Annotated in this window: 108 protein-coding genes and 1 CRISPR repeat array; of the genes, 61 read left to right on the top strand and 47 right to left on the bottom strand. The window is 72.8% G+C overall.

The window, feature by feature from the left end; all coding sequences use genetic code 11:
• Positions 1-296 precede the first annotated feature (296 nt).
• Entirely contained in the window at positions 297-764 is a 468-nt protein-coding gene (locus HNP84_RS18055; RefSeq protein ID WP_185050899.1) for a hypothetical protein, read from the bottom strand.
• A 216-nt stretch (positions 765-980) separates the two neighbouring features.
• Positions 981-3,328: direct repeats of the CRISPR family, unit length 29 nt; unit sequence CGGATCACCCCCACAGGCGTGGGGAGCAG.
• Positions 3,329-4,228: 900 nt separating this feature from the next.
• Between HNP84_RS18055 and HNP84_RS18050 the strand changes: the two genes are divergently transcribed.
• The 4 genes from HNP84_RS18050 (at position 4,229) to HNP84_RS55075 (ending at position 7,929) form a co-directional block, all read left to right on the top strand.
• Entirely contained in the window at positions 4,229-5,068 is an 840-nt protein-coding gene (locus HNP84_RS18050) for a DUF4190 domain-containing protein (RefSeq protein WP_185050898.1), read from the top strand.
• 77 nt (positions 5,069-5,145) lie between these two features.
• Positions 5,146-6,387 carry a helix-turn-helix domain-containing protein gene (locus HNP84_RS18045; protein ID WP_185050897.1) on the top strand — a complete coding sequence of 414 codons (1,242 nt, stop codon included), beginning with the start codon at positions 5,146-5,148 and terminating at the stop codon, positions 6,385-6,387.
• Positions 6,388-6,765: 378 nt separating this feature from the next.
• A complete protein-coding gene (locus HNP84_RS18040) occupies positions 6,766-7,605 on the top strand; it encodes an ATP-binding protein (protein WP_185050896.1) in 840 nt (279 codons plus the stop codon).
• Positions 7,606-7,797: 192 nt separating this feature from the next.
• Positions 7,798-7,929 (top strand): hypothetical protein, encoded by a 132-nt coding sequence (locus tag HNP84_RS55075; RefSeq protein WP_281396175.1) that lies wholly within the window; start codon positions 7,798-7,800, stop codon positions 7,927-7,929.
• A 131-nt stretch (positions 7,930-8,060) separates the two neighbouring features.
• Here HNP84_RS55075 and HNP84_RS55070 read toward each other — a convergent pair whose 3' ends face one another.
• Positions 8,061-8,189: a hypothetical protein gene (locus HNP84_RS55070; RefSeq protein WP_281396174.1), complete on the bottom strand. Its 129-nt coding sequence runs from the start codon at positions 8,187-8,189 to the stop codon at positions 8,061-8,063.
• Between the two features lie 105 nt (positions 8,190-8,294).
• On the opposite strand from HNP84_RS55070, the gene HNP84_RS55065 reads away from it, so the two are divergent.
• Both HNP84_RS55065 and HNP84_RS18035 read left to right on the top strand, forming a co-directional pair.
• Complete coding sequence (locus HNP84_RS55065) at positions 8,295-8,423, top strand: hypothetical protein (RefSeq protein WP_281396173.1); 129 nt, start codon at positions 8,295-8,297, stop codon at positions 8,421-8,423.
• On the top strand, positions 8,423-9,589 hold the full coding sequence (locus tag HNP84_RS18035; protein ID WP_312925132.1) for a methyltransferase domain-containing protein: 1,167 nt from the start codon (positions 8,423-8,425) through the stop codon (positions 9,587-9,589). The genes HNP84_RS55065 and HNP84_RS18035 overlap by 1 nt, the downstream gene beginning before the upstream one ends.
• Before the next feature lie 40 nt (positions 9,590-9,629).
• Here the strand turns inward: HNP84_RS18035 and HNP84_RS18030 are convergent, their stop codons facing one another.
• Positions 9,630-11,093: an alpha/beta hydrolase gene (locus tag HNP84_RS18030; RefSeq protein WP_185050895.1), complete on the bottom strand. Its 1,464-nt coding sequence runs from the start codon at positions 11,091-11,093 to the stop codon at positions 9,630-9,632.
• Positions 11,094-11,210: 117 nt separating this feature from the next.
• Between HNP84_RS18030 and HNP84_RS53090 the strand changes: the two genes are divergently transcribed.
• Positions 11,211-12,461, top strand: a complete 1,251-nt coding sequence (locus HNP84_RS53090; RefSeq protein WP_246518309.1) for a sensor histidine kinase — start codon at positions 11,211-11,213, stop codon at positions 12,459-12,461.
• The gene (locus HNP84_RS53085) at positions 12,449-13,096 is read left to right on the top strand and encodes a response regulator transcription factor (RefSeq protein ID WP_312925129.1); all 648 of its coding nucleotides are present in this window, start codon (positions 12,449-12,451) and stop codon (positions 13,094-13,096) included. The genes HNP84_RS53090 and HNP84_RS53085 overlap by 13 nt, the downstream gene beginning before the upstream one ends.
• 44 nt (positions 13,097-13,140) lie before the next feature.
• Here the strand turns inward: HNP84_RS53085 and wrbA are convergent, their stop codons facing one another.
• The 12 genes from wrbA to HNP84_RS17960 all read right to left on the bottom strand — a co-directional run bounded on the left by wrbA (position 13,141) and on the right by HNP84_RS17960 (position 27,548).
• Complete coding sequence (gene wrbA, locus HNP84_RS18015; RefSeq protein WP_185050894.1) at positions 13,141-13,749, bottom strand: NAD(P)H:quinone oxidoreductase; 609 nt, start codon at positions 13,747-13,749, stop codon at positions 13,141-13,143.
• A 161-nt stretch (positions 13,750-13,910) separates the two neighbouring features.
• Complete coding sequence (locus tag HNP84_RS18010) at positions 13,911-15,056, bottom strand: RNA polymerase sigma factor (protein ID WP_185051142.1); 1,146 nt, start codon at positions 15,054-15,056, stop codon at positions 13,911-13,913.
• Between the two features lie 6 nt (positions 15,057-15,062).
• Positions 15,063-15,470 carry a YciI family protein gene (locus HNP84_RS18005; RefSeq protein ID WP_185050893.1) on the bottom strand — a complete coding sequence of 136 codons (408 nt, stop codon included), beginning with the start codon at positions 15,468-15,470 and terminating at the stop codon, positions 15,063-15,065.
• Positions 15,471-15,511: 41 nt separating this feature from the next.
• Positions 15,512-15,835 (bottom strand): PadR family transcriptional regulator, encoded by a 324-nt coding sequence (locus tag HNP84_RS53080; protein WP_312925127.1) that lies wholly within the window; start codon positions 15,833-15,835, stop codon positions 15,512-15,514.
• Positions 15,832-16,416: a hypothetical protein gene (locus tag HNP84_RS17995; RefSeq protein WP_185050892.1), complete on the bottom strand. Its 585-nt coding sequence runs from the start codon at positions 16,414-16,416 to the stop codon at positions 15,832-15,834. Before HNP84_RS17995 ends, HNP84_RS53080 begins: the two co-directional genes overlap by 4 nt.
• Positions 16,417-16,474: 58 nt before the next feature.
• Positions 16,475-17,314 carry a methyltransferase domain-containing protein gene (locus tag HNP84_RS17990; RefSeq protein ID WP_246518308.1) on the bottom strand — a complete coding sequence of 280 codons (840 nt, stop codon included), beginning with the start codon at positions 17,312-17,314 and terminating at the stop codon, positions 16,475-16,477.
• 371 nt (positions 17,315-17,685) lie between these two features.
• Positions 17,686-19,530 (bottom strand): sigma factor-like helix-turn-helix DNA-binding protein, encoded by a 1,845-nt coding sequence (locus HNP84_RS17985; RefSeq protein WP_185050890.1) that lies wholly within the window; start codon positions 19,528-19,530, stop codon positions 17,686-17,688.
• A 51-nt stretch (positions 19,531-19,581) separates the two neighbouring features.
• Positions 19,582-21,675, bottom strand: a complete 2,094-nt coding sequence (locus HNP84_RS17980; protein WP_185050889.1) for a UvrD-helicase domain-containing protein — start codon at positions 21,673-21,675, stop codon at positions 19,582-19,584.
• A gap of 13 nt (positions 21,676-21,688) precedes the next feature.
• Positions 21,689-24,949 (bottom strand): hypothetical protein, encoded by a 3,261-nt coding sequence (locus tag HNP84_RS17975; RefSeq protein WP_185050888.1) that lies wholly within the window; start codon positions 24,947-24,949, stop codon positions 21,689-21,691.
• Between the two features lie 158 nt (positions 24,950-25,107).
• Positions 25,108-25,860, bottom strand: a complete 753-nt coding sequence (locus HNP84_RS17970) for a class I SAM-dependent methyltransferase (protein WP_185050887.1) — start codon at positions 25,858-25,860, stop codon at positions 25,108-25,110.
• A gap of 174 nt (positions 25,861-26,034) precedes the next feature.
• A complete protein-coding gene (locus HNP84_RS17965) occupies positions 26,035-27,126 on the bottom strand; it encodes an ABC transporter substrate-binding protein (protein WP_312925123.1) in 1,092 nt (363 codons plus the stop codon).
• 197 nt (positions 27,127-27,323) lie between these two features.
• Complete coding sequence (locus HNP84_RS17960) at positions 27,324-27,548, bottom strand: putative acetyltransferase (RefSeq protein WP_185050885.1); 225 nt, start codon at positions 27,546-27,548, stop codon at positions 27,324-27,326.
• A 106-nt stretch (positions 27,549-27,654) separates the two neighbouring features.
• On the opposite strand from HNP84_RS17960, the gene fdxA reads away from it, so the two are divergent.
• The 3 genes from fdxA (at position 27,655) to HNP84_RS17945 (ending at position 29,875) form a co-directional block, all read left to right on the top strand.
• Complete coding sequence (gene fdxA / locus HNP84_RS17955) at positions 27,655-27,981, top strand: ferredoxin (protein WP_185050884.1); 327 nt, start codon at positions 27,655-27,657, stop codon at positions 27,979-27,981.
• Between the two features lie 134 nt (positions 27,982-28,115).
• The gene (gene dapC, locus HNP84_RS17950; protein ID WP_185050883.1) at positions 28,116-29,195 is read left to right on the top strand and encodes a succinyldiaminopimelate transaminase; all 1,080 of its coding nucleotides are present in this window, start codon (positions 28,116-28,118) and stop codon (positions 29,193-29,195) included.
• 11 nt (positions 29,196-29,206) lie between these two features.
• Positions 29,207-29,875 carry a DUF4178 domain-containing protein gene (locus HNP84_RS17945; protein WP_185050882.1) on the top strand — a complete coding sequence of 223 codons (669 nt, stop codon included), beginning with the start codon at positions 29,207-29,209 and terminating at the stop codon, positions 29,873-29,875.
• 3 nt (positions 29,876-29,878) lie between these two features.
• On the opposite strand, the gene HNP84_RS17940 is transcribed toward HNP84_RS17945, so the two are convergent.
• A complete protein-coding gene (locus HNP84_RS17940; RefSeq protein ID WP_312925120.1) occupies positions 29,879-30,715 on the bottom strand; it encodes a hypothetical protein in 837 nt (278 codons plus the stop codon).
• Positions 30,716-30,838: 123 nt separating this feature from the next.
• On the opposite strand from HNP84_RS17940, the gene HNP84_RS17935 reads away from it, so the two are divergent.
• From HNP84_RS17935 to HNP84_RS17920, 4 genes are all read left to right on the top strand, one after another.
• Positions 30,839-31,675, top strand: coding sequence for a 2,3,4,5-tetrahydropyridine-2,6-dicarboxylate N-succinyltransferase (locus tag HNP84_RS17935; protein WP_185050881.1), 837 nt, complete (start codon positions 30,839-30,841; stop codon positions 31,673-31,675).
• A 16-nt stretch (positions 31,676-31,691) separates the two neighbouring features.
• Complete coding sequence (gene dapE, locus HNP84_RS17930; protein WP_185050880.1) at positions 31,692-32,750, top strand: succinyl-diaminopimelate desuccinylase; 1,059 nt, start codon at positions 31,692-31,694, stop codon at positions 32,748-32,750.
• 270 nt (positions 32,751-33,020) lie between these two features.
• On the top strand, positions 33,021-33,815 hold the full coding sequence (locus HNP84_RS17925; RefSeq protein WP_185050879.1) for an LOG family protein: 795 nt from the start codon (positions 33,021-33,023) through the stop codon (positions 33,813-33,815).
• Positions 33,816-33,859: 44 nt separating this feature from the next.
• Positions 33,860-34,441: an LOG family protein gene (locus HNP84_RS17920; RefSeq protein ID WP_185050878.1), complete on the top strand. Its 582-nt coding sequence runs from the start codon at positions 33,860-33,862 to the stop codon at positions 34,439-34,441.
• Between the two features lie 7 nt (positions 34,442-34,448).
• Here the strand turns inward: HNP84_RS17920 and HNP84_RS17915 are convergent, their stop codons facing one another.
• Positions 34,449-34,757, bottom strand: coding sequence for a hypothetical protein (locus HNP84_RS17915; RefSeq protein ID WP_185050877.1), 309 nt, complete (start codon positions 34,755-34,757; stop codon positions 34,449-34,451).
• A gap of 68 nt (positions 34,758-34,825) precedes the next feature.
• On the opposite strand from HNP84_RS17915, the gene HNP84_RS17910 reads away from it, so the two are divergent.
• The 3 genes from HNP84_RS17910 (at position 34,826) to HNP84_RS17900 (ending at position 38,280) form a co-directional block, all read left to right on the top strand.
• Entirely contained in the window at positions 34,826-35,431 is a 606-nt protein-coding gene (locus HNP84_RS17910; protein ID WP_185050876.1) for a hypothetical protein, read from the top strand.
• 290 nt (positions 35,432-35,721) lie between these two features.
• Positions 35,722-36,930: a monooxygenase gene (locus HNP84_RS17905; protein ID WP_185050875.1), complete on the top strand. Its 1,209-nt coding sequence runs from the start codon at positions 35,722-35,724 to the stop codon at positions 36,928-36,930.
• Positions 36,931-37,710: 780 nt separating this feature from the next.
• Positions 37,711-38,280, top strand: a complete 570-nt coding sequence (locus HNP84_RS17900; RefSeq protein ID WP_281396172.1) for a DNA-3-methyladenine glycosylase I — start codon at positions 37,711-37,713, stop codon at positions 38,278-38,280.
• Positions 38,281-38,296: 16 nt separating this feature from the next.
• On the opposite strand, the gene HNP84_RS17895 is transcribed toward HNP84_RS17900, so the two are convergent.
• Positions 38,297-39,085 (bottom strand): enoyl-CoA hydratase-related protein, encoded by a 789-nt coding sequence (locus HNP84_RS17895; RefSeq protein ID WP_312925115.1) that lies wholly within the window; start codon positions 39,083-39,085, stop codon positions 38,297-38,299.
• A 32-nt stretch (positions 39,086-39,117) separates the two neighbouring features.
• Positions 39,118-39,900 carry a PaaX family transcriptional regulator gene (locus HNP84_RS17890; RefSeq protein WP_185050874.1) on the bottom strand — a complete coding sequence of 261 codons (783 nt, stop codon included), beginning with the start codon at positions 39,898-39,900 and terminating at the stop codon, positions 39,118-39,120.
• Between the two features lie 178 nt (positions 39,901-40,078).
• Here HNP84_RS17890 and HNP84_RS17885 point away from each other — a divergent pair, with 178 nt between their 5' ends.
• On the top strand, positions 40,079-40,246 hold the full coding sequence (locus HNP84_RS17885; protein ID WP_083502187.1) for a DUF3117 domain-containing protein: 168 nt from the start codon (positions 40,079-40,081) through the stop codon (positions 40,244-40,246).
• Between the two features lie 204 nt (positions 40,247-40,450).
• On the top strand, positions 40,451-41,869 hold the full coding sequence (locus HNP84_RS17880; protein ID WP_185050873.1) for a leucyl aminopeptidase family protein: 1,419 nt from the start codon (positions 40,451-40,453) through the stop codon (positions 41,867-41,869).
• Positions 41,870-41,878: 9 nt separating this feature from the next.
• On the opposite strand, the gene HNP84_RS17875 is transcribed toward HNP84_RS17880, so the two are convergent.
• A complete protein-coding gene (locus tag HNP84_RS17875) occupies positions 41,879-42,526 on the bottom strand; it encodes an O-methyltransferase (RefSeq protein WP_185050872.1) in 648 nt (215 codons plus the stop codon).
• 172 nt (positions 42,527-42,698) lie between these two features.
• On the opposite strand from HNP84_RS17875, the gene sigE reads away from it, so the two are divergent.
• The 5 genes from sigE (at position 42,699) to HNP84_RS17850 (ending at position 47,432) form a co-directional block, all read left to right on the top strand.
• Positions 42,699-43,397, top strand: coding sequence for an RNA polymerase sigma factor SigE (sigE, locus tag HNP84_RS17870; RefSeq protein ID WP_246518307.1), 699 nt, complete (start codon positions 42,699-42,701; stop codon positions 43,395-43,397).
• Positions 43,394-44,008: a zf-HC2 domain-containing protein gene (locus HNP84_RS17865; protein WP_185050871.1), complete on the top strand. Its 615-nt coding sequence runs from the start codon at positions 43,394-43,396 to the stop codon at positions 44,006-44,008. The genes sigE and HNP84_RS17865 overlap by 4 nt, the downstream gene beginning before the upstream one ends.
• The gene (locus HNP84_RS17860) at positions 44,005-45,114 is read left to right on the top strand and encodes a sigma-E factor regulatory protein RseB domain-containing protein (RefSeq protein WP_185050870.1); all 1,110 of its coding nucleotides are present in this window, start codon (positions 44,005-44,007) and stop codon (positions 45,112-45,114) included. The genes HNP84_RS17865 and HNP84_RS17860 overlap by 4 nt, the downstream gene beginning before the upstream one ends.
• Positions 45,115-45,258: 144 nt before the next feature.
• Complete coding sequence (locus HNP84_RS56100; RefSeq protein ID WP_185050869.1) at positions 45,259-46,932, top strand: S1C family serine protease; 1,674 nt, start codon at positions 45,259-45,261, stop codon at positions 46,930-46,932.
• 128 nt (positions 46,933-47,060) lie between these two features.
• Complete coding sequence (locus tag HNP84_RS17850; RefSeq protein ID WP_185050868.1) at positions 47,061-47,432, top strand: sec-independent translocase; 372 nt, start codon at positions 47,061-47,063, stop codon at positions 47,430-47,432.
• A gap of 114 nt (positions 47,433-47,546) precedes the next feature.
• Here the strand turns inward: HNP84_RS17850 and HNP84_RS17845 are convergent, their stop codons facing one another.
• The gene (locus tag HNP84_RS17845; protein WP_185050867.1) at positions 47,547-48,686 is read right to left on the bottom strand and encodes an Mrp/NBP35 family ATP-binding protein; all 1,140 of its coding nucleotides are present in this window, start codon (positions 48,684-48,686) and stop codon (positions 47,547-47,549) included.
• Between the two features lie 100 nt (positions 48,687-48,786).
• Between HNP84_RS17845 and HNP84_RS17840 the strand changes: the two genes are divergently transcribed.
• Positions 48,787-49,296 (top strand): MarR family winged helix-turn-helix transcriptional regulator, encoded by a 510-nt coding sequence (locus HNP84_RS17840; protein WP_312925108.1) that lies wholly within the window; start codon positions 48,787-48,789, stop codon positions 49,294-49,296.
• Here the strand turns inward: HNP84_RS17840 and HNP84_RS17835 are convergent.
• A complete protein-coding gene (locus tag HNP84_RS17835) occupies positions 49,293-49,784 on the bottom strand; it encodes a DUF1003 domain-containing protein (protein WP_185050866.1) in 492 nt (163 codons plus the stop codon). The two genes, HNP84_RS17840 and HNP84_RS17835, sit on opposite strands and share 4 nt — an antisense overlap.
• The gene (locus HNP84_RS17830) at positions 49,777-51,030 is read right to left on the bottom strand and encodes a magnesium transporter MgtE N-terminal domain-containing protein (RefSeq protein ID WP_312925105.1); all 1,254 of its coding nucleotides are present in this window, start codon (positions 51,028-51,030) and stop codon (positions 49,777-49,779) included. Before HNP84_RS17830 ends, HNP84_RS17835 begins: the two co-directional genes overlap by 8 nt.
• Positions 51,031-51,245: 215 nt before the next feature.
• Between HNP84_RS17830 and HNP84_RS17825 the strand changes: the two genes are divergently transcribed.
• Positions 51,246-52,196 (top strand): EamA family transporter, encoded by a 951-nt coding sequence (locus HNP84_RS17825; RefSeq protein WP_185050865.1) that lies wholly within the window; start codon positions 51,246-51,248, stop codon positions 52,194-52,196.
• A 21-nt stretch (positions 52,197-52,217) separates the two neighbouring features.
• Here HNP84_RS17825 and HNP84_RS17820 read toward each other — a convergent pair whose 3' ends face one another.
• From HNP84_RS17820 to HNP84_RS17810, 3 genes are all read right to left on the bottom strand, one after another.
• Positions 52,218-52,577 carry a hypothetical protein gene (locus HNP84_RS17820; protein ID WP_185050864.1) on the bottom strand — a complete coding sequence of 120 codons (360 nt, stop codon included), beginning with the start codon at positions 52,575-52,577 and terminating at the stop codon, positions 52,218-52,220.
• Positions 52,574-52,930, bottom strand: coding sequence for a response regulator transcription factor (locus tag HNP84_RS17815; protein WP_185050863.1), 357 nt, complete (start codon positions 52,928-52,930; stop codon positions 52,574-52,576). The genes HNP84_RS17820 and HNP84_RS17815 overlap by 4 nt, the downstream gene beginning before the upstream one ends.
• A gap of 225 nt (positions 52,931-53,155) precedes the next feature.
• The gene (locus tag HNP84_RS17810; RefSeq protein WP_185050862.1) at positions 53,156-53,731 is read right to left on the bottom strand and encodes a biotin transporter BioY; all 576 of its coding nucleotides are present in this window, start codon (positions 53,729-53,731) and stop codon (positions 53,156-53,158) included.
• Positions 53,732-53,894: 163 nt separating this feature from the next.
• On the opposite strand from HNP84_RS17810, the gene HNP84_RS17805 reads away from it, so the two are divergent.
• On the top strand, positions 53,895-54,827 hold the full coding sequence (locus HNP84_RS17805; protein WP_185050861.1) for an HpcH/HpaI aldolase/citrate lyase family protein: 933 nt from the start codon (positions 53,895-53,897) through the stop codon (positions 54,825-54,827).
• A gap of 4 nt (positions 54,828-54,831) precedes the next feature.
• On the opposite strand, the gene HNP84_RS17800 is transcribed toward HNP84_RS17805, so the two are convergent.
• Positions 54,832-55,389 carry a DUF6529 family protein gene (locus HNP84_RS17800; RefSeq protein ID WP_185050860.1) on the bottom strand — a complete coding sequence of 186 codons (558 nt, stop codon included), beginning with the start codon at positions 55,387-55,389 and terminating at the stop codon, positions 54,832-54,834.
• Entirely contained in the window at positions 55,386-56,051 is a 666-nt protein-coding gene (locus HNP84_RS17795; protein WP_185050859.1) for a hypothetical protein, read from the bottom strand. The genes HNP84_RS17800 and HNP84_RS17795 overlap by 4 nt, the downstream gene beginning before the upstream one ends.
• Before the next feature lie 120 nt (positions 56,052-56,171).
• Between HNP84_RS17795 and HNP84_RS17790 the strand changes: the two genes are divergently transcribed.
• Positions 56,172-57,236, top strand: a complete 1,065-nt coding sequence (locus HNP84_RS17790) for a CPBP family intramembrane glutamic endopeptidase (protein ID WP_185050858.1) — start codon at positions 56,172-56,174, stop codon at positions 57,234-57,236.
• 798 nt (positions 57,237-58,034) lie between these two features.
• Entirely contained in the window at positions 58,035-61,160 is a 3,126-nt protein-coding gene (locus HNP84_RS17785) for a hypothetical protein (RefSeq protein ID WP_185050857.1), read from the top strand.
• Here HNP84_RS17785 and HNP84_RS17780 read toward each other — a convergent pair.
• A complete protein-coding gene (locus tag HNP84_RS17780; protein ID WP_185050856.1) occupies positions 61,150-61,551 on the bottom strand; it encodes an NUDIX hydrolase in 402 nt (133 codons plus the stop codon). The two genes, HNP84_RS17785 and HNP84_RS17780, sit on opposite strands and share 11 nt — an antisense overlap.
• 103 nt (positions 61,552-61,654) lie before the next feature.
• On the opposite strand from HNP84_RS17780, the gene HNP84_RS17775 reads away from it, so the two are divergent.
• From HNP84_RS17775 to HNP84_RS17765, 3 genes are all read left to right on the top strand, one after another.
• Positions 61,655-62,293: a DUF6758 family protein gene (locus HNP84_RS17775; RefSeq protein WP_185050855.1), complete on the top strand. Its 639-nt coding sequence runs from the start codon at positions 61,655-61,657 to the stop codon at positions 62,291-62,293.
• Positions 62,294-62,410: 117 nt separating this feature from the next.
• Entirely contained in the window at positions 62,411-63,127 is a 717-nt protein-coding gene (locus HNP84_RS17770; protein WP_185050854.1) for an MBL fold metallo-hydrolase, read from the top strand.
• A 107-nt stretch (positions 63,128-63,234) separates the two neighbouring features.
• Positions 63,235-64,158 carry a RecB family exonuclease gene (locus tag HNP84_RS17765; RefSeq protein WP_185050853.1) on the top strand — a complete coding sequence of 308 codons (924 nt, stop codon included), beginning with the start codon at positions 63,235-63,237 and terminating at the stop codon, positions 64,156-64,158.
• 12 nt (positions 64,159-64,170) lie between these two features.
• Here the strand turns inward: HNP84_RS17765 and HNP84_RS17760 are convergent, their stop codons facing one another.
• Entirely contained in the window at positions 64,171-65,301 is a 1,131-nt protein-coding gene (locus tag HNP84_RS17760) for a response regulator transcription factor (protein WP_185050852.1), read from the bottom strand.
• Between the two features lie 112 nt (positions 65,302-65,413).
• Between HNP84_RS17760 and HNP84_RS17755 the strand changes: the two genes are divergently transcribed.
• Complete coding sequence (locus HNP84_RS17755; RefSeq protein ID WP_185050851.1) at positions 65,414-65,857, top strand: RidA family protein; 444 nt, start codon at positions 65,414-65,416, stop codon at positions 65,855-65,857.
• 32 nt (positions 65,858-65,889) lie between these two features.
• The gene (locus HNP84_RS17750) at positions 65,890-67,263 is read left to right on the top strand and encodes an FAD-binding oxidoreductase (protein WP_185050850.1); all 1,374 of its coding nucleotides are present in this window, start codon (positions 65,890-65,892) and stop codon (positions 67,261-67,263) included.
• Here HNP84_RS17750 and HNP84_RS17745 read toward each other — a convergent pair.
• From HNP84_RS17745 to HNP84_RS17735, 3 genes are all read right to left on the bottom strand, one after another.
• A complete protein-coding gene (locus HNP84_RS17745) occupies positions 67,238-68,176 on the bottom strand; it encodes an oxygenase MpaB family protein (protein WP_312925098.1) in 939 nt (312 codons plus the stop codon). The genes HNP84_RS17750 and HNP84_RS17745 overlap by 26 nt on opposite strands.
• A 2-nt stretch (positions 68,177-68,178) precedes the next feature.
• Complete coding sequence (locus tag HNP84_RS17740) at positions 68,179-69,072, bottom strand: alpha/beta fold hydrolase (RefSeq protein ID WP_185050849.1); 894 nt, start codon at positions 69,070-69,072, stop codon at positions 68,179-68,181.
• A gap of 102 nt (positions 69,073-69,174) precedes the next feature.
• On the bottom strand, positions 69,175-70,890 hold the full coding sequence (locus HNP84_RS17735) for a DEAD/DEAH box helicase (RefSeq protein WP_185050848.1): 1,716 nt from the start codon (positions 70,888-70,890) through the stop codon (positions 69,175-69,177).
• 622 nt (positions 70,891-71,512) lie between these two features.
• Between HNP84_RS17735 and HNP84_RS17730 the strand changes: the two genes are divergently transcribed.
• From HNP84_RS17730 to HNP84_RS17715, 4 genes are all read left to right on the top strand, one after another.
• A complete protein-coding gene (locus tag HNP84_RS17730; RefSeq protein WP_185050847.1) occupies positions 71,513-72,181 on the top strand; it encodes a ferritin-like fold-containing protein in 669 nt (222 codons plus the stop codon).
• Positions 72,182-72,257: 76 nt separating this feature from the next.
• Complete coding sequence (locus HNP84_RS17725; protein ID WP_185050846.1) at positions 72,258-72,605, top strand: VOC family protein; 348 nt, start codon at positions 72,258-72,260, stop codon at positions 72,603-72,605.
• 17 nt (positions 72,606-72,622) lie between these two features.
• The gene (locus HNP84_RS17720; RefSeq protein WP_185050845.1) at positions 72,623-72,964 is read left to right on the top strand and encodes an ArsR/SmtB family transcription factor; all 342 of its coding nucleotides are present in this window, start codon (positions 72,623-72,625) and stop codon (positions 72,962-72,964) included.
• A gap of 56 nt (positions 72,965-73,020) precedes the next feature.
• A complete protein-coding gene (locus tag HNP84_RS17715) occupies positions 73,021-73,581 on the top strand; it encodes an SRPBCC domain-containing protein (RefSeq protein WP_185050844.1) in 561 nt (186 codons plus the stop codon).
• Positions 73,582-74,416: 835 nt separating this feature from the next.
• Here the strand turns inward: HNP84_RS17715 and HNP84_RS17710 are convergent.
• From HNP84_RS17710 to ligD (HNP84_RS17690), 5 genes are all read right to left on the bottom strand, one after another.
• Complete coding sequence (locus tag HNP84_RS17710) at positions 74,417-74,647, bottom strand: DUF3107 domain-containing protein (protein ID WP_185050843.1); 231 nt, start codon at positions 74,645-74,647, stop codon at positions 74,417-74,419.
• A 128-nt stretch (positions 74,648-74,775) separates the two neighbouring features.
• Positions 74,776-75,411 (bottom strand): TetR/AcrR family transcriptional regulator, encoded by a 636-nt coding sequence (locus HNP84_RS17705; RefSeq protein ID WP_185050842.1) that lies wholly within the window; start codon positions 75,409-75,411, stop codon positions 74,776-74,778.
• A 77-nt stretch (positions 75,412-75,488) separates the two neighbouring features.
• Positions 75,489-75,722 (bottom strand): hypothetical protein, encoded by a 234-nt coding sequence (locus HNP84_RS17700; RefSeq protein ID WP_246518306.1) that lies wholly within the window; start codon positions 75,720-75,722, stop codon positions 75,489-75,491.
• A gap of 79 nt (positions 75,723-75,801) precedes the next feature.
• Positions 75,802-76,689: a non-homologous end-joining DNA ligase gene (ligD, locus tag HNP84_RS17695; RefSeq protein WP_185050841.1), complete on the bottom strand. Its 888-nt coding sequence runs from the start codon at positions 76,687-76,689 to the stop codon at positions 75,802-75,804.
• 25 nt (positions 76,690-76,714) lie between these two features.
• Positions 76,715-77,653, bottom strand: coding sequence for a non-homologous end-joining DNA ligase (gene ligD / locus HNP84_RS17690; protein WP_246518305.1), 939 nt, complete (start codon positions 77,651-77,653; stop codon positions 76,715-76,717).
• A 114-nt stretch (positions 77,654-77,767) separates the two neighbouring features.
• Between ligD (HNP84_RS17690) and ku the strand changes: the two genes are divergently transcribed.
• Positions 77,768-78,637: a non-homologous end joining protein Ku gene (gene ku, locus HNP84_RS17685; protein ID WP_185050840.1), complete on the top strand. Its 870-nt coding sequence runs from the start codon at positions 77,768-77,770 to the stop codon at positions 78,635-78,637.
• Between the two features lie 179 nt (positions 78,638-78,816).
• Here the strand turns inward: ku and HNP84_RS17680 are convergent, their stop codons facing one another.
• On the bottom strand, positions 78,817-79,113 hold the full coding sequence (locus HNP84_RS17680) for a hypothetical protein (protein ID WP_185050839.1): 297 nt from the start codon (positions 79,111-79,113) through the stop codon (positions 78,817-78,819).
• A 1,068-nt stretch (positions 79,114-80,181) separates the two neighbouring features.
• On the opposite strand from HNP84_RS17680, the gene HNP84_RS17675 reads away from it, so the two are divergent.
• The 10 genes from HNP84_RS17675 to HNP84_RS17630 all read left to right on the top strand — a co-directional run bounded on the left by HNP84_RS17675 (position 80,182) and on the right by HNP84_RS17630 (position 91,929).
• Complete coding sequence (locus HNP84_RS17675; protein ID WP_312925091.1) at positions 80,182-81,138, top strand: alpha/beta fold hydrolase; 957 nt, start codon at positions 80,182-80,184, stop codon at positions 81,136-81,138.
• 43 nt (positions 81,139-81,181) lie between these two features.
• Positions 81,182-82,363 carry an adenylyltransferase/sulfurtransferase MoeZ gene (moeZ, locus tag HNP84_RS17670; RefSeq protein WP_185050837.1) on the top strand — a complete coding sequence of 394 codons (1,182 nt, stop codon included), beginning with the start codon at positions 81,182-81,184 and terminating at the stop codon, positions 82,361-82,363.
• A 166-nt stretch (positions 82,364-82,529) separates the two neighbouring features.
• Positions 82,530-83,294: a hypothetical protein gene (locus HNP84_RS17665; RefSeq protein ID WP_312925089.1), complete on the top strand. Its 765-nt coding sequence runs from the start codon at positions 82,530-82,532 to the stop codon at positions 83,292-83,294.
• 44 nt (positions 83,295-83,338) lie between these two features.
• Positions 83,339-85,060, top strand: a complete 1,722-nt coding sequence (locus HNP84_RS17660) for a S8 family serine peptidase (RefSeq protein ID WP_312925088.1) — start codon at positions 83,339-83,341, stop codon at positions 85,058-85,060.
• Positions 85,061-85,296: 236 nt separating this feature from the next.
• The gene (locus HNP84_RS17655) at positions 85,297-86,181 is read left to right on the top strand and encodes a hypothetical protein (protein WP_185050836.1); all 885 of its coding nucleotides are present in this window, start codon (positions 85,297-85,299) and stop codon (positions 86,179-86,181) included.
• On the top strand, positions 86,175-87,635 hold the full coding sequence (locus HNP84_RS17650; protein WP_312925086.1) for a S8 family serine peptidase: 1,461 nt from the start codon (positions 86,175-86,177) through the stop codon (positions 87,633-87,635). The genes HNP84_RS17655 and HNP84_RS17650 overlap by 7 nt, the downstream gene beginning before the upstream one ends.
• Positions 87,636-87,758: 123 nt before the next feature.
• A complete protein-coding gene (locus tag HNP84_RS17645; RefSeq protein WP_185050835.1) occupies positions 87,759-88,127 on the top strand; it encodes a hypothetical protein in 369 nt (122 codons plus the stop codon).
• A gap of 13 nt (positions 88,128-88,140) precedes the next feature.
• The gene (locus HNP84_RS17640; protein WP_185050834.1) at positions 88,141-88,449 is read left to right on the top strand and encodes an MGMT family protein; all 309 of its coding nucleotides are present in this window, start codon (positions 88,141-88,143) and stop codon (positions 88,447-88,449) included.
• 145 nt (positions 88,450-88,594) lie between these two features.
• On the top strand, positions 88,595-91,501 hold the full coding sequence (locus tag HNP84_RS17635) for a CDP-glycerol glycerophosphotransferase family protein (RefSeq protein WP_246518304.1): 2,907 nt from the start codon (positions 88,595-88,597) through the stop codon (positions 91,499-91,501).
• Positions 91,402-91,929, top strand: coding sequence for a zinc-binding dehydrogenase (locus tag HNP84_RS17630; RefSeq protein WP_312925215.1), 528 nt, complete (start codon positions 91,402-91,404; stop codon positions 91,927-91,929). Before HNP84_RS17635 ends, HNP84_RS17630 begins: the two co-directional genes overlap by 100 nt.
• A 138-nt stretch (positions 91,930-92,067) precedes the next feature.
• On the opposite strand, the gene HNP84_RS17625 is transcribed toward HNP84_RS17630, so the two are convergent.
• Together HNP84_RS17625 and HNP84_RS17620 are read right to left on the bottom strand one after the other, a co-directional pair.
• The gene (locus HNP84_RS17625; protein WP_185050832.1) at positions 92,068-92,298 is read right to left on the bottom strand and encodes a DUF397 domain-containing protein; all 231 of its coding nucleotides are present in this window, start codon (positions 92,296-92,298) and stop codon (positions 92,068-92,070) included.
• A complete protein-coding gene (locus HNP84_RS17620) occupies positions 92,274-93,101 on the bottom strand; it encodes a helix-turn-helix domain-containing protein (RefSeq protein WP_185050831.1) in 828 nt (275 codons plus the stop codon). The genes HNP84_RS17625 and HNP84_RS17620 overlap by 25 nt, the downstream gene beginning before the upstream one ends.
• Before the next feature lie 89 nt (positions 93,102-93,190).
• Here HNP84_RS17620 and HNP84_RS17615 point away from each other — a divergent pair, with 89 nt between their 5' ends.
• Complete coding sequence (locus HNP84_RS17615) at positions 93,191-93,706, top strand: ATP-binding protein (protein ID WP_345600041.1); 516 nt, start codon at positions 93,191-93,193, stop codon at positions 93,704-93,706.
• A 130-nt stretch (positions 93,707-93,836) separates the two neighbouring features.
• Here the strand turns inward: HNP84_RS17615 and HNP84_RS17610 are convergent, their stop codons facing one another.
• Positions 93,837-94,115, bottom strand: coding sequence for a hypothetical protein (locus tag HNP84_RS17610; protein ID WP_185050829.1), 279 nt, complete (start codon positions 94,113-94,115; stop codon positions 93,837-93,839).
• 97 nt (positions 94,116-94,212) lie between these two features.
• On the opposite strand from HNP84_RS17610, the gene HNP84_RS17605 reads away from it, so the two are divergent.
• The gene (locus tag HNP84_RS17605) at positions 94,213-94,662 is read left to right on the top strand and encodes a hypothetical protein (RefSeq protein ID WP_185050828.1); all 450 of its coding nucleotides are present in this window, start codon (positions 94,213-94,215) and stop codon (positions 94,660-94,662) included.
• Positions 94,663-94,674: 12 nt separating this feature from the next.
• On the opposite strand, the gene HNP84_RS17600 is transcribed toward HNP84_RS17605, so the two are convergent.
• Positions 94,675-96,684, bottom strand: a complete 2,010-nt coding sequence (locus HNP84_RS17600) for a DUF6571 family protein (RefSeq protein ID WP_185050827.1) — start codon at positions 96,682-96,684, stop codon at positions 94,675-94,677.
• Positions 96,685-96,899: 215 nt separating this feature from the next.
• On the opposite strand from HNP84_RS17600, the gene HNP84_RS17595 reads away from it, so the two are divergent.
• From HNP84_RS17595 to HNP84_RS17575, 5 genes are all read left to right on the top strand, one after another.
• Positions 96,900-97,316, top strand: a complete 417-nt coding sequence (locus HNP84_RS17595) for a hypothetical protein (protein WP_185050826.1) — start codon at positions 96,900-96,902, stop codon at positions 97,314-97,316.
• Positions 97,313-97,702, top strand: coding sequence for a YciI family protein (locus tag HNP84_RS17590; RefSeq protein ID WP_185050825.1), 390 nt, complete (start codon positions 97,313-97,315; stop codon positions 97,700-97,702). Before HNP84_RS17595 ends, HNP84_RS17590 begins: the two co-directional genes overlap by 4 nt.
• Positions 97,699-98,973 (top strand): RNA polymerase sigma factor, encoded by a 1,275-nt coding sequence (locus tag HNP84_RS17585; protein ID WP_185050824.1) that lies wholly within the window; start codon positions 97,699-97,701, stop codon positions 98,971-98,973. The genes HNP84_RS17590 and HNP84_RS17585 overlap by 4 nt, the downstream gene beginning before the upstream one ends.
• Positions 98,974-99,210: 237 nt before the next feature.
• Positions 99,211-102,309, top strand: a complete 3,099-nt coding sequence (locus tag HNP84_RS17580; RefSeq protein WP_185050823.1) for an ATP-dependent helicase — start codon at positions 99,211-99,213, stop codon at positions 102,307-102,309.
• Between the two features lie 8 nt (positions 102,310-102,317).
• Positions 102,318-105,644: an ATP-dependent helicase gene (locus HNP84_RS17575; RefSeq protein ID WP_246518340.1), complete on the top strand. Its 3,327-nt coding sequence runs from the start codon at positions 102,318-102,320 to the stop codon at positions 105,642-105,644.
• Here the strand turns inward: HNP84_RS17575 and HNP84_RS17570 are convergent.
• From HNP84_RS17570 to HNP84_RS17555, 4 genes are read right to left on the bottom strand one after another with little or no spacing between them, the layout of a single operon-like run.
• On the bottom strand, positions 105,637-106,746 hold the full coding sequence (locus HNP84_RS17570) for an alanine racemase (protein WP_185050822.1): 1,110 nt from the start codon (positions 106,744-106,746) through the stop codon (positions 105,637-105,639). The genes HNP84_RS17575 and HNP84_RS17570 overlap by 8 nt on opposite strands.
• Positions 106,743-108,299, bottom strand: coding sequence for an IucA/IucC family protein (locus HNP84_RS17565; protein ID WP_185050821.1), 1,557 nt, complete (start codon positions 108,297-108,299; stop codon positions 106,743-106,745). The genes HNP84_RS17570 and HNP84_RS17565 overlap by 4 nt, the downstream gene beginning before the upstream one ends.
• Positions 108,300-108,345: 46 nt before the next feature.
• Positions 108,346-109,926 carry an IucA/IucC family protein gene (locus tag HNP84_RS17560; RefSeq protein ID WP_312925077.1) on the bottom strand — a complete coding sequence of 527 codons (1,581 nt, stop codon included), beginning with the start codon at positions 109,924-109,926 and terminating at the stop codon, positions 108,346-108,348.
• Positions 109,923-111,137 (bottom strand): ATP-grasp domain-containing protein, encoded by a 1,215-nt coding sequence (locus tag HNP84_RS17555; protein ID WP_185050820.1) that lies wholly within the window; start codon positions 111,135-111,137, stop codon positions 109,923-109,925. Before HNP84_RS17555 ends, HNP84_RS17560 begins: the two co-directional genes overlap by 4 nt.
• 195 nt (positions 111,138-111,332) lie before the next feature.
• On the opposite strand from HNP84_RS17555, the gene HNP84_RS17550 reads away from it, so the two are divergent.
• The 4 genes from HNP84_RS17550 to HNP84_RS17535 form a co-directional block, all read left to right on the top strand.
• A complete protein-coding gene (locus tag HNP84_RS17550) occupies positions 111,333-111,758 on the top strand; it encodes a hypothetical protein (protein WP_185050819.1) in 426 nt (141 codons plus the stop codon).
• A 27-nt stretch (positions 111,759-111,785) separates the two neighbouring features.
• Complete coding sequence (locus HNP84_RS17545) at positions 111,786-113,234, top strand: sensor histidine kinase (RefSeq protein ID WP_221336388.1); 1,449 nt, start codon at positions 111,786-111,788, stop codon at positions 113,232-113,234.
• A complete protein-coding gene (locus HNP84_RS17540) occupies positions 113,231-113,890 on the top strand; it encodes a response regulator transcription factor (protein ID WP_185050818.1) in 660 nt (219 codons plus the stop codon). Before HNP84_RS17545 ends, HNP84_RS17540 begins: the two co-directional genes overlap by 4 nt.
• A 114-nt stretch (positions 113,891-114,004) precedes the next feature.
• A partial coding sequence (locus tag HNP84_RS17535; RefSeq protein ID WP_221336387.1) for a hypothetical protein occupies positions 114,005-114,366 on the top strand: 362 nt, incomplete at its 3' end.

The raw sequence follows: 114,366 nt of genomic DNA, 5'->3' as shown, positions 1-114,366 counted from the left end.
CCAGCCCAAAAGGTCCTCCCACACTCCGCGCATCCCGCGCTCCGCACAAGGTCCCCCGCCCCCCGCACAAAGGTCCTCCCGCGCTCCGCGCATCCGGCGCTTCGCGCAAGCCGGGCAGCGCCCTTTGGGGGGCACAGCCCCCCAAACCCCCAGTCACGAGGGGCAAGCCCCTCGTGGCTCCCCGCTAGCGCCCACCCACCCATTGATCGCCCACTTGACTCCCAACCAGGGCGCGCAGAACGCCAGAGGAATGTGACAGCCGTGACCGTCTTGCCGTGCAAGTGCCGTGGCTGCGATCAGTCCCTGCCCAGCAGCCCATCACACGGAAGTGCCGGCGGGCTGATGCGCGGCTCGGCAGCCGTCGTGCACAGGGCGATCTCATCGACGCACCAGTCGGGTTGCTTGTCCATCGAGATCCACACACGATCATTCGCCTTCTCGACGGCCAGTACTGCCATCGCGTTGGCGTCGTCCTTCTCGACAACGGTGTCCACCGTGACCTTGGTCGGCCGAACGAGCGCGAACACGTCCACTCCGCTGCTACGCAACGGCGTCGACTCGCAGAACACCGACCGAAACCTCTCGTCGCCGCCCTGGGCGAGCGCGTCGGCAACGACCTTGGCGAAGTCACCAGGGTCGTCGTTGCCCCGCTGGACGGCCAGGATCGCGCCCGCGGTCATCGCCACCGCAGCCACCACAGCACCCAGCACCCACCCCGGCCGCAGCCTGCCGCGTCGTGGCGGTTCGTCGCCCTCCTCGGTCATGCAGTCATTCAACCATTCCAGCGGACAGGCTGGAGCTCAGAATAATCGATCCGTCTCTGCGAACCCGATCCAAGATCCACTCAAATTGCAAAGTAGATCCGAATGAGATCATCTGCCGGGTTCGGGTCTGCCTTTGAATCTCCCGCTCAGCACGTCGGCCGAGTGCAGCCTTCACCCGGAACGGACAGGGCAGAAGAGTAATGTTCTCCACCCAGTCGGATCACCCCCACAGGCGTGGGGAGCAGCTCATCTGCATGCCGGCCTCGGGGTAACCCCCGGAACACCCCCACAGGCGTGGGGAGCAGGAGACCGGGCCAACGCCTACACCCGCATCGCCCGGATCACCCCCACAGGCGTGGGGAGCAGCGTCCCGGAAGTCGGCGTAGAGGTCTGGCCACCGGATCACCCCCACAGGCGTGGGGAGCAGGCCCGCGCCGGGCACGCCGACCGCCACCCGTCCGGATCACCCCCACAGGCGTGGGGAGCAGGGCGGTGGCGGTGATGGTGCTGGTGACGACTCCGGATCACCCCCACAGGCGTAGGGAGCAGGGTGCCGATCCGGTCCACGATGGCGTCGCCACCGGATCACCCCCACAGGCGTGGGGAGCAGCCCAGCGCCGTCTTGCTGTACAGCCCCTGGGCCGGATCACCCCCACAGGCGTGGGGAGCAGGCACCGGTCTACGGCCGGACCCGCTAGGAGGTCGGATCACCCCCACAGGCGTGGGGAGCAGACACCCCACGCCAACGGCCTGTTCACGATCGACGGATCACCCCCACAGGCGTGGGGAGCAGTCGTCCTGGCGGCGGTCCAGCTCCCGTGACAGCGGATCACCCCCACAGGCGTGGGGAGCAGCACCGGAGAGCGCACCCCGAACCACGCCCGCTCGGATCACCCCCACAGGCGTGGGGAGCAGGGCTCGTACTCCGCGGCGAAGCTCACCGACGGCGGATCACCCCCACAGGCGTGGGGAGCAGGCCAGGCGGCGTGAGATGTAGTCGACCACCCGCGGATCACCCCCACAGGCGTGGGGAGCAGACCACTAACCGCCTGGTTGGGGTATATGCGAGCGGATCACCCCCACAGGCGTGGGGAGCAGGCGATTGCCCGCGTGATCTGGGAGTGCGAGAGCGGATCACCCCCACAGGCGTGGGGAGCAGGCCGCGGTGAGCACGTCGATGCCCAGGCCGCGCGGATCACCCCCACAGGCGTGGGGAGCAGAGCTCCACCGCGGCCAGCACGTCGCCCATGTGCGGATCACCCCCACAGGCGTGGGGAGCAGTCCCGTGCGAGCTGGGCCTGGTTGAGCCCTGCCGGATCACCCCCACAGGCGTGGGGAGCAGGCGCTGGCGGGGAAGTGCAGGCCGGCGGACGCCGGATCACCCCCACAGGCGTAGGGAGCAGGCGGTGACATCATCAAACTCGCCATGGTCCGCCGGATCACCCCCACAGGCGTGGGGAGCAGGCGCGTGTCTGCCCGAAGACGGTGTCCGTGAGCGGATCACCCCCACAGGCGTGGGGAGCAGTCATGAATCCGCAGGACGTCGCCGTAGATGTTCGGATCACCCCCACAGGCGTGGGGAGCAGGGATCGCCGATGAGGTTTCTCGACACGGCCGGTTGGATCACCCCCACAGGCGTGGGGAGCAGACGGCGCCGGCCCGGCAGGCGTTCATGAAGCGCGGATCACCCCCACAGGCGTGGGGAGCAGAGGATGGCTTCGCCGCCGTCGACGGTGAACCGCGGATCACCCCCACAGGCGTGGGGAGCAGGACTTCTTCCACATGGGAATGGAGTTCGAGGACGGATCACCCCCACAGGCGTGGGGAGCAGCGACACGAGAGGGGCCTCAGCCATGTCGAATCCGGATCACCCCCACAGGCGTGGGGAGCAGAGGGCCACGGCCTCGGCGGTGTACGGGTGCTCCGGATCACCCCCACAGGCGTGGGGAGCAGACCAGGGCCTCGACGTCGGAGGGGCGGAATCGCGGATCACCCCCACAGGCGTGGGGAGCAGGCTCACCTCAGCTCCGCCCCGATCTCGTACGCCGGATCACCCCCACAGGCGTGGGGAGCAGGTCATGATCATGTTCCCGGTGCTGGCGAAGGTCGGATCACCCCCACAGGCGTGGGGAGCAGGGGCTTCTTCTTCTCGCTCATCAGCGGCCTCCCGGATCACCCCCACAGGCGTGGGGAGCAGGGAGGGCGTTTTCAGCCAAACCCCGCCGCTGTTGGATCACCCCCACAGGCGTGGGGAGCAGACATGCGAATAAACGCCACGGATCCCCGGGAGCGGATCACCCCCACAGGCGTGGGGAGCAGCGGGGCGATGAAGGCCAGGCAGACGTCCGCGCCGGATCACCCCCACAGGCGTGGGGAGCAGCGCCGCACGGCCCGCCGATGGCGTCGGGGGTGCGGATCACCCCCACAGGCGTGGGGAGCAGAGGAGCGGCAGAAGCTCCGTGACGAACGCGCACGGATCACCCCCACAGGCGTGGGGAGCAGGCACTCCGCTCGGTGCGGTGGTAGTGCGTCCACTGGATCACCCCCACAGGCGTGGGGAGCAGACTTTCTGACCAGCAAGGATAGACGCGACCTGCGCCGATGTGAATGTCGGCGTTTGTCGGTGATTCTTTCGGCGCTCCAGGTCACCGCCGCCGCAGCTCCGAGTGGCGGTTCGGGCTGCCTCCTAGTGGAGGAGCTCCAGCCAGCGGCCGCGAGAGGGACAAGCCCACACCCCTGCCGATGCCTCGTACTGCTCATGTCAGCGAGCCCTTGCGATCACCCGCCTCCAGCACCACTCGTCCCCAAAATGAAGCGTGGCCCGTAGGCGCCCAGGGCGACCCGGGACACGAAGCGGCCCTAGCATGCCAGTCCGACCACTATCGGATCTTCCGGGTGTCTGGGCAGCGTCACCCTCGCCGTGCCGTTGTCCCAGTGCGGCAGCACGGTTCCCTCACGCACTCCGTCATGGAAGGCCCGCCATTGGTCCAAGGTCAGCCCCCGAAGTCGCCGTTTCCGTGACGAGGCGAACGCGGCCATCAAACCCGTGTCCCGTCCGCCGTGCCTTGGTGCACTCTGTGCCTGCTGGGCCGGCCGTCGCCCACGGGCGCGTATAGCTCCAGATCGTCGCATCCACTTGTGACGCATCGCCTGTCTCCGCTTCGTTCTGAAGGCTGCGGTCCCGGCCGCGCAACGTGAGGCCGGGGGCGTTCCGCTGCTACGAGAGCACATTACTGTTGCGCACGTGTCGTAAAAACTTTGGCTCGTGTCAAACAGGCATCTTTACGGACGCCATCAGGAATGAAACGATGTACGGTCCCGTATTGCGCGAAGGGGAGCGCGGCCGGGCATCCGAAAAATCAGGCGTGCCATGGCCAGAGCCCCCTCCCGTTCCTTGTAATCCAGGCGCATACTCGGGGCGTCGAAAAGAGCGCCAATCTCTCTCATGAAAGAGTCCCGCCCCGATGACATATGGCACACCCCCCGGATATGCCCCAGCGCGCCGCACCAACGGCCTGGCCATCGCCTCGCTGGTCCTTGGCCTGATCGGCTTCATCTCCTGCGGATTCACGAGCGTCCTCGCCGTGATTTTCGGCCACGTCGCGCTCGGACAGATCCGCCGTGACCGCACTGACGGCCACGGCATGGCCCTGGCTGGAACGGTCCTCGGCTGGGTCCTCACCGGCGGCTGGCTGCTGTTCTGGGCACTGTGGTGGGCCGGCTTCATCGGCAGCATCGGCGTGGCCGCCCTATCCGCCCCGACCCCAACCGAGCGCGTCCAACTCGGTGAGCTACAGCCTGGGGTGCCCACCTCCGCCCCGCCGGTGATCGAGACAGCCCTGCCCGAGCAGGAGCCGCCGGCGTCCGAAGCGTCCGAGGCCGATGAGCCCGCCAAGCTGGGTGGGACGATTACTCTCGCGGGCCTGGAGTCGGACCTCCAGGTGGCCGTCACGCTGGAACGGGTCGTGGAGACCGCGACGCCCGCGAACGACTTCCTCAAGCCGTCGGCCGGCAACCGCTTCTACGCCGTCGAACTGGTGCTTCACAACAAGGGCCAGGCGCCCTACAGCGACAGCCCGTTAAATGGTGCGGTGCTCATCGACGCCGAGGGCCAGCAGTACCGGGCCACCATTGCCGAGGTGCGAGAAGGAGTCGCGTTCGGCGGCTCGGTATCCATGGGGGCAGGTGACAACCGCAAAGGCGTGATTGTGTTCGAGGTGCCCGCAGCAGCCGAAATTGCGAAGTTTCAGTTCGCGCTGAACAGCGGTTTCGCCGACCAGAAGGGCGAATGGCTCACCCGATAGCCCCGGAACCTCTCGCACACAAACGGCCCTGCGCCGTAGCCTGAGGTTGTCGAGGCGTCAGGAAGGTGCAGGGCCCTATGGACGAAACTACCACCAACGATGCTGCCGGTCCGGTCCTCTCGCTCGGACAGCGGATCCAGTATCTGCGCGAACGGCGCGGAATGACGCGCGAGGTCCTGGCCGGCCTCGTCGGCAAGTCCGAATCGTGGCTCAAGGCGGTGGAGCGGGGCCAGCGCCAGCAGCAACCCCGGCTGCCGATCCTCCTCCAGCTCGCCGAGGCGCTCCGCGTCCGCGACCTATCGGAGCTGACCGGCGACCAGTCGATGCCCATCAGGATGTTCACCGGCCCCGGCCACCCAGCGCTCGCCGCCGTCCGGGAGGCCGTCAACGCCCTGCCCTTGCAGCCCACCGGGACCGTGCAGCCGCTCACCACCCTCCGGGCCCGCCTCGACTCGGCATGGCGCACACGCCACTCCTCGCCCGACCACCGCACCGCCCTCGGGCGGCTTCTGCCCGACCTCATCCGCGACGCCCAGCTCGCCGCAGTCATGTACCAGGGCGAAGACCGGCGACGCGCCCAGGCGCTGCTCGCCGAGGTCTACGGACTGACCCAGATGTTCGTCGCCTACCAGCCCGCCCAGGACCTGCTCTGGCGGGTGGCCGACCGCGCGCTGATGGCCGCACAGGAGTCCGAGGATCCGCTGGCGTTGTCCTGCGCCGTCTGGTTCCTGGCCCAGGCCCACCGGGACGCCGCCGACTTCGACGCCGCCCGCAGTATCAATGAGCAGGGCCTGACAGCCCTCTCGCCGCACATGGACCGCGCCGACACGGAGTTGCTGGCCATGTGGGGCGCGTTGCACTTCGAGCTCGCGTTCACCGCAGCGAGGCTCGGCGAGGCCGGGGAGGCGTGGCGGCACTGGGAGGAGGCCGGCCGAATCGCCGACCGCCTCCCGGGCGATTACTACCAGCCGTGGACCTCCTTCAGCCGCGTCATCATGCGCCCCCATGCCGTCACTGTGGCGGTAGAGCTGCATCAGAGCGGCGAGTCGGCTCGGCAGGCCGACCACGCCGAGGCGGTCCCGATCCCCTCCCGGCCTCGCCGGGGCCGACACCTCATCGAGGTCGCCCGCGCGCACCAGCTCCAGCACGACCACGACGCCGTGCTCGGCACATTGGAGCTGGCCCAGCAGACCGCTCCCGAGACGATCCGCTACAACGGTTACGCCCGGCGCATGACGCTGGAGATGGCCGAGGCCGGGCCGGCGCGGCTGCGGCGTCAGGCTCGCGAGCTCGCGGACAAAATCGGGGTCTTGACCTGACCAAAACCAGGGGGCACAGTCTGTGTCCCTGGCGCTACGCACCGCGCCTAGGGTCATGGTCATGAGCCCTGAGCAGGCAGCACTCGCCCTGCGGGCCGCGCTGACCGCGCATGGCGTCCGCGCCCGCGACTCCGAGCCCAGTACATTGCGGGAGCACTACGCCATCCTCTCCGCCGAGGACGCCGAGATCTGGTGCGGCCCCGAGCGGTACCGCTGGCCGTCACCCGGGAGTGGTCGCATGATCCGATCACTTCTCCCTCTGCGGCATCGTCACCACCAGGCCCTCATCCTGCAGAACCTCCATCGCGCGCCGCACCGTAGCGCGGGCTGCGGATGCCCTTCCCAGGCGTGCTGCCGCCGCACCACCGGCGGTGCGGCATGACGGTCACCATTTGGGAGCACGAAGGCGTCCCGACAGCGGCGCGAGAAGCCCGAGACTTCATCGCCAAGACCGCGCCCGCGCATCCTCGGGTAGACGACATGGTGGTCGTCGTCTCGGAGTTGGTGGCCAACGCCGTCCGGCACACGCGGTCGGGCCTCCCTCCCAAGGGCAAGGTCAAGGTGGTGCTCACCGAGCTTCCGGCGTACGTCCGCCTGGCGGTCATCGACGACGGCACCGTGCGCGACGAGGAACCGCGCATCGAGGACCCGTCGCCGGATCAGGAGTCGGGGCGCGGTCTCGCCGTCGTCGCCGCGCTGACCGACCGGTGGGACCACGCCTCGGTGGGCCGCAGCCGGACGGTGTGGGCCGAGTGGGACCACGACGTGATGGACGGCTCCGCGTCCGCTCGCACTACGGGGACGGGCGGGCGCGGCCGAGCAGGCGAGGGGGCGTACGCCGGTACTCCGCGGACGGGGACCCCGACGCCTCCCGCACGCGCCCACGACAGCGATGGGCGCGTGCGGGTTCCATCCTCAGGAGGTGGCCCCATGTCCGGCCTGACCGCCCGGCAGGAGATGCAGCTCCACGCGATCCGGCAGACGTTCCCGGCCTGGCGCATCTGCGTCCTCGGCGCGTGGTGGTGGGCCACCCGCTACAAGCCGCCGACCGAGGAGGAGAAGGCCCTCGGCGTCCAGGCGATGATCGGCCGGCAGTCGGCCCCCGAGCTGGTGGCCGCCCTGACGCACCAGCTCGGGATCACCAGCCGGCGGCGCGGCCGCATCGGCCCGACGCCGCCCTTGACCCCGGCCGCGGCGCCCTCGCGCGCTGCGCAGTGACCGGAGCACGCCCCCTCAATCCCCACCCCCCACGATGGGAGCGATCATGACCACCTTGGCCGACCGGCCCCCCGGAGCCGACGTCACCACACACCGCAACACCCTCCCTGCGGACCTGTTTGCCCGGATCTCCGCTAAGAAGAGCGATACGTCGGTGCCCTCCTGGCCTGGAGTTCGGCGCCCGCGCGTGCCGTGACCGGGCCGGCCGCGGTCCAGGGCCTGTTCACCCTGCACATGGCGCTGCACGGGCCGGAGCACCTACGCGAGAAGCGGGCGCGCACCGCGGCGGCCTGCCACGCCTGGCTCGTCCACCGAGCTACCTGACCCCCGGCCGTCGCTCCCCGCGAGCGGCGGCCGGCCCCGAACGCCCCCCGAGCGAGCCGCGTGCGTTCTTCCGCGGCCCTGGGGTGGCCCGCCCCGCCAGGCGTCTTGAGGTGGTGCCTGGCGGGGCCTTTTCACGCCGTACGCCCCTCCGCCTCCCGCGACGCATGCAGCTCCGCGAGGCCCACCACGTCGGGGAGCATGTCCAGCGGGCAGGAGCCGGGGCCGTACGCCGCGCCGCGGCGGGTCCCTTGTACCCTCACCCTTCAGTCAGCCGGGCCGAACTCTCCGGGAAGGGCCTTCCCGCGCCCATCCCCTCATGCGACCATGCAGTCACCGATAGTGACCAAATGAGAGGGGAGACCACTGTGAGCCGGCGGCGAGGCAAGCACGAGGACCCCAACCGCGGGGACAAAGACCCGAAGAAGGACCCCGGCAACTACGACCAGGTCCCGCAGCAGCAGCCGAAGGACCCCAAGCAGGGCGGGGGGAAGTAGTGGCCGAGGCCGACGGCATCGCGGTGCGGGTCGAGCGGATGATCGGCGATGTCACCGCGCGGATCGGGCACGTTCGGCCGTTGGTCGAAGCCGCGTTCCGGGCGGCTCCCCGGCACATGTTCATCCCGCCCGTGGCGCTCGTCGCCGGCGAGGAGATGGTCGCGATCGACCGGACCGCCGACCCTGGTGCCTGGCTGGACGCGGTTTACTCCGAGAGCCCGATCGTCACGCAGCTCGACGACGGCAGAACCCCTCTGCGCGACGTGATCGATGACGGCGGCGCCGTACGCGTGCCGCCCGGAACCGACTACACCTCCTCCAACTCCGCCCCCGCGACCGTTGCCGACCTGCTCAACCTGCTGAACCCGAAACCCGGGCACAGGGTGCTGGAGGTCGGCACCGGTACGGGGTGGACCGCCGCGCTGCTGTCGCACATCGTCGGCGCGGGCAACGTGACCTCCGTCGAGGTGGACGCCGCGGTGGCCGAGCAGGCGGCGAAAAACCTCGGCGAGGCCGGTGTGCAGCCGCATCTGGTCGTCGGTGACGGTGCGGACGGCTGCCTGGAGCGGGCGCCCTTCGACCGGGTGCACGTCACCTGTGGTGTGCGGCGGGTGCCGTACGCATGGGTCGGGCAGTGCCGTCCGGGCGGGGTGATCGTGCTGCCCTGGTGCCCGAACTTCGGGGAGAACCACGCGCTGCGGCTGGTCGTCACCCCGGACGGCGTCGCGCATGGGCGCTTTCCCCGCTTCGCGTCCTACATGATGATGCGTTCCCAGCGGTCCGCGCATCAGGCCGAGGGCGCGGAGCGGTGCTCCCGTACGCCGGTGGACCCGCGGACCATCGCCTACGCGCCCGCGGGCGCGGACCTCGCGGTCGCCGCGATCACCGGGCTGCGATCGACCACGACCTACCTGGCGGACGGCGGGTTCCGGTTGTGGCTGCATGACCCGGATGACGGCGGCCGATGGGCGAGGGTGACCTGGGAGGCCGGCCGGCAGGACTTCGAGGTGGTGCAGGCCGGCGACCGGTCCGTGTGGGAGGAGGTCGTCGAGGCGTACTTCCGGTGGGTGGAATGGGGAGAACCGGATCGCGACCGGTTCGGGATGACCGTCCGCCCCGATGGCCGGCGCGTCTGGCTCGACACGCCGGAACGGGTGATCGCGTAGGGGCGGCATCGCCCCCACGGAAAGTCGTGAAGGCACGCGCTCAGCGTCCGCACGTGAGGCGGCCCTCGGTGGGGACGTGCAGGTGCAGCAGGTAGTCGTCGACCGCCCGCCGTGTGCAGGCCGTGCGCTGGTAGGCGCCGTGGCCCGCGCCCTCGTAGGTCACCAGTGCCGCGCCCCGGCCGAGCTGCCGGCGGACGCCGACCGCCCACGCGTGCCCGGCGGCCGGGTCGTGACGCGCGTTGACCAGCAGGATCGGGGGAGTGCCCGCCGGCACCTTCAGCCGGTGCTGGGGGTTGCGCGGCTTGACCGGCCAGAGGGCGCAGGTCAGCGCGAACGCCTGGGTGTCGGGCTGGGTACGCATGTGCGGCGCGACCTGGCGCATCTTCGCGGCGTGGGCGGCGAACCGCCGGTGGTCGGGGATCGTCAGCCGCCAGTCCTGGCAGGCGGCGGGGGCCGGGTGCTCGATCTCCCGCACCTCCGGGCCCGGCTGGCCGCGTACGATGCCGCGCGGTCCCGGCCTCCCCGACTCCAACGAGGCGATCCGCTCGGCCAGCCAGGAGTGATCCGGCCCCATGAGCCCGCCCAGATGCGCCTCCGTGGCCAGGTCGTACGCGCTCAGCACGCGGCCGGCCAGGGCGGGATCGCGCAGTGTGCCCCGGTCCGCGCGGGCCATCAGCCCGTCCCAGATCCGCGGGACGTCCCTGCCGTGCAGCGCACACGCCCGGTCGCGGGCGCACCAGCGGGCGAACGCCAGAAACGCGTCCTCGGCGTTGGCCGCCTGGCTCACCAGGAAGCGGCCGGTGGGCAGGCTGTGGTCGAGGACGCTGTCCAGCGACATCGCCCGCAGATTGCGTCCGAACAGCTCCGCGTAATGCTGCCCGGGGAGTGTTCCCGCGGACACGCCGTGGTAGCTGATCGTGCGCTCGCCGAGCGCGGCCCGTACGGCGTCGAGGTCCCGGGCGACGCTGACCGCGTCGAGGTGATCGGCCACCGGTCCGGTGCGGCGTCGGCAGTCGGCGGCCAGCTCGGCGGCGTACGCCCGGAGCCGGTCGAAGTCGGCCTGGTCACGCGGGGTGGGCAGGGGCTCGCGCCGGACGATGTCGGCCGAGCACCGCACCGGGGAGCTGCCTCCCACGCCGCGCGGGTCGAGACCCACGATGTCGAATCTCGCCAGGATCTCCTTGCTGAAGTACGTGCTCGCCTCGCCCTGGACGAAATCGGTGCCCGGCCCGCCGCCGACGTTCACCACCAGGACGCCGATGCGCCGCCCCGGCTCTGCTGCCTTCAGCCGGGCCACCGCCAGGCCGAACCTCGCCCCGCCCGGCCGGCCCCAGTCGACCGGGACCCGCAGCTCACCGCATTCGACGGCCCGGTTGGCCGCACACGGCGCCCACGCGATCTTCGGCTGGGCCGCCGCGCCGCCGCCCGGGAGGACGGTGCCGCCCGGGAATGCGAGCACAGTGCCCGTGAGCACCGCACCCAGCTTGTGCGCGAATCCCATCATGAAGCTCCTCCTTCGCGGCTTGTCGAAGGCCCATCCAAGGCGGTGCGGCGGGCGGGCACAGGAGTCTCCGCCCCCAGTCCCGGGGGTGGGCAGGCCCTACCTCGTACAGTGACGGCCATGGAGATGGCACAGGCGCTGCGCGGGGCTCCCCTGCGCTTCGTCGCGTCCACCTGGCCGCTGCGCGCCGCCGCCTACGTGCTCACCGGCGTGGTCAGCGGCCTGCTGGCCCTGGCGTGGGTTCCGGTGGCGCTGGTGGCGGGCGCGTACGTGCTCATGCCGCTGCTGACGTCCCCGCTCGCGGCGGCCGAGCGGCGGCGCGTCGCGCTCCTCGGCCTTCCCGCGCTGCCCGACCCGCACCGCGTCCCGGACCGTGCCGGGCTCGCCGCCTGGCTGAGGGCGCGGCACACCGACGCGGCCACCTGGCGCGAGCTGGCCTACCTGGTGCTGCACGGCAGCGTGCTGCTGGCCGTGAACGTCGTGACGCTGCTGCTCGGCTCGGCCCCCGCACTGGTCTACCTGAGCGGCGTCGCCAACCTCACGACCTCACAGCCCGGCGGACCGGCGTCCGCCACGCCCGCGACGCGGGCCGACGCCGCCGACGGCCAGGTGTTCGCGCTGGTCGGCGGGGCTGCGCTGGCCGTGCTCGGCACCGTCGTCCTCCTCTCCTACGCGACGGCCCTCGCCGCGCTGGCCCACGGCGCGCTCGCCCGCCTCCTGCTCTCCCCCGGCGACGAGGCCCGCGTCCGCTCGCTGACCAGCTCCCGCGCCCGCCTCATCGACGCCTTCGAGTCCGAACGCCGCCGCATCGAGCGCGACCTGCACGACGGCGCCCAGCAGCGGCTCCTCCGGCTCGGCATGACGCTCGTCACGGCCCAGCTCGAACTCGACCACGACCCAAAGGCCGCCCGCCCCCTGCTCGCCCAGGCGGCCGACGAGGCCAGAGCCGCGCTCTCCGAGCTGCGCGAGCTGGTCCACCGCATCCACCCCCGGGTGCTCACCGACCTGGGCCTCCGCGCCGCCGTCGCCGACCTCGCGGCGGGCCTGGCCGTGCCGGTGACCGTGGCGATGGACGTGCCGGAACGATTACCGGCGCCCGTGGAGTCCACGGCGTACTTCGTCGTCGCCGAGGCCCTGACCAACGCGGCCCGGCACGCCGCCGCCACCGAGATCACGGTGACCGGCTCGGCCACCGCCGACACCCTGACCATCGTCGTGGGCGACAACGGCAAGGGCGGCGCGGACCCGGCGCGCGGCACCGGCCTGACCGGACTGGCCGACCGGGTCGATGCCCTGGCCGGCACCATCACGCTGACCAGCCCGCCCGGCGGGCCCACGATCCTGCGCCTGGAGTTGCCGTGCTCCGCATAGTGCTCGCCGAGGACGCGTTACTGCTGCGCGAGGGGCTGGCCGCGCTGCTGGCCCGCTTCGGCCACGAGGTGGTGGCCGCCGCCGCCGATCCGGACGCGATGTCCGCCGCCGTCGCCGAGCAGGCCCCCGACATCGTGGTCACCGACGTACGCATGCCGCCCACCTTCACCGACGAGGGCCTGCGCGCCGCTGTCGCCCTCCGCCACGCCCACCCCGGGCTCCCCGTCCTGATCCTGAGCCAGTACGTGGCCACCGCCTACGCCGCCAAGCTCCTGGAGTCCACGAACGACGGCGGCATCGGCTACCTGCTGAAGGACCGCATCCTTGAGGTGCGCGAGTTCGTCGAGGGCGTCGAACGGGTCGCCGCCGGCGGCTGCGTCATCGACCCCGAGGTCGTCCGCCGCCTCCTCACCCGCCACCACGACCCGCTGACCCGCCTCACGCCCCGCGAACGCGAGATCCTCGCCCTCATGGCGGAGGGCCGCTCCAACACGGCGATCACCAACGAGCTGAGGGTGAGCGAGAAGGTGGTCGGCAAACACATCAACGCCATCTTCACCAAACTGGACCTCCCGCCCACGGTCACCGACGACCACCGCCGCGTCCGCGCCGTCCTGATGTACCTCCGGGCCTGATCCCGCCCCGATACCTCGCCTCACCGGCGCGCAGACGGGGCAGGTCAGGCGGCGCGGCCGGCCTTGAGCGCGGCGGTGATGGCGACGACGCGACGGGCCTGGTGGCGGGCCGCCTCCAAGGTCGTCTCGCTGGGGGCTCCGCCGCCGGCCACGTGGGAGGTGCCGTAGGGATTGCCCGACTGGAGCTGGACGGGGTCGGTGTAGCCGGGGGGCACGATGATGCCGCCCCAGTGGTAGAAGGTGTTGCTCAGGGCCAGCAGGGTGGACTCCTGTCCGCCGTGGGCGGTGTTGGAGGCGGTGAAGGCCGAGTACACCTTGTCCGCGAGCTTGCCGTGGTACCACAGCGGGCCGGTCGTCTCGATGAACGCCCTGAGCTGGCCGGCGGGGTTGCCGAAGCGGGTGGGGGTGCCGAACAGCACCGCGTCGGCCCATTCCAGGTCGTCGTGGCCGGCCTCGGCGACGTCGGCGGTGTTCCGCACGTGCGCGGCCCACTCCGGCCTGGAGCCGACGGCTTCCGGCGGGGCCGTCTCGGCGACCTTGCGCAGCCGTACGTGCGCGCCGGCCTTCTCCGCGCCCTCGGCGGCGGCCTGCGCCAGGGCGTGCACGTTGCCGGTGGCGCTGTAGTAGATGACCGCGACCTTCACAGGTTCCATGATCGGTTGTCTTCCTTCGGGTCCTGGTGGTCCGGGTGGGCGCCGGCCACGCCGGCGCCGAGCCCGAACAGGTGCCTCTCACCCGGTACGACGACACAGCCCCCCGAGATGTGAGGCGGGCGCCGGCCTCACATCTCGCCGCGGGCAGGGCCCGGGTTCGCTCACCTGCGCAGTTGCGCGTTGAGCCGTGCGGCCTGTCGCGTGAGGTGGTCGCGTTCGGCGAGGCTCGGCGCCGACCGCGCGGCTTCGGCGTAGAGGCGTGCCGCGGTCACCAGGTCACCGTCACGCTCGTGCAGGTACGCCGCGACGGCGGCGTAGCGGGGCAGGGCGGGGTCGAGCTCCGCCAGGGCGGCCAGGCCGGCCCGCGGGCCGTCGGCCTCGCCGACCGCGACGGCCCGGTTGAGTCGGGCCACCGGGCTGCCGGTGAGGCGCACCAGTTCGTCGTACCACTCGACGATCTGCACCCAGTCGGTCTCCTCGGCCGTCTGGGCGTCGGCGTGGAGCGCGGCGATGGCGGCCTGGGCCTGGAACTCGCCCAGCCGGTCGCGGGCGAGGGCGGCCTGGAGCACGTCCACGCCCTCGGCGATCAGGCGGGTGTCCCACAGGCTGCGGTCCTGCTCGGCGAGAGGGATGAGCCTGCCGTCGGGGCCGGTCCGCGCCGCGCGCCGTGCGTGGTGCAGCAGCATGAGCGCGAGCAGCCCCGCGACCTCGGGCTCGTCGATCCGGGCGAAGAGCTGGCGGGTGAGGCGGATCGCCTCGGTGGCGAGATCGACGTCGCCGGAGTAGCCCTCGTTGAAGACCAGGTAGAGCACGCGCAGCACCGTGGCGAGGTCACCGGGCTGGTTGAGTCGGACGCCCGATACGGTGCGCTTGGCCCGGCTGATCCGCTGGGCCATGGTCGCCTCCGGCACCAGGTACGCCCGCGCGATCTGACGCGTGGTCAGGCCGCCGACCGCGCGCAGCGTGAGCGCGACGGCCGAAGCCGGGGTCAGCGACGGGTGCGCGCACAGGAAGTACAACTGGAGCGTGTCGTCCACCGCCTCGCCCGGGCCGGGCATGGGCTCGGCCTCGACGAGTTCCTCGCGGTGCCACCGCGAGGTGTCGGCGCGGGTGGCGTCGAGGAACTTGCGCCAGGCCACGGTGACCAGCCAGCCCTTGGGGTCGCGCGGCGGGTCGTCCGCCCACACGCGTACGGCCTCGATCAGGGCGTCCTGCACGGCATCCTCGGCCGCCGCGAAGTCGGCGCCGCGGCGGACGAGGATGCCGATGACAGTGGGGATAAGGCTCCGCAGCAGGGCCTCGTCCACCATGCGTCACTCCGTGATGGTCGGGGGCTCGGTCAGGAACGGGCGCAGCTCCAGCCACTCGTGGATCGGCTTGCCGCCCGCGCCCGGAGCCGCGGACAGCTCGGCGGCCAGTTCCAGCGCCCGCTCGTAGGAGTCCACGTCGATCACCATCCAGCCGGCGATCAGGTCCTTGGTCTCCGCGAACGGGCCGTCGGTGACCGGCGGCCGGCCCTCGCCGTCGTACCGGACGAACGTGCCCTCGGGGGACAGCGCCTGAGCGTCCACGAACTCGCCGGTGCTCTCCAGCCGTGCGGCGAAGTCGCGCATGAACTGCACGTGGGCCGAGACCTCCTCCGGCGTCCACTGGTCCATCGGCACGTTGTTGACCGGTGCCGGCGCGCCCCGGTAGTGCTTGAGAAGCAGGTACTTGGCCATCGTGTTCTCCTTGGTGCTCCAGGGCCCATTGTGGGCGTGTTTCACCCCAGGGACGAAGCCGCGGACGGGTTCTCGACATCCCGCCGCGATTTTTTTGGCGGTGTTGTTGAGCAGGACGGAGGAGCCGTCCAGGCCGTAGCCCCGCTCCGGCTGGGTGTGGAGGACCAGCAGGGCGACGATCGCGACGGCCACCCCACCTCGGCCAGCCAGGCGGCCACCCGCTGCTGCCCGGCCGGCGTCAGCGCGTAGACCTCGCGGTCGGGCCGCTCGGGCAGGCCATCGGCCCGCTCACAGACCACGAGCCCGGCCTTCTCCAGCCGGGCCAACGTCACATAGATCTGCCCGGGGTTCCCGGCTGCGATCACGAACCTGCGTACAACCGCTCCAGCCCCACCAACTGCACGCGCCCCCCGCTGCGCGCCGCCGCCTCCTCCAGGGCCGGCATGAACCCCGTACCGCTGAACAGCAGCAGCCGGTCCGGAGCCTCGCCCCTGGCCGCGAGCAGCGCCGCCACCCGCTCCAGCCGCTCCAGGTGCCCGAGCCCCATGACGTCCCCCCACTTGGCCTCCCCGATGGCCAGCAGCGCGCCGTCGGGGCCGCGGACGGCGACGTCCACCTCATGGCTCGTCCGGGTGGCGGGGTCATGGACGACCCCGGACAGGACGCCGCCCGCCATGTCGCCAAGCGTCTCCTCCGAGGCGAAGTCCTCGCACCACACCCGGCACATTCGCTCGAACACCGGCCCGGCCACGTTGCCGCGGAACCGGGGCTGGGCGGCCCGCCAGATCCGCTCGGTGCGGCCGGGCCGTACCCGTTCCAGTTGCGCCCAGTACGGGCGCATGATCGCGTGGTAGAAGCGGACCAGCGGCTCGGTGATGCGGTACTCGGAGCGGTTACGGCGGAAGGCGTCGGGGTCGGCCACCAGCAGGCCGGAGTCCTCCAGCACGGTCAGGTGGTGGGTTGTCCACGGCCTTGCGTTCGATGCGGCTAGTGACGCGGCGCGGTCAAGCCGGCAGGTACCACCGGGGCCCGTCGGGGTCGCCGAGCCATACCCACTGCCCGGAGGGGCCGACGGTGAGACCGAACCCCGACTGGTGGGGCGAGCCCGCCTCCTGCCAGGTCTGGATCGCCTGTTCCACGGCGTCCCACAACCGTAGCGGCCCGTGCTGACGCACCGTCCATCCGCCCGCCCCGGCCTTCTTCGTGCCGGCCTGAGATCCGGTGGCGACGTCCACCAGGATCACCTCATCGCCCGACCCGAGCCGTTGGGCCGACGGGGCGGCCAGTTGGGCGACGAACAGGCCCGTCTCGTCGTCGAGGATGCCGGGATCTATCGTGCTGGCGCGCGGTTCTCCCCGGGGCACGAGCGCGACGGCCAGCGGATGGGGACAGTGGGCGCGAGCGGTCATGAAGTAGAGGTTGTCGGGCAGAAAGCGCCCGCTGGCGTTCCCCGAATGATCGAGGGTCAGGTGAGCGAAGGCCGTCGCGCCCATCCACCCCCAAAGCGGCGTGGTGATGGTCCCGCCGTCGCGAACCTGCCACATCCAGTGCGGAGGAATGTAGCGCACGGAACATGTGGCGATCAGCCGGTCGTATTCGGCGTTTCCGTCATATCCGGTCAGTCCATCACCGACCACCAGCGTGGGCGCGTACCCCGCCTCGTTGATCGCCATGCGGCCGGCGGCGGCGACTTCCGGGTCGTACTCGATCGAGGTCACCGCGTCGTCGCCGAGCATGTGACACATCAGTGAGGTCGAGTAGCCGGTTCCCGTGCCGATCTCCAGAACCCTGTCTCCCCGGTCGATCTGTGCTGCCTCCAGCATCCGGACCACCAGGCTGGGCATCGTGGAGGAGGAGGTGGGACTCCCCGACATCGTGCACTCCGGGCATGCCATGGCCGTAGTGGGCCGTGTCATTCCTCCAATCCGTTTCCAGGTGCTCCGAGAACGGCTTTAGGGTCTGGTCACCTCGACGGCAGGGTGGGGCGCCAGCGGGAAGCCACGAGGGGCTTGCCCCTCGTGACTGGGGGTTTGGGGGGCTGTGCCCCCCAATGAGCACTGTCCGAGCCTGCGCGGCAGCGCCGGATGCGCGGAGCGCCGGAGAGGCGAGGGCCTTGCCTGTGCGGCAGCGCTGGATGCGCGGAGCGCCGGAGAGGCGAGGGCCTTGCCTTGCGCTCTCCGGTCTTGCGGCCTCTGGGGAAGCGGGGACCTTGGCCTTACACGCCCTCTAGGAAGGCGAGGATTTCTCGGTCGCCTCGGTCTCTCAGGCGGTTGAGGACGTCGTCGCGGCTGGAGCCCTCGGGGAGGCCGATCCTCGCGCCGATCAGGCGGACTCCCTCGGCCTCCGAGGCCACCGGGGCGGTGTAGCCGATCAGGTGGAGCGCGCGGTTGAGCGGGGGGAGGCTGGGGGCGGCGGCCTGGAGGAAGCGGGTGAGGAGTTCGCCGCCGTCGGAGACGGTGAGGAAGATGTGGTCGCCTTCCTGGGCGCCGTACTCCACCAGGACGGGGCGGATGCTGCCCATGGTGGGCTGGTTGTGCCAGCTTATGATGACGTCCCCGGAGGGGGCCGAGGCGGTCAGGGAGCCGCCGGGGGCCATGCCGAGGTAGGCGGCGAAGCCGGTGGGGAGGGGGGAGCCGGAGCCGCGCAGGTGTTCGGCGTTGACGTCCACGCGGTGCCACCAGCGGCCGTCGCGGCTGCGGAAGCAGCGGCGGGTCTCGGAGACGTCGCGGCGGGGCTGGTAGTCGGCCTGCTCGTGGCCGGCGACGCGGATGTAGCCGCGCTGGGTGCGCTCGAAGCCGGGGCCGCCCGCGTACGCGCGGACGCTGCTCTCGCTGACGTCGTAGCGGGTGGTGAGGTTCTGCACGATCGTGTTGACCGACGCCTCGCCGCCGGCCCGCTCGATCTCGCGGACGATCATCTCGCGGATGCCGAGGTACTGCTCGCCGCCCCAGCGCGCCAGGCCGTACTTGTTGCGGTCCACGCGCAGGAAGCGCTCGTCGGCGGTGAGCTGGTTGCGGATGCCGACCAGGCTGTAGTCCTCGCCGATGCGCTCCTGGATTTCCTCGGGGGTCAGGGCGGTGCCGGAGATCGCGAGTACGGCCTCGGCCTTCTCGTTGACGCTGCGCGGCCAGGCGACCACGTGGCCGTCCAGGACGCGCAGGTGGGGCACGGACATGATCCACCGTTCGGCGACGTCCTCGCGCACGCCGAGCTGGGCCACCAGCGCCACGGCCTCGGCCAGGGGGCGGGGGCCGTCGGTGAAGAGCTGCCTGGTCTTCTCGCGCAGTTCGTCGGCGCCGCCCGCGACCAGCCAGCCGTCCACCTGCTCGTAGTCGGTGAGCAGGGTGCGGACGAACCGCCAGGCGGGGATGCCGAGCGAGGGCAGGTCGGCGCCGTGCCAGGGGACCGCGCCGGCGAGGTCGTCGGCGGGGACGGCGCTGCCGAGCCGGCCGCGCAGCCACGACACGTGCGCCACCAGCGGCGCCCCGGAGGGGCCGGCCAGCCACGCCTCGACGTCGTCGCGCAGGTCGCGCTCGATCTGCCGGATGCGCTCGCGGGTGACCGAGAAGCGCTGGGCCAGCTCGTCCAGGGTGGCGCGCTGCGAGGCGTACAGGCGGTCCCTGGCGATGCTGCGCTGCCGGTCGTCCAGCCCGGCGAAGACCTCGTTGATCAGCTCGGGCAGCGGGCGGTCGGCGCGCGCGCCGGGGAGCGCGCCCAGCACCCGCTCGCCGGACGGCTCCAGCAGCCGCTCCAGTACGCCGGTGAACAGCTTGTGCACCACGTCGCGGCCGAGGTGCTCGGGGGTGAGCGCGGCTTCGGCGGGGTCGGAGAAACGCAGCAGGGGGAGCACGTCACCGAGGATCAGGTGTCCCCAGCACGCCATGGCGAGGTCGGCGAGCCGGCCCGCGACCTGGGGTGTGCCCAGGGTCTTGCAGGCGCGGTCGAGCGGCAGCGCCTGCCACCACGCCTGGGGCAGCCGCGGATCGTCGGCGATCGGCGCTGTCTGCTCGGGAGAGGTCCAGCGCAGGGGTGGCACGATGTCGCTCAGGCTGAGGTTCATGGGGGTCCAACCGGCCAAGGGGGATATATCCGCAGTTCAGAGAGTATGGGATCAAGGCGGCAGGAACGGGCTCGCCCTGCCGGAATAGGACACGTACAACATCTCGTACGCCCGTGTGCACGCGACGTAGAGCAGGCCGCGCTCCCGCTGGAGGTCGTGCGCCCTGGCCGCCGGGTCCTCGCCGGCCGGGGTCAGCGCGTCCGGAGCGGGAACGATGCCATCGGCCACGCCTATCACGGCCACCCTACGGAACTCCAGCCCCTTCATCCCGTGCAGTGTCGTCACCCGCACGTCCAGCCCCGCCGACCGGAGCACGGCGCGGGCCCGGCGCACCAGCTCGGCCGAGCGCGCGGCCACGGCGACCTCCGCCGCGGGCACGCCCTCGTCCTCCACCCAGGCGGCCACCCGCGCGGCCAGCCCGGCCAGCTCCGCCTCGGGCGACTCGTACGCCACCACGGTCGGGCGCGGCCCGTGCTCGGCGGCCCGGAACGCCGACAGCTCCTGGACGCCCTCCACCAGGCCGTCGGCCGGGCCGCCGCCGCGCAGCCGCACGCCCCAGGTCAGGATCTCCTGCGGCAGCCGGTAGGAGACGTCCAGCCGGTAGTGGCGCGCGTCGATGCCGACCGAGCCCAGCGCCACCCGGGTGTCGAAGATCCGCTGGTGCGGGTCGCCCACGATGAACAGGTCGTCGCGCGCGTGCGGCACCGCGGCCCGCAGCAGCCGCCACTGCGCCGGGTGCAGGTCCTGGGCCTCGTCCACGATGATGTGCCGGTACGGCTCCAGCACCGGCCCCGACTCCTCCAGCAGGTCGCCGGTCGTCTGGCCGAGCAGCGTGGACGCCTCGGTGGCGAGCTGGAGCAGCGTCCTGCGCCCGCTCTCGCGCAGCCGGTCCACGACCAGGCCGATCGCCCGCCAGACGGCCGTACGCTCCTCGTCGTCGAGGTCCACGCTGCGCCCCGGCCGCTCCGCGGCCAGGTACTCCTCCAGCGTGGTGAGGTTCTGCGCCAGCACGACCTGCTCCCACTCGCGCAGCAGGAACGCCGGGCTGTGCCCGCTGCCGACCTCCTGGGCGGCCTCCCGCCACAGCTCGGCCAGCTCGGCGGCCCCCACCAGGGTCGGCTGGCGCCCCTCGGCGTCGGTCACGATGCGGTGCGCGAGGCGGTCCACGTTGCCCACCTCGACCCGTTTGCGGCGGGTCTCGTCGGGGATCAGCAGGTCCAGCCGGGCCGCCAGGTCGTTGCTGAGCACCTGCGAGAACGTCACCAGCAGGACGGTGCCGCGCCCGTGCTCGGCCAGGTGCGCCGCCCGGTGCAGGGCCACGAACGTCTTGCCGGTGCCCGCGCCGCCCGTGACCAGGACCGGGTGGTCGTAGTGCGGCGTACGCGCGAGCCGATGCTGCGGCGGGTGCAGGAACACGCACCAGTCGGGCGCGGTCAGCGCCCACTCCAGCTCGTCCTTGTCGGCCACGAACACCGCGCGGTCGGGGCTGCGCAGCAGCGCCGCCGCCACGTCCTCGGTGTCGATCGGCTCCTCGCCGCCCCGCCCGCCCGTGGGCGGCGCCGTGCGCCAGTACGCCAGCTCGCGCCAGGCCGCGGCCAGCGAGCCGCCCCGCGCCAGCACGGCGAGCGGCGCGTACTGGGTGCGCGGCAGCAGCGGCTCCAGCGCCTCCAGGCTCGCCTCGTTGGTCACGTCGCGCAGGTACGGCAGCAGCCGCGGGTCCACGCCCACCGAGATCAGGTCCTGGTCGCAGATGTCGCGGAACAGGCGCTGCTCCGACGACTCCGCCGCCCGCCGCAGCGCGGGCTCCACCCGCTCCAGCGCCTCGGCGTCCCACATCTCGATCACGCCGATCTCGGGGTTGACCCCGAAGCCGTAGCGCTGCGCGTACGCCCACGCCTCGCCGTCGGGCAGCACCGTGAGCAGCCAGTACACGTCGCGCTGCCGCAGCACCACGCCGCGGTGCCGGTCGCTCAGGCGCAGCGTCGCCACCCTCGGGTCGCGGGCGTTGCGCACCCGCTCGGGGTGGGGGGCCGCGGGCACCTGGTACAGGAACCTGCGTACCGCGACCACGACGTCCCGGCGCACCGGCTCATCCAGCGCGCGCAGCTCCCGGGGGAACTCAGGGGAGATCGCCAGTCGTGGCACCCGCGGCTCCCGGCTAGGCCAGCAGGGACAGCAGGTCGCGGTCCCCGCGCTCGCGTAGCCGTACCAGAAGCTCCGGGTGGCCCGCGGTGCCGGCCATCCCGATCCTGGTGGCGATCACCCGCGCCGCCTGCTCGGGCGTGCCGCCGGGCGCGGTGTAGCCCACCAGGCGCAGGGCCTGCGCCATCGGCTCCACCGAGGGCTCGGCGGGCGGCAGGTGCCGGGCCCGCAGCATGCCCTCGTCGGACAACGTCAGGAACAGGTGGCCGCCCTCCTGGGCGTCCACGTCCTTCAGCAACTGCCCCAGCGTCTCGACCACCGGCCTGCTCTGCCAGGACATGACCAGCTCGCCGGCCGAGCTGGTCACCGTGCGGGTCTGGCCGGGGGCCAGGCCGAGGTAGGCCGCGAACCCGGTCGGCAGCGCGCACTCGGCGCCGTCCAGGTGCTTGCGGGTGATGTCCACCCGCAGCCACCAGCGCCCGTCGGGCTGGCGGAAGCAGCGCCGGGTGAGCGAGACGTCCTTCAGCGGCCGGAACTGGCGGAACTCGGGGTCGTAACCGCCGCCCTGCTGGGCCCCCGCCTCATCGGCCGGGGCCTGCGGCTCCGGGGCCTGCGGCTCCGAGACCTCGGCCTCGGGCCCGCCCTGCGCGGGGGCCTCGTCGCGGGCCTCGGCGGCGCGGGCGGCGCGGCCGTCGTACACGAGCTGCCCGATCTCCGACTCGTCGTCCTCGGCGCCGGACGCCTCCTGCCTGCGGCTCTGCGCCGCCCAGATGGCGCTCAGCTCCTCCCGCAGCCCGGCCCCGGGCTCGTCGTCCTCGGCGTCCTGCTGCTCGGGGCGAGCTTCCGCCGCCGGTACGTCCGCCGCCTCCTCGGCCGCGAAGGCCGGGGTGGGGCGGGGGCCGAAAGGCAGCACGTCGGCCGACTCGGGCACCTGGGGCCCGAAGGGCAGCGCCGGGGCGGGGCCGTCGGGCTCGCGCGCCGCGAACGGCCCGGCGGGCGCCGGGAATGGCGCGGGGGCCGGCGGTACGGGCTCGGCGGGCGCGAACGGGCTGGCCGGCGCCTGGGCCGCGAACGGGGCCGCGGCGTCGGCGGGCGCGAACGGGCTGGCGGGCTCCGGGAAGGGGCTCGCGGCGTCGGCGAAGGGGCCGACGGCCTCAGCGAACGGGCTCGCGGCCTCGGCGAACGGGCTCGCGGGCTCGGCGGGCGCGAACGGGCTCACGGCCTCCGGGGGCGCGAACGGGCTCGCCGGTTCGGCGGGCGGGCCGGCGTCGGCGGGTGAGGCGGACGGCCCGGGGGCGGTGCTCTCCGCCGCGAACGGGGACGCCGGCTCGGGCGCCTCGGCCGGAGCCTGCGCGGCCTCGGCCTCGGGCTCCGCGGGGCGCTCCTGCGGCCCCTGGCCCTCGAACGGGTCGGTCTTCGGCCCGGTGGAGGAGTCCTGGGGGAGCAGGATGCGCAGGTGGGGCACCGACTGCAGCCACTCCTTGGCGATCTCGGGGTGGATGCCGAGCGTGGCCACCAGCTCCACGGCCCGGGTCAGCGTTATCGGGCCGTCGCCGCCGCTGAGCAGGGCCCTGGTCCGCTCCTGGAGGTCGGTGATGTCGCCCTCGACCACCCAGCCGTCCACCAGCCGGTAGCCCTGCAGCGAGGCGAGCACGAACTGCCAGGCGGGCACCTCCAGCGAGTGCACCTCACGCTCGTGCCAGTCGGCGTACCCGATCAGCAGCGACTGCGGCGCGGCCTTGCCCAGCGTCTTCTGCAGGTGGCCGATGTGGGCGCGGTACGGCCGCGCCTCGTCGCTCACCAGCCACTTCTTCAACTGCACCCGCAGGTCGGCCTCGACCTCCTCGATCTCGGCCGGCGAGACCGCGAACAGCTTGGCCAGCTCCTCGGCCGCGCTCGGCGAGTCGGTGAAGACCCGGTTCTGCGCGACGGCCCAGCTCTTGTCGTCGAGCGTGGCGAAGGCCGCCTCGACGATCGCGTGCAGGTCGGGCTCGCGATCGTCGGCCGGCTGCGGCTCGGGGGCCGGAGGGGGCGGAGCAGGCGCCTGAGCCTGCGGCGGGGCGGGCGCGGGCGGCGGCGGGGGCACGGGCATCGACTTGGGCTTGCGCTCCGTCGCCGGGCCGCTGCCGGGGATGAGCGGCTCGAACAGCGAGCGCCCGCCCGAGGACGACGCCGGCGGCAGGTCGGGGATGGCCGGGATGCCGGGCAGACCCGGGATGACCGGCGGCTTGGCCGACGGCTTGGTGCGTACGGGCAGCGGGGGACGGGCGGGGGCCCCGGCGGCGGGCGCGGCAGGGGAGACCGGCGGAGCGACGGGCCCGCCGGGCGCGGCGGCGTCCGGGGCGGGCTGGCCGAACGCGCCGACCCGCACCGGCTTGCGCACGCGCTTTTGCAGCTCCGGCTTCTGCGGGGCGGGCGTACGCTCCGGCTCGGGCTCCCGCGGGCGCGGCTGCTCCACGGGCTCGGGCTCCTGCCCGAGCGGCTGTCCGGGCTCGCGCTTGCGCCTGCGCGGCAATGCCGCGCGCTCGGCGACGGGGACCTCGGCGATCGGGGCCTCGGCGGCCGGGGCCTCGGAGGACGGGGCCTCGGCGACGGGGGCGAGGACGCCGCTCTCGCGGTCCCCCTCCGCGGCGTGATCGTCGTCGTTCGCCGCGGCGTTCTCCACGGCGTTCGCCGCGGCGCGGTCGCGCTCGTCGTCCAGGGCCTCGTCCATCGTGCGAGCCCGGCCGTTCTCCAGGGCGCGGCCGTTCTCCATGGCCCGGCCGTTCTCCACAGCGCGGCCGTTCTCCACAGCGCGCTCGTGCCCCTCGGTCACGGCGGCGCCGAAGGCGGCGGACGCGGGCTTCTCGCGCTGCTCCCCGACCTGCGCCTCCGCCGCGGTCAGCCGGGCGAAGGTGGCGGTGAACAGGGCGGCGAGCACCGGACGGGCCTGGATGAACGGCTGGTCGAGCATCTCGCGGGCGCTGAGGGCCAGCAGGCCCGGCCAGGAGCCCGCGCGGTCCAGCGCGATGGCCGTGTGCGGGTCGTCGGCCTCCTCGGGGTCCAGCACGTACAGCGCGGGCAGGATGTCGCCCACCGCCGCCGCGGGCCACTGCGTGACGGCCAGCTCGGTGAGCAGGTCGCCCAGCGCCTCGGGGGTGAGCACGCTGAGCACCCGGGCCATGGGCAGGCTGCGCCACCAGGCGTCGGGCATGCCGGGCCGGTCGCGGAGGTCGGGGAACGCCGCGGCGTCGCTCCAGCGCAGCGGCGGCACGAGATCACTCAGACTGAAGTTCATCCCGTTCCCTCTCCGGCTGTCTCACCGTTCACCAGCCCCCTCTTGCGCCGCGTCGATCGCGCTCCGCCGCACTTCCGCCCTGATCGTCGCGCGCGGTACGGACGAGACCATAGGAACAGACCATAGTCTGGCAAATCGCCCCGCCGCATTGGGCGGACTTACCGACGAACAGCCGCGAACCTGAGTCGAACGTAGTCGGCCATCCAGCCGGTCTCGCGCCGCAGGGCGGGCGCGGCCAGCTCGTTGACCCTGCGCAGCAAGGGATCGACCAGGTCCGGCGGCAGCCCCTCCAGCAGAGACGCGCCGAAGACGCGCACCCAGTCGGCGGCTCCGTTCGGGCAGTCGTCGAGCGGGGTGGGCCGGTCGAAGTATTCCAGGAGCCGGACCGTGAAGCCCGCCTTTTCGAGTCGCGAGGCGTACTCGGCCGGGGTGGGGAAGTACCAGGGCAGGGCCGGCTCGCGCAGGCCGTACTCGCGCCAGGCGGTCGAGACGGCCGCGGTCAGCTCCGAGCAGTTGCCCGCGCCGCCCAGCTCGGCCACGAACCGGCCGCCCGGCTGGAGCGCGTCGCGCACGCTGGCGATCACGGCGTCGGGGTCGCGGCTGTACCAGTGCAGGGCCGCGTTGGAGAAGCAGGCGTCGTAGAGCTGGGCGACGGTGAAGTCGTGGCCGTCGCCGACGATGAAGTCGAGCCCCGGGTGCAGCGAGAGCGCCTTCTCGATCATCGCCGGGGAGCCGTCGATGCCGAGCACCTCGGCGCCCCGCCCGGCGATCTCCGCGGTGAACACGCCGGTGCCGCAGCCCAGATCGAGGATGCGTTCCCCCGGCCGGGGGTCCAGCAGCTCCACCAGCGGGGCGCCCTGGGCGCTGACGTAGCCGAAGGAGCTGTCATAGGCGCGAGCGTTCCACCGCATCAAGCTCGGCGTATCGAATCGCAAGACGATCAGCTCACATTCTGGGACCTAACTGACCTCACGGTGAGGACACTTTAGAGCCTTGATGTCGAATCGACATATCAGCCCCAAGAGCCACAGTTATCTCTCTGTTCCCAGATATGTGGTGAGCTGCGCCTTCGGGGGCCCGGACGGTCAGCCGACGGTCTTGGCCCAGGCCCGGCGCAGGTAGGTCTTGGCCTCGTCGGCCTCGGGGACCGTCAGGAAGACCGGCTTGCTCGCGGGCGCGGGCGGCAGCTTGGCCGCGGCCTCGTCGTCCAGCGTGCCGCGCATCTGCAACGCCTCGATCCGGGCCGGACGGGCGTACCCCTTCAGGAACAGGTTCTGCGCCTCGTCGGAGAACAGGAACTCCTGCCACAGCCGGGCCGCGGCCGGATGGGGCGCGTGCTTGTTGATCGCCTGCACGTAGAACGCCCCGAGCACCGCGTCACGCGGGTAGACGACCTTCCACGGCGTGTCGCCGCCCCTGGCCGCGCGCTCGGCGTTGAGGAAGTCCCAGTCGAGCACGACCGTGGCCTGCTTGCCGGGCGCGGCCAGGTTGCCGACCCGCTTCAGCCTGCCGAAGTACGCCACGCCCCGCTCGGCCTTGGGCCCGCCGGGGCCCAGCGAGGCCGCCATCACGCCGCCGAAGGCCGACGCCGTCTCGCGCGGGTCGCCGGGCAGCGCCACCGAGTAGCCGGGACGGAGCAGGTCGGAGAACCCCGCCGGGGGCTTGACCCGGCTCGGGTCGTACGCCAGCGACATGTACCCGGCGTAGCCCGCGTACCAGCGCGCCTGGTGGTCCTTGAGCCGGTCGGGGATGTCATGCCAGGTCTGCACCCGATAGGGCGCGAACATGCCCGCGTTGGCCACCGCGACGTCGAGGCTCAGGTCGAACACGTCCGGGATGTGCGCCCCGCGCTTCTTCGGCGCGCGGGCGGCGGCGATCTCGGCCCGGCTGTTCGCCTGGGGGTCCAGCTCCTCGACCTTGATGCCGTACTTGTCGGAGAACGCGTCGATGATCTCGCCGAAGTTCACCCAGTCGCGCGGCAGGCCGACCACGGTCAGCGTGCCCTCCTTCTTGGCGGCCTCGACCAGGCGCTCCATGGTGGCGAAGCCCTCCTTCAGCGAGGCGGCCTCCGGGTTCACCGGCGGGAGCTTCTTTCCCTCCTCCGTCGCCGGGGCGCCACATCCGGCGAGCGCGCTGAAGAGGATCACTGACGCGGCGGCGCGGGTACGTACGGTCACGAGATGAATACTTACCGCTATAGTGGCCACGGTCGAGGAGGCGCGGCGGTGTGGTGTCCGATTCGCGGTGATCGCTATGGCGAGAGCCGTGAGCGCCATCGCGCGAGCGTGATCGTCATTGCCCGAGTGTGATCGTCATCGCGCGAGCGTGATCGTCATCGCGCGAGCGTGGATCGCCATCGCGCGATGGGGATCGGTTATCGGGCCGGGCGCACGACCTTGGCCGCGGCCAGCGACTCCTCGGCGATCTCCACGAGTTCGCCGTCGCGGCGGCGCACCACCAGCAGGCCGTCGCGCCAGGAGACCAGCTCGCCCACCACGTCGCGGAACCCCTCGGGCACCCGTCGCCGGATCGTCACGCGTTCGCCCACGTCAGAGGGGTGAATGGCGACGACGAGGCGGGCGCCGAAGCGTGGTGTCACCGACTTTGCCCCCCTCCGTTTCAGAGATACGCCGGGCACGGCAATACTAGGTCAGTAGCAACCGCGGTCGAAGTCGCGCCAAGGTGCGGAGAAGAAGGAGCCCCAGGTGACCTACGTCATCGCGCAGCCTTGCGTGGACGTCTTGGACAAGGCGTGCATCGAGGAGTGCCCCGTCGATTGCATCTACGAGGGCGAGCGCATGCTTTACATCCACCCCGACGAGTGCGTGGACTGCGGCGCGTGCGAGCCCGTGTGCCCCGTCGAAGCCATCTTCTACGAGGACGACCTTCCCGAGCAGTGGAAGGACTTCTACAAGGCCAACGTCGACTTCTTCGAGGACCTCGGCTCGCCCGGCGGCGCCTCGAAGGTCGGAAAGATCGACAAGGACCACCCACTGGTCGCCGCGCTGCCGCCACAGGGCGAGGACCACTAGCCGGTACCGCCGATCCGCCTGCACAGCCGCTCCCCGCGGCCCGGTGACGGTCACGGGGGCGGGCGGTCCGAGCGGGTCCGCCCCTGCGCACCGGCCGTGCGGGGGCGTGCCCTGACCTCTGGGGGAAGACGATTGTGATCGCGCTGCCGGACTTTCCGTGGGATCGGCTCGCGCCGTACAAGGAGCGGGCCCAGGCCCACCCCGACGGCATCGCCGACCTGTCCGTGGGCACACCGGTGGACCCGGTGCCCGAGGTCGTCCGGCGGGCGCTGGCGGCGGCGGCCGACAGCCCCGGATACCCGATGACCTACGGCACCGCCGAGCTGCGCCGCGCCGCGGCCGGCTGGCTGCGCCGCAGGCACGGCGTGGTGGTCGAGCCGAAGGCCGTGCTGCCCACGATCGGCTCCAAGGAGCTGGTCGCCTGGCTGCCGACGCTGCTCGGCGTACGCCCCGGCCAACGCGTGATCTTCCCCGAGCTGGCCTACCCCACCTACGACGTGGGGGCCAGGCTGGCGGGCGCCGAGCCCTTCGCGACCGACGGGCTGCTCGCCCTCGGTCCCGAGCCGGTGCCGCTGGTGTGGGTCAACTCGCCGTCCAACCCCACCGGACGGGTGCTGCCCGCCGAGCACCTGCGCAAGGTGGTCTCGTGGGCGCGCGAGCGCGGCGCGGTGGTCGCCTCCGACGAGTGCTACATCGAGCTCGGGTGGGAGGAGCGGCCGGTCTCCATCCTGCACCCCGACGTGTGCGGCGGCTCCCACGAGGGGCTCCTGGCCGTCCACTCGCTGTCCAAGCGGTCCAACCTGGCCGGATACCGGGCGGCGTTCGTCGCGGGCGACCCCGAGCTCATCATGCGGCTGCTGGAGGTGCGCAAGCACGCGGGCATGATGGTGCCCGCGCCGGTCCAGGCGGCCATGACCGCCGCGCTCGACGACGACGCCCACGCCGAGGAGCAGCGCGAGCGCTACGCCGCCCGGCGGGCCCTGCTGCGGCCCGCCCTGGAGAAGGCCGGCTGGCGCGTCGAGCACTCCACCGCCGGGTTGTACCTGTGGGCCACCAACGGCGCCGGCTGCTGGGAACAGGTACGGGAGCTTGCCGAAAAGGGGATTCTGGTCGCACCCGGTGATTTCTACGGAACCGCAGGTGAGCGCCATGTCAGGATCGCTGTGACAGCTAGTGACGAGCGCATCAGTGCGGCCGTGGGACGTCTCCAGTAAGATCCCGCGGCATGACCTTTGCGGTCGTACTCGGACTCAGCGTGGCGATGCTGGTCCTGTTGCTCGTGGCCTACATCGCGACCACGCGCCAGGACCGCAAGGCGCGTGCCTCCGCGCTGCCGGCCGAGCCGCCGCCCCGGCCGGATGAGGATCGGGGCCCGGTGTTCGCGGCCCCGAGCCGTCCCAGCGGCGACTTCCCCGACCCGCGTACGATCAAGGTCGGCGACACCGTGGGCCTCCAGGGCATGCGGGCCCGGGTGCTCGGCGCGCTGCACTGGTCCTGGCGGGGCAAGGAGTGGACCGAGTACCTCCTGGAAGAGGGCGTACGCCGCTACCACTGGCTGTCGGTGGAGGAGCTGAAGGGCGCCACCGACGACGACCCGGTGGAGCTGGAGGTCCAGCTCTGGACCTCCGTGCCCACGCAGGGCATGGTCCCGGCCAAGAGCATGCTGATCATGGAGGGCGTGGAGTTCTACCCCGTCGAGCGGGGCACCGCCGCCTTCCGCTCCGAGGGCGAGACCTTCCTGCCCGACCGCGGCCTGATCGACTTCGCCGACTACCGCGCCAACGACGGCCGGCTGCTGTCCTTCGAGCGGGTGCAGGGCCAGTCGTGGACCGCCTCCTACGCCAGCCCGCTTCCGCCGGGCTCCATCACCATCGAACGCGGGCCGGGCGCCTGACCCTCAGGTGATCTGCACGTGCCTGGGGGTCGCCTCGGCGTCGTCCAGCCAGCCGTCCTGGCCGCCGTCGGCCGACCAGGCCAGGCCCGCGTAGCGCACCCGGCGCAGGCCGTACTCCTGGGCGTGGGCCACCGACCACGCCGCGATCAGCCAGCCGCGCCGCGACGAGCGGGCGCTGATCTTGCCGTCGTTGTACGCGGTGGCGCCGAGCGCCCGCACCAGCTCGCGCCGGGCCTTGTCGGGCTGCGGCGGCGCCGGGGTCTCGTCCTCCGGCGGCGGGAACCAGCAGTGCACCGCCTTGGGCACCCGCCCGGTGAACGCCTCCGCCAGGATCGTGGCGTCGCCCTCGTGCTGCGCGTACGCCGTGCCGTCGGCCGAGAGCTGCACGGCCTGCGCCGCCTCGTGCAACGGCATCGTCCGGTAGCCCTTGACCTTCACCAGGGCCGCGAAGAACCGGTTGGTGGCGTAGACGGGGTCGAGAAGCTGCTCGGGCTCGCCCCAGCCCTGCGAGGGCCGCTGCTGGAAGATCCCCAGCGAGTCGCGGTCGCCGAAGGGCAGGTTGCGCAGCTTGGACTCCTGTAACCCGGTCGCCAGCGCGATCACCACCGCCCGCATGGGCAACCGGCGGCGCTCGGCCACCGCCGCGATCGTGGCCGTGATCTCGGCCTGCTCGATCTCCAGGTTGATCGTGCCCCGCGGCGTGGTGACCTGGCAGCGTTCCCCGGCGGTGTAGGTGGTGGCGCTCTGCAACAGCTTGTACACACCGAAACCGATCAGGACGGCCAGCACGACGACGATCGCCGTGATCGTGACGGTCGTACGGGAGAATCGCCTGCGCACGCAAAGAACCTACCGGCGTGCGGACGCCGTACGCGCCAATGTATCGGCAAGGTAGCCGCGCGGGTGAGGCGGGGCCCGCGCCCCGTGACGTGTGATCGAGGAACGTTCACTAAGCTCCGTCCCATGAGCCAGAGCTTTTCCAGTCCGCTGCCGGCCGCCATCGACGAGCTGTGGGAGCGCCGCGCGGACCTCAGCCCCGACGACGTCGAGGCGCGCGGCATCGTCGTCGGCGCCGTCGATCTGCTCGACACCGGCAAGGCGCGGGTCGCCTTCGTGGACGAGGCCACCGGCGAGGTGGTCGTGGACGAGCGCGCCAAGCGCGCGATCCTGCTCAGCTTCCGGGTCCTGGGCATGACCAGGTCGCAGGTCGGCGACTTCCACCACCACGACCGCATCCCGCTCAAGACCACCCTCGACGGGGTGCGCGTGGTGCCCGGCGGCATCGCCCGCTGGGGCTCCTACCTCGCGCCCGGCGTGGTGCTGATGCCCTCCTACACCAACATCGGCGCGTACGTCGACTCCGGCACCATGGTGGACACCTGGGCCACGGTCGGCTCCTGCGCCCAGATCGGCAAGAACGTGCACCTGTCCGGCGGCGTGGGCATCGGCGGGGTGCTGGAGCCCCCGAACGCGGTCCCGGTCGTGATCGAGGACGAGGCGCTGATCGGCAGCCGCTCGATGATCGTCGAGGGCGCGCGGGTCGGCAAGGGCGCGGTCGTCGGCGCGGGCACGATCCTGTCGGCCTCGATGCCGGTCATCGACGTCCAGACCGGCGAGGAGATCAGCCGGGGCCGCATCCCCGACTGGTGCGTGGCCGTGGGCGGCACCCGGCAGAAGGAGTTCCCCGGCGGCACCTTCGGCCTGCCCTGCGTGCTGGTCCTGAAGCGGCTGGAGGAGGGGCAGCGGCACGACAAGGCCGAGCTGAACGACGTGCTGCGCCAGCACGGCGTCAACGCCTGACGGGCGGCGCGAGGACATGCGGCTGGATCTGGCGCGCGACGTCGGCGCGCTCGCGGCCCGGATCGTGGACATCGAGTCGGTCAGCGGGCAGGAGCGCGAGCTCGCCGACCTGATCGAGGGGGCGCTGCGCGACTGCGGCCACCTCGACGTCACCCGCGACGGCAACGCGGTGGTGGCCCGCACCCGCCTGGGCCGCCGCGAGCGGGTGGTGCTCGCCGGGCACATCGACACCGTGCCCGTGGCCGGCAACCTGCCGAGCCGGGTGGACGGCGACCGGCTCTACGGCTGCGGCACCTCCGACATGAAGAGCGCCGTGGCGGTCGCGCTGAAGCTGGCCGCCACGCTGACCGAGCCCAACCGCGACCTGACCTACATCTTCTACGACTGCGAGGAGATCGAGGCCGAGCGCAACGGGCTGCTCCGGCTCAGCCGCAACCACCCCGAGTGGCTGCGCGGCGATTTCGCGGTGCTGATGGAGCCCACCGACGGGCTGATCGAGGGCGGCTGCCAGGGCACCCTGCGCGCCGAGATCATCTCTCGCGGCACCCGCGCCCACAGCGCCAGGTCCTGGTTCGGCGTCAACGCCATCCACGCCATCCAGCCGATCCTGGAGACGCTCAACTCCTACCAGGCGCGGCGGCCGGTCGTGGACGGGCTGGAGTACCGCGAGGGGCTGAACGCGGTGTGGGTGCGCGGCGGGGTGGCGGGCAACGTGATCCCCGACGAGTGCGTGGTCACGGTCAACTACCGCTTCGCCCCCGACCTGGACCTGGAGGCGGCGCGGAAGCACGTGAGCGAGGTGTTCGCGGGCTACGACGTACGCTTCACCGACGGCGCCCCGGGCGCCAGGCCCGGCCTGACCCACCCCGCCGCGGCGGCCTTCACCGCCGCCGTGGGCGGCACGCCCCGGGCCAAGCTGGGCTGGACCGACGTCGCCCTGTTCTCCACGCTGGGCATCCCCGCGGTCAATTTCGGCCCCGGCGACCCGAACCTGGCGCACCAGAAGGACGAGTACGTCTCGCTGGAAAAGATCTTCGCCTGCGAGCGCGCGATGCTCGACTGGCTGGCCCTGTGAGGCCCCACGGGCGCCGGTACACATTGAAAGTGGCTTTCCTCGCCGGCCATTTGGCGGGGAAAGCCACTTTCAGTCCCGAGCAGCACCCTCGCCTCTTAGACGCAGCCTCGGCGATTTCCGGTTCCGTGGGTTCCCGGAGATTTTTCAAGATTCTTTGCCAGGGCTCCTCCGAGCCCCCGCACCCGTCCTGACCTGGGCTTCGCCGGATCGGTGCGGCCCGGACGGCGGCCGTTCACCACTTCGGGCCCCCGGTTGGTTAGCGTGAAGCGCATGAAACAGAACCGTCGCGAGCGTCGCCAGGGCCAGTCGCTGGTCCGCGGCGACTTCGTCCGAGACTCCACCTACGACCAGAGGCTGCTCGACCGGCAGGGCCCGGCCGAGTGGCTGCACATGGACCCCTGGCGGGTGATGCGCATCCAGGCGGAGTTCGTCGAAGGCTTCGGTCAGCTCGCCGAGCTTCCCCCGGCGGTCACGGTGTTCGGCTCCGCCCGCACCCCCACCGACTCGCCCGAGTACGAGACCGGCGTGGCCGTCGGCCGGGCCCTGGCCGAGGCCGGATACGCCGTCATCACCGGCGGCGGCCCCGGCTGCATGGAGGCCGCCAACCGGGGCGCCAAGGAGGCCGGCGGCGTCTCCGTCGGGCTCGGCATCGAGCTGCCCTTCGAGCAGCGGATGAACGACTACGTAGACCTCGGCATAGAGTTCCGCTACTTCTTCGTGCGCAAGACCATGTTCGTCAAGTACGCCTGCGGCTTCGTCGCCCTGCCCGGCGGCTTCGGCACGCTGGACGAGCTGTTCGAGGCGCTGACCCTGGTGCAGACCAAGAAGGTGACCTCCTTCCCCGTCGTACTGGTGGGCACGCGCTTCTGGAGCGGCATGGTCGACTGGATCCGCGACACGCTCCAGGCCACCGGCAAGATCTCCCCGCACGACCTGGACCTGATCTCGGTCACCGACGACGTGGCCGAGACCGTGAAGATCATCGCCGACGCCGACCGGCTCCGCGCCGGCCGCCTCGCCGAGGAGGAGCAGGCCGTCGCCAACACGGTCGCCGACGCCCAGTGACGCCCGCCGCGGCCCCGCCCGCGCCGGCGCACTAGGCTGTCGGCGTGTTCGTCTGCGTCTACTGTGCATCCAGTCAGAAGATCGATCAGAAGTATCTCGACCTGGCGGCCGAGGTGGGCGCGGAGCTCGCGCGCCGGGGCCACTCCCTGGTCAGCGGCGGAGCCAAGATCTCCTGCATGGGCGCGGTGGCGCGGGCCTGCCGCGCCGGCGGGGGACGTACGATCGGGGTGATCCCGCGGGTCCTGGTGGACATCGAGGTCGCCGACGAGGAGTCCGACGAGCTGATCGTCACCGCCGACATGCGCGAGCGCAAGGGCGTCATGGACGCGCGCTCCGACGCCTTCCTCGTGCTGCCCGGCGGCATCGGCACGCTGGAGGAGCTGTTCGAGATCTGGAGCGGCCGGGTGCTCGGCATCCACGAGCGTCCGCTGGTCGTGCTCGACCCGTGGGGCCTGTACGGCCCGCTGCGCGAGCTGATCTCCGGCATGTACGACGAGGGCTTCACCCGCCCCCACGTCTTCGACGCCATCACGTGGACCACGACGGTCGATGAGGCCATGACCCACCTGGAGTCGCCGGCCCGCCCCCTCACCCCCAGCGTGGCCGAGCAGGCCGAAGCGGAGTAGCGCCCGCTCAGGCCAGCCCGCGCCGGGTGAGGGTCGGCGGACGCCGCCCGGCGATGGTCTGCGTCATCTGCACCGCCTGCCGCAGCCGGTCGGGCCTGCGGGTGCGGAACACCCGCGCCCCCAGCCAGGCGCAGACGGACGCCGCCGCGACCTCCGCCGCCTCCTCGTCACCCTCGGCCACGGGCCCGGCCAGTTCCAGCGGGGTGACGACGACGACCCGCCCCGCCTGCACGAAACGTTCGACCTCCGCGATCGAGCGCGCCTCGGCCCACTCCGGATCGACCAGCTCCGACATGCCGACAACCAGGGCCTCCATGCCCGCGATCGTACGCGAGCCTCCCGACACCAACGCCCCCCGGTGGGGAGTTGTGGCACGATTCGTATGTGCTGGTCGTACTCGCCCTAGCCGCCCTGGCCATCGTGGCCGGCGTGGTGCTGGTCGCCATGGGCCGCGGCGGTGAGCTCACCGAGTTCCCCCCCGACGTGCCCCCGCTCGACCTGCCCGACGCCGGTCAGCTCGCCGCGGTGGACTTCATGGCCCTGCAACTGCCCGTGAGCCTCGTCGGCTACCACACGCAGAGCGTCGATGAGACCCTGCGCCGCGCCGCCGGAGCGATCAGCGCCCGAGACACCAAGATCGCCGTCCTGGAGCAGCGGGTCACCGAACTCCTGGCCAGCCGCCTCTACGCCCGCCAGGAGGCCCAGGCCACCCCCACCCGCCCCGCCCACCGGCCCCGTACCGACCACGAGCCCCAAGGCCCTCCCGACCTCCCCACCCTCCCCGAATCCGGCGACCCCACCCCCTCCCACGGCCACCACCCGCCCTACGAGGCCCGCGAGGAGTCCCCCAAGGACACCGAGGACGGCAAGGACGCCAAGGACGCCAAGGACACCGAGGACGCGGAGCACATCGAGGACGCCAAGCAGGCCGAGGACGCCGCGGAGGCCAAGGACGCCGAGGAACCGGCAGACTCCCGCAAGCCCCTGTAGCGCACGATCCGCAAGGGCTCCGGCGTCCCGCCCGTCCGGTAGGCCGTCGCCCACCCCCGCTACCACCACGCCCCGGCGCCCGTGGCGCTCCGGGCCGGCCGCGTTGGGCCCCATCCCAGGACCGTAGGCGCGCACAACGGCACACGCCCGCACCCGCCCGTGGAGATCAAGCCTGCGTGGCCCACACGCCGGCGAGCCCCGGGATGATCGCCGCCCCCGCCCAGCATGGGGCGACGCCCCGGTGACGGATGCGTGACGGTGTGGCGACGCTGCGTGCCTATGGTCGAAGAATGAGGTTCAGACATCTTGCAGCCATCGCGTTGGCGTCGCTCACCGTGGTCGCGTGCGGGGCGTCGCCGGTGGCGGACCAGAACACCACGAGCGCGGCCGGGGCCGCCCGCGCGGCGAGCGGCGGCCACGTGCACGGCGGCCCGCCGCCGCCCGCCGCCCCGTTACGCAGCGGCGAGTGGTTCAAGCAGGTCGGCTTGGAGCGGCCGTACCGGCCCACACCCCCACAGGGGGGCATGGACGACTACCGGTGCTTCCTGATCGACCCACAGTTCGACGAGGCCGTCTACATCACGGGCACCCAGGTCCTGCCGCAGAACCAGGAACTCATGCATCACGCCATCCTGTCGCGGCTCGACCCCTCCGGGGTGGAGCACGCCAGGAGCGTGGACGCCGCGGACGAGGGCGACGGCTGGCAGTGTTTCGGCGGCACCGGGCTCTCCCAGGGCGTGGGGATGCACGGCGGCGAGGCCTCCAGCGAGACCTACATCGGCGGCTGGTCGCCCGGCCACAACGAGACCCTGCTCGGCGACCCCGCCGGCTACAGAGTGGAGCCCGGCAGCCTGATCGTGCTCCAGGTGCACTACAGCCTGCTGACCACCGGCGGAGCGCCGGGCCCGACCGATCAGTCCTCCATCCGCCTGCGCCTCATGCCGGGCACCGCGGACGTGACCCCGCTGAAGGGCCTGCTGCTGCCGGCGCCGGTCGAGCTGCCGTGCACCGCCGAGGAGTCGGGCCCCCTGTGCGAGCGCGGCAAGGCGATCGACGACCTGGTCAAGCGCACCGGCCCGCAGGCGCGAGACATGATCGAGCAACTGAACACGCTGTGCAACAAGGGCGCCGTCCCGGCCCCCGGCCCCACCCAGCACTGCGACATCCCGGTACGCGACCCGGTCCTGCTGTACGCGGTCGGGCCGCACATGCACCTGCTCGGCCGCTCCATCAAGGTGGACCTCAACCCGGGCACACCGGGCGAACGGACACTCCTCCACCAGCGGTCGTACAACTTCGACGACCAGTCGCCCCAGCGCCTGCCCCGCCCCCTCCGCCTCGACGCCGGCGACATCGTACGGGTGAGCTGCACCCACGACGCGTCCCTGCGGTCCAAACTGCCCGAACTCAAACCCCTCCCGCCCCGCTACGTCGTGTGGGGCGACGGGACCAGCGACGAGATGTGCCTGGCCCTGCTCATCACGGCCACCAAGTTCTGACCATCGCGACATGAAGCCGTGGGCGCGCACCCCCGCCCACCCACCCGATCGACCGGCCCCGGCGTTCTCCCCTTCGCCGGGGCCGGTCCACGCGGCGCCAACGGGCCCGCCGCCCCCTCCACCGGGGCCGCATGCGGCAGGTCAGGGGTGGCGGGCGGACCCCAGCCGCTCGGCCCTCCGCGCGACCGCGTGCGGGCGTGGGCAGACGCGAGGAGAGACGTGCGGTCGCGTGCCGCCCGCCCTTCGAAGGGCCGCTGGGCGGGCGAGGGCGGGCGCCGTGGCCGCATGCGGCGGGCGGAGGTGGCGCAGGCCCCGACCGCTCGGCCCTCCGCGCGACCGCGTGCGGGCGCGGGCAGACGCGAGGAGAGACGTGCGGTCGCGTGCCGCCCGCCCTTCGAAGGGCCGCTGGGCGGGCGAGGGCGGGCGCCGTGGCCGCATGCGGCGGGCGGGGGTGGCGCAGGCCCCGACCGCTCGGCCCTCCGCGCGACCACGGACGGGCACGGGCAGACGCGTTCAGACGCGTTCAGGCGCGTGCGAAGCGCGCTCCAAGAGGGCTGGCGGGCGCGTGCGAACGCGTGAGGCGTGCGTTGGCAGCATCACGGCCCTGCTCTCATCGTGGGCTCGGGCCCTTACCGGAGGGCCCTGGCGGGTCCGGTGCGGGCTGGGGTCGTACGCCCCCCGGGCCAGGGCCGGTGAAGGCGGCGGGCGGGGAGTGGGGGTGGAGTGTCGGTGGGAGGGCGTAGGGTGGCTGGGTTGGTCAGGAATGGGGTTTGGGGAGATATGGGCGATTTGGGGGATACGCGGATTCGGTGTGGATGGGCGAATTCTGCTCCGGATTATGTTGCTTACCATGACGAGGAGTGGGGGCGTCCGGTTCGGGGGGATGATGGGGTTTTTGAGCGAATGACCCTTGAAGCGTTCCAATCCGGGTTGTCGTGGTTGGTAATCCTGCGGAAGCGGGAGAACTTCCGTAAGGCGTTCTCCGGGTTCTCCATTCCGGCGGTGGCGGCCTACACCGAGGAGGATGTGGAGCGGCTGCTGCTCGACGCCGGGATCGTGCGCAACCGGGCCAAGATCGAGACGGCCATCGCCAACGCCCGGGTGGCCATGGAGGTGCCCGAGGGGCTGTCGGAGCTGGTGTGGCGGTATGCCGATCCCGGGGCGCCGGTGCCGGCCACGGCGGCCGACGTGCCGGCGCAGACCGCGGGGTCGAAAGCGCTGGCCAAGGAGTTGAAACGGCGTGGGTTCCGGTTTGTCGGGCCCACTACGGCATATGCGTTGATGCAGGCCATCGGGCTGGTGAATGACCACATCGCCGACTGCTGGGTGCGGCGGGAGATTTCGGCTTAGCCGTTTTCTGGGTTTGTTAGTGGCCTTTGAACGTGGGGCGTTCTTTGGCGAGGAATGCCCTGGTCGCCGACAAGTGGTCGTCGGTCGCGGCGCATGCGTCCTGGAGGTCGGCCTCCAGGTCCAGGGTCTGGGCCAGGCTGTGCCAGGACGCGTACGACAGCGCCCGCTTCGTCGCCGCGTACGCGCGCGTGGGGCCCTCGGCCAGGCGCGCGGCCAGTTCGTGGGCGGCCTTGGGCAGCTCGCCGGCGGGCACGACCCGGGTGACCAGGCCGAGTTCCAGTGCGCGGGCGGCGGTGACCGGCTCGCCGAGCAGGAGCATCTCGGCCGCCGCCGCGGGGCCCACCAGGCGCTGCAGGGTCCACGACGCGCCCGAGTCGGGGGCCAGGCCGATGCCGGTGAAGGCCATGGCGAACTTCGCGGTGTCGGCGGCGACGCGCAGGTCGCAGGCGAAGGCCAGCGCGGCCCCCGCACCGGCCGCCACCCCGTTGACCGCGGCCACCACCGGCTTGCCCATCTCGGTGATCGCGCGCACGATCGGGTTGTAGTGCTGGCGCACGGTGTCGTCCAGGCCCCGGCCGGCCTCCAGGTTCTCCGCGTGCTGGCGCAGGTCCTGGCCGGCGCAGAAGGCGCGGCCCGACCCCGTGAGCAGCACCGCCCGTACGTCGTCGTCGGCCGCGGCCCGCTCCAGCGCGTCGCGCAGCTCCACCTTCATCTCCGCGATCAGCGAGTTCATCGAGTCGGGACGGTCGAGGGTGATCGTGGCGATGTGGTCGGTGACGTCGTGCCGTACGTAACGGGCGCTCACGGTCGGTCCTTTCCGGATGCGGTCGGATCAGGTCACAGGTCGGCGAGGGTGCGGTCCACGAAGGCCGCGGCGGCGGGCAGCAGGCGGGCGGCCTCCTGCTCGAAGTAGGCCCTGGCCTTCTCACCCGGCCAGCCTGGCGGCAGCAGCTCGGCGGGAAGCCCCGGGTCACGGAACAGGAAGTTGCGCCACCCGTGGACCAGTCTGCTCCTCACCGCGAACACACGATCGTCCGGGGCGTCGTCGGGCAGGCCGTCGATGAGCTCGGCCGCCTGGGCCAGCCACGACTCGTACGCCCGGCCGATGCCGGCCAGGTCCCAGGCGCGGGCGACCAGCTCGCGGGGGTCGCCGTCGAGGACGGCCTCGAAACGGTCGGCGCGCACCTGCTCGGCGGCGAGCAGCGTGTTCAGCTCGGGGGAGGGCCTGGGCCCGATCCAGGTGGCCTCGGAGAGCGGCGCGTAGCCGAGGAAGGCCAGGTCGGCGCGCAGGCGTTCGCGCTTGGGGCGCTCGCGCACGGGCTCCAGGACGATCATGTGCCAGCGTTCGGACCAGGTGATCCTACCGGCTCGGTAAATTCTCAGTGCGGTCTCGTCCAGGCGGCTCACGCACTTGGGGGTGACCGCGTAACCCGGGCCGGCCGGCAGCCTGACCGGCGCCAGCCAGCCCTGGCGGACCATGCGCGATATCGCCGTGCGCACCGCCGGTGCGGCGATGTCCAGGGGCGCGAGCAGCCGTACGAGCGCGGCCACCGAGGCGCGTCCTCCGCGGGAACGAAGGTGGTCGCCGTAGAGGTCGAATAACGCGGCGCGGGCGTTCACGCAGTCCAGTTTGGCCGTCTGAAGGGGGCCCTACAACGCATTCTGGGAGGAGATCGTTACCCGGTAGCCGCCGGGAGGCGGGATAATAGGACATCACAGAAGACGTGAATGCGTCGGCCGCCCATAACCGGGGGGCCGAGAATCGCAACCGCGGCCCAAGGCTAGAAGGGATGCACGCATGGCGGCGATGAAGCCGCGGACCGGCGATGGTCCGCTGGAGGTCACCAAGGAAGGACGGGGCATTGTCATGCGGGTCCCCCTGGAGGGTGGCGGCCGGCTGGTCGTGGAACTCTCTGCCGACGAGGCGAGCGCACTCGGGGACGCGCTGAAGAACGTCGTCGGCTGACCCGGGCCGTCGATCCCTCGCGTCCCCTCGCGAGGCGAGGCTCGCGGGCGCGAGCCAGGCCGGGCCGGTGGCGCGGGCCCGGAGTGGCGGCGTCCCGGTGAGCGCGGCCCCATAGACGTGTGCGACGGCCCTGGCCGCCGGACCCCGGAGGGGGTGTCCGCGCCGGGGCCGTCGTATGTGGATGTCGAGAAGGAGTTGCAGCAGGTGCCCATCGAGACCTCGATCACCGTGACCGATCGGCCCCGACCCGGCGCGACCCTGGTGGCCGTGCCGTTCGACCGGGATCTGACGCCGGCCGTGCCCGGGGATCTCGAACCTCCGGTGCCGCTGGCGGGGCTGCTCCCCGCCCACCAGGCCAAGGGCGACCCGGGCGAGATCGTGGAGACCCCCTTCGCCCGCGGCGAGGAGGTGGGGCGGCTGCTGTGCTACGGCGTCGGCGACCGCGGCCAGGCCGCGCTGCGCAAGGCGGGCGCGGCGCTCGCCCGGCGGGCCAGGAGCCGCGAGGCGCTGACCGTGGTGCTCCCCGAGGGCGTCCAGGCCGCGCCGCTGGTCGAGGGCGCGCTGCTGGCCTCCTACTCGTTCTCGATGGGCGAGCAGCCGTCGAAGGCGGTCCGGTCGATCGAGTTCGCCGGCGCCGACGCCGGTGAGGTGCGGCGGGGCGAGGTCTTCGCCCGCGCGGTGGGGCTGGCGCGCGATCTGGCGAACATGCCGTCGTCGGTGAAGCACCCGCAGTGGCTGGCCGAGCGGGCCGCCGAGCAGGGCGTGCCGGTGCGGGTCTGGGACGAGCACGAGCTGCGGGCGGGCGGCTTCGGCGGCCTGATCGCGGTCGGCAAGGGCTCGCCGCGCCCGCCGCGGCTGATCCAGCTCTCCTACGAGCCCGACGACCCCGACGGCCGGCACATCGTGCTGGTGGGCAAGGGCATCACGTTCGACAGCGGCGGCCTGTCCCTCAAGCCGACCGAGAACATGAAGCTGCAGAAGACCGACATGGCGGGCGGCGCGGTGGTGATCGCGGTGCTGGGCGTGCTGCGCGAGCTGGGCGTGCGGGCGCGGGTCACCGGGCTGGTCGCCTCGGCCGAGAACATGCCCTCGGGTTCGGCGCAGCGGCCCAGCGACGTGATCACGCAGTACGGCGGGCGTACGGTCGAGGTGCTCAACACCGACGCCGAGGGACGGCTGGTGCTGGCCGACGCCCTCGCGTACGCCGACGCCGAGCTCGACCCCGACGTGATGGTGGACATCGCCACCCTCACCGGGGCGGTCCGGGTGGCCCTGGGCAACGACGTCGGCGCCGTGTACGCCACCGACGACGACCTGGCGGCGGCGCTGCTGGCCGCGGGCGACCGCAGCGGCGACCGGCTGTGGCGAATGCCACTCGTCGAGGAGTACGCCCCGGCGCTGGAGTCGTCGGTCGCCGACCTGGCCAACGTCGAGTCCGGCTCCACGTACGGCGCGGGCTCGATCACCGCGGCCCTGTTCCTGCGCGAGTTCACCGGCAAGCGGCCCTGGGCCCATCTGGACATCGCGGGCGTGGGGCGCAGCGGCAGCGACGAGGGCGTGCTGACCAAGGGCGCCACCGGCTACGGCGTACGGCTGCTGCTGTCCTGGCTCACCGAGGGCTGAGCCGGGGCGCTACGCCGCGATCTTGATCGCGGTGAGCAGGCCGTCGCCCAGCGGGATGAGCAGCGGGCGCAGCCGGTCGTCGGCGCGGATCAGCTTGCCCAGCTCCCTGATCGCCACGGTGTCGGGGTCGCGCCGGGAGGGGTCGGCGACGCGGTCGTGCCACAGCGCGTTGTCGAAGGCCACGATGCCGCCCACGCGCAGCAGGCGCACCGCCTCGGCCAGGTAGTCGGCGTACTCCTGCTTGGCGGCGTCGGCGAAGACCAGGTCGTAGCCGCCGTCGGACAGGCGGGGCAGCACGTCCAGGGCCCGGCCGGTGATCAGCCGGGTGCGGCCGCCGGCGAAGCCGGCCTGCGAGAACGCCTGGCGGGCCAGGCGCTGGTGCTCGGGCTCGACGTCCACGCTGGTCAGCGTGCCGTCGGGGCGCATGCCGCGCAGCAGCCACAACCCCGAGACGCCGCATCCGGTGCCGACCTCGACCACCGACTTGGCGGTGATCGCGGTGGCGAGGAAGCAGAGCGCCGCACCCACTCCGGGCTGGATCGGCGTGGCTCCCACCTCGACTCCGCGGGCCCGCGCCGCCCGCAGGATCTCGTCCTCGGGGTGGAACTCCTCGGCATAGGCCAGAGTGGCCTCCACCGGACTTGCCGCCGAGTCCATTGGCCTCTCCTCCCTGCTTTTCGCCGTACGCACTGTTTGACTCGCTGGTCGCAGCCTAGGGGAGGGAAGCCGGATCGGGAACTCATGTGGTGCCCGGTGCGTTGCACGGTTTAAGCGGCCTTTGCCGGATCACACGGAAGTCCGTACGCACGAAGGGGCGAAACCAGGCACTATGGCGATAGCGGTGGTCCCGGAGAGAGGAGCGCTGGTGGACGACCACCAGGCGGAAACTCCCGTGTCCGAATGGACCCCTCCCACGTGGGAGGAGGTCGTCCGGACACACTCGGCGCGGGTGTACCGGCTCGCCTACAGGCTGACCGGGAACGTCCATGACGCCGAAGACCTCACTCAAGAGGTCTTCGTCCGGGTGTTCCGGTCTTTGTCCAACTACACGCCCGGCACCTTCGAGGGCTGGCTGCACCGCATCACCACGAACCTGTTCCTGGACATGGCGCGGCGCAGGCAGCGGATCAAGTTCGAGGGGCTGGCCGACGACGCGGCCGAGCGGCTGCGCGGGCGCGAGCCCTCGCCCGCGCAGGCGTACGACGACACGCACCTCGAACCCGACATCCAGGCCGCGCTCGACGCGCTGGCCCCGGAGTTCCGGGCCGCCGTGGTGCTGTGCGACATCGAAGGGCTGTCCTACGAAGAGATCGCGGCCACGCTCGGCGTGAAGCTGGGCACGGTCCGCAGCCGGATCCACCGCGGCCGTGCCCAGTTGCGCGAGGCGCTGGAGCATCGGGCGCCACGCGGCGGAGCTCTCCCCCCGGCGATGACGAGCGGGGAGGGGATCATGACACAGCGCGACACCGTGACCGAGCGCGGCTATGGCGAAGGCCAGGACGAGCCGATGGGCGAGGAGCTGGCATGAGTCATCTTGGAGAGCGTGTCTCCGCGCTCGTGGACGGCGAACTGAGCCACGGCGAGCGCGAGCGGGCGCTCGCGCACCTGACCTTCTGCGCCGACTGCCGGGCGGAGGTCGAGTCGATGCGGGCGCTGAAGAGCAGGCTGAGGTCGCTCGACGGGCCGGCGATGCCCGCCGACCTCACCATGTCGCTGCTGCGCATGGCCGAGCCGGGCGGCCCGCTGCCGCCCCGCGTACGGCCGTTCCCCGACGCGCAGCGCACCTTCGGCGGGGTGCCGATCCCGGCGATGCACGGCATCGCGCCGCCCGACAACCGGCCCCGCGGCCGGGCCAAGAGCCGGGGCGGCCGGGCCCGCAAGGCGGGGTACGTCGCGGTCGGCATGGCCTCGGCGGCGGTGGCGTTCGGCACGATGTTCGTGGTCGGCGGGCTGCCCACCACGCCGGCGGTGGTGCCGCAGATGGAGAAGTTCGCCAACCAGCACAAGACCACCGTCCCGTACGGCGGCGCCGGCTGGATCCAGAAGGACCACGGCCCGTCGGCGCCCACGCCGACGCCGACCCCGACGCCCACCTCTTCGCCGTTCGGCACGTCCGGCCCCGCGCAGCGGACCCGGTGACACGGCTGCCCCACGCCGTGGTCCTGGCGGCCGTGGTGCTGCTGGGCATGGTCGTGCTGACCGCCGCCCCGGCTCCCGCCGCGCCCCGTACCGACATGCCCCGCAACGACGGCGGGGCCCGTGAGGACGGCGGGCTGGAGCTGCTGCGCCAGGCCGCGGTGGCGGGGCGCACTCAGGAGTACTCCGGGGTGAGGTCGGTCACGATGGCGACCGGCGCCGGCACGGTCTCGGCCACGCTGGAGGTGCGCAACACCGCCGGCGCGGGCCTGAGCGTCCGTACGCGGGCGGCGGGCGGCGGGGGGACCTGGAGCACCGGGATCGACCCGGGCTCGCTCGCGGGGGGCCTGGCGGCCCCGCACGAGGGCATGCTGGACGTACTCGCCCGAAACTACGACATCGTGACCGCGGGCGGCGGCACCGTGTGCGGCAGGAGCGCCCGGATCGTGCTGGCGCTGCGCGACGACGGCACCACGGCCGCCCGCTTCTGGCTGGACGACGCCACCCGGCTGGTGCTGCGCCGGGAGATCATGGACGCCCACGGCCGGGTCAGCCGCGACGACGCCTTCACCGACGTGGCCATCCCGCACCCGCACCTTCCGGCCGCCACGGCCCGCTCCGGCGTCCTGGCCACGCCCGCCGGCCCCGCCGCCGAGGTCCCCGACGCCGCCACGCTCGACACGCTGCGGCGGCACGGCTGGCGGTTCGCCGAGACCCTGCCCGGCAGGTTCGAGCTGTTCACGGCGGGCGAGATGGAGGGCGACCGGACAACCGGACCTTACGTATATCTCGGCTATTCGGATGGCTTGTCGGTAGTGTCGGTGTTTATCCAACCAGGTCACCTGGACGAGGAGCATCTGACGGGGTGGCATGCTCACGTCCGCGCTGGGCATACGATCTGGACCCGTGACTCATCGGGGCAGGCACAGGGGCAGGAGGCGATCTGGGCAAGTGGGGGACAGGTCTACACCGTCCTGGCCGACGCACCGGCCGAGGTGGTGGACGCCGCGATCGCCGCGTTCCCGCACGAGCGCGAGCCCGGCCTGTGGGCCCGGATGGCGCTCGGCGCGGCACGTCTTCTCGCCTGGGTCAACCCCTTCGGAGAGTAACGACCCCCTTTACATCTCTCGTATGTCACCGCCGCGACAATTGGCGTGTTACCGCGATCAGTGGCGGGCGATGAGCCGAGGAGTGGTGAGAAAGCGATGACCGACGAGAGGCGCACCCAGACCACTTGGGAGGGTGAACTCCGCGTGCCGTCGGACTTGCACGAGCCTGATCGCCCGGAGGAGCAGGCCCGCGAGAACGGCGGTGAGGAGCGCAGGCCACCCCGGCCGGAGTTCCTGCCCGCCGGCGGCGACGCGGCCTACCGCGCCCGCGCCGGGATCGGCGGCGCCGATCGCGGCGGCCGGCTGGACGACGTCGCCTGGCCCGACGACCTCGGCGGCCTCGGGGGTGCCGGCGAGTTCCGGTCGGGCGGTATCGGCTCGGGCGGTATCGGCGACGACGGCCGGCCCGAGAGCGGCCGGCATGACGACGGCCGCGACGACGGGCGGCGCGGCAACGGCGACACCCGGGTCTACCCGACGGCGATCCAGCCGATGACCGGCCCCGTGCCCGCGGCCCCGCCCCCGCCGGCGACGGCCACCGGCATGGGTCCGGGCTGGGCCCCGCCGCCGGGTGCGGCCCCCGGCTCCAGCGGGCCCGGAATCCCCGGAGCCCTCGGAGCCCCCGGAGTCCCGGGCGGGCCGGGCGGTCCGGGCGGCGCCGCGCAGTTCGCGGCCGACAGCCCGATCAGGCGGGGGCCGAGGCTCGGCGTGCTGGTGTTGCTCGGGCTGGTCATCGCGCTGGTCGCCTCGACGATCGCCAGCGTGAGCACGTACATGCTGACCCGCGAGGGCAGCGGCACGGGCACCGACCCGTCCTACAGCCTGGGCGCCGCGCCCAGCGGCTCGGTGAACCGGGCCCCCGAGTCTGTCGCCGGGGTGGCCAACAAGGTCCTGCCCAGCGTGGTCTCGCTGGACGTCGAAGGCGGCGGCCGGGGCGGCACCGGCGGTTCCGGGTTCGTGATCAAGGGCGGCTACATCGTCACCAACAACCACGTGGTCGCGCCGGCCGCGCAGGGCGGGACCATCACGATCCACTTCAACAACCGCAAGACCACCGAGGGCCGCATCGTCGGCCGCGACCCCGAGTCCGACCTGGCCGTGGTGAAGCCGGAGGAGACCTTCGGCGCCCCGGAGATCGCGCTGGGCAACTCCGACAGCGTCGTGGTCGGCGACCCGGTGATCGCGATCGGCTCGCCGCTCGGCCTGTCCGGCACGGTGACCACCGGCATCGTCAGCTCGCTGAACCGGCCGGTCGTCGCGGGCGGCGAGGCCGGCCTGATGGACACCAGCTACATCAACGCGATCCAGACCGACGCCGCGATCAACCCCGGCAACTCGGGCGGCCCGCTGGTCGACAGCGCCGGCCAGGTGATCGGGGTCAACTCCGCGATCGCCACGGTGAGCCAGACCACCGAGGAGCAGGGCGGCAGCATCGGCCTCGGCTTCGCCATCCCGATCAACCACGCCCGCCGCGTGGTCGAGGACCTGATCACGACCGGCAGCGCCCGCACCTCGCGGATCGGCATCAGCATCGACCCCGAGTACCAGGGCGAGGGCGTGCGGATCGCCTCGCAGGCCCAGCAGGGCACCAACCCGGTCGAGCCGGGCGGCCCGGCCGACAAGGCGGGGCTCAAGCCGGGTGACATCATCCTGGAGCTGAACGGCACGGCGGTGCAGGACAGCCGGGAGCTGATCGTGCTGATCCGGAGCAAGGCCCCGGGCGACAAGCTGACCGTGAAGTACCGCCGCGGTGGCCAGGAGCTGACCACCACGGTAACCGTCGAGGCCAGCCCCGTCCCGACCCCGCAACCGTCCTGATCGTCACGCCGGGCCCCCGCGATGCGGGGGCCCGTCCGTTGAGCACAGCACGGGATGCGGCCATTAGTCTGGGAGCGGTGAGGGCCGTACCGGACGAGCGGTCCCATAGTTCGCGGTAGGAGATCCCGGTGTTCGGACTCGGCTGGTTTGAGGTCGTGGCGCTCGTGGTGATCGCCCTGCTCGTCTTCGGCCCGGAGAAACTGCCCCAGGCGGCGGCGCAGGCGGGGCGTACGCTGCGCCAGCTCCGGCGCATGGCCAACAGCGCCAAGGCCGACCTGCAGGCGGGGCTCGGCCCGGAGTTCGCCAACTTCGACCCGGCCGACCTCAACCCCAAGACGTTCGTGCGCAAGCACCTGCTCGACGACCTTGAGGACGACTGGAACGACACCTCCCGCGCCCACAACCGCGAGGTGCTCAACGGCAGCGTCGCCACCGACCCCGAGCCGATCCCGGAACTGGGCTACGGCGAGATCCCACCGTACGACACCGAAGCCACGTAGCTTATTGCGATTGCTGCGCAATGCGCGAGCTTGGGCGCATCGCGGGTCGTGGCACATGTAAAGAGCGCCCCCGGTCACTCAGGAACCCGGGGCGCTCTTCGCTTGGGGCGGCCGTCAGCGGCCGACGGGCGACAGGTTCAGGTGCAGGCCCTTGAGGCTGGAGGACTTCTTGCTCAGGCCGTCGGCGATGCGGCGTAGCTCGGCCGCGGCCGGGGAGTCGGGGTCGGTCAGCACCAGCGGCTTGCCCTCGTCGCCGCCTTCGCGCAGGCGCATGTCGATCGGCACCTGACCGAGCAGCGGGACGCGGGCGCCGAGGGTGCGGGTGAGCGCGTCGGCGACGGTCTGGCCGCCGCCCTCGCCGAAGACGGCGATGCGCTCGTCGCAGTGGGGGCAGGGCAGCCAGGCCATGTTCTCGATCACGCCCGCGATCTGCTGGTGGGTCTGGGCAGCGATGGAGCCGGCCCGCTCGGCCACCTCGGCGGCGGCCTGCTGCGGCGTGGTGACCACCAGGATCTCGGCGGTCGGCATGCGCTGCGCCACCGAGATGGCGATGTCGCCGGTGCCCGGGGGCAGGTCCATCAGCAGCACGTCGAGGTCGCCCCAGTAGACGTCGGCGAGGAACTGGTGCAGGGCCCGGTCGAGCATCGGACCGCGCCAGACGACCGCGGTGTTGCCCGGCGGCTTGAACATGCCCACCGAGATCACCTTGATGTCGTGGGCGACCGGCGGCATGATCATGTCTTCGACCTTGGTGGGCCGCTCGCTCACGCCGAGCATGCGCGGCACCGAGTGCCCGTAGATGTCGGCATCGACCACGCCGACCTTGAGCCCCTTCGCGGCCATGCTCGCCGCGAGGTTGACCGTGACCGAGGACTTGCCCACGCCGCCCTTGCCGCTGGCCACCGCGAACACGCGGGTGAGCGAGCCGGGCTTGGCGAAGGGGATCTCCTTCTCCGGGCCGCGGTCGCCGCGCAGCCGGGTCTGCAGCGCCTTGCGCTGCTCGGTGCTCATGACGTCCATCTCGACGCTCACGTCGCGCACGCCGTCGAGCCGGCCGACCGCCGCCTTGACGTCACGGGTGATCGTGTCGCGCATCGGACAGCCGGCCACCGTGAGGTAGACCCCCACACGCACCATCCCGTCCGGGGAGATGTCGACGCCCTTGACCATGTCGAGTTCGGTGATGGGGCGACGGATCTCAGGGTCGTTGACCGTGGCCAGCGCCGCCTTCACCTGTTCCGGGGTAGGTGCCATGCGTCCATGGTATGAACCCTGGGGCGGTATGCAGAACGGCAGGCGGCGTTTGACCGCGTCGCCCTAGGTCCATGCGCGTGCAACGTTCTAGACTCGCGATGTGACCGTGACGACCGGTGGCGCGCAGCCGCGCGAGAGCATCAGCCCCGAGGAGCTCGCGGTCTGGCGGATGCTCCAGCGCCTTCAGGTCCGCGTCACGCGGGTGCTGGAGACCGACCTGCTCGTGGCCCACGACCTCGCCCTGGCCTCCTACGACGTGCTCAGCCGGCTGGCCGAGGCGCCGGGGCGGCGGCTGCGCATGAACGACCTGGCCGAGCGGGTCCTGCTGTCGCGCAGCGGCCTGACCCGGCTGATCGACCGGCTCCAGCGCGACGGGCTGGTGGCCCGCGAGGCGTGCGCCGACGACGCGCGCGGGCTGTTCGCGGTGCTGACCGACGCCGGCGCGGCCCGCCTTGCCGAGGCCACGCCGACCTACCTGAGCGGGATCAGGGCCCAGATCCTGGACGTCCTGGACGCCACCGAGCTGCGCCAGGTCGCCGCGATGCTGGCCAAGCTGCTGCCCGAGGACGAACAGAGCGGCCGGCCCGGCCGGCCCGGACAGCCCTGCTAGCTCGGCGGTGAGCCGGTTCTGCCGCGCTCGTCCAGTTCCTCAAGCAGGCGTTGCAGTTCGCCGCGCAGGTAGTCGCGGGTGGCCACCTCGCCGAGCGCGATGCGCAGCCCGGCGATCTCCCGGGTGAGGTACTCGGTCTCGGCCTGGTTCCGCTCGGCGATCAGCCGGTCCTGCTCGTACTGCACCCGGTCGCGGTCGTCCTGCCGGTTCTGCGCCAGCAGGATCAGCGGCGCGGCGTACGACGCCTGGAGCGAGAGGACCAGCGTCAGGAAGATGAACGGATAGGGGTCGAACCGCCACGCAGCCGGGGCGAAGGCGTTCCACAGCACCCACACCGCGATGAACACGGTCATGTAGACCAGGAAGCGGGCCGTGCCGATGAACCGGGCGATCCGCTCGGCCAGCTTGCCGAAGCGCTCCGGGTCGTACGGGCGCACCGTGAACCGCGGCTGCCTGGGCTGGTCCAGGCGATCGAGCCGGTCAGCCACGGGCGCGTCCCTCCACTTCGCCCTCGGGCAGCGCTCGCTCGCGCCAGTCCTCGGGGAGCAGGTGGTCCAGCACGTCGTCCACGGTCACCGCGCCGACCAGGCGGCCGATCTCGTCCACCACCGGCGCCGCCACCAGGTTGTACGTCGCCAGGTACGACGTCACCTCCGGCAGCGGCAGGTCGGGCTTGATCGGGTCGATCGAGGGGTCGAGCACCCCGCCCAGCAGCGTGGAGGGCGGGTCGCGCAGCAGCCGCTGGAAGTGCGCGACCCCGAGGTAGCGCCCGGTCGGGGTCTCGGTGGGCGGCCGGGTGACGTACACCTGGGCGGCCACGGCCGGGATGATGTCCTGCTGGCGCACGTGCGCCAGCGCCTCGGCCACGGTGGCGGTCGGCGGCAGGATGACCGGCTCGGTGGTCATGATGCCGCCCGCGGTGTCCTCGGGGTAGGTGAGCAGCCGGCGCACCGGCTCGGCCTCGCGCGGCTCCATCAGGGTGAGCAGCGCCTCGGCCTGCGCGGGCGGCAGGTCCTGCAGCAGGTCGGTGGCGTCGTCGGGGCTCATCGCGGCCAGGACGTCGGCGGCGCGGTCGGCGTTGAGTTTGCCCAGGATGTCGATCTGGTCGCTCTCGGGCAGCTCCTCCAGCACGTCGGCCAGCCGCTCGTCGTCGAGCGCGGCGGCGACCTCGACCCGGCGCTTGCCGGGCAGGCCGTGCAGGGCGCTGGCGAGGTCGGCGGCGCGCAGCGAGTCGAAGGCGGCCAGCAGGTTGGCCGCCCCCTGGTCGCGCTGCACCACGTCGAACCCGCTGACCTCGGCCCAGTCGAGGATGTGCGTCTCGCCGCGCCGGCGCAGCCTGGGGCCGGGGGCGCCGCGCAGCACCGCGACCTTCGTGATCCGCCAGTCGGACGGGCGGATCTCCTCCATGGCCAGGTCGAGGACCGTCACCTGTTCGCCGCCCGCCCGCACGGTCAGGTCCAGCATCTCGCCGATCACCAGTGTCTCGGTCGCCCGCTGCTCGAACCGGCGAGTGTTGATCTTGCCGGTGAAGATGATCGCGCCCGCCTCGATGCTCTTCACCCGGGTGATCGGCAGGAACACCCGCCGCCGCGGCTGCATCTCGATCACCATGCCGTGGACCCGGGGCGTGCCGGTCGCGCGCAGCCCGACGACCACGTCGCGCGTGCGCCCGATCTGGTCCCCGGCCGGGTCGAACACCGGAGTGCCGGCCAGCCTGGCGATAAAGATCCTCACATTTGCAGACTACGCACAGCTCCCGCGCCCGCCGACGACCGGCCGCCGCCTGAGTGTCACTTTTTCGGGCGGCAGTGCTGTCCCCCAGGGGGCTGTCCACCAGGGGGCGGCGACACGGCCGGCGCCGGAACCCCGGCGAGCTGCGTGGTATTGCACGGACCTGACCCGGTGTGACAGCATCAAACCCATCTAACGGTCGTTACGGGTGGTGTCGCATGGGGAGAGCCGGGCTGGTCATCGCGATCACGTCCGCCTGGTGTTTCGCGTTCTCCGGCCCGATGGCCAAGTTCCTGGGCGCGGCCGGCCTGGCCCCGCTGGAGGCCGTCTGGGTGCGGATGGGCGGTGCGGGCGTGCTGCTGGTGGCCGTGCTCGCCCTGGTACGCCCCCGCGCCCTGCGCATCCCGCGCAGCCGGCTGCTGTTCGTCGCCGCGTACGCGGTGGTGGCCGTGGCCGGGGTGCAGGCGCTGTTCTTCCAGGCCATCACCCGGCTTCCGGTCGGCGTCACGCTGCTGATCGAGTACACCTCGCCGGTGCTGGTCGTGCTCTGGGTCCGCTTCGTCCGCCGCGTGCGCCTGCCCCGCTCGGCGTTCATCGGCGCCCTGATCGCGGTCGTCGGCCTCGCCATCGTCGTGGAGGTCTGGCAGGGCCTCACCCTGGACGCCCTGGGCCTGCTGCTGGCCGTCGCCGCCGCCGCGTGCTGCGCCGGCTACTTCCTGCTCAGCGACGCCTTCGGCGCCGAGATGGACCCCCTCGGCCTGATCGCCTGGGGCCTCCTCGGCGCCGCCGTGGTCCTCGCCCCCCTGTCGCGGCCCTGGGCCATCGACTGGCAGGCGTTCGCCGGCACAGCCACGGCCGGCGGCCACACCCTCCCGGTCCTGGCCGCCGCCCTCTGGCTGATCGTCGTGGCCACCGTCATCGCGTACGTCACCGGCGTGACCGCCGTACGCCGCCTGTCCGCCGCCGTCGGCGCCACCGTCGCCTCGATCGAGGTCATCGCGGGCGCGGTGATCGCCTGGGTCCTCCTGGGCGAGGCGCTGGGCCCGTACCAGATCGTCGGCGGCCTGATCGTGATCGCCGGCGCCCTGCTGGCCCAGACCGCGACCGCGGCGGCCTCTCGGCACGCGGAGCCCCTGGAAGCCCCCACGCCGGTCCCGTCGCGCTCCTAGCCCCGTGCGCGGGATATCGGCCTACGGAAGCGGAGTGAGGCGGACGACCTGGGACTCGCGGGCCCAGCGGTCGGTCATGCCCGCGCCGTCGCGGGCGTTCAGGCGCTCCTTGGCGAGCGCGGCCACGGCGTCGGGGGCGGCGGCCTGGTCGATGACCTCGACCGCCGCCTCGAAGGCGACCAGCTCGCCGCCGTTGTCCTTGCTGCGGAGCGTGACCCGGACCTGGGACCTGTCGGTCAGGCCCGGCAGATGCTGCTCGCCGCCCCCGGTCACCAGGTAGATGGCGCCGTCGTGCCAGGCGTGCCAGGCCAGGCGCGGCCGGTCGAGCGTGAGCCACAGGACGCCGGACTTCTTGGCGCCCTCTTCGATCAACTGCTTCACAAGCCGACCCTATGACCGCCGCCCGTGCCGAGGGCGCGTACGCGCTCGATGAGCTCGGGGTAGGTGAACGGCTTGGTGAGATAGGCGTCCGCGCCCGGCGAGGTCTCCAGGTCGCCCGGTGCGGCGACCACGAGGAGGCGGGCCCGCGACGCGGCGAGCCTGCGCCGGGTGTCTTCGTAGCCGAGCGCGGGAGTGTCGCGATCCAGCACGATCACGTCGTACTTGTGAGTGGTCGCCAACATTGTGCCGCTATCGGTGTCATAGGCGACATCGGCGGCTATTCCCTCATCACGCAATCCTTCGGCGACGATGTCGGCCAGCGCTGCTTCGTCTTCGACGATGAGGACGCGCATGCGACAAGCTCCCCCCGGTGATGGCGCGGACCTGCGGCCCGCGAACGGTGGGGCAATACTGCTACCCCCGATATGCCAGATCATCCGTTAATCCCCCGTTAAGAATGCTCTGGCGTATTTCGTGCTATTGGAAAGGGTAGCCGCGATCGGTGCGCCGGGCCAATGTGAAACCGGCCGCACCGATCGCGGACGCGACGCCGCAGGGCGTACGGGCTTGGCGCGGGGTCAGCGCCCGGCGCGGCCCGCCAGCTTCCAGGCGCCGGGGAGCAGGACGGCGGCGAGCAGCACCTTCAGCACGTCGCCGAGCAGGAACGGCACCACGCCCTTGGCGATGGCGGTCGGGAAGTCCATGCCCGTGGCCAGCATCAGCCAGGGCACGCCCACGGCGTAGATGATCAGCGTGCCGGCCCCGATGGTGGCCAGCGTGCGCAGCGGGGTACGGTCGCCGCCCCGCACGGCGAGCGCGCCCACCACGGTCGCGGCCACCACGAAGCCGACGATGTAGCCCAGCGTCGCGTTGCCGCCGTCGGGGGCGAACCACGGCACGCCCACCTGGCCGAGCGCGAAGTACAGCGCCAGGCCGAGGAAGGCGCGCACCGGGCCGAGCGAGGCGCCCGCGAGCAGCGCCGCGAGGGTCTGGAGGGTCATCGGCACGGGGGTGCCCGGCAGCGGGACGCTCACCTGGGCCGCCAGGCCGGTGAGGAGGGCGGCGCCGACGACCAGCCCGGCGTCCCTGACCCGGGCACCGGGCAAGAGGTCGGTGAGAACGGCGGACCGGCCCGCCGCGGAGATGTTTGCCATGGTCCTAGCTCCCTTTACTAGCGCTTCGCCGTCCATTGTTCGGACATAACCGGCGAAAGTCCTAAGAGAACGATGCCAAGAACCGTGCTCTCGCTTTGTACGGACCCCCACTTTCGCGGCCCCCGCCACGTTCCCCCACCGTGGCGGGCGCTAGCGTGTGCGCATGCGCGCCAGACGATCCTGCCTCGCCGTGCCCGGCAGCAACCCCCGCTTCCTGGAGAAGGCCCAGGGCCTGCCGGTGGACGAGGTCTTCCTGGACCTTGAGGACTCCGTGGCCCCGCTGGCCAAGGAGGAGGCGCGGGCCAACGTCGTGGCCGCGCTGCGCGAGGGCGACTGGACCGGCAAGACGCGCGTGGTGCGGGTCAACGACCTGACCACCCAGTGGACCTACCGCGACGTGATCGAGGTCGTCGAGGGCGCGGGGCCGTACCTCGACTGCCTGATCCTGCCCAAGGTGCAGGACCACACCCAGGTGATCTGGCTGGACACCCTGCTGACCCAGATCGAGCGCGCGATGGGCTTCGAGGTGGGCCGGATCGGCATCGAGGCCCAGATCGAGAACGCCCGGGGCCTGGTGAACGTCGATGCCATCGCCGGATCGTCACCGCGGCTGGAGGCGCTGGTCTTCGGGCCGGCCGACTTCATGGCCTCGATCAACATGCGCACCCTGGTGGTGGGCGAGCAGCCGCCCGGATACACCGAGGGCGACGCCTACCACTACATCCTGATGCGCATCCTGATGGCCGCGCGCTCGCACGACCTCCAGGCCATCGACGGCCCGTACCTGCAGATCAAGGACGTCGAGGGCTTCCGCCGGGTGGCCGCGCGCACGGCGGCGCTCGGGTTCGACGGCAAGTGGGTGCTGCACCCGGCCCAGGTGGACGCGGCCAACGAGGTGTTCTCGCCCTCGCAGGAGGACTACGACCACGCCGAGCTGATCCTCGACGCGTACGAGCACTACACCAACGTCGAGAAGCGGGGCGCGGCGATGCTCGGCGACGAGATGATCGACGAGGCGTCCCGCAAGATGGCGCTGGTGGTGGCGGCCAAGGGCCGGGCCGCGGGGCTGCGGCGCACCACCACCTTCACGCCGTAGGCGATCAGAACCTCACCCCGATCGTGGTGAAGAACCACAAAGACGAGGTGAGCCAGAGCACGACCAGCGCGGTGAAGGCCAGCCCGCCGAGCACCGGCAGGGTCCAGCCGGGCAGGCCGCGCTTGGGCAGCGCGAGCATCTTCGCGGTGAACACGCCGTAGAAGAAGCAGCCCACCACCGAGTGGATCAGCACCCGGGGCACGTCGTACTGCAGGCCCAGCGCGTACAGGCAGTGGAAGGCGACCGGGATCGTCAGCACGAACGCCAGCCGGCCCGACCAGCGGTGCAGCGTGCCGATCCACGGCGGCGCGGTCACCGGCAGCCTGCCGTACATGACCAGCGCGGAGCCGACCTGGACGAACGCCAGCGCGAACGCGCCGGTCGTCAGCCACGCCTTCATCGGCAGCGCGGCCGAGAACCCGGCCACGCCCACGGCGTACCCGGTCGGGGTGTGGATCTTGCCGTAGACGCCCAGAGCCAGCGCGACCAGCCCGCCGGCCAGCAGGGGGACGAGCAGCGGCGCCAGGTTCTGCCGGGGCCGCTCCATCTGCGTCGTGGTCATGACAGCTCCTCGATGAACTCATCGACGTCCTTTGCGTCCACCCGGGTGCCGTCGATCGTGGGATCGGTGCCCGGCCGCAGAGTGGGGGTGGGGATCTGCCGGTCGTCGGCCGCGGCGTAGCCGACCTGGTAGCCGTTGTCCAGCACGATCCAGCCGGCCTTGATCCGGGCGCCGCGCACGATCGCGCTGGCGCGGTAGAGCCCCGACGGCTTCTTCACCGCGGGGGCGACGAAGCTCCACTTCTTGCCGTGCAGCTCGACGTCCCCCGACGCCTTGCCGCCGCCGAGCCGCGCGGTCGCGGTGGCGTCACCGAAGCCCTTGAGCGCGACCTTGCCGTTCTTCGCGGTCCCGGCGAACCACGCCTCGATCTTGCCGTCGCAGAAGTATCCGATCGCCTTGCCCTTGCGGATCGACACCGCCATCAGGGCGCCGTTGCCCTTCACCCTGCCCGCGTAGTCGGCGCGGGCGGGCGTCGGGTCGGCGGTCTCGGCGGGTTCGGGCTCGGGGGTGGCCTGCGTGGTCGCCTCGGCCTCCCGCGGTGCGGCGACCTCGGCGGCGGTGGTGTCCGCGGCCGGTGTGGCGCCGGTGGCGCTCATCACGCCGAGCGACACGGCGATGATCCCTCCCGCGGCCAAGGTGACAACTGGTCCCAGCCTTGCCATGACTCTTCTCCCAGGAATTCGTTCCGTCCTGGAACGAGGGTCGGGGCAGGCGCGCGTACGGTCTATGAACTAATGCGCACTGGGCACCTGCTCCCGATGCGCCGGGTAAGAATGGAAACCATGCGCGACGATGGGGTTCCAGAGGAACGGCCGTCCACTCCCGCGGCCCAGGGCTTCGGGCCGTACGCCGGACCGCCGCCGTACTCGGCGGCGGTGTACGGCGCGCCGCCCCCGCGCCTTCCCTACACCGTCGGCCCTCCCGACGGCACCAGGTTCGACCAGCTCGCCCGTACGCCGCTGCACCGCTGGTGGCGGCCGGTGCTCGGGGCCGTCATGATCGTCTTCGGCTATGTGACCGCCACGTTCGTGGTGGTGGCCGTCGCGGCGATCGTGACCGGGGTGCTGAACGTGCCGCTGTTCGAACCCGACTCGGTGGAGTTCGCCGAGCCGGTGCTGGGGCTGGCGCTCACGCTGTTCTCGCTCGCGGTGGCGATCCCGTTGGTGTTCGTGGTGACCTGGCTGGTGCAACGGCGCCCGCCGGGCACGCTGTCCTCGGTGGCCGGGCGGCTGCGGTGGGGCTGGCTGCTGCTGTGCGTGCCGGTGGCGCTGGCCGCGGGACTGCTCGGCCAGCTCACGGCGGCGCTCGTGCTCACCGCGACCGGCAACCCGGAGTCGTCGGAGATGCTGACGTGGGTCGGCTGGGAGCGGTTCCTGCCGGGCCTGCTGGTGGCCGTGCTGCTGGTGCCGTTCCAGGCCGCGGCGGAGGAGTACGTGTTCCGGGGCTGGCTGCTCCAGGCGTTCGGCGCGTTCCTGCGCAACCCGTGGCCGGGGATCGTGCTGGGCGCGGCCGGGTTCACCGCGCTGCACGCCTACACCGACTGGGGCATCGTCGACGTGTTCGCCTTCGGGGTGCTGATGGGCTGGCTGGCGGTGCGCACCGGCGGGCTGGAGGCCCCGATCGCGCTGCACGTGGTCAACAACGTGCTCGGGTTCGGCATCAGCGCGGCGTCGGGCACGCTGGACGACGCGCTGCGGCAGGGCTCGGTGCCGTGGGAGACGCTGACCGGAACGGCGGTGCAACTGATCGTGTTCATGCTCGTGGTGCTGGCGCTGGCCCGGCGCAGGCGGGTCGCCACTCTGTCGCCAGGGGTCACGACTGCGGCACCTCACCCCATAAATTCATGACAAACCCCCGCATACTTCGCGCTGTCCAGAAAAATCTGACTAGAGAGGTCTCGCCATCGCGGGCTCGTCGTGTTGCTCTGGTTGTACGGCACAGCGGCGAGGGCAGGAGGTGATCGTTTCCTCGCGATTGGGTATCAGTGGAAAATGCCGGAATCGCCACCGTGGCGAACGCCGAACTCGCCACCTGGCGGGCCATCGCGGCACAGACGACTGGAACGGTCCCGCGTGCGAGGCGCGGGTTCGTAAGCCCCCGACGAGGAGGTGCTGAGCGTGGCCTCGGGCCCCCACGACCCGCGCTCACGACAATGGCAGCCGGACGACGGCGAGGGCGAGGGCGCGCCGCCCCCCGAGCCGTCCGCCTCCGAGCCGCCCTCCGGCGGCGACCGGTCCCCTCAGGAGCCCCCGCCGCCTCCCGCCTTACGCCACTCGCCGCCCGGCCCCTCCGGCGCCCCGGCCGCCCCGCTCGCCTCGCCCTGGGTGATGCCGCCGTTCGCGGCCCCCACCTCCGAGGAGCCGCCCCCGTCCTCCGGTCCCGCCGGTTCGTCCGGTTCATCTGGTTCATCTAGTTCATCTGGTTCGTCCGGTTCGTCCGGTTCGCCTGACGACGACGACCGCCGCTCGGAGCCCACCCAGCCGCGCCGCCGCCCGTACGCGCAGCCATACGGCCCCCGCCACAGTGCCCCTCACCCCGCTGCCCCCCACCCCACCGCCCCCCACCCCGCCCCGCCGCCCGCCGCCGCCGAGCCGCAGACCCGGCCACAGGCGCCACCGCCACCGGCACCACCACCGGCACCGCAGGTGGAGCGGCACGAGCCACCGCAGCCACCGCAGCAGCCGGAGCCGCCGCAGCCGGAGCCGGAGCGCCCGCGCAGGCTGGTCAACCGGCCGGACAAGCTGGTCGCCTCGGGACCGGCACGCCCGCCGTCCCGCGCCCGCCGCCCGTACGGCCCGCCGCCGGCGACACCCACGATGCCCGGAACGCCCACGATGCCCGGCACGCCTACGGGGCCCGCGACGCCCGAGGGCGTGCCGGACGACCAGGCCCGGCCTGAGGAGCCGCCGACCTCCGGCATCCGCCTCGGCCGTGAGATCCACGCCGAGCCCGAGCCTCCGGTGACCCCGCCTCCGGTGACCCCGCCCCCGGCGCCGGTGCGCGAGGAGCCCCCGGCGCGCACGGAGCCCGCCGCGTCCGATGAGCCCACGGAGACCATCGAGCCTGCGACGCCCCCTACGCCCCCGACGCCCCCCGCGACTTCGGGGCCTTCAGCGGATGACGGCGGCTCCGGCGGCACCAGCGGCTCCGAGGGGCGTGTGCCGGCTCTGGACGAGCCCGTGCACCGCCTCGGCCGGCCCCCCGGCGGGCGGCCCACCCGTCCCGACCGCCTGGTGGCCCAGGGCCCGGCCCGGCCGCCGTCGCGCGCCCCGCAGAAGGGCGGCCGGGCCTCCCGTGCCCGCCAGGAGCCCCCTGTACGCCCGCAGGACCCGCGTACCTGGCGTCAGGAGCTGAGCACCGGCGAGGCCCCGCAGACGGCCGGGGAGCGGGGCGGGACCGCGACGGGAGGGCGGCGCGGCGGGCCCTCGCCCACCGCGCCCTCCGCCGTGCGCAGGTCGAGCCCGTCGCGGCGCAGGGGCGGCGGCGCCCGGCGGCTGGTCACACCGCTGCTGGTGATCGTGCTGATCGCCGCCGTGGCCGGCGCCGGCTTCGTCGGCTACACCTGGCTGACCAGCCCCGTCACCACCGGGCTGATGCTCGCCGACGGCGACGGCGGCTCGGTGGACGACGCCTTCAGCGTCCCGCGCGGAGGCGCCGGGTCCAACCAGGTGCTCAACGCGGTCGCCTCGGTCGGCGACACGATCGTCGCGGTCGGCAGCGACACCACCAGCCCGGTGCCGCGCCCGCTGTTCCTGATGTCGCCCGACAACGGCAAGACCTGGCAGCTCGGCAACGTCACCGGCCAGGGCGGCGTGGACGCGGGCCCGAGCACGGTCGGCCGCGTCACCGGCGGCGACGGCCGCTGGCTCGCGGTGGAGAACGGCCAGGTCACCGGGGGCACCCATGGCCTGTGGACGAGCACCGACGGCTTCAGCTGGCGGGCCGTGCCCGCGGCGAACCTGACCCCGTTCCGCGACGGCGACAAGATCATGGACATCGCCCGCACCCGCTCCGGGTTCGTGGCCGTGGGCTCCACGGTGCTCGGCGACGGCTCGGCCGGGCCGATGGCGTGGACCTCGCCCGACGGCTCGACGTGGAAGCGGCTGGAGAGCCGGGACATCGGCCGTCCCGACAGGGTGCGTACGATCAACACCGTCGTGGCCCGCGGCGACGCGGTGGTGGCGCTGGCCGACCCGCCCTCCGGCACCACGTCCTCGGTCAGCCTGCGCTCGCCCGACGGCGGTAACACCTGGCTGCGCTCCGGCGACATCCTGCCCGACGTCATGTCGCGAGGCGCGCTGGCGGTCGCGCGCGACGGGTTCGTGCTGGTGCCGACCCGCCAGACCGACGGCGGCGACGTGCCCGTCTACTGCTCCCCGCACGGCGCGGAGTGGAAGCGGTGCGGCTCGATCGCCGGCCTGCCCAGGGACAGCACCGGCGTGTCGGGCCTGGCGTCCTCCTCGGGCGGCATCGCGGCGGTCGTGCCGGCCGGGGGGCAGCGTTATTCCGTCTACACCAGCCAGAGCGGGCGGGCCTGGACCAAGGGCGTCGACATCGGCGACGTCCCGGGCACGCTGCGCGCGCTGACCGTCTCCGACTCCGGCACGCTGGTGATCGGCGGTGACCGGCGGGCCACGGAGGTGGACAACCAGCTCGTGCTGATGACCGCGCCCAAGGGCGGCACGGTGTCCCCGGTGCCGCTGGGCGACATCGAGGGGCTGACCCGGGTCGCCAGGGAGACCGCGCGCGTCGCCGCCGCCGGCGGCCGGTACGTCGCCGTCGGCGCGGCGGTGGGCGACGCGGGCCTGTGGACCAGCTTCGACGGCCAGGGCTGGGCCGCCGCCGAGCCCGCGGAGGTGCTGGGCGGGCCGCGCGAGCAGGCGCTGCGCGACGTGGCGTACGGCAGGAAGGGCTGGATCGCGGTCGGCCGCACCATGCGCGACGGCTCCACCACCGAGCCGCTGCTGATCACCTCGCCCGACGGCAGCCGGTGGAGCAGGATCGACCCCGGCGGCGCGCTCGCCCCCGCCGAGGGGCACTACTTCCTCGCGCCGCACGCCGTGGCGGCCGGGCGCGACGGGTACGTCCTGGCGGGCGAGGACCGCGACCAGAACGGCGCCGTGCCCGCCCTGTGGTTCAGCACCGACCTCAAGCGCTTCACCCGCTCCCAGAAGCTGCCCGCGGGCGGCGCGGGCGTGCGCCTCCACGACGTGGCCGCCACCGCCGAGGGGTACGTCGCCGTCGGCGGCTCCGGCGCGACCGGCCACGAGACCGGCGTGGTCTGGGTCTCGCCGGACGGCGTGAACTGGACCGCCCGCAAGCGGGTGAGCCCGCCCGGCGCCACCTCGGCCGGGCTGCGGCACGTCGCGGCCATGGACGGCACGATCGTCGCGATCGGCACGGCCACCACCGGCGATGAGGGCCCCACCCGGGTCTTCGCCGCGGTCTCCGGCGACGACGGCGCGAGCTGGGAGTACGCCTGGCTGCCCGCCGAGCAGGCCGCCGCCGTGCAGGACGTCGCCGCCACCGGTGACGGCCTGGTCGCGGTCGGCTGGCACGGCCCCTCCGACCAGAGCGACAGCGCCGCCTGGACCTCCGAGAACGGCCTGGACTGGCAGCGCCGGACCCTCGACCAGCCGACGTTGAGCGGCGTGGGCGCCCAATGGCTCGGCTCGGTGGCCGTCTCGGGCGACAACGTGGTGGCCATCGGCAGGTCCACCAGCTACAGCGCCGACCACCTGACCCTGTGGCGCACGACGCTCAGCCGATGACGCCCCACTCCCGCAGCGCGTCGAGCAGCCCGGCGCTGAGCGGCAGCCCGCTCAGCGCCGAGGCCGGCACCCAGCGCGCGTCGGCCGCGTCGTCGCCGGGCGCCAGCGGCGTCGCGCCCGGAACGGCGGGCTCGGCGAAGTAGTCGCGGATCTCGTACGTCACGCCGCCGGGCCCCGCGCGCTCCACCGTGCCCGCCAGCGCGCCCACGACGACGCGCAGCCCGGTCTCCTCCAGTAACTCCCGGCGTACGGCCTGCTCATCGCTCTCGCCGGGCTCCACCCGCCCGCCCGGCAGCGACCACAGCCCCTCACCGGGAGGCCGTCCCCGCCGCACCAGCAGCAGCCGCCCGTCGCCGTCGAACACGATCCCGCCCACGCACGGCACCCGCACCCGGCCTCCTCAGCCCCATAGGTCTGCCTCAGGTCAAGATTACGGCCGGGTAACGACTTCGGCTCTTGACGGATGGGGCATTCAGGAAGCACCGTGAGTATTCGTGAGAGCCGCGTCCGTTTGCCCGCGGTGTTTCGGTCAGCTCCGTGCACCGAGCGCGTGGTCCAGCGCCTGGCGTTGTGGCACGCACGGTGACGTACTGCCTCTTCGGCCGGCTCTGCGGCCGTCGCAGGCGTCGCTGGAGGCGGTGCGGCGCAATTCCAGGGTGCCGGTCTGGCTGCCCTGGCCGTTGCCGCCGGGGTGGCTGGTGGCCGGGTTCGCCGAGGCGGGCGACGACCGGCGCGGCGCGGGGGCGAGCGTCGTGGCGGTGGCGGGGCCCTCGGTGCTCCACGGGCCGGCCGACCTGCTCATCGTCGCGGAGGAGCCGGGCGTGGGGCTGGGCGCGGGGCTGGCCGGGATCGACGGGCCCGACCCGGGCGCGGGCTTCGGCGAGGGGCCGCCGCACGCCAAGATCGAGATCCTGGGCCATCCGACGCCGCTGTGGTGCGTGGACGGCGTGCCCGACCGCGCGGTGTACGCGGGCGAGGCGCTGGGCAACTGGCTGTGGACCATCGCCTGGCCGGCCGAGGCCGGGTGCCTCATCGCGCTGGCCCAGCTCTCGCTGCGCGACCTGCGCGACCACGACCAGGAGCTCGATCCCCCGTACGGCGCGATGTCGCCGCGCCTGCCGCTCGCCGAGTGAACCTTGTCGAGGTTCGGTGACGCCCGCACGTCTGGGAGTAGGGGACACTGGTCGTGACGGCAGCGCACGTTCGCCGGATCGGACGGATACACGATCGGACGGGATAGGGTCAGCACCGTGACAGCGCGTATCGAGCGAGTGGTGACGGAGGGCGTCGTCGACGTCGACGGCGCCGAGCACAAGGTCGAGAACAACACCTGGATCGTGGGCGACGACGAGGAGGTGATCGTCATCGACCCGGCGCGCGACGCCGAAAAGATCATGGAGAAGGTGGGCGAGCGCGAGGTCCTCGCGGTCATCTGCACCCACGGCCTGGCCGACCACGTGGGCGCCGCGATCGAGGTCGCCGCCCGCGACGAGGCGATCATCGCCCTGCACCCCAAGGACCGGCGGCTGTGGCGCGAGACCTGGTCCGAGACCTGGCCCGACATCGAGATGGAGGACGAGGGCCTGTTCCAGGTCGCCGACGTCGAGCTTGAGGTCATGACCACGCCCGGCGTCACCCAGGGCGGCGTGTCGCTCTACAGCGAGGGGCTGGGGGCCGTGTTCACCGGCAAGACCCTCCAGGCCGACGGGCCGGGCAAGCTCGGCGGCGAGTATCCCGCGCTGGCCGACCAGCTCACCTCGATCGGCGAGCGCATCTTCACCCTGCCCCACGCCACCCGGGTGCTGCCCACGCACGGCGAGGAGACCACGGTCGGCGACCTCGAACGTCACTTCGACGACTGGATCTCCGGCTCGCTCACCCGCAAGTCGGGCGACGCGCCCGACCCGGCCGACGGCCCGCTCGTCGATGGCACCAAGGCCGCCAAGATCAACCTCAACTCCGACTGACCCTTTTCCGCTCACAGGAGGGGAAGAAGGGATCGGTGAGCGCGGTGCCCGGTCATTCTCGGGGGCACCGGGTTCGGATTGTCGGTGCCGGGGCGTAGCGTGAACGGGTGGATCAGCTCAGCCTGGAAGGCATGCCGCGGCGGCTCTATTCGTGCACGCCGTCGCGGCTGAACACGTGGCTCGACTGCCGTCGGCGCTACCGGTTCACCTATCTCGACCGGCCCGCCCCGGCCAAGGGGCCGCCGTGGGCCCACAACAGCGTCGGCGCGAGCGTGCACAACGCGCTGGCCGGGTGGTGGCGCGAGCCGTACGAGCGGCGCACGCCCGCCATGGCGGGCGTGCTGCTGACCGGCGGCTGGATCACCGAGGGCTTCCGCGACCAGGAGCAGTCCACGGCCTGGCGGGAGCGCGCCCGGCAGATGGTCGTCGGCTACGCCCGCACCCTCGACCCGTCCGACGATCCGGTGGGGGTCGAGCGCACGGTCGCCACCCGCACCTCGGTCATCGCGGTCTCCGGGCGCATCGACCGGCTCGACCGGCGCGGCGACGAACTCGTCGTGGTCGACTACAAGACCGGCCGCCGCCCGCTGACCACCGAAGACGCGCGCACCTCGCTCGCGCTGGCCATCTACGCCGTCTCGGCCGGGCGCATGATGCGCCGCCCCTGCCACCTGGTCGAGCTGCACCACCTGCCCACCGCCTCGGTGGCCGAGTGGCGCCACACCGACGAGTCGCTGGCCCGCCACCTGCGCCGCGCCGAAGAGGTCGCCACCGAGGCGGCCGAGGCCGACGAGCGCTACCGCGCCTGGGCGGGCGCCGCCGCACCGGCCGGCACGCCCGCCGGTGCGCCACGGCCCTCAGGCGTGCCGGCGCCGCGCACCCCTGCCGAGGTGCCGGCCGAGATCGACGCGCTGTTCCCGCCCAGCCCCGGCCCGATGTGCTCCTGGTGCGACTACCGCCGCCACTGCCCCGAGGGCCGGGCCGCCGCCCCCGACCGCAACCCGTGGGACGGCCTCGCCGAGGACGAGTAGCCCATGCGGGTCTCAGGCCGGGTCGGCGAACCAGCCCGAGGGGGTCAGGCCCATGGCGCCGGCCAGGCGGGGGGCGTACTGGTCGTAGAAGACCTTGGCGGTCAGCTCGCGGCGGCTGCGCACTCCGGCCTTGGTGAAGATGGATTTCAGGTGGTCCTGCACGGTGTAGGTGGACATGTGCAGCGTCTTGGCCACCTCGCCGGTGCCGACGCCCTGGAGCACCAGCCGTACGACGTCGCGTTCGCGCGGGGTGAGGCCGAAGGCGGCCACCACCAGCGGCACGATCTCGGGCGGGCGGGCCTCCTCGATCGTGACCACCACGTCGGCCGTGTGCCCGTCGCGGGCGAGGAGCGGGGAGGCGTGCGCGATCATCCACTGGCCGGAGCGGGTGCGCAGCCGTACCTTGGGCAGCACCGCCCGGCCCTCGGCGGCGAAGCGGCGGGCCGCGCCCACCAGCGAGCGCAGCGCCAGCGGGAGGGGCGACTCGCCGAGCGTGCCGCCGCCCAGCTCGGCCACGCGGTCGGCCGCCCCCAGGCTGGTCTGGCAGATCTCGTCGTCGGGGCCGATGACCAGCACCGCCGGGCCGCCCGAGACGGGCACGGTGCCGACCGCGGTGGCCAGCAGACCGGTACGCAGCCCGATGGCGAAGGCGGTGGCGACCCTGCTGGTGAACTCGTGCTCGGCGGCGGTGAACTCCGAGTGGTGGCGGTCGCGGAACAGGGCGAAGAACCCCCAGGTGTGCCCGTCGGCGCGCAGCGCGGCCCGCAGCTCGTCGGTGTAGCCCCAGGAGGGCCGCAGGAACTCGGCGAAGCGCACCGACCTGTCCGGCCGGCCGTCGGTCTCGGCGCGCAGGGACACCACGTGTCCCGGGCGGCGGGCCACGTCCTGGAAGGTGTACAGGTCGGGCACCTCGTACTCGAAGCGCGCCCATTCCCCGTCGTGGATGTCGCGCAGCTCCCCCCACTTCACGGTCCCGGTGATCAGCTCGGTGGCGGGGTCGGCGGTGGCCAGGCAGGCGGAGGTGAACGGTACGGCGCGGTTGAGCACGTCGAGCGCGGCCGAGGCGAACGTGGGCCAGTCGAGGCCGGTGACGGCGAGGCGCTCGATCTGGTCGCGGACCCGTTCGGCCGTTGTGGGAGCCATGTCTTGAGTGTGGCGGAGTGTCCGCCCGACCGGTATCCCAGAGTTGTGGGGGAACGACCGCCCACAACGCTGGGATGGGCCGCCGCCCCCGCCGCGCGCCACCGTAGTGGCCATGACCACGACCCCTACGACCCCCACGACTCCCCGAACCGGCGCGCCGCCGGCCGTGACCCGGATCAACCCGGTCACCTGGAACGCGCGCCTCGGGTTCGACCAAGGGCAGCTCCGTCCGGCGCCGAAGCAGGTGCTGACCGTGTCGGGGCAGGGCTCGGTCGGCGAGGACGGCCGGCTGCTGCACGAGGGCGATCCCGTCGCCCAGCTCGCGCTGGCGATGGCCAACGTCGAGGCCGTGCTGGCCGCCGCCGGGATGGATCTGCGCGACGTGTTCCGCATGACCGTCTACGCCACCGACGTGGACGCCGTCCTCGCCTCCTACGGCGCCATCGGCGAGCGCCTGGCGCTGTACGGCGCCACGCCGCCGGCCACGCTCGTCGGCGTCAGCCGGCTGGCCGTGCCCGGAATGCTCGTCGAGATCGAGGTCACCGCGGGCCGCTGAGCCCTCCGCCACACCATCCTGAGGAGAATGACATGACCACTTTGTCCCCCCTTGGCGCGGCCACCGGCGACCTCGCCCGGCAGGTCACCGGGACGGTGCTGGTGCCGGGTGACCCGGCCCTGGCCGATGGGACCGCCGCCTTCAACACCGCCTGGCCCGTCCGGCCCATCGCGGTCGTGGCCGCCGCGGACGAGGCCGACGTCGCCGCCGCGGTCCGCTGGGCCGCCGCCCGGCGCCTGCCCGTCGCCGTGCAGGCCACCGGGCACGGGCTGGTGGCCCCCGTCGAGGACGCCGTGCTGGTCACCACCTCGCGCCTGTCGCACGTCCGCGTGGACCCTGTGTCCCGTACGGCCCGGGTCGGCGCCGGCGTCCGCTGGGCGCAGGTGATCGAGGCCGCGGCGCCCCACGGCCTGGCCCCGCTGAACGGCTCGACCTCCCACGTCGGCGTGGCCGGATACACCCTCGGCGGCGGCCTGGGCCTCATGGCCCGCCGTTACGGCTTCGCCGCCGACCACGTACGCAGGCTGCGCCTGGTGACCGCGGACGGCGCGATCCGCGAGGTGGACGCCACCACCGACCCCGAGCTGTTCTGGGCCGTGCGCGGCGGCAAGGGCGACTTCGGGATCGTCACCGAGATCGAGTTCGGCCTGGTGCCGGTGACGACCCTGTACGGCGGGGGCGTCTACTTCCCGGGACAGGCGGCGGCCGAGGTGCTGCACGCGTACCGGCAGTGGGTGGAGACCCTGCCCGAGGACACCACGACGTCCGTCGGCCTGCTGCGGCTGCCGCCGGACCCGGCGCTGCCCGAGCCGCTGCGCGGCCGGTTCGTGGTGCACCTGCGCTACGCCCACCTGGGGAGCGCAGAGGAGGGGGCCGCGCTGCTCGCGCCGATGCGATCCGCCGCCCCGAGGCTGATCGACTCCGTCGGTGAGATGCCGTACACGGCGGTGGACTCCATCTACATGGACCCGACCGACCCGATGCCGTGCCACGACCGCGGCACGGCCCTGTCCGCGCTGCCCGCCGAGGCCGTCGATCGGCTGCTCGCGGTCGCAGGACCCGGCGCCGACGTCCCGGTGGCCATGGTGGACATCCGGCACATGGGCGGGGCCCTGGCCCGCCCGGCCGCGGTGCCGAACGCGGTCGCGGGCCGCGACGCCGCCTTCTCGGTCTACGCGCTGGGCGTGCTGCTCGGCCCGGCCGCCGGGGCGGTCCCGGCCGCGGTGGGGGCGGTCATCGACGCCGTGGCCCCGTGGTCGTCCGGCTCGCTGATCAACTTCCTCGGCCCGGCGGACCGGGAGCGGGTCAGGAGCCTGTGGCCTGAGGCGGACCTGGCCCGGCTGCTCGCGGCGAAGCGGCGCGTGGACCCGTACGGGATCTTCACGACCGGCCACTCGATCGGCTGACCCGCGCCGGCCACCTGGCCGGGTCGCGCAGGCCGCGCAGACCGTGCGACACGTCGTAGCCCGCCGCGCCCAGGCGCTCGCCCGTGGCGGCCAGCATGGCCCGGGTGCCGGGCATGAACGCGCGCCGGTGCACGTGCTCGGGCAGGGAGTTCATGGTGAGCCGGAAGGCGTGCAGCGCCGCCGTCACCACCGATTCCGGCACCTCGGGCAGCGCGCCGTACATGCGGCGGGCCCAGGCGGGCAGCGAGTAGTAGCACAGCGCGCCGAAGGGCAGGTAGGCCGCCTTCGCGGGCCCGAGGAAGCGCAGGTCCTCGGGCAGCCGCGGCCACAGCAGGAAGCGGACGGCCGCGGCGGCCTCGGGCGTCACCCGCAGGGCGGGACGCACCGCGGCGAAGTACGCGCGCATCTCGGCCAGCGAGCCGGGCACGTCCTCGGCGTGCAGCCCGACGTACTCCGCGCTGCGCCGCTGCTCGCGCAGGTAGCGGTCGGCCTGCCGGTCGGTGAGCCGCAGCCCGCCGCGCCTGGCCGCGTCCAGGTACGAGGTGACCTCGGCGCAGTGCACCCACAGCAGCAGCTCCGGGTCGTCCACCCGGTGGGTGCGGCCGGTGTCGGGGTCCCTGATCCGCAGGCTGCGGTGGATGTCGCGCACCCGCCTGCCGACCTCCTCGGCCTCTTGCGGGCTGCCGAACGTCACCCGCGCCACGAAGTCGGCGGTACGCCGCAGCCGGCCCAGCGGGTCGCGCCGGAAGTCGGAGTTCTGCCACACGCCGCGCATGGCCAGCGGGTGCAGGGCCTGCAGCATCAGCCCCCGCACGCCGCCCACCCACATCGCGCGGTCGAGGTGGACCAGCCAGGTCACGTGGTGCGGCGGCTGGACGACGAGGTCGTCCGCGCCGCCCTCGGGCACGGGCACGCTCAGGTCGTGGTGGTCGTCGTCGCGGGCACGCCGTGCGACTCCGCCGCGTTCCAGAACCTGGTCAGGGCGGCGGCGGTGGTCTCGGGGGCCTCGACGGCGGGCGAGTGGACGGCCCCGGGGACGACCACGCACTCGGCGCCCAGCCGGTGGGCCATCTCCGACTGCACGGCGGGCGGCCACCCGTCGTCGTGCTCGCCGAACAGCACCAGGGTGGGCACGCCGATCTGGGCCAGCTCGTCGGTGCGGTCGCGGGCGGTGAGGATCTCGCGGGTCATGGTGGTCATGCCCACGATGGAGTTGGCCAGCAGCCGCTTGCGCAGGAACGTCACGATCTCGTCGGACACCCCCGCCGCCAGCGCCTCGGGCTCCATGCGGTTGGTCCACAGATACTCGACGCCGTGCTCGGGGACCTCCCTGATCATGACCCGCGCGGCCTTCTCGCGCGGCCCCACGATCGGGCCCGGCCCGGAGCTCATCAGGGTGTAGGAGGCGAACTTGGTCCGCCCGTCGATCACGGCCTCACGCGTGATCAGCCCGCCGAAGGAGTGGCCGACGAGGTGCAGCGGCTCCTCCGGGGCGATGGCGCGCGCGATGGCGTCGATGTCGTTGCCGAGCGCCGCGCAGGTGTAGGCCGCCGGGTCGTCGGGGCCCTGCGTCTCGAACTGCCCGCGCACGTCGATCGCGATCACCCGCCGCCCGGCCTGGGCGAGGGTCTGCAGGACCGCGATGAAGTCCTCCTTGCTCCCGGTGAGTCCGGGCACGAGAAGCGCGGGCGACCGTTCGGGAATGCCGCGGACGGGCAGCGCCTCCAGCGCGGCGAACGTGCCGGCAGGCGTCTCGATCTGCTGCGGCCGGACACCCGGAGGCAGGGTCAGAAAACGCGGCGTGCTCACGTGGCACCACAATACCCAACACCGCCAAACCCACCGCACCGGTTGCGCTGGGCCGGTGCGGGGGCGGGGCCGCCCGGAGCCGGGCGGCCCCGCGGCCGGATGTCAGTTGCGGCGCGGGCCGCGGGAACGGGCCGGGCGACGGCGCTGCTGGGCGCGCTCGGACGCCGCGGACGGTGCGATGTCGTCATCGTCGGTCGCCAGGTCAGGTGACTGGAAGATCACCGTGAACGGGTTCGGCGGGACGATGCGCTCGGGCTCGGGCCTGGGCCTGGTGTCCATCTGGCCGCCTGCCTCCTCGATCGTCGGCTGGATGTACGCCGGCGCCTCGGCGTCGATGTCGGACGCGGTCATGCTCGCGGGCGCGGGCGCCTCGAAGGCGTCCAGGGACACCTCCGGGTTGAGGCCCTTGAGCCTGCCCCGCACGCGGCGCGGGCGGGCGGGGGCCTCCGACACGGGCGGGGTCGCGGGCGGCTCGGCGGTCGGAACCGGCTCCGCGGGCTCCTCGGGGACGGTCACGGCCGGGGTCTCAGCCGTCATGGTCTCCTCCGGGTCCCTGCCGCCGCGGGTACGGCGGCGCTGGCGGGTGCGGGCGGGCCGCTCGCGGCGGCGCTCCTCGTCGCGGTCGCGGTCGCGGCGGCCACGGCTGCGTACGCGGCCGGTCTCGCCCAGGTCCTCGATCTCCTCCGCGGCCAGCCCCGCCCGCGAGCGCTTGGCGTGCGGCAGCACGCCCTTGGTGCCCTCGGGGATGCCCAGCTCGGAGTAGATGTGCGGCGAGGTCGAGTAGGTCTCCTCGGGCTCGGTGAAGCTCAGGTTCAGCGCGCCGTTGATCAGCTTCCAGCGCGTGAGCTCCTCCCACTCCACGAAGGTGACCGCGACGCCCGTACGGCCCGCGCGGCCGGTGCGGCCGATGCGGTGCACGTACGCCTTCTCGTCCTGCGGGCAGTCGTAGTTGACGACATGGGTCACGTCGTCGATGTCGATGCCGCGGGCGGCGACGTCGGTGGCGACCAGCACGTCCACCTTGCCGTTGCGGAAGGCGCGCAGCGCCTGCTCGCGCTGGCCCTGGCCGAGGTCGCCGTGGACGGCCGCCGACGCGAAGCCGCGGTCCTGGAGCTGCTCGGAGACCATGTCGCAGGCGCGCTTGGTCTCGCAGAACACCATCGTCAGCCCGCGGCCCTCGCACTGCAGCAGCCGGGCCAGGATCTCGATCTTGTCCATGCGGTGCACGCGCCAGACGTACTGCGTGGTCTGCGGCGTGGCCTCGGCCTCGACGTCGTGGTTCTCCGCACGGACGTGGGTCGGCCGGTTGAGGTAGCGCCGCGACAGCGCCACGATCTCGCCCGGCATGGTGGCCGAGAACAGCATGGTCTGCCGGGTGTCGGGGACCAGCTTGATGATCCGCTCGATGTCGGGCAGGAAGCCCAGGTCGAGCATGCGGTCGGCCTCGTCGAGCACCAGCATCTGGATCTGCCCGAGGTCGAGGTGCTTCTGCTTGACCAGGTCGAGCAGGCGGCCCGGCGTGCCGACGATGACGTCGACGCCGAGCTTGAGCGCCTCGATCTGCGGCTCGTACGCCCGGCCGCCGTAGACCGACAGCACGCGCGAGCCGAGCTTGCCGCCCGCGGTGATGAGGTCTTCGGTGACCTGGAGGGCCAGCTCGCGGGTGGGAACGACCACGAGCCCGCGGGGCTTCTTGCGGTTCTTGCGCGGCTTGCCGATGCGCTGGAGCATCGGGATGCCGAACGCGTAGGTCTTGCCGGTGCCGGTGCGCGCCTGGCCGATCACGTCTTGACCGGTCACGGCGAGCGGTAGGGCCATTTCCTGCACGGGAAACGGCGTGGTGATGCCCTCGGTCTCGAGGGCATCGGCGATCTCTGGAATGACTCCGAGGTCTCGGAACGTCGTCAGCGTGGGCCTGCCTAAGTCTCCGTCGCGAAGGCGGGCCACGCCGGGACCCACGGGCGGTAAGATTCCCCCCGTGCCGGGGTCCTCGCGAAGGGCCTACCCTCATCGTTCATCCGCGACCGCATGGACCAAGAACTTTGGGGGTATCCGGGAGCTTCCTCGTGCCGGCCGGGAGAAGCCGGCCGGAGGAATCCCCTGGATGTACACACTGCGGTCGCACTTTCACAGAGCAGTGTACTCGATACCACAACAGAGAACCGATTTCTGTTTGTTCCCGATGTTTCCGCCCCGCTGGATGATGCCCATCCGCGGCGTCCGGAAACCCTCGCCGACCGGCACGGAAGCGGGCGCGGGCGGGGATGACGTGGTTCGTGCCACTGGACAGGGCACGCGATAGCCTCTCGCGGAGGCGTGCGCCGCGTTCTCGGACGTCATTCCGCCTTGGCGGCGGACCGAGGTCCCTCGCGCCGCCAGGCGGCAGGTTCGCTTTCCTCCCCAGGGGTGAAGCCCGGGGTCTCCAGCGAAGGAGTTCGTGATGACTGATACGCCTCCCGGGCGTGACGGCCTCGTCGATCTGCTCGGCGTGCTCGCCTACGCCGAGCTGACCGCGTTCCTGCGGCTGGCCGAGGACGCCGCGCGCCTGGCGCCCACGCTCACCGACCGCGCCGCGCTGAGCGACCTGGCCGCCACCGAGTACGCCCACTTCCGCCTGCTGCGCGACCGGCTGACCGCGCTCGGCGTCGATCCGGAGCAGGCCATGGCCCCGTTCGTGGCCGCCTTCGACGACTGGCACGTGCAGACCACGCCGAGCGACTGGCTGGAGGCGCTGGTCAAGGCGTACGTCGGCACCGGCATCGCGCTGGACTTCTACCGCGAGGCCGCCCGGCACGTGGACGAGGCCGACCGCGCCCTGGTCGATGAGGTGCTGGCCGACGAGTCCACCTCGGAGTTCGCGGTGGAGCGGGTCCGCGCGGCGCTGCGGGAGAACCCGAAGGCGGGCGGGCGGCTGGCGCTGTGGGCCAGGCGGCTGGTCGGCGAGGCGCTCAGCCAGGGCCAGCGGGTGGCCGCGGCCCGCCCCGAGCTGGCCGCGCTGCTGGTCGGCCAGGACGGCGAGGATCTGGCGGAGATCTCCCGGATGTTCGCCCGGCTCACCGAGGCGCACGGCAAGCGGATGTCCGCGCTGGGCCTCACGCCGGGCCCCTGAGCCTTTTGTTAGTTGACGCTTACGAAAGCGGCTACTAACGTTGGTGCTGCCCGGAAACACGGTGAAAGGAAGCACCATGGCTCGACCGGTAGTGTTCTTCGACATCGCGACCACCGACGCCCCGTCGCTGTTCGGCTTCTACAGGGAGCTGTTCGGCTGGGAGATCGACGCGGACAACCCGCTGGGCTACGGCATGGTGGCGGCGGCCGAGGGCGGAATCCCCGGCGGCATCGGCACGGCGGGCGAAGGGGCCGCCAAGGGTGTCACCATAGTGGTGGGGGTGGACGACGTGCAGGCGCACCTCGACAAGGCGGAGGCCCTCGGCGGCAAGACCGTCGTGCCGCCGTACGACATCGAGGGCATCGGCACGCTCGCGGAGTTCACCGACACCCAGGGCAACCGCATCCAGCTCTGGAAGCAGTAGGCACGACCGGGAGCGACATGGACGACGAGTCGACGGATGAGGCGCTGCGGGCCATAGCGGAGCCCCGCAGGCGCGCGATCCTGCGGCTCGTGGCCCACCAGGAGCTCCCGGCAGGCCGGATCGCGGAGCACTTCGACGTCACCCGGCCGGCCGTCTCGCAACATCTTCAGGTGCTCAAGGACGCGGGTCTGCTGATAGAGCGGCGCGAAGGCACCAAGCGGTTGTACCGTGCGAGGCATGAGGGCCTCGCGCCGCTACGGCAGTTCCTTGATGAGATGTGGGCAGAATCCCTGGACTTCGCGCGCCGTATCGCGGAGGGCGAGCGCGGGCTGTCCGACCGTCAGTCCGAAGCGGGCTGACGGCGGTCACCCCCGTTCCGTCCGCGCCCCCTACGGCTGCCTGCTCGGGGAGCGCGATGACCACGCCGAAGGCTGAGCCCGCCACCGAGCCGCTGCGCTCCTCCGTCCTGGTCCGCAGCGACCGCGAGCACGTGTACGACGTCTTCGTCCGCGAGATCGGCCACTGGTGGCCCACCCGCCCCCTGTCCCTGGGCGGCGGCCGGGTCACGGCGGTCACCGTCGAGCCCCGCCTCGGCGGCCGGGTGTACGAGGTGTGGCGCGACGGCACCGAGGTCGACTGGGGTGAGATCCTGGTCTGGGAACCCCCCGAGCGCTTCGCCATGACCTGGGAGCCCACCGCCCTGACCGCCGACCCCGAGGACCCCGCCGACCTCCCCGAGGAGGCCCCGGTACGCCGGGTCGAAGGCGGCGCGGTCACCGAGGTCGAACTCCGCTTCCAGGAACTCGGCCCCGCCCTGACCCGGGTCGAGGTGGAGCACCGCGGCTGGGAGCGCCTCTCCCACGAACTCGCCTGCGCCTACCCACCCGGCTACGCCGCGGGCTGGCACATGCTCCTGACCCGCCTGGCCGCCCACGCCACCGGCGCCCCGCTCCCCCCACCGCCCCCCGCCGACTAGAACACGCCCCGCCCCGGCCCTCACCCGCATGGGCAGGGGGACAGGTGCGGGGTCGTCGCACGCTGGACCGGCGGGCCGGGAGCGGGTCTGCGGTGTCGGGGGGGTGCGCGGGTGTGGGGTCGTGTCGCGTGCCGGACCTCGTCGGTGCGAAGGGGCGGGGTCGGCGGTGCGGGTTGTGTCGCGTGCCGGACGCATGGGCCGGGAGTGGGTCTGTGGTGTCGGTGGGGGTGCGCGGGTGTGGGGTGGCGTCGCGCGTCGGACGCGCGGGCCGGGAGCGGGTCTGCGGGCCGCGGTGTGGGGTCGTGTCGCGTGCCGGACCCCGTCGGTGCGAAGGGGCGGGGTCGGCAGTGCGGGTTGTGTCGCCTCCCGGACGCGTGGGCCGGGAGTGGGCCTGCGGTGTCGCTCGGGGTCCGCGGTGTGGGGTCGCGCACGCACTGGACCCGCGGGCCGCGGGCGGGCGCTATCAGCGCGATCCGCAGCGCGGGGCCGGAGTTTCGCCGGTGCCGCCGACAGCCGGTGCCCGCAGCCGGTGCCCGCAGCCGGTGCCCGGCCGACAGCCGGTGCCCGCGGCCGGTGCCCGGCCGACAGCCGGTGCCCGCGGCCGGTGCCTGGTCCGCAGCCGGTGCCCGGTCCGCAGCCGGTGCCTGGGCGGCGGTCGGTGCCTGGGCGACAGCCGGTGCGTGGCGGTCGGTGGTTCGAGGGTGGGGCCCGCCGCGCTCCGGCTCCGGCGCACCCCGGCTCCGGCGGGCGGGCCGGGAGCCGTGGTGGCGTGGGGGGTCAGGCCGCCGCGGTTATGTGCGGCGGCCTGACAGGTGGGTCAGCCTGACGGGGTGGGTCAGATCGTGCCGCCGAAGCCCACCGGGCGGGACTCGTCTTCGCCGATCTCGACGAAGCCCAGGGCCGCGACGGGGACGATGATCCTGCGGCCCTTCACGTCGGAGACGGCGAAGACGCCGCGCTCGGCGGCCAGGGAGTTGCGGAGCTCCTCCTCTATCTGCTCGGCGGAGAGGTCGGTCTCCACGATGAGCTCCCGGTGCACGGAGCGCACACCGATCTTGATTTCCATCTGCCTGCCTTTCGACGAGGGCTGCTGTTCCCATCGTCGCGCCCGCGGACACCCGGCGCGCCGGTTGATCGCGTGAAGCGAACAGGGCTCAGCTACGGGTGAACGCCCAGCTCCCAGGGGGCCGGGAGTCAGGACTGCTGGGTCTCGGCGGTGCGCGGGAAGCCGCTGATGCCGCGCCAGGCCAGGCGCGCCATGAGCTGGGTCGCGGCGTCCTTGGGGATGGAGCCGCCGCTGGTCAGCCAGTAGCGCGCGCTCACCTCGGCCATGCCGACCAGGCCGACGCCCAGCAGGTGGGCCTCGTCGCTGGAGCAGCCGGTGTCCTCCTGGATCACCTGGCTGATCATCTCGGCGCTCTCGCGGAGAGAGCGTTCCACGCGCTGCCGCACCGGGGCGACGTTCCGCAGGTCGGACTCGAACACCAGCCGGAACGCCTCGCCCTGGCCCGACACGAAGTCGAAGAACGCGCCGATGGCGGCCTGGACCCGCTGCTTGTTGTCGGTGGTGGAGGCCAGGGCCTCGCGGCAGCGGGTGACCATGTCGTCGACGTGCAGGTCGAGCAGTGCCAGGTACAGCTCAAGCTTGCCGGGGAAGTGCTGGTAGAGCACCGGCTTGCTCACCCCGGCCCGCTCGGCGATCTCGTCCATCGCGGCCGCGTGGTAGCCGTTCTCCACGAACACTTCCTGCGCCGCGCCGAGGAGCTGACGGCGGCGTGCCAGACGGGGCAGCCGGGTGCCCCGGGGCTTGGCGTCCGGGGTTGCGGTCACTGCGTTCTCCTAGCGGGAAGGTGCTCCTGGCGGAACCTGTCGTACGTCTCGGCCATCCTACGCGTCGGTAACGTCGCTCAGCGATAGTCGTCCTCGTCCAGCTCCACCGTCCGATTCTGCTCGGCGGCGTCGGCCGGGTCGACGTCGAGCGGCAGATCGCGTTCGAGCAGCCACGGGCCCGTGGTGTCGCGGATGGCGATGTGCTGCTCGACCGCGTCGGCCTCGGACGTCTCGATACCGATCTCCGTGGGGGTCTGTTCGTCGAGCGCGCGCTCGCCGAGGCTGTCTCCGCGCACGTCCATCTCGGACATCGGCTTCCCCTCCATTGCTGAATCGGACATGTCCCACACTACGGCCCGGCGCCCGGCCTGCTAAGGGCCGGTCCCGCCGTCACGACGCTACGGGACCGAACAGGTCTCCGTGCTCCTCGACGCGCGCCAACACGTCGGCCGAGGTGAACACCAGCTCGTCCGCGTGCTCACAGTCTTCCAGTTCTGCCCAGGTCAGCGGGGTAGACACGGTCGGTGTCGCGCGGGCGCGCAGCGAATACGGCGCGACGGTGGTCTTGGCCGGGTTGTTCTGGCTCCAGTCGATCAGGACCTTGCCCTGGCGCACCTTCTTGGTCATGACGCTGACGACCTGGTCCGGCATCTCGGCGGCGAGGTGCCGCGCGATCTGCTTGGCGTACCCGGACGGGTCGGGGCCGCGGTCCCAGGGCGCGTAGAGCTGCATGCCCTTGCTCCCGCTGGTCTTCGGGTACGCCGTGAGCCCGTCGGCGGCGAGTAGTTCGCGCAGCACCCGCGCCACCCGGCAGCACTCCACGATCGTCGCCGGCGGCCCCGGATCGAGGTCGAACACCAGCGTGTCGGGTTCGAGCGCGCGGCCCCGGTCGTCCACCCGCCACATGGGCACGTGCAGCTCAAGGGCGGCCAGGTTGGCGAAGAAGACCAGCGAGGCCAGGTCCTCCACGATGGCGAACTCGGTGATCTCGCGGTCCTTGCTGCTGCCGGGCGTGGGCAGCTTCGCGGTGCGGACCCACGACGGACGGTGCGCCGGGGCGTTCTTCTCGAAGAAGAAGCCGCCCTCCACGCCGTTGGGGTAGCGCTTGACGGTCAGCGGCCGGCCGCGCAGGTGGGGGAGCAGGACCGGGGCGATCCGCGAGTAGTAGTCCAGGACCTCGGCCTTGGTGAAGCCGTCCTGTGGGTAGAGCACCTTGTCGAGGTTGCTGAGGGACAGCCGCCGCCCGTCCACCGTGACCGGCACGCGCGTCTCCGCCATCGGCCGTCACCTCCCGCCTCGCGCGCTACAGGGTGATCTCGGCGGGGACCTTGTCGGGGCGCAGCCCCCGCCACACGGCGTTGCGCAGCCGCCGTTCCTGGGTGTACGTCGTGAATGCGACTTCCCCCACGAGTTCCGGTCGAACCCAGCGGGAGTCGCGGGTCATCTCCGGCGGCAGCGGCTCGGCGAACGCGCTGTCGCCGATCTCCAGCGGCACCAGCAGGGCGTACAGGTCGTCCAGGACGGTCTCGGTGAAACCGGTGCCGACGTGGCCGAGGTAGGCCAGCCCGCGCGGGCCGAAGGCGCCCATCAGCAGCGAGCCGACGCCGCCGGACCGGCGCCCCTTGCCGGACCGCCAGCCGCCGATCACGACCTCACGCGTGTCCAGGTTCTTCACCTTGATCCACCACTCCGATCGTCGTCCCTGCCGGTACGGCGCGTCCAGCCTCTTGGCGACCACGCCTTCGAGCCCCTGCCCGCGGGTGACCTCCAGCAGTTCGACGGTGTCGCCGGGGAAGCGCTGCGGGACGTCCAGGTCGAGGCTTTCCAACAGGGTCCTGCGGTCGGCGTACGGGAGGTCGAACAGCGCGTACCCGTCCAGGTAGAGCAGGTCGAACGGCAGGTAGGCGATCGGGATCAGGGAGAACAGGAGGGTGGAGCCGGGGTCGGTGACGTGCATGCGCCTCTGGAGACGGGCGAAGCTGGGCCGGCCCGCGGGGTCGAAGGCGACGATCTCGCCGTCCAGGACGACCCGGTGGCCGGCCAGGCGGGGCACCAGCTCGGCCACCTCGGGGTAGCGCTGGGTGTAGTCGGCGCCCTTGCGGCCGGTCAGGCGCAGCGTGGCGTCGGCGTCCACGTACGCGATGGCCCTGATCCCGTCCCACTTGATCTCCAGGGCGTAGTGGGATCCGTCGCGGGGGAGTTCGCCGGGGACGGCGAGCATCGGTTCCACTGGATATGGCATTGGATCCCCCATGACGGGTATGTGCCCAGATGGTAAGGGGTTCGATCCGGGTGTGGCGCGATTCGAACACAAGTCCGAAAATGTGATGGATACCTCCATGGCAGGGAGTTGCCCATGCGCAGCATCTGGAAGGGCGCTATCTCGTTCGGGCTCGTCACGATCCCGGTCAAGCTGTACTCGGCCACCGAGCAGAAGGACGTGACCTTCCACCAGGTCCACCGCGAGGACGGCGGGCGCATCCGCTACAAGCGCGTGTGCACCAAGGACGGCGAGGAGGTCCCGTACTCCGACATCGCCAAGGGCTACGAGCTCGCGACCGGCGAGATCGTGGTGCTCACGGACGAGGACTTCGAGGACCTGCCGCTGTCCAGCTCGCGCCGCATCGACGTGCTCCAGTTCAGCCCGGCCGAGCAGATCGACCCGATCTACTTCGCCAAGTCCTACTACCTGGAGCCCGACGCCCAGGGTGAGAAGCCGTACGTGCTGCTGCGCGACGCGCTCGAACGCTCCGGCCAGGTGGCGGTGGTGAAGGTGGCGCTGCGCCAGCGGGAGTCGCTGGCCACTCTGCGCGTACGCGACGGGGTGTTCGTGCTGGAGACGATGTTGTGGCCCGACGAGATCCGGGTGCCCGACTTCGCGTTCCTGGACGAGGACATCGACGTGCGGGCGCAGGAGTTGCAGATGGCCGAGTCGCTGATCCAGACGATGGCCTCCGATTTCGATCCCTCCGAGTACCACGACTCCTACCGCGAGGCCCTGCAGCAGGTCATCGAGGCCAAGGTCGCGGGCAAGGAGGTCATCGCCCCCGAGGCGGTCCCCGAGGCCAGGCCCGCGGGCGACCTCATGGCCGCGCTGCGCGCCAGCGTCGATGCGGCGAAGAAACAGCGCGAGGCCGCCAAGCCGCGCAAGCAGGCGGAGAAGCCGGAGAAGGCGGAGAAGCAGGAGAAGCCGGCCGCGAAGCGCAAGACTCGCAAAACCGCCTGAAAGCCAAAAAAACCGCCGGAATCCCGGTCACTTATGTGTGGCGGGATTCCGGCGGGGAAACACACATGGCGGAGCGAGGGTTCCGGCGGGGTTGGCCGCCGGAGCCCTCGCTTTGTTTACCGCGTCCGCAGGACTACTGCCGTCCGTGGACTATTCGCCGGAGCTCACCCAGGCGTCTGTCACCAGTGGCCGTGGCCGTTGTGGCAGTGGCGGTGGTGGCAGTGGTGGTGGCCGCGGTCCCAGTGACGCGTCCACTCCGTCTTGCGGATGTGGATGTGCAGACGGTGGAAGCAGCGGCCGTGGTGGCAGTGGTGCGAGTGGCCGCGGTCCCAGCCGTGCCCGTGCCCGCCGAGGACGACCGGCGCGACTGCCGCGTTCGCGGTGGTCGCGGTGGTGGCGGCCCCCAGACCGATGGCGCCGCCCGCGAACGCGGTGCTGAGGGCAAGGGCTGCAGCGAACTTCTTGATCTTGGGCATTACGTATCCCCCTTGAAAGGCATCGGTGGCCCATTTACGGCCAGTACCGATTAATCGGCTATAGCCGTGGATTACGCCAGATAGGCTCATCCTGGTTGTGACTATTTCCGAGGCTGCTGGGCCACAAACGGCAATCGCCCGGTTTTGCCCATTGATAATCTCTCTATGGTGCTTATTAAACGCGTATTGCGCTATTTGCCATATTGTGTCGCTTATGTCCGAATTCTCAGGGCGCATGGCGAAGGGTCGGGCGGCGTGGGGAGAACGCCGAGGGGACGGGGGAGGAGGCGGGAAGTACGCCGAGGGGACGGGGGAGGAGGCAGGGGGACGCCGAGGGGACGGGGGGAGGCCGAAGGGACCGGGGGAGGGCGCGGGGAGGCGGGGGGGGCGGTGGCGCGGTCGCGCGGGGGAGGCACGGGGGGCGAAGGTGGCGCGGTGGCGCGGGGGCCCGGTGACGTGGTGACGGGGAGGCGCGGGGGGCGAAGGTGGCGCGGTGGCGCGGGGGCGTGGTGACGCGGTGGCGAGGAGGCGCGGGGGGCCAAGGGGGCGCGGTGGCGTGGTGGCGTGGTGACGCGGTGGCCGGGAGGCGCGGGGGGCCAAGGGGGCGCGGGGGAGGCGCGGGGGCGCGGTGGCGCGGTGGCGCGGTGGCGCGGGGAGGATGCCGGGAGGAGCGGGCAGGGCTGCCTGGGAGTGGGGTTATCGTCAAGGGAAGGGCAGGCGAACACGGCCGGGCGCGTGGCTGAACCCCAGGCCACGAGCGCGTACCTCCCAGGTCGCGGGCGCATGCGGACCATCGGCCGCGGGTGCGCGCGGCCCCGGGCCGCAGGCGCCCCAGGGCCTGGGCCCTGGACCGCGGGTGCGGTCCAGTGCCCTGGGCCGCGGGCGTGTGCGGCCTCGGGGCGTCGGTGTGACCGCCCTCGGGGCGCGGAGCGTGTGCGGCCCGGCGCCGGGCGGGTCGCGGGCGTGCGCCGAGGCGGGCCACAGGCGCGCGTACGTGCTCGCGCGGCGGTTTCGGGTAGCGGGCCGCCACGGGAGCGTCCGGCACCGGCAGGAAGGAGAGGACGCGTGGTGGACGAGCCGATTCCCCACTGGCCCGGAGAGCTGATCGACCTGGGCGAGCGCCAGGTGCACGTGCGCTCCACCCCCGAGGACGCCTCCGGGCGTGAGACCGCGGTGTTCGTGCACGGCCTGGCCGGCTCCGCGACGAACTGGACCGACCTCATGGACAGGCTCAAGGACGTCGTGCGCGGCCACGCCCTGGATCTGCCGGGCGCCGGGTACTCGCCGGCGCCGCCCGACCGCGACTACTCGGTGGACGCCCACGCGCGTACCGTCGCCTCGCTGATCGAGAAGGTGGCCGGCGGGGCGCCGGTGCACCTGTTCGGCAACTCCCTGGGCGGCGCGGTGTCGGTGCGGGTCGCGGCCACCCGGCCCGAGCTGGTCCGCTCGCTGACGCTGATCTCGCCCGCGCTGCCCGACCTGCTGCCCCGCTACGGCCCGGCGCGCGTGGCGCTGTCGGCGCTGCCGCGCGTGGGCGAGTGGGCGTTCGGCCGGCTGAGCGTCATCCCGGCCGAGCGCCGGATCGCGGCCACGCTCGCCATGTGCTACGCCGACACCGGCCGGGTCCACCCGGCCCGGCTCAGGGAGGCGGTGGAGGAGCTGCGCCGCCGCGACGGCCTCCCGTACGCCGCCGCCGCGGTCGTCTGCTCGGCCCGCGGCATCGTCACCGAGTACTTCCGCAGGGGCGAGAACAACCTGTGGCGGCAGGCCGCCAAGGTGAGCGCCCCCACCCTGGTCATCCACGGCCGCCGCGACCGCCTGGTGGACTGCCGCATGGCCAACCGGGCCGGACGCGTCTTCCCCCAGGTCAAGCTGGTGCTGCTGCCCTCGGCGGGGCACGTGGCGATGATGGAGTACCCCGACCTGGTCGCCCGGGAGGCCCGCCGCCTGATCGCGGAGTCGGGGGCGTACGACGGGCCGCGCACTGGGGGGAGCGTCCTTGGGAATGCCCGGCTGTCCGGTTAGGTTGAGGGACACGTAGACCCCCTGAAAACGGGAGCGTAGAACTGTGTCCTTGCCACCGCTGGTAGAGCCGGCAGCCGAGCTGACCGTCGATGAGGTGCGCCGCTACTCGCGACATCTGATCATCCCCGATGTCGGGATGGCCGGGCAGAAGCGGCTGAAGAACGCCAAGGTGCTGTGTGTGGGCGCGGGCGGCCTGGGCTCGCCCGCGCTGATGTACCTCGCGGCGGCGGGCGTGGGCACCCTCGGCATCATCGACTTCGATGTCGTGGACGAGTCCAACCTGCAGCGCCAGATCATCCACGGTCAGTCCGACGTCGGCCGGTCCAAGGCCGAGAGCGCCGCGGCGACCGTCAAGGAGATCAACCCGCTCGTCGAGGTGATCGTGCACAACGTGGCGCTGAGCACCGACAACGTGATGGAGATCTTCTCGGGCTACGACCTGATCGTCGACGGCACCGACAACTTCGCCACGCGTTACATGGTCAACGACGCGGCGGTGCTGCTCGGCAAGCCGTACGTGTGGGGCTCGATCTACCGGTTCGACGGTCAGGCGAGCGTCTTCTGGGCCGAGCACGGCCCCTGCTACCGCTGCCTGTACCCCGAGCCGCCGCCGCCGGGCATGGTGCCCTCCTGCGCCGAGGGCGGCGTGCTGGGCGTGCTGTGCGCCTCGATCGGCTCCATCCAGGTCAACGAGGCGATCAAGGTCATCACGGGGATCGGCGAGCCGCTGGTCGGCCGGCTGATGATCTACGACGCCCTGGAGATGCAGTACCGCTCGGTCAAGGTGCGCAAGGACCCCGAGTGCGTGCTGTGCGGCAAGAACCCCACGGTGACCGCGCTGCTGGACGACTACGAGGCGTTCTGCGGCACGATCTCGGAGGAGGCGCAGCAGGCGGCGACCGGCTCCACCATCACCGCCGCCGAGCTGAAGGCGATGCAGGACCGGGGCGAGAACATCTTCCTGGTCGACGTGCGCGAGCCCAACGAGTACGAGATCGTGTCCATCCCGGGCGCCACGCTCATCCCCAAGGGCGAGTTCCTCAACGGCTCGGCGCTGGAGAAGCTGCCGCAGGACAAGAGGATCGTGCTGCACTGCAAGTCCGGCGCCCGCAGCGCCGAGGCCCTGGCCGTGGTGAAGAACGCCGGGTTCTCCGACGCGGTGCACGTGGGCGGCGGCGTGCTGAGCTGGATCAAGACCGTCGATCCCAGCCTTCCCACGTACTGATCGGTAACTGACCGTCACTCGGTGAAGATCCGCCGTTCCGTCCCATGACATCGGCAAGATTCAGGACGGAACGGCGGATGCCGTACGCCTGCTCACATTAAGGTCGAGGAAGTGAGCACGCCGATGGCAACGCAGCCTGCGAGCGTGGCCGGGCGGAGGAGGCCATGTGAGTGAGCATGCCGACTGGGAGGCGGGCCGGGGGCGTCCCGGGCCGCGCCCGCGGGCGTGGCCCGCGCTGGTCATCGCCGCCGCGCTCACCCTCACCTGCGCGGCCGTGGCCGGGATCGCGGCGAGCGAGGCCGTGGCCGAGCTGACCCGGGGCCCGAGCGCCGCCGAGCTGGAGCGCGCCGCCCGCGAGGAGGTGGCCCGCCGCTGGCAGACCTGGCCGACCGGCCGGATCTTCCCCGAGACGCTGACCTACTCCGCCGAGCAGGGCGGGGAGGAGCGGGCCAGGCGGGTGGGCATCGGCCGCGACTCCCGCTGTGACGGCGCGGTGGACGCCGCCTTGCGCCCCGCCATGCGCGCCGCGGGGTGCCGGGGCATCCTGCGCGCGACCTACCTCGACGCGCTCCAGGGCGTGGTGGTGACGCTCGGCGTCGCCGCGTTCCCCGACGAGAGCAGCGCGCTGCGCGCGAAGGCGGCGTTCCCCAAGGGCGAGCGCCCCTCGCCCGGCCTGCGCGCCCTGGCCTTCCCCGGCACGGTGACCGACCGGTTCACCTCGGCGGGCCGGCAGGCGGGCACGGTGCGCCAGGCGGGACCGTACGTGGTGCTGACCACGGCAGGCCAGGTGGACGGACGCCCGGCACGCGCGGTCGGCGAGCAGCGTCCCGCCGTGTTCGCCTTCGCCGGCGAGATGGCCGAGCAGGTGGCCGGCGAGCTGGCGACCCCGGTCGTCCCCGACTGCACATCCACCACGGAGTGGCAGTGCTGAGGGGAAGGACGGCGCTGAAGGGAAGGACGGCGCCGAGGGGCGGGGTGGCGCTGAAGGCGGTGCGGTGCGGGCTGGCCCTGCTGCTGGCCGGCGCGACCGCCGCGACCGGGATGCTCGCCGCCCCGCCGGCCGCGGCCGACGACGTACGCGCCAGCCAGCTCCCCGTCCTGCGTACGCTCCAGGTGGCCAAGGCGTGGCCGACGAGCCGGGGCGAGGGCGTGCTCGTGGCCGTGCTCGACTCCGGCGTGGACCCCACCCACCGCGACCTGGCCGGGTCGGTGCGCGTGGGCCGCGACTTCACCGAGGGCGCCAACCCGCCCGGCGTCGAGCCGAGGCGGCTGCACGGCACGTACATGGCCTCGCTGATCGCCGGGCACGGCCATGGCCCCGGCAACGGCGACGGCATCATCGGCGTGGCCCCGAAGGCCCGCATCCTGTCGGTGCGGGTGATCCTGGAGGACGAGGAGCCGGGGTTCCGGGTGTTCAACTCGGCCGAGCGCTACGAGAACGTGGTCGCCGAGGGCATCAGGTACGCCGTGGACCAGGGCGCCGACGTGATCAACATGTCGATCTCAAAGGAGCTGGCCACCAAGGAGGAGCGGGCGGCGGTCCGCTACGCGATCGGCAAGGGCGTGGTGCTGGTCGCCGCGGCGGGCAACGACGGCGCGGGCGAGCCGGGGCCCGACGGATTCGCGCCGTACTCCTACCCGGCCGCGTTCCCCGGCGTGGTCTCGGTCGGCGCGGCCGACCGGGGGCTGCGGCGGGCCACGTTCTCCAACTTCAACCCCTCGGTGCTGGTGGCCGCGCCCGGGGTGGACATCCTCGGCGCGGGCCCGAACGACGAGTACTGGGTCGGCCGGGGCACGTCGCAGGCGAGCGCGCTGGTGTCGGGGGTCGCCGCCCTGATAAAAGCGAAATATCCCGATATGTCGCCGCCGCTGGTCGTCCAGGCCCTCACCGCCGGCGCCAGCAAGCGCCCGTCGGCCGGCTACGACACCGGCATGGGCTTCGGCGTGGTCAACGCGGCCGGCGCCCTGGCCGAGGCCGCGCGCATCTCCCGCCACACGCTCCGCGCCGGCGGCAAGACCGCCGCCGACCCCGCCCGCCCCGTCGCCGCCGCCCCCGCCGGCCCCGTCCAGGTGGTCCACCGCGACCGGCGCGTCATCACGATCTACACCGGCGTCTCGGCCGCCGCCACCGTCGGAGCCCTGTCCTGCGTCGTGGTGATCGCCCTGATCGCGACCCGCGTCCGCCGCGCCTCCGCCGCGGCCCTGGACGCGCCGCTGGACCTGCCCCCGCGCAGGAGCCTGGACGCGCCCCCGCACGCCGGACCGCCCACGAACCGGGACGTGCCCCTGCACGGGGACCTGGATGTGCCCTCGCACATGGCCCTGGACGCGTCCCCGCACGCGCCCCTAGACGTGCGTCCGCACGGGGTCCTGGACGCGCCCCCGCACGGGGCCCTGGACATGTCCCCGCATACCGCGCCGTACGCGGGCCTGGAAGCGCCTCCGCACGCGACCCCGGACATGCCCCCGCACGCCGCCCCCTCCATGAACCGGGACGTGCCCGCACATGCCGCGCCGTCCGGGGCGGGCTCGCCGGACGGTCCGGAGCCCGCCGCGCCGCGGCACGTCAGCCCGTTCGCGCCGCATCCCTTCGCCCCGCGGGAAGCGGCCGTGCCCCGGGAGCGTCGCGCGCGGCACCGGCGGACCGGGAACCCCTACCCGGCAGATTCGGATATATGGGGCGATTCAGACAGGTAATTCTGTCCATCCCGAACCTGAGAAGTGCCGGAAAGTTCGCAGAAAGTGTGGAACCTCCGCAGTGGGACCACATCTCAATAACGTAACATTGACCTATGTCGCAGCGCGGGCGAGCCGAGCAGCCACCGGGGCGTCCGGCCTCAGGCAGGCCCCAGGTGCGCGCCTGGCCCGCCGCGAGACGTGGTCGCGAGCCCGATGGCGCCGAGCGTGAGCCGGCGGGGCGCGCGGGCCTCCCGTTGCGCAATCCCGCCGCCGGCCGCACGACACGGCGCGGGCAGGCCCCGCTGCCGGGGCGATCCACCGGCCGGCGCGAGGGCGCCGCGACGTCGTGGACCCTGAGCGCCAGGGTGCGCGCCGCCGACGTACGCGCCGCCGCCGAGCGCGACGCGCTCGCGCGCGGAATCCGCAACCGCCGCATCTTTCTGGTCCTGCTGGGCACGATCCTGGCCGTGGCGGCGGTCAACGTGCTCATGGGGACGGTCGGCCTGCTCCGCGAGACCCGGTCCCGTCCGCTGACGGTGGCCGAGCGGCAGGCGTACGTCCGGCAGGACATCGCGCGGCGCTGGCACGCCTGGCCGGCGGCCGTCGTCTTCCCCGAGGAGCTGGAGTACATCGGGCTCGCCCGCACCCAGCAGTACGCGCGGCGCGTCGGCATCGCGCCCGAGGTCGCCTGCGGCTCGGGCACCGACGCCCCGGTCGCGGGGGTGCTCGCCGAGGCCGGCTGCCAGACCCTGCTGCGCGCCACGTACGTTGACCAGAGCGCCACCTTCGCCATCACCGTCGGCGTGGCCGTGCTGCGCGATGAGGAGGCCCGCCTGCAGGCGACCGCCAAGCTGCCGGTGGACGACCGGGTGGGCGTGCGCCCGGTGGCCTTCCCCGGCACCGTCACCGAGCTGTTCGGCGCGGCGCAGCGCCAGCGCAACGGCTGGGTGGGCGCCGGGCCGTACATCGTCTTCTCCACCGCCGGCTACACCGACGGCCGCACCCGCGAGGCCGTGCCTCCGGAGGAGATCCTGCACAGTGAGCTGTGGCCCACGGCGCAGTCGATCGCGGGCCGCATCGCCAGGTCGCTGGGCGAGCCGCCGACCGTGCCGCGCTGCACCCAGGGGCCCGTGTGCTGAGGCCCCGCGCTTCCGGGCCCGGCCGCCGCCGTACGCCGTCGTTCGTCCTGGCGCTCACCGCGGCCCTCACCCTCGTCACCGCCGCTCCGGCCGCCGCCGCTGTCCCGCTGCCCTCCGCGCCGCTGCCTGCCGCGCCCATGCCGGGTGACCTGGTGCTGGCCGACCCGGTGCCCAAGGGGCACGTGCGCGAGAGCCAGCAGTGGGTGTTCGACTCGCTCAACACCGAGCAGGCGTGGCAGGTCACCAAGGGCCGGGGCGCGACCGTCGCGGTGATCGACAGCGGCGTGGACGACAAGATCCCCGAGCTGCGCGGGCAGGTCACCCACGGCCCCGACATGCGCCTGCCCTCCTTCGACGACGACGTGGGCGCCGACCCGGGCAGACACGGCACCGCGATGGCCTCGCTCATCGGCGGCACCGGCAAGGACGACGGCATCCTCGGCGTGGCGCCCGAGGCCAAGCTGCTGTCCGTGCCGATGATCGACGACCAGCCGGTGGACAACGAGGCCAGCGCGCTCGGCGACGACTCCAGCATCGGCCGCGACAGCCCGCTCGCCCGCGCGATCCGCTACGCCACCAACCACGGCGCCGGCGTCATCAGCATGTCGCTGGGCGGCTACGGCCCCCACCCGGCCGAGCGCGAGGCCGTCTCCTACGCCCTGGGCCGCGGCGTCGTGCTGGTCGCGGCGGTCGGCAACGACGGCCAGACACCGTACGCGAACAGCAACGGCACCTCGTTCTGGAGCTTCCCCGCCGGCTACTCCGGCGTGATCGGGGTGGGCGCCGTGGACACCGAGGGGCAGGCCGCCCCCTTCAGCAGCGACAACCTGTCGGTGCTCGTGGCCGCCCCCGGCGTCAGCATCCCGGTGGCGCTGCCAGGCGGCGGGCACGAGTTCGCCGAGGGCACCAGCGCGTCGGCCGCCCTGGTCGCGGGCGTGGCCGCGCTGATCAAGGCCCGCTACCCGGCCATGACCCCCGAGATGGTGGCGCGGGCGCTGTCCGAGAGCGCGCGCGGCACCCCGGTGGACGGCTACGACGACAAGGTCGGCTTCGGGGTGGTGGACGCCGCGGGCGCGCTGGAGCTGGCCGGCCGCCTGGCCGGGCAGCAGCGCTCCGTCGAGGTGCCCCGCGACCAGCACTTCGGCCGGGGTCCGCTCTCCGCGGCCCCCGAGCCGCCCGGCCCCGACCCGCTGCGGCTGTGGCTGTACGCCGGCACGGTCGCGCTCGGCCTGATCGCCTTCGGCGGCGCGGTCGTGCTGCTCACCCGGCGGGCCGAGCAGCGCTCCGCGCCGGCCGGACCGCCGCCCGAGCCCCCGGGGCCGCCGCTGGGCACCGGTTCGCCCCTGCGCCCGCCCGGCCGCTACGCCCCCCGCGAGGGATCGCCCGCCCTGCGCAACCCGCTCAGCCGTCCCCGCGCCCGCCGTACGTGGCCGCCGGAGAAACGTAACGGCTGATCACACCCCGGCGTCGATTCGAACGCATTTTGGAGCACATTCGTGCACAGTTCCAGGTCGTACGCCGTGTTGTTACGTTTTACGGCCACAGGGGCGTGCGCGATTTCGCTACTCTCCCCCCTCATGGGGTACGAGTTGCGGGTGGAACGTGAGTCGCCACTCGCTTTCGCCGAGCTCGCCGGCACGATCGCGCGGGCCGGTTTCGAACTGCGCGGCTCGCAGGAGTCGGGCGAGGTCGTCGCGCGCCACGGCGACACCGCCCACGCGGTCGCGATCTGGCGCGGGCGCCTGTACGGCGAGCCCGCGTCCGACTGGCAGGTGGCGCAGCTCGCCGTGTTGTCGCAGACCCTCGGCGCGCGCCTGGTCGGCGAGGACGGCGAGGTGTACGCGATCCGCGACGGCATCGTGGAGCAGGTCAACGGCGGCGCCGGCTACGAGTTCGGCAAGCTGGAGGAGATCCTGGCCGCCGGTCCCGCCCAGTGGAGCCGGTGAGAGGCGCCGACACGTGCCGGGGGAGCCGTCGCCGTACGCCGAGCGGGTGCTCGACCTGGTCGAGCGCATCCCGTCCGGCATGGTCATGTCGTACGGCGACATCGCCGAGTACCTCGGCGAGGGCGGGCCGCGCCAGGTGGGCCGGGTGATGTCGCAGTGGGGCGGCGGCGTGCCGTGGTGGCGCGTGGTGCACGCCGACGGCACCCCGCCGCCGGGTCACGAGCAGGAGGTCCTGAGGCTGTGGCGGCAGGAGCGCACGCCCATGCGCAACGACCGGGCCGACATGCGCGCGGCCAGGTGGGACGGCGCCGCCCAGAGCTGACCCGTCCTGATAAGTCCCAAGAAACTCAGACATATCAGCGCTTCTCAGCAGATCTTCAGGAAAGGCGGGAGTTCCCGCCCCGCGAGTCGCATTACCATTGCCAGGGACAGCGACGGCGACCCGTCTGAAAGGCGGTGCCCTCCAGATGCCCACCGGCGCCACCCCGGAGCGCCCGAGCGGCGACCTGCCCGGCGACCGCCTGCGCGCGGTCCACGACCTGTGCGAACGGGGAGAGCCGCTCGACGACATCATGGCGATAGTCAGGGCGGATGGACTGTCCCCCGACGAGCGGCGCCAGTTCGACGCCGAGGTGCTCAGCGGCCCGCTCGGCACCCGCTTCGACACCGCGGTCAAGCGCGGACCCGCCCGCCGCCGTGAACTGCTCTCCCACCTCATCCCGTACCTCGCCACCGTCGATCCCGCCGTCAAGCGCGAGCTGCCGGTCGCGCGGCGGCTGGCGTACCACCTCGTGGAGACCCGCGACCAGGCCGAGCTGATCGAGGGCGACACCCTGGTCAAGGTGGTCACGGCCGCGGCCGAGCCGTCCAAGCGGGTGCGCAAGGGCTGGCGCTGGTACGCCGACCTGCCCTTCCGCGACGAGCTGCCCGAGGAACTGTACCGGCTGCGCCGCGCCGACCTGGTGCCGGTCACGCAGATCGACGACATCTCCTGGCGCGACGGCAAGCTCGTCATCAGCGGGCACGCCTACCTCGCGGGCCTGTCCGTACGCCGCCGCCGGTTCAACCGCGCCACGGTCGTGCTGCGCGGCCCGCGCTACCTGCCGCCGGTACGCCTGCGCACGCGGCGCGTGTTCCGGCCCGAGGCCACCTACGGCGCCCGCGAGCCGGGCTGCAACTACGACTGGTCCGGGTTCACCGCCGAACTGCGCCCCTCGGCGCTGCGCTGGCGGGCCGGGCTGCGCGCCCTCGTACGCGGCTCCAAGCGGCTGCTGCGCCGCCGTCCCACGGTCAAGGACACCACCACCTGGCGCGCCGAGATCGTGATCTGGAGCCGCCGGGCCAGGGCCGTCGGCCTGCTGCGCGGCCCCGCGATCGGCAGGACCGAGCGCCCGGCCGGGCTGGAGGTGCGCCGCCGCTGGTGGATCCGCCCCGTCTGGACCTCCGACCGGGCACTCCAGGTCGTGCTGCAGCCGACCCGGGCCGAGCTGCGCGACGTCCACTACGACAGCGAGCGGGTGGAGCTGAAGGTCTTCCTGCCCGACAGGTCGGTCAACAAGGGCCACGCCCGCCTCGGCGGCCACCGCATGGCCGCCGACTTCACCCCCGTCGAGGGCGGCACCGAGGTCGTCATCGGGCTCACCACGTCCGCGCTGCTCCAGGAGAAGGACGGGCGCAGGCTCTGGGTCGAGCCCAAGGGCGACCCCGCGGCCACCGTCATGCTCGGCGGCGCGCCGGAGAGCCGCTCGGTCGTGGCCGACCGCGAGATCACGGTGCAGGCCGACCGCCGCGACCGCGTGGTGGTCTCCGCGCACCGCATCCGCCCCACGATCACCTCGGTGACCTGGGGCGACGACGGCTCGCTGACGTTCACGGGCATCTACCCCGAGCGCGGCGACGACCGCCGCGAGCTGACGCTGCGGCACCGTACCGGGCTGTCGTACACGGTGCCGATGGAACGCGACGGCGACCACTTCACCAGCCGCTTCACACCCGGCGCGATGCCCCGCTTCGGCGACACCGTGCCCCTGGCGAGCGGCACGTGGACCATCACCATGCGCCACCCCGCGGGCGAGACGGTCCCGGTCCGGGTGGACCACGCCCTGCTCGACACCCTCGACGAGGGCGTGCACACGCGCGACGGCCGCGAGTACCAGTTCCTGGCCACCCGCTTCGACGTCCCGATCATCGTCGTGGAGGAGGCCCGCCCCGCCGACGAGGCGGGCGCCGCCGGCCTGTACTCCCTCCAGCGCTCCTTCTACCCCGCCCAGCGCTCCCAGGAGCTGCGCGAGGCCACGGTGTACGTCGCCAACGACGGCCGCCACTACGAGGGCAACGTCCGCGCCATCTACGAGGAGCGCCTGCGCCGCGGCGACGAGGGCGAGCACATCTGGATCGTCAAGGACGGCGCGTTCGTCCCGCCGGGCTCGGCCGAGCTGGGGCTGGGGCCGGACATCCGCCCGAGGATCGTACGGGCGGGCAGCCGCCAGCACTACGAGGCGCTGGCCAGGTCCCGGCACATCATCACCAACGCCTTCCTGCCCACCTGGTTCCGCGCCCGCGAGGACCAGACCGTGGTGCAGACCTGGAACGGCACCCCCGCCAAGAAGATCGGCAACGACCTGCCGCACATGTCCCGCGACCCCAAGCCCCCCATCTGGCACCGCCAGGCGGCCGAGGTCCGCGGCTGGGACCTGCTGCTGTCGCAGAGCCAGTGGGCCACCCCGGTCCTGCGCCGCGCCTTCGGCTACCAGGGTGAGGTGCTGGAGGCGGGCTACCCGCGCAACGACCTGCTCAGCGCCCCCGAGCGCGACGACCTGGCGGCGGCGATCCGCCGCAGGCTCGGCATCAGCGACGGCGCCAAGGTCGTCCTGTACGCCCCGACCTACCGCGACTACGACCGCAAGAACAGCAAGGTCAAGCTGAACCTGGTCCAGGCCCGCAAGGCCCTGGGCAAGGACCACGTGCTGCTCATCCGCGCCCACAGCATGCAGGCGACCCCGATCGTCCCCGAAGACGGCTTCGCCATGGACGTCACCACCTATCCGGACATGGCCGACCTCCTCCTGGTCGCCGACATCCTGGTGACCGACTACTCCGCCGCGATGTTCGACTTCGCGGTCACGGGCCGCCCCATGATCTTCTACACCTACGACCTGGACCGCTACTCCAGCAAGCGCGGCCTCTACATCGACCTCCCCGCCCAGGCCCCCGGCCCGGTGGTGCCGACGAGCAACGAGGTCCTGGAGGCCATCCGCGCCATCGACGACATCAAATCGGCCCACGCCGACCGCTACGACGCCTTCAGAGCCACCTTCGCCCCCAAGGACGACGGCAAGGCGACCAGACGCGTAGTGGACCACATCTTCGGCTGAGGAGCCTTCCCGGTCAGGACGCCTCGGCGAGGGCGACCGAGTCGATCGACTACCTCGCCTGCGACGTGACCGCGGAGACCCTGCGCCGCCCCCCGGAGGGCGTCGATGCGATCGTCAACGCCGCGCTGCGCGGGCAGGCGCTGATCGAGGCCGCCCGCGCGCTCCGCGCAGGCGGCCGGCTGGTGAGCACGACCCCGGGAACCCCCGACCTGTCGGCGTTCGGCCGCGACGACATCTCGGTGACCGTGGTGGACGGCCCGCCGACCGTCACCGCCGGCACCTTCCCCTCTCTCGCGGCCCGAGCCCTGGGCGGCACCCTGCCCGACCCGATCAGCCGCCGATTCCGCTTCGAGGAGGCCGTCCAGGCGTACTGCCACCTGGCCTCTCCCCAGCACACCCACGGCAAGATCGTCGTATCGATGGCGTAGCCGGACAGGAGGCCACACGGCTCACGCCCGGGCTGCCCCGGCAGCCTGCCTCGTGACGGGGGGACCGCTCGGCGGCGAGCCCCCCGGGCGAACCGCAGGAGCAGGTCCACCCCCAGGGGCCTGCCGCTGACCCCGCCGTCAGGAAACCCGCAGCTCGATGTCGAATTCGCCGTTTTTGACGCCGTTGAGGAAGGCGTGCCATTCGCTGATGGTGAAGCGGAGGATGGGGCCGTTGGGGTTCTTGCTGTCTCGCATGGCGATGATGCCGGGAATGTTGTCCGCGATCTCGACGCAGTTACCGCCGCTCTCTCCCGAGCGCGAACTCTTCTTCCACTTCGCGAGCGTCAGGTCTCCGGGTTCTCTGTCCATTGATCCCGCACTTCCTTGATCTTCTTCGCTGAGTCCACCGCGCGGTATGCCTCGGCTCGGAGTCTGTCATATATTGCCCAGACGCGGCACACAAGATCCTTGTCCGCGGACACCTCGCCATGACCGGCTGACTCTATGGACACCGCTGTGGGGGCATCGCTCGATTCCGCGATGATGAAACCCGACATCAAGCCCACGGTCGTTCTGGTCTCCCGGGGAACGACCTGGACGGTGATGTTGGGCCGATCGGCCGCCGTGAGGAGGTGTTCGAGTTGTGCGGCCATCACCTCGCCATCACCGATCGGTCGGTTTACGACAGTTTCGTCGATTAGAACCCATAGTTCGGGAGGGTCATCCCGATCGAGGATGTGCTGACGGGCCATGCGCGCCCGCACCCGGTTCTCAACCTCGTGCGGCGGTGCGAGGCCGCCTGCGATGACCGCGCGTGCGTACGCCTCCGTCTGCAGCAGACCGGGAATCAGGAACGGGTCCCATGAGCGCAGGGTGCGCGCCCCCGGCTCGATCTCCTCGGCCCACCTGGCGTACCAGTGCGGCCCGTACGCCGCCTCGTGGATGTTCCGCCACAGCCTCGCGAAGTGCTCCCCCGTGCCGAAGAACCTGTCGGCGGCGTCGGCCTGGTGGCGCTGCGGCACCCGCTTGCCGCACTCGATGTGACTGACCAGCGAGGGCGAGCAGTCGAGGTGAACCGCCAACCGCTCCTGCGACAATCCAGCCTCTTTCCGAAATCTGCGTAATTCATCACCGAATCTCGCCACATGTGGTGGTGGGTCGCCGCTTGCCATGCTCTTTCCTCGCCTATTGGAAGTGCGTATCCGCTGCCTATACAAAATCTCACACATCCGCATGCGGGGCGCAGCGCTTTGTCCGAGAAATGTCCGCCGATCTCGCGTGCGGCGCCGCTTCCCCCATGCGCAAAGTAAAGGAGGCTGACGTTCGAGGGAGTGATCAGATGGCCGGCCTACACAAGGCGGGGACGGCGCGCATGACCGCGACGAGAAGGCGGGAACTCGTGCCGGACGACAGGGCTCCGGCGCAGGCGAGGAGGTTCGTGGCCGGCGTCGTCGGAGCCCGCCACCCACGACTGGACGACGCGATCCTGCTCACCTCGGAATTGGTGACGAACAGCGTCGAGCACTCACGGTCCCGCCGTATGGGCGTCGCCATCACGGTGATTGTCACGCTTTCAGGACAAGCGCTGCGAGTATGCGTCATCGACGCCGGTTCGGCGACCTGGGGCAATCACGAGGAATCCGATACGTTGATGGAGGCGGGGCGGGGTCTGCGGCTGGTCGCCCGACTGGCCCGGAATTGGGGGCGTTACCCACTCCAGTCCGCCCCGGAAGGGCGCGTCGTCTGGTTCGAACTGGCCCAGCCGGAGAGCCGGTAGAGGTGACGAACAGCTCCAGCAGCGCCGCCCACGGTCGCGGGGACGGCCGGGACCACAAGACCAGCGCCGGTTGCGCCGGAAGCGCGTCAGTCCGTATGGAGAACCCACTCCCGTCCCACGGACGAGTAGGTCACAGGTTCTTCGCCTCGGCCGGGGTCACATGGGAAGGCGTGCCGCGAAGCTCCGCCTCGAACGCCTCGATGATGGACTGGGCCAGCTTGCGCAGGAGATTCCGGTGCCCGGTCAGATCGGCCGCGAAGGCGTCGGCGCTCTTCCCCACCCACACGCGCCCGCTCGTGAACCGGCTGTGCGGCGGGTCGAGGGCTTCCTCCAGTCGGGCGACGTGCGCCCTGACCTCGGGCAGCGCCCGCTGGAGCTTCTGGTGGTGGGGGTTCGGGACCAGATCCATCCGGTTGTTTCCCTTGCGGAGATTCGCGCGTACGCAGGACCGATCACTAGGACATTATGGGAACGAGTGGAGGATGGCCAGGACTATGGAGGGAATCATGGCTCGTCTGCGGGGATACGCCATTTCGGTTTCCGTAGTTATGGCATTGGTGCTGTCCGGATGTGGGGACGACGAGCCGGATCTTCCCACTGCGGCCGAGGCGGAAGTGACGCTCAAGAATCACATCAATCGGGCACTGGAGATCATTAGCGCCGACGACGTCAAGATCACGAATCCTGGGGGCAGGGATATCCCCTGTGGCGATGGGAGATATAAGCGCACTTATGCTGCTACTGCAAGAGATCGTATTACATCGGGAGACCCGAACACCCTGGTCCTCATGCTCAATGGGGCTTTGGATGGCCTGGCCGAGTATGAGGCGGTCACAACCGATCTGACCAGAATGGATCTTGCCAATAAGCGGCTTCACACCAAGATCATCCTGTCATCGCCTGGTCGGCATGAGATCTCCGTTCAGGGTGAGACGGAGTGTCTGCCTGCCGCGTAAAAATGTCTGAGTTCAGTTGTTGAAGGGCGATGTGCCTTCTTCTGCCGCATCCTTGGTGCCGCGGAAGATCGTGTCCATTTTCATGATCGCCTCCCCGAGGGAGGCGTCGTCCTCTCCCCCCGATCCGTTGGCGATCAGCCAGTCGTTGTAGTTTCGCAGCGCTGCCTTGTCCTTCGCGATCTGTGCGAACGGGAGCAGGCCGTCTTCGTTGGCTATCGGGGGATCGCTGAACCTCGGGCTCGTGGGTGGCACCTTGACCTCGAATCCGCTGGAGATCAGCGTCCTGACGAGCCAGTCCGTTCTGATCAGGCTCGCCGCGTCGCTCTTGTCGTCCAGTGCCTTCATACGGGTGGGATCGGGCTCCGTCACAGCGTCGTGGACCTGCGGGGCGACGGTGCTCAGGGCGAGCCAGAGCACCTGCCCCTCCAACGGAACCGGGATTCCGCCGACGCCGAGGGCGAGGCCGAGTACGAACGCCGCGGCCTTGCGGCGTTCTTCGTCTTCCTGGTCCAGTTTGCTCTGGACGGATCGTTCGGCGGCGAACTGCATTCCGGCCACGTAGCCGAGCGCCTTCATGGCGTCTTCGAGCCTGTCCATGGCGGCCTTGGGGTCGGAGTCTCGTGCGGCCGCCTTGGCGAGCCTGTCGGCCAGGCCGCCCATCGCCTGCTCGAAGGGCTTGATGTTCTCGGGGGCGTCGGCGAAGAGCTTGACGAACGCGTACGTGTCCTCCGGGCTGAGCCGGAACGCCGGTTTCAGGCCCGCCACGAGTGATGTGACCGGGCCGAAGGCGCTCGGCTGCGTTCGGTTGGCGTCGCCCAGGTTGGCGCCTTCGGTGATCTCGGTGGCGTACGCGCCCGCGAGTTCCGCGAGGTGGACCCGGGTCGGCCGGTGGATGTCGAGCTTGGGCAGCTCTCGTATCAACTGGAAGGCGAGCGTGGCGGCCGGCTCGGAGTGGGCGCCGTCCTTCTCGTCGTAGGCTCCGGCGGCGCCGGCGAGCATGCGGCCGAAGGCGGCGGCGGGGCTGGTCTTCTCCTGGCCGGGCGGGGTGGAGTTGCGATCGGGCGATACGCGGTGGTTCATGCGGCTCAGGAAGTCGGGCAGGCTCTCTCCGCGGCCGGCCGACCTGGACAGGGCCAGGCGGGCGGCGGCGGGGTTGTGGGCGAGGGCGTCCAGGAAGCCGGCCAGGCCGGCGCCGTTGACCACGCTCTCGGGGTGGAGCGCGTGCCGGTCGACGACGGCGGCGAGCCACTCGGCGGGGAAGTCTCCGGCCCGTATCAGTTCGCCGAGCGCTTCGGTGCCGACGCCACCGGCGATCCGTTCGACCGGGGGCGCCTCCAGTTCGTCGCGGCTCGGCGTGGAGCCGGCCGTGCGGCGCAGGCCGGCGAACGGGCCCACCGGCAGGGGGAGGCCCGACGACAGGGGAGTGCCGGTGGCGAGTTCGTACCTGACCTCGGCGAAGCCGGGTACGTGGCCGCCCTCGCGGACCGCGGTGCCCAGGGCGCGGCTGATCGTGTCGATGGCCTTGCCGGGGTCGTCCGTGCCCGCGCGCAGCTTGGCCGGGATGGCCAGGGACTTCGTGGCGCCCAGCGCGGCGAAGAACGCCGCGGTGTAGTCGGCGTCGTGCTCGTGGGCGCCCAGCTCGCGGATCACCGCGGCTAACTTGTCGCTGTTGTACTTGCCGCCGGGTATGCCCAAGTTGCCGGGGTGGATCGCGTCGAACCGCGCGGCCAGGGCCTCGCCCTGCCGGCGGGCCTCGCCGGCCGACAGGAGTGTGCTCTCGTCGATCGTCACGAGTCCGGACGGGAGGCCGGGCGCCCAGGCCGGGAGCAGATCGGCCGCCTTGGCGAGCCGGTTGCGCCGCCGGAGCTCGGGCAGTTCGCGGTCGATCCACGCCTGGATGCGGCCTATCGCCTGCAGGTCGATGCCGGACATCCCGGTGCCCGCGGCCAGGCGGCGGATCGCCTCGACCTCGGCGCGGATGACCTCGCCGCTCGTGCTCAGCGCGGAGATCAAGGAGTCCATCAGACTTGGGTCCATCCCGCTGTATCCGGGCGGCAGCGGCTGCATCGGCTCCTGATCTCCCCAGGTGGCGGACTCCTTCCCACCATAACCGGCGGTCGCCGAATGCCGGGGTGGAAATTCGGCGAAGAAATGTCGGCGGAGTTGTCGAGAGCGTCCGGAGGTCTCCGACAGAAGGAGTGAAAGCGCCCCCGCACCACACATCCGAGGAGAACTTCATGAACGCGACCAGCACCGCCCTGAACAGCCTGGCACCGCTCGTCGGCACCTGGGCCATCGACGGTCCCGGCCTGTCGGGGACGGTCCGCTACGAGTGGATGGACGGAGGCGGCTTCCTCGTGCAGCACGTCGAGCTCGTCCACGACGGTGAGGCCACCCGCGGCGTCGAATACATCGGCCTCCACGCCGAGAGCGGAGAACTGCGCTCGCATTTCTTCGCGCAGAGCGGCGAGATTCTGGAGTACGTCTACCAGCTTTCCGGTGATACGTTGACGATCTGGTACGGCGGCGTGGGCTCCCCGGCCAAGTTCGTCGGCACCTTCGACGCCGATCGGGTGCGCAACACCGGCGCCTGGCACTGGCCGGGCGGAGGCTACGAGTCGAACATGACGCGGGTGGAGGAGCCGGCCCGATGAAGTACATGATCATGACCTTCGGTGACGTGTCGGCCTGGGACACCCTCGGCCTCGGGGCCAAGGAGGCGACCTGGTCTCAGGAGGAGGTCGCCGAGCACTTCCGCGCCATGTCGGAGTTCTACGCCGACCTCGCCGCCTCCGGCGAGATGGTCACCGGCTTCGGGCTGGCCGACCCCTCGCACACGATGACGGTGGAGATCCGCGACGGGCGGCCCGTCGCCTCCGACGGGCCGTACGCCGAGGCCAAGGAGGTGCTGGCCGGGTTCGGGATCATCGACGTGGCCTCGCACGACCGGGCGGTCGAGCTGGCCGCCCGCTTCGCCGCGATCGTGCGGAGCCGGGTGGAGCTCCGGCCGGTCATGGACGACGCCGGCCGGGAGATGTGAGCGTACCCCCGCGGATCGAGGACCTGCTGCGCGAACTTGCGCCGCAGGTCCTCGGCGCGCTGACCCGCCGCTACGGCCACTTCGACCTGGCCGAGGAGGCGGTGCAGGAGGCGCTGCTGGCGGCCGCGACCCAGTGGCCCGGCCAGGGCGTGCCGGAGAATCCGCCGGGCTGGATGACCACCGTGGCCACTCGCCGCATGACCGACCTGCTGCGCAGCGAGCAGGCACGCCGGCGGCGCGAGCAGCAGGAGGCGTTGCGCGCGCTGCCCGGCGACCTGCTGGCGCCGGCGGCCGACGCCGCGCCCGCCGAGGACGCGGACGACAGTCTGCTGCTGCTGTTCATGTGCTGCCACCCCGCGCTGAACCCGCCCGCGCAGGTCGCGCTCACCCTGCGGGCGGTCGGCGGCCTGACCACGGCCGAGATCGCCCGCGCGCTCCTGCTGCCCGAGGCGACGCTCGCGCAGCGGATCACCCGCGCCAAGAAACGCATCGTGGAGGCGGGCGGCCGGTTCCGGATGCCCGGCGAGCAGGATCGCACGCGTCGTCTCGACGTCGTCCTGCACGTGCTGTACCTCATCTTCAACGAGGGCTACACCGCCACCTCGGGGGAGTCGCTGCACCGTGGCGAGTTGTGCGCCGAGGCGATCCGCCTGGCCCGGATGGTGCACCGGTCGCTGCCCGATGTGCCCGAGGTGAACGGACTGCTCGCGGAGATGCTGCTCACCGACGCCCGCCGTCCGGCCCGCATCGGCCCGGACGGCGAACTGGTGCCGCTCGCGGAACAGGACCGGGGCCTGTGGAACCGGTCCATGATCGATGAAGGCATCGCACTGCTGACCGCCGCCCTGCCGCGGAGACGGCCGGGGCCCTACCAACTCCAGGCCGCGATTGCCGCCGTGCACGCCGAGGCGCCGCGCTTCGAGGACACCGACTGGGCGCAGATCGTCGCCCTCTACGAGGTCCTCGACCGGCTCGCCGACAACCCGGTCGTCACGTTGAACCGCGCCGTGGCGGTCGCGATGCTGAACGGCCCCGCCGCCGGCCTGGCCCTGCTGGAGAAAGCGGCCCGCGACCAGCGGATGGCCGGGCACCACCGGCCGCACGCCGTACGCGGGCACCTGCTTGAGCAGGCCGGTGACAAGGCGGCCGCGGTCGCGGAGTACCGCACCGCGGCCCGGCTCACGACCAGCCTCCCCGAGCGCCGCTATCTGCTGACCCGTGCCGCCCGCCTGGATGGAACGGACGGGAACCCCGCGCCGCCCGGCCCCTGAGCGTCGGTTCCGGCCCGATCGGCTCCACGGGCGCATACCGAAGCCGTATGGGCGGCGTGTCGGGGTTGGGATGGGCCGTGGGGGCGATAGCGTGATTTGCCGGGTTATGGGGTTGTGGACGAGCGGTGGGGGCAACTCGGCACGATCTTCCCTTGAGGTCTGGTGGAATGCTGAGTTGTGAGTGGTCAGACCTGGCGTTTGGTGCGGAGCGGAGCCTCGGGGCCGGTTGCGGCGCCTGTGCTCGACGAGCATCAGCGGGCGGTGGTGGAGCATGAGGGCGGGCCGCTGCTCGTGCTGGCCGGGCCGGGCACCGGGAAGACCACCACGATCGTGGAGGCCGTGGTGGAGCGGGTCGAGCGGCGGGGGGTCGATCCGGAGCGGGTGCTGGTGCTCACCTTCAGCCGGAAGGCCGCCGACGAGCTGCGCGAGCGGATCACCGCGCGCATGCGGCGCACCACGCGTACGCCGCTCGCGCTGACGTTCCACAGCTACGCCAACGCGCTGTTGCGGCGGGACGCGGTGCTGGCGGGGGAGCCGCCGCCGCGGTTGCTGACCGGGCCGGAGCAACTGCTGGAGATCCGGCGGCTGCTGCACGGCGAGGTGGAGGACGGGGCCCTGGACTGGCCGTTGCGGCTGCGGGAAGTGATCAAGACGCGGGGGTTCGCGGAGGAGTTGCGCGACTTCCTCGCGCGTGCGGCCGAGCGGGGGCTCGACGGGGAGGATCTGGCGGCGCTCGGGCGCGAGCACGGGCGCGACGACTGGTCGGCCGCCGGGCGGTTCCTGGAGCGCTACCACGCGCGGTTCGATCTCGACCCGGAGCCGACCCTGGACTACGCCGAGCTGATCCGGGCCGCGGGGGCGCTGCTGAGCCGCGACGGGGAGGTGCGGGCGCGGGAGCGGGCGGCGTACGACGTGATCTTCGTGGACGAGTACCAGGACACCGACCCGGCCCAGGACCTCATCCTGCGGCAGCTCGCGGGCGACGGGCGGGATCTGGTGGCCGTGGGCGACCCGGACCAGTCCATCTACGGGTTCCGGGGGGCCGAGGTGGACGGCATCCTGGGGTTCCCGCAGCGCTTCCGGACCGCCGACGGGCAGGAGGCGCCGGTGGTGGCGTTGCGCACGTGCCGCAGAATGGGCGGGCGGCTGATCGCGGCCTCGCGGCGGGTGGCCGCCCGGCTGCCGTCCTCGCTCGGGCGGGAGCACCGGGACCTGCGGGCCCTGGACGACGCGCCCGAGGGCGAGGTGCGGGTGCTGCTGGCCGACAGCGCCAGCCAGGAGGCGGCGGTCGTGGCCGACGCGCTGCGCCGGGCGCACCTCCTCGACGGGGTGCCGTGGTCGCGCATGGCCGTGCTCGTACGCTCCGCCGTACGCCAGGTGCCGCTGCTGCGCCGCGCGCTCGGCACGGCCGGCGTGCCGGTCGTGGTGGCCGGGGACGAGCTGCCCCTCGCGGCCGAGCCCGGCGTACGCCCCCTGCTCACCCTGCTCCGGGTGGCCCTGCGTGCCGAGGAACTGGACGAGAGCGTGGCCGAGGAGCTGCTGACCGGCCCGCTCGGCGGCACCGACATGATCGGGGTGCGGCGGCTGCGCCGGGCGCTGCGGATCGCCCACCTGGAGAACGACGACGCCGTGCCGTCGGGGGAGCTGCTGGTCGCCGCCGTCGCCGAGGGCCGGGGGCTGGCGCTGGTGGAGGACCACGTGGCCGCGCCCGCCGAGCGGGTGTCGCGGCTGCTCGCGGTCGCCCGGCGGGCCGTCGCCGACGGCGGCACCGCCGAGGACGTGCTGTGGGAGGTCTGGGAGGCCAGTGGGCTGGCCAGGCGGTGGAGCGAGCTGAGCCTGGGCGGCGGGGCGCGCGGAGCCCAGGCCGACCGCGATCTGGACGCCGTCGTCGCCCTGTTCGACCAGGCCGCCCGGTTCGTGGACCGGCTGCCCATGGCCGGGCCCGAGGTGTTCCTGGACGACCTGGCCTCCCAGGAGATCGCGGGCAACACGCTGGCCGCCCACGCCCCCGAGGGCGAGTCGGTGCGCATCCTCACCGCCCACCGGGCCAAGGGCCTGGAGTGGGACGTCGTGGTGGTCGCGGGGGTGCAGGAGGGGATCTGGCCCGACCTGCGGCTGCGCGGTTCGATGCTGGGCACCGAGCAGATGGTCGAGCTGTCGCGGGGCACGGCCGTGGACGCCGCCGACGTGGCCGCGGCGGCGCTGGCGTCCAAGCTGCTGGCCGAGGAGCGCCGGCTGTTCTACGTGGCCGCCACGCGGGCCCGCCGCCGGCTCGTCGTGACCGCCGTGGGCGGCGAGGACACCGACGAGCGGCCCTCCCGGTTCCTGGAGGAGCTGTGCCCCGGCGGTGTCGAGGAGGTCGGAGCCGGCGACCGGGCGCGCTGGCTGAGCATGTCCGCGCTGGTCGCCGACCTGCGCCAGGCGGTGTGCGACCCGGCCCGCCCCGCCCGCGTACGCCAGTCGGCCGCCGCCCATCTCGCCCGGCTGGCCGAGGCGGGGGTGCCGGGCGCGCACCCCGACGAGTGGTACGGCCTGACCCCGATCACCGACGACCGGCCCCTCGGCTGGCCCGACGACGTGGTGCGCATCTCGCCCTCGGCGGTGGAGAGCTTCACCAAGTGCGGCCTGCGCTGGCTGCTGGAGACCTCGGTCGGCGCGGCCGGCACCAGCGCGGCCCAGGGGCTCGGCACGATCGTGCACGCCCTGGCGGTCCTGGCCGCGACCGGCACCCCCGACGGCGACACGCTGGGCGAGCGGCTGGACCAGGTGTGGGACTCCCTGGACTTCGGCGGCGCGTGGTTCAACCGCAAGCAGCGCCAGGTGGCCGAGCAGATGGTCAGCAGGTTCGTACGCTGGCACAAGGAGAACCCGCGCGAGCTGGTCGCGCTGGAGGAGGCGTTCACGGCGATGGTCGCCGAGGGCGTGGAGATCCGGGGCCGGGTGGACCGGGTCGAGCGCGACGGCGACGGCCGGGCGGTGATCATCGACATCAAGACCGGCGGGTCGAAGCCGTCGCAGGCCGACCTGGACCGGCATCCGCAGCTCGGCGTGTACCAGCTCGCCGCGCTGCTGGGCGCGTTCCGCAGGCACGGGCTGACCGAGCCGGGCGGCGCGGCGCTGGTCCAGGTGGGCAAGGCGGCCGGGCGCGACGCCCGCGAGCAGACGCAGCGCCCGCTGGGCGAGGACGACGACCCGGGCTGGGCCAAGGACCTCGTCGAGACGGTCGCGGTCGGCATGTCGGGCCCGTTCTTCCAGGCGAAGGTCAACGACGGCTGCCGTACGTGCGCCGCCCGCGCGAGCTGCCCCGTCAACGACGCCGGGGGCCAGGTGTGCTGACGGGTGTGCTGAACGAGTCCCCCGGCCCGCTGCGCGCGGTCGAGCTGGCCGAGCGCCTGGGCATCCTGCCGCCCACGCCCGAGCAGGCCGCGGTGATCGAGGCCCCGCTCGAACCGATGGTGGTGATGGCGGGCGCCGGGTCGGGCAAGAGCGAGACCATGGCCGGGCGGGTGGTCTGGCTGGTGGCCAACGGGCTGGTGCGCCCGGAGCGGGTGCTCGGGCTCACCTTCACCCGCAAGGCCGCCGCCGAGCTGCTGGCGCGGGTGCGCAAGCGCCTGGCCGGGCTCGCCGAGGCCAAGCTGGTGCCGCCGGAGCTGCTGGACGAGGAGCCCACGGTCTCCACCTACCACTCCTACGCGGCCCGCCTGGTCACCGACCACGCCCTGCGCGAGGCGCTGGAGCCGACCATGCGCCTGGTCCCGCCCGCCGTCTCCTGGCAGATGGCCACCCGGGTGGTCAGCATGTACGACGGCCCGATGGAGCACCTCGACTGGGGCCCGGCGACCGTCACCCGGGCCGTGCTGGACCTGGCCGGCGAGATGGCCGAGCACCTGCGCGGCCCCGGCGACGTACGCGAGCTGGGCGAGTGGCTGGCGCAGAAGCTGGCCGAGGCGCCCGGCCGGACCACGCTGGCCCAGCGTCGCCCGCTGGCCGTGCAGCGCGCCCGCGAGCAACTGCTGCCGCTCGTGGAGGCGTACGCGCGGCTGAAGAAGGCGCGCGAGGTCATCGACTACGGCGACCAGATGGCCCTGGCCGCGCGCATCGCCGCCAACCACCCGGAGGTGGGGCGGATCGAGCGCGACCGGTTCAGCGTGGTGCTGCTGGACGAGTACCAGGACACCAGCCACGCCCAGCTCGTGCTGCTCCGCTCGCTGTTCGGCGGCGGGCACCCGGTGACGGCCGTGGGCGACCCGTGCCAGTCGATCTACGGCTGGCGCGGCGCCTCCGCGGGCAACCTGACCCGCTTCGCCACCGACTTCCGCACCGCCAGCGGCGACGAGGCCCCGGTACGCCGCCTGTCGGTCAGCTTCCGCAACGGCGACCGGGTGCTCGACGTGGCGGCCCGGGTGCAGCTCCCGCTGCGCATGGAGGCCCGCGAGGTGTCGGTGCTCGTGCCCGGCCCGAACCGGGTGGACCGGGGCCGGGTGCTGTGCGCCTTCCATGAGACCGCCGAGGATGAGGCCCGCTGGATCGCCGAGGGCGTGCTCGGGCTGCTGGGCAAGGAGACCGCCCCCGACGGGCTGCCGTGGGGCGAGGGCGAGCGCGACCGCGCCAAGCCGAGCAACTGGGGCCCGCCGCAGGCGCTCCAGCCGGCCGACATCGCGATCCTGGCGCGCCGCCGCGCGCAGTTCCCCGCGATCCGCCGGGCGCTGGAGGAGCGCGGGGTGCCGGTCGAGGTGGTCGGCCTGGGCGGGCTGCTCACCGTGCCCGAGGTCGCCGATGTCGTGGCCACCCTCCGCGTCCTGTACGACCCGACCGCCGGCGACGCGCTCGTCCGCCTGCTCGCCGGACCCCGCTGGCGCGTCGGCCCGGCCGACCTGAAGACCCTGGGCGACCTGGCCCGCGAGCTGAACCGCGAGCTGCACCGCGACGACCCCGACGGCCCCGTCCCCGACGGCGACCCGCTGGACCAGGTCGTGGCCGACATGGCCGAGGAGCGCGGCAGCCTGGTGGACGCCCTGGACGAGCTGCCCGACCGCCCGGAGTGGCTGGAGAAGTTCTCCCCGCTGGCCCGCATCCGGCTGGTGGCGATGGCGCAGGAGCTGCGCGCCCTGCGCGCGCACGCGGGGCAGCCGCTGCCCGACCTGATCACCGAGATCGAGCGCCGCTCCGGCCTGGACGTCGAGGTGGCCGCGCAGGCGGGCCCGGCCGGGGCGTTCGCCGCCCGCGCCGACCTGGACGCGTTCCTGGACGCCGCCGCCCGCTTCGCCGGCGACGCCGAGGACCCGACGCTGGGCGCGTTCCTGGCCTACCTGAAGGCGGCCGACGAGGAGGAGAACGGCCTGGACGCCGGGCGGGTCGGCGAGAGCAACAGCGTCAAGCTGATGACCATCCACGCCTCCAAGGGCCTGGAGTGGCCGGTCGTGGTCGTGCCGGGCCTGTCGCAGCTCCGCTCCAAGTCGGGCGCCCTGGCCACCGGCACGGTCTTTCCCGCCAGGCCGGTCACCTCGCCGCGCTGGACCGAGAACCCGCGCAAGCTGCCGTACCCGCTGCGCGGCGACGCCCGCGACCTGCCCCGGCTGGGCGGGCTGACCAAGGAGGAGCTGGCGGCCTTCGACGAGGAGTGCCGCGAGCGCGACCTGATGGAGGAGCGGCGCCTGGCGTACGTCGCGGTGACCCGGGCCCACTACCTGCTCATCGCCTCCGGCTACCGGTGGGGGAGCGCGGCCAAGCCGCTGGAGCCGTCCGACTTCCTGCTGGAGATCCGCGAGACCTGCGGCCGGGTCGCCCACTGGGCCCCCGACCCGGAGGAGGGCGCGGCCAACCCCCTGCTCGCCGAGCCCGCCCAGGCGATCTGGCCGGTCACCCCCGAGGGCGCCCGCTACGAGGCCATGCTCGACGGCGCCCGCCTGGTCGAGGCCGCCCTCGACGGCCGATCCTCGCCCGGCGACGAGCACACCCCGCTGCGGGAGAGGGAGCGGGAGCGGATGGAGGCGTGGCAGCGCGACACCGAGCTGCTGCTGCGCGAGCGGGAGCGGGTGCGCCGCAGGCCCGCGACGATCGTGGAGCTGCCCGAGCGGCTGACCGTCTCACAGCTCGTCACCCTGGCCGCCGACCCCGCCGAGCTGGCCCGGCGCGTACGCCGCCCGGTGCCGGCCAAGCCGGCGCCGCTGGCCAGGCGGGGCACGGCGTTCCACCGCTGGCTGGAGCAGCGGTGGGGCCAGCAGCGGCTGCTGGACGAGCTGGACCTGCCCGGCGCCTCCGACGACATCGCCGAGGCCGATGTGCGCCTGGCCGAGCTCCAGGAGCGGTTCGAGCAGAGCGAGTGGGCCGGGCGGGAGCCGCTGGACATGGAGGTCCCGTTCGAGACCGTGATCGCCGACCGGGTGGTGCGCGGCCGGATGGACGCGGTGTTCGCCACGCCCGACGGGGCGTACGAGGTGGTGGACTGGAAGACCGGCGAGCCCCCGCGCGGCAAGGCGGCCAGGGCCGCGTCGGTGCAGCTCGCGGCGTACCGGCTGGCCTGGGCCGCGCTGGCGGGGGTGCCGCTGGAGCGGGTCGGCGCGGCCTTCCACTACGTACGCGCCAACCGGACGGTGCGCCCGGTCGATCTGCTCGACACCGCCGGCCTGGTCGCCCTGATCGAGTCGGTGGAAGCCGTGAACGCTACGTGACGTAGTGGAAGGCCGGCTTCGGGTGCATCAGGAAGTCGTGGTGGGAGATCGTGTAGGCGTACGCCCCGGCCATGGCGAAGGCGATCGTGTCGCCGGGCCGCAGCGAGGCGACCGGCACCCGGCGGGCCAGCACGTCCTTGGGCGTGCAGAGCTGGCCGACCACGGTCACCGGGGCGTCGCTGACCTCCTGGCCCGCGCCGGTCGGCAGCACCGCGAACGGCTGGTCGTGGCCCTTGGCCACGGGGGTGCGCAGGTGGTGGGTGCCTCCCGCGACCACCGCGAACACCTCGCCGTGCACCCGCTTGAGGTCCAGCACCCGGGTGACGTACCAGCCGCAGTACGCCGTGAGCGCGCGCCCCGGCTCGATCCGCAGCGTCTCGCCCGGCGCGCGCAGCCCGGCCAGGCCCGCGCCGTACGCCGCCCAGTCGAACCGGGCCGCCGGGTCGGTGTACGACACCGCCATGCCGCCGCCGAGCACCACCTCGGGCAGGCCGAGCCGCCGGCCCTCGGCCAGCACCGCGCGGGCCAGGTCCAGCAGCGCGGGCGCGTCCAGGCCGCTGGCCAGGTGAGCGTGCACGCCGCGCAGCCGCACCCGGCCGCCCGCCCCGAGCAGGTCCAGGCACTCGGCGACGCCCTCGCCGTCCATGCCGAACGGGGTCGCGCCGCCGCCCATCGCCAGCACGGCCCCGGCCACCGGGACGTCCAGGTTCAGCCGGAGCAGCACGTCCACCGGCTGCCCGTCGCGGGCGAGCAGGCGGCGCAGCTCGCCGGGGCTCTCGACGTGCAGCCGGGCGACCCCGGGGGCCATGGCCAGCTCGGCATCGGTCTTGCCCGGCCCGCCGAAGGCGATCGGCGCCCCCGGCCGGCAGGCCCGCACGTGCGCCAGCTCGCCGCCGGAGGACACCTCGAACCCGTCCACGTGCGGGGCCAGGGTCTCCAGCAGCCGGGGATCGGGGTTGGCCTTGACCGCGTAGTACAGCTCGGTGCCCGGCAGCGCCGCCCGCACCGCCGCCGCGTGCGCGTCCAGGCCCGGCAGGTCGTAGACGTAGGCGGGCACGGAGTCCAGCCGCTCGGCCAGCGCGCGCACTCCGTCGGGAATCATGACGCCGCCAGCGGGTTCGGCACCGGCACGTAGCCCGCGGCGCGGTCGGCCGAGCGGGACCAGCGCACGCCCAGGTTGGCCTTGCCGGGCAGGGCCGGGCCGGTGAGCAGCTCCCGCATCCGCTCGCCGGGATGGTCCTCCAGCACCTCCGCGGCCAGGCGCCACAGCCGCCGCAGCGCCCGCTCCGAGCCCGCGGCCAGCGTTGCGGCGATCTCGGCGAGGTGGTTGACCACCAGGCAGTACACCACCCGGTTCCAGCCCCGGTCGGCGTCGTAGGTGAGCGGCCCCGCCACGCCGGGCGGCAGCGCGGCGAGCGCGGGGTGGCCGGGCAGCAGCTTGGTGCCCTCCAGGTCGCGGAAGACGGCCTCCACCGGCATGCCCCGCTCGTCCAGCCCGGCCAGCACGTTCTGCAGGTGCGGCTCCAGCACCACCCCGTGCCGGAAGTACGCGTCGAGCACCGGCGGCGCCACCCGCGCCACGTACGCCGCCCACCACCGCTCCGGCTCCTCGTGCGCCCGCGGCGGCAGGTGCCCCGCGGCCAGCGCGCCCGCCAGGACCGGGGTGACACCGGGCGAGACCACCGTGCGCGGGTCGGCCCGGATGATCACGCCGAGCCCTTCCAGCAGCCGGGTGCCGAGGGCCGCGGAGCGGTAGCCGGGCTCGGGCAGCCAGCGGGTGCCGGGGACGCGGGCGGCGAGGTCGGCGAAGACCGGGGTCAGGTGCTCGGTGAGCGCGACCGCGCCGGCCAGCTCGTACCAGGCGTTCTTGCGCACGCAGTTGGTGATCCGCACGTCCAGGCTGAACTTCAGGCACATCCCGGTCGCCGGGTCCCAGACGGTGCGCACCGACGAGGTGGGCACGACGTGGCGCGGGGCCGGGCCGAGGTCGAGCAGGCGGCCGTCGGCGAGCGCGGCGGCCGGCTCGGAGCCGAGCAGATCGAGCTGCCAGGGGTGGGCGGGCAGCGCGGCGTAGCCCTCCGGGGCGGGGTGGGCCGCGTCGAGCACGGCGGTGTCGCCCGCCTCGGCGAGCAGGTCGCGCCGCACCGCGAGCATCCGCAGCGGGAAGGAGGCGTGGGCCTCCGGCGCGTACGCCGGCCAGTCCTCGCCGCCCCGCGCCTTCGGGCTCGGGTGGAACGGGTGCCCGAACACCAGCGCCTGCTCCGAGGCGAGCCAGCGGTCGCGTGGCGGCTCGGCGTCGGCGCGGGCCTTGAGCATCAGCGCCAGCGCCTCGCGGCTGCCGGCCACCTGCCCGGCGAACTCCTCGTTGCTCCCGTCCAGCTCCCGCTCCACCAGCCGGACCATCCGCTCGACGGTGAGCGGGCGCCACTCGCCGCCGTCTTCGCGGTACTCGGGCGCGCCGGTGAACCGCAGCGCGATCCCGCCGGCCGCCCGCACCCGGATCTCGGCGCCGGCCGCGTGCAGCAGCAGGTGGGCGCCGTCCGTACGCGCCGCGCCGCGCGGGCCCGCCACCTCCCGCGCGTAGCAGCGCAGCAGGGCCGCCAGCGTCACGTCGTCGGCGACGGAGACGGGGGAATCGAGCACGAGGCTGTCCACGTATGGAGCCTTCCTTCTTGGATCCTTCTCGGATCAGGTGATGTGGTCAGTGGCCGGGCGCGCGGCGCAGGTAGTTCGGCCCGCTGGTGCCGTAGTACTTGTTCACGTCGGCGGCGCCGGTGCGGGACTTCGCCACCAGCGTGCCCGCGGTGATCATGGACTTGCCGACGAGGCGGGCGGCGTCGAGCGTGCGGGCCCGCAGCAGCCGGGCCATCGGGTGGTCGCCGTGCTCCTCCAGCGCCGCGCCCAGCGTGTCGGTCAGCAGCTTGCGCGCCAGGCCGCCGGGCAGCGCGCCGAACGCGACCGCCGCCGCCGCGAGGTGCAGCGTGATCGTCACGAACACGTCGGCCAGGGCGTGCGGGTCGTCGCCGAACATGCGCGGGTCGGCGAACTCCGGCACCGTGACGCCAGCCTCGCGCAGCCTGCCGGGCGAGGCGAGCAGCCCGTCGTTGTCCTTGATCAGCAGGGTGGGCGGGCCGTCGCCGAGCACCAGGGCCAGGTTCTGCTGGTGCGCCTCCAGCGCCACCCCGTAGCGCACGAACAACGTCACGTTCCAGCGCAGCAGCACGGTCAGGTAGTCGGCCAGGAAGCCCGCCACGTCGCCGCCGGAGACCTCCTCGATCACCGTGCGCCCGCCCGGCGCGGGGGCGAGCAGGCCCGCCACCGGCACGATCTCGCCCGGCGGCAGGCGGCGTACCATCCAGGCCAGGTACTCGTGCCCGGCGTGCGCGTGCTCCTGCTCCTCCGCCAGCGCGATCCGGCCCCCGGCCGCGGGCTCGCGCGCCGCGATCTCGCGCAGCAGCAGCTCGGCGGCGGCGCCGTCGGCGAGCGTGCCCGGCTTGATGGAGCGCCGGTTGCGCAGGCCGAGCGTGCTGGTGGCGAGCGGCAGCTTCAGGTGCGTACGCGCGCCGGCCGCGACCGTGCGCATCGACAGCGTCGGCCGCACGGCCAGATGCGGCTCCGGGAGCAGCCGGACCCCGGGGATCTCGGCCACCGCCGCCGCCGACAGCGGGTGCACCGGGAACACCGCCTCCCCCTCGGGCGCCCCCGGGGGCCGCCACGGGAGCGGGGCGGTCGCCCGCACCCGCCCGGCCGGGACCAGGGCCCAGCGCAGCTCGAACTCCGGCGCGAACTCGGGCGCGTACGCCCGCAGGTCGGCGTCGGACAGCCCGTGCCGGGCGCGGGCGGTGGGGTAGACCGGGTGATCGACGAACGCGGCCAGGGTCTCGTACCGCAGCGGGTCGCCCCGGTCGATTCCGGCCAGCACCGCCTCCCGCCGGGTCTCGTGCAGCTCCAGCGCGCGCAGCGCCGCCGCGCACTCCGCCTCGAACGCCCGCACGCCCTCGGCGTCGGCCGGGTCGGCCACCTCGGCCAGGGCGTCCAGCACCGTGCGCAGCGACGGGCGCTCGTCCGGCGCCACCACGTAGTCCTGGAACAGCCCGCCCGGCGACAGCCGGATCGTGGCGCCGGGGCGGCCCGGCAGGTGGACCGCCACCCCGTCCTTGCTGTGCGCGACCCGCGCGGACAGCCCGCCGTAGTCCTCGCGCAGCAGCGCGTTCAGCACCCGCGCGGCCAGGTACGCCTCCGCGCCGCCCCGCTCCGGCGCCGCGCTGACCGCGCCGCTCACGGCGCCGCTTCCGCGGGGCGCTCGGCGCCGGCGATGGTCCACGGGTGCGCGGCGCGGAACGCCTCCAGCGCGGCGTCCACCGCCGCCGGGCCGGGGCCGATCGCGCGCAGGATGCCGAGGTAGTCGCGGTTGGTGTGGCCGACCTCCACGCGCTCGCCGACAGCGCGCAGCGGCCGGTGCCACAGCCGCACCGCCTCGCCCGGCTCGGGCGTGACCGGCGGGGGCGCGGCGGTGATCGTGCCGGACCGCTCGGCCACCACGCTCAGCGCCGTCGCGTACGCCGGCGCCGGCTCGGGCTCGGCGACCGCCAGCGGCTCGCCCAGGTGCACCCGCAAGATCCACTCAAACAGCGGGACGCCGAGCAGGTCGGCCAGCAGGAAGTCGCAGTGGTCGCCGATCACCCGGTAGTTGATCTCGATGATCCGCGGCCCGGCGGCGGTCAGCGCGTACTCGGTGTGGCAGGCGCCGAAGCCCACGCCCAGCGCCTTCAGCGCGGACAGCACGTGCTCCTCGCCCTCGCGCGGGCCGGGCCGCCAGTCCAGGCGTTCCTCCACGAAGTGCGGCAGCGGGCCGAGCGTGGTGGCGAACCCGCCGAGCACCCGGGTGGTACGGCCGTCGCCCAGGGTCTCCAGCGTGCGCAGCGGCCCCTCCAGGTACTCCTCGACCACCAGGGCCTCGCCCGGACGGCGGGCCCCGATCTCGCGTACGGCGTGGGCCAGCTCGGCGGCGTCGCGCACCAGGACGACGTCCTCGCTGGCCACGCCCTCGCGCGGCTTGACCACGGCCGGCAGCGGCACGGCCGCGGGGTCGGCCGCCTGGCCGGGCGCGAGGCGTACGGACCTGACGCGCTCGACCCCCGCCTCGGCCAGCGCCCGCCGCGCCAGCGCCTTGTTCTTGGCCGAGGCGCAGGCCCGCCAGTCCTTGCCCGGCAGCCCGAAGTAGGCCGCGGCGAGCGCGGTCTCGGCCTGGATGTGGTCGGAGTTGGTGAAGATCGCGTCGGGCCGGTGGTGGTGCGCGATCGTGTCGATCACGGCGCGCGGGTCGCGCACGTCGCAGTCGAGCACTTCCGTACCGGGCGTCTCCGCGGCCTGACCGTGCCGCTCGGGCCGGTCGGTGAGTAGGGTGATCTCGCAGCCGAGGGCACGGGCGGCGGGCAGGAACCCGTCGGTGACGGAGTCGGTCGGTTTGAGCGCGGTGACGTACAGCCGCACGCGCACCTCCGTGGATCAGGTAAGGCTAACCTAACCCCACGTATCCTAGCCCGCTGGAGATCACCTCGCGGCCCGAGTGAACAATGTGGCTATTGTCCGGTGTCCTGCCGCCGGCTCTCCACCAGGGGCGAACATGAGAGCCTTCTCATCGTCGTCTCACCGCGTTCTCGCAGATCCCGGCCTACGGTGGCAGGCATGAGCCGCCTTCCCGTCGTGACAGCCATCCTCGGCGCCCTCACCGCCGCGTTCGCGATGGCCGGGCTGGTCGTCGCCCTGGGCGCCGACCCGCCCAACCTCGGCGGCGCCATCGTCATCTCCAGCACGCCGTCCCCCGAGCCCAGCGACCGCGGCAGGTCCAACGCCGCGGCCGACCCCGCCGCGAAGGACGACCCCGCCGCCAAGGACGACCCCGCCGCCAAGGACGGCCCCCGCGACGGAGCCACCGACGGCTCACCCGGCGCGACCGCCACCCCCTCGCCGAGCGCGACACCGCCGGCCAAGACCCCCTCCTCCCGCAAAACCGGCGACTCCAAGCAGGTCGATCCGCCCGCGCCGCCCCGAGGCGACGGCGGAGACGACGATGACGACGACGGCGGAGAGGGCGGAGACGACGATGACTGAGCGGGCGGCCGCGGCGGGCGTGCCACGGTGAGCGCCCGCGCCCGCATCGTCGGCTGGGTGCTGCTCGTCGCCGCGCTCGCGCTCACCGTCTCGGTCTTCTCCACCTGGCACATCCTGCTCACCCGGGTGGAGGACCGGGTGAACGCCGAGCTGTTCAACGAGGTGCAGAAGCTGCGCCTGTACGCCGAGCGCTCGCCCGAGCGCGACGTGGAACGGGTGCTCACCGGGCACCTCCAGGTCAACGCGCCCGACCGCTACGAGACCTTCTTCACCATCCTCGACGGCCGTGCCGACCGGCGTACCTTCGCGGCCCCGCTCGCCCGCATCGACACCGACGACGCGCTCGTGGCCCGCATGGCCGCGGCCGAGAAGGCCGAGTACGGCTGGGCCGACAGCGCCGCCGGCCAGGTGCGCTACGCGGTCGTGCCCGTGAGCGACGGACGGCGCTCCGGGGCGTTCGTGATCGTGGCCTTCTACGACTACCAGCGCGAAGAGGTCATGGACGCGATGCGCGCCCTGACCGTGACCGCCCTGGTCGCCCTGGCCCTGGCCGGGGCGGCGGGCTGGCTGGTCGCGGGCAGGGTGCTCGCGCCGATACGGCTGGTCCGGCAGACCGCCGAGCGCATCAGCGACTCCACCGACCTCACCCGGCGCCTCCAGGTGTCCGGCAACGACGACGTGGCCGCGCTCGCCGCCACCTTCAACCACATGCTGGACCGGCTGGAGAACGCCTTCGCCGCGCAGCGGGCCTTCGTGGACGACGCCGGCCACGAACTGCGCACCCCCATCACGGTCATCCGCGGCCACCTGGAGCTCATGGGCGACGACCCCGCCGACCGCGCCGAGACGATCGCGCTGGTCACCGACGAGCTGGCCCGCATGCACCGCATCGTGGACGACCTGCTCACCCTCGCCAAGGCCGGACAACCCGACTTCGTCGTGCTCGACGACGTGGAACCCGCCGACCTCACGCTCAGCGTGCTCGCCAAGGCGCGCGCGCTCGGCGAGCGCAACTGGCGCGTGGACGAGGTCGCCGACGCGCGCATCCGCGCCGACGGCCAGCGGATCACCCAGGCCCTGATGCAACTGCTCGCCAACGCCGTCCGGCACACCACGCCCGGCGACGTCGTGGCCGTCGGCTCGGCGCTGCGCGCGGACACGGTCCTCTTCTGGGTGCGCGACTCCGGCCCCGGCGTGCGTCCGGAGGACCGCGAGCGCATCTTCACCAGGTTCGTACGCGACGGGAGCCGCGAGCACCAGGGCGCGGGCCTCGGCCTGGCGATCGTACGCTCGATCGCCGAGGCGCACGGGGGCCACGCGCACGTCGAGGAGGCCGAGGGCGGCGGCGCCCTGTTCGTCATCACCCTGCCCTACGTCCCGGCCGAGGACCCCTTCCCCGCGCCGGCCGGGAACGGAGCGGAGGACGACTGCTGCGAACCGTGCGGGGACGAACGTACGGAGGAGTTGGCCCGGTGAACCGGATTCTCATCGCCGAGGACGAGGCCAGGATCGCCTCCTTCCTGGAGAAGGGCCTGCGCGGCAACGGCTTCGTCACCACCGTCGTGGCCGACGGCGTGGAGGCGTACGAGCACGCCGCCGGCGGCGAGTACGACCTGCTGATCCTGGACATCGGGCTGCCCCGGCGCGACGGGTTCGCCGTGCTGCGCCGCCTGCGCGAGGAACACGCCACGATCCCGGTCATCATCCTCACCGCCCGCGACAGCGTGGCCGACACCGTGGCCGGCCTCACCGGGGGCGCCGACGACTACATCGCCAAGCCGTTCGCGTTCGAGGAGTTGCTCGCACGCGTGCGGCTGCGGCTGCGGGGCGACCGCGTGCCCGAGGTGACCGTGCTGCGCGTCGGAGACCTGGCGCTGGACCTGCGGGCCCGCCGCGTACGGGTCGGGCAGCGCGTGGTGGACCTGTCCACCCGCGAGTTCGCCCTGGCCGAGGTGTTCTGCCGCCATCCGGACCAGGTGCTCACCCGCGAGCAGCTTCTCAGCCACGTCTGGGGCTTCGACTTCGACCCCGGCTCCAACGTGGTGGACGTCTACGTCCGCTACCTCCGCCGCAAGATCGGCCACGACCGCATCCAGACCGTCAGGGGCACCGGCTACCGTCTGTGCCCATAGTCACGCTGCGTCACTCATGTGAGTGCTCTCATTCTCGCCTCACGATGGCCTCACCGGCGCCCCGGAAGCTGGAGTCATCCGCGGAAAGGCCGCGGAGCACCGACAGGAGGGTCAATGACTCCGGCTATCCGGCGGGCGCTGCTCGCCATCGCGATCGCACTCGGGCTCGGCACCGCGGGCACCGCCCTCGCCGCCCCCGCCGTGGCCGCCCCCACTCCCCAGACCGCCACCGTCATGGCGGTGAGCGATGACGACGACGATGACGACGGTGACGACGACGGCGACGACGACGGCCGGGCGCACCAGAGCGCCCGCGCCGACGACGACGGTGACGACGACGGTCGTGGCGATGACGACGGCCGGGAGCGTCAGAGCGCCCGTGCCGACGACGACGGTGACGACGACGGTCGTGGCGATGACGACGGCCGGGAGCGTCAGAGCGCCCGTGCCGACGACGACGGTGACGACGACGGTCG

Source organism: Thermocatellispora tengchongensis (assembly GCF_014202315.1).
GTDB lineage: Bacteria > Actinomycetota > Actinomycetes > Streptosporangiales > Streptosporangiaceae > Thermocatellispora > Thermocatellispora tengchongensis.
The sequence above is the reverse complement of the archived record's forward strand: the minus strand, read 5'-3'. Positions and strand labels throughout refer to the sequence as shown.

Excerpts from the sequence above, each read along its gene's own strand:
- HNP84_RS18055 (WP_185050899.1), bottom strand. The coding sequence starts at position 764 with ATGACCGAGGAGGGCGACGAACCGCCACGACGCGGCAGGCTGCGGCCG.
- HNP84_RS18050 (WP_185050898.1), top strand. The coding sequence starts at position 4,229 with ATGACATATGGCACACCCCCCGGATATGCCCCAGCGCGCCGCACCAAC.
- HNP84_RS18045 (WP_185050897.1), top strand. The coding sequence starts at position 5,146 with ATGGACGAAACTACCACCAACGATGCTGCCGGTCCGGTCCTCTCGCTC.
- HNP84_RS18040 (WP_185050896.1), top strand. The coding sequence starts at position 6,766 with ATGACGGTCACCATTTGGGAGCACGAAGGCGTCCCGACAGCGGCGCGA.
- HNP84_RS18030 (WP_185050895.1), bottom strand. The coding sequence starts at position 11,093 with ATGATGGGATTCGCGCACAAGCTGGGTGCGGTGCTCACGGGCACTGTG.
- HNP84_RS53090 (WP_246518309.1), top strand. The coding sequence starts at position 11,211 with ATGGAGATGGCACAGGCGCTGCGCGGGGCTCCCCTGCGCTTCGTCGCG.
- wrbA (WP_185050894.1), bottom strand. The coding sequence starts at position 13,749 with ATGGAACCTGTGAAGGTCGCGGTCATCTACTACAGCGCCACCGGCAAC.
- HNP84_RS18005 (WP_185050893.1), bottom strand. The coding sequence starts at position 15,470 with ATGGCCAAGTACCTGCTTCTCAAGCACTACCGGGGCGCGCCGGCACCG.
- HNP84_RS17990 (WP_246518308.1), bottom strand. The coding sequence starts at position 17,314 with ATGCCCAGCCTGGTGGTCCGGATGCTGGAGGCAGCACAGATCGACCGG.
- HNP84_RS17985 (WP_185050890.1), bottom strand. The coding sequence starts at position 19,530 with ATGAACCTCAGCCTGAGCGACATCGTGCCACCCCTGCGCTGGACCTCT.
- HNP84_RS17975 (WP_185050888.1), bottom strand. The coding sequence starts at position 24,949 with ATGAACTTCAGTCTGAGTGATCTCGTGCCGCCGCTGCGCTGGAGCGAC.
- HNP84_RS17970 (WP_185050887.1), bottom strand. The coding sequence starts at position 25,860 with ATGCGGTGGAACGCTCGCGCCTATGACAGCTCCTTCGGCTACGTCAGC.
- HNP84_RS17945 (WP_185050882.1), top strand. The coding sequence starts at position 29,207 with ATGACCTTTGCGGTCGTACTCGGACTCAGCGTGGCGATGCTGGTCCTG.
- HNP84_RS17935 (WP_185050881.1), top strand. The coding sequence starts at position 30,839 with ATGAGCCAGAGCTTTTCCAGTCCGCTGCCGGCCGCCATCGACGAGCTG.
- dapE (WP_185050880.1), top strand. The coding sequence starts at position 31,692 with ATGCGGCTGGATCTGGCGCGCGACGTCGGCGCGCTCGCGGCCCGGATC.
- HNP84_RS17925 (WP_185050879.1), top strand. The coding sequence starts at position 33,021 with ATGAAACAGAACCGTCGCGAGCGTCGCCAGGGCCAGTCGCTGGTCCGC.
- HNP84_RS17915 (WP_185050877.1), bottom strand. The coding sequence starts at position 34,757 with ATGGAGGCCCTGGTTGTCGGCATGTCGGAGCTGGTCGATCCGGAGTGG.
- HNP84_RS17905 (WP_185050875.1), top strand. The coding sequence starts at position 35,722 with ATGAGGTTCAGACATCTTGCAGCCATCGCGTTGGCGTCGCTCACCGTG.
- HNP84_RS17900 (WP_281396172.1), top strand. The coding sequence starts at position 37,711 with ATGGGCGATTTGGGGGATACGCGGATTCGGTGTGGATGGGCGAATTCT.
- HNP84_RS17885 (WP_083502187.1), top strand. The coding sequence starts at position 40,079 with ATGGCGGCGATGAAGCCGCGGACCGGCGATGGTCCGCTGGAGGTCACC.
- HNP84_RS17875 (WP_185050872.1), bottom strand. The coding sequence starts at position 42,526 with ATGGACTCGGCGGCAAGTCCGGTGGAGGCCACTCTGGCCTATGCCGAG.
- sigE (WP_246518307.1), top strand. The coding sequence starts at position 42,699 with ATGGCGATAGCGGTGGTCCCGGAGAGAGGAGCGCTGGTGGACGACCAC.
- HNP84_RS17865 (WP_185050871.1), top strand. The coding sequence starts at position 43,394 with ATGAGTCATCTTGGAGAGCGTGTCTCCGCGCTCGTGGACGGCGAACTG.
- HNP84_RS17845 (WP_185050867.1), bottom strand. The coding sequence starts at position 48,686 with ATGGCACCTACCCCGGAACAGGTGAAGGCGGCGCTGGCCACGGTCAAC.
- HNP84_RS17825 (WP_185050865.1), top strand. The coding sequence starts at position 51,246 with ATGGGGAGAGCCGGGCTGGTCATCGCGATCACGTCCGCCTGGTGTTTC.
- HNP84_RS17815 (WP_185050863.1), bottom strand. The coding sequence starts at position 52,930 with ATGCGCGTCCTCATCGTCGAAGACGAAGCAGCGCTGGCCGACATCGTC.
- HNP84_RS17810 (WP_185050862.1), bottom strand. The coding sequence starts at position 53,731 with ATGGCAAACATCTCCGCGGCGGGCCGGTCCGCCGTTCTCACCGACCTC.
- HNP84_RS17805 (WP_185050861.1), top strand. The coding sequence starts at position 53,895 with ATGCGCGCCAGACGATCCTGCCTCGCCGTGCCCGGCAGCAACCCCCGC.
- HNP84_RS17800 (WP_185050860.1), bottom strand. The coding sequence starts at position 55,389 with ATGACCACGACGCAGATGGAGCGGCCCCGGCAGAACCTGGCGCCGCTG.
- HNP84_RS17795 (WP_185050859.1), bottom strand. The coding sequence starts at position 56,051 with ATGGCAAGGCTGGGACCAGTTGTCACCTTGGCCGCGGGAGGGATCATC.
- HNP84_RS17790 (WP_185050858.1), top strand. The coding sequence starts at position 56,172 with ATGCGCGACGATGGGGTTCCAGAGGAACGGCCGTCCACTCCCGCGGCC.
- HNP84_RS17760 (WP_185050852.1), bottom strand. The coding sequence starts at position 65,301 with ATGGCTCCCACAACGGCCGAACGGGTCCGCGACCAGATCGAGCGCCTC.
- HNP84_RS17755 (WP_185050851.1), top strand. The coding sequence starts at position 65,414 with ATGACCACGACCCCTACGACCCCCACGACTCCCCGAACCGGCGCGCCG.
- HNP84_RS17750 (WP_185050850.1), top strand. The coding sequence starts at position 65,890 with ATGACCACTTTGTCCCCCCTTGGCGCGGCCACCGGCGACCTCGCCCGG.
- HNP84_RS17735 (WP_185050848.1), bottom strand. The coding sequence starts at position 70,890 with ATGGCCCTACCGCTCGCCGTGACCGGTCAAGACGTGATCGGCCAGGCG.
- HNP84_RS17730 (WP_185050847.1), top strand. The coding sequence starts at position 71,513 with ATGACTGATACGCCTCCCGGGCGTGACGGCCTCGTCGATCTGCTCGGC.
- HNP84_RS17725 (WP_185050846.1), top strand. The coding sequence starts at position 72,258 with ATGGCTCGACCGGTAGTGTTCTTCGACATCGCGACCACCGACGCCCCG.
- HNP84_RS17720 (WP_185050845.1), top strand. The coding sequence starts at position 72,623 with ATGGACGACGAGTCGACGGATGAGGCGCTGCGGGCCATAGCGGAGCCC.
- HNP84_RS17715 (WP_185050844.1), top strand. The coding sequence starts at position 73,021 with ATGACCACGCCGAAGGCTGAGCCCGCCACCGAGCCGCTGCGCTCCTCC.
- HNP84_RS17710 (WP_185050843.1), bottom strand. The coding sequence starts at position 74,647 with ATGGAAATCAAGATCGGTGTGCGCTCCGTGCACCGGGAGCTCATCGTG.
- HNP84_RS17700 (WP_246518306.1), bottom strand. The coding sequence starts at position 75,722 with ATGTCCGAGATGGACGTGCGCGGAGACAGCCTCGGCGAGCGCGCGCTC.
- ligD (WP_185050841.1), bottom strand. The coding sequence starts at position 76,689 with ATGGCGGAGACGCGCGTGCCGGTCACGGTGGACGGGCGGCGGCTGTCC.
- ligD (WP_246518305.1), bottom strand. The coding sequence starts at position 77,653 with ATGCCATATCCAGTGGAACCGATGCTCGCCGTCCCCGGCGAACTCCCC.
- ku (WP_185050840.1), top strand. The coding sequence starts at position 77,768 with ATGCGCAGCATCTGGAAGGGCGCTATCTCGTTCGGGCTCGTCACGATC.
- HNP84_RS17680 (WP_185050839.1), bottom strand. The coding sequence starts at position 79,113 with ATGCCCAAGATCAAGAAGTTCGCTGCAGCCCTTGCCCTCAGCACCGCG.
- HNP84_RS17645 (WP_185050835.1), top strand. The coding sequence starts at position 87,759 with ATGGGGTACGAGTTGCGGGTGGAACGTGAGTCGCCACTCGCTTTCGCC.
- HNP84_RS17635 (WP_246518304.1), top strand. The coding sequence starts at position 88,595 with ATGCCCACCGGCGCCACCCCGGAGCGCCCGAGCGGCGACCTGCCCGGC.
- HNP84_RS17625 (WP_185050832.1), bottom strand. The coding sequence starts at position 92,298 with ATGGACAGAGAACCCGGAGACCTGACGCTCGCGAAGTGGAAGAAGAGT.
- HNP84_RS17620 (WP_185050831.1), bottom strand. The coding sequence starts at position 93,101 with ATGGCAAGCGGCGACCCACCACCACATGTGGCGAGATTCGGTGATGAA.
- HNP84_RS17615 (WP_345600041.1), top strand. The coding sequence starts at position 93,191 with ATGTCCGCCGATCTCGCGTGCGGCGCCGCTTCCCCCATGCGCAAAGTA.
- HNP84_RS17610 (WP_185050829.1), bottom strand. The coding sequence starts at position 94,115 with ATGGATCTGGTCCCGAACCCCCACCACCAGAAGCTCCAGCGGGCGCTG.
- HNP84_RS17605 (WP_185050828.1), top strand. The coding sequence starts at position 94,213 with ATGGCTCGTCTGCGGGGATACGCCATTTCGGTTTCCGTAGTTATGGCA.
- HNP84_RS17600 (WP_185050827.1), bottom strand. The coding sequence starts at position 96,684 with ATGGACTCCTTGATCTCCGCGCTGAGCACGAGCGGCGAGGTCATCCGC.
- HNP84_RS17595 (WP_185050826.1), top strand. The coding sequence starts at position 96,900 with ATGAACGCGACCAGCACCGCCCTGAACAGCCTGGCACCGCTCGTCGGC.
- HNP84_RS17590 (WP_185050825.1), top strand. The coding sequence starts at position 97,313 with ATGAAGTACATGATCATGACCTTCGGTGACGTGTCGGCCTGGGACACC.
- HNP84_RS17570 (WP_185050822.1), bottom strand. The coding sequence starts at position 106,746 with ATGATTCCCGACGGAGTGCGCGCGCTGGCCGAGCGGCTGGACTCCGTG.
- HNP84_RS17550 (WP_185050819.1), top strand. The coding sequence starts at position 111,333 with ATGAGCCGCCTTCCCGTCGTGACAGCCATCCTCGGCGCCCTCACCGCC.